Raw genomic sequence first — 115343 nt, 5'->3', positions numbered from 1 at the left:
AGGATCGCCACGAAAAGGCCGGGTCCGGCATCATGGGGCACCACGGTGACGAAGACCGCGCCGAAGAAGACCGCCGGTTTCGGGTTGGCCAGCTGGGTGGTCACGCCCCGCAGGGTCAGGCGGGCCAGGTCGCGCAGGCGGGGCGTCTGCGGCCCAACCGGGGCCAGCCCGCTGGCGGCGTCGGGGGCCAGCGTCAGCGGCTGGTCCGCGCCGCGCCACATCTTCCAGGCCAGGTGAAGCAGGTAGGCGGCACCTGCGATCTTCAGCGCGATCAGCAGGCGCGGCGCGATCTCGAACAGCGTGGCCAGCCCCAGCACCGCCGCCGCGGCCCAGGCGACCGCGCCGATCCCCACGCCGACAGCGAAGGCGCCGCCACGGGCAAAGCCGCCGGTGATCGCCGTGCGCATGGTCATCAGCACGGCCGGGCCGGGAGAGATCGCGGCCACCAGGTGCACGGCGAAGACGGACAGCAGGACGGAGAGCATCGGGGGCCTCTCGTGTGTTGGGCACGCGGGCCAAGGGCGCGTGGACCCGGTGAAACGCAAAACGGAGGAGCCATGGCCCCTCCGTTCATCCGGGACCGGCCGGGTGGGCCGATCAGGTCTTGTCGATGTCGGGCGCGTCGACGGCCTTCATGCCGACGATATGGTAGCCCGAGTCGACGTGCAGGTTTTCGCCCGTCACACCTGAGGCCAGGTCGGACAGCAGGTAGAGGGCCGATTTGCCCACGTCGTCGATGGTCACGTTGCGGCGCAGCGGCGAGTTCAGCTCGTTCCATTTCAGGATGTAGCGGAAATCGCCGATGCCCGAGGCCGCCAGGGTCTTGATTGGGCCGGCCGAGATCGCATTGACGCGGATGTTGTCCTTGCCCAGGTCCTCGGCCAGGTATTTCACCGAAGCCTCCAGCGCGGCCTTGGCCACGCCCATGACATTGTAATGCGGCATCACCTGTTCGGCGCCGTAGTAGGTCATGGTCAGCATGGAGCCACCGTTCGGCATCAGCTTTTCCGCGCGTTGTGCAACGGCGGTGAAGCTGTAGACGGAGACATCCATCGTCATCTTGAAGTTTTCGCGGCTGGTATCGATGTAACGGCCGCGCAGCTCCGACTTGTCGGAGAAGCCGATGGCGTGGACGATGAAGTCGATCTCGCCCAGGTCCGCCTTCACGGCGTCGAAGGCCGCGTCGATGCTGGCCTCGTCGGCCACGTCGCATTCGTAAAGATGCTTGCAGCCCAGCTGGTCCGCCAGCGGGATCACCCGCTTCTTGAATTGGTCACCCATGTAGGTGAACGCCAGTTCGGCCCCGGCATCGGCAAGGGCCTTGGCGATGCCCCAGGCAATGGACTTGTCATTGGCCAGGCCCATGATCAGACCTTTTTTGCCCGCCATGAGAGTGTTCGGCATATCGCGCTCCGCCCTGTAACTTTCGGTCAAACTCCCTTAAGCGATAGGTCAGGGCGCTTCAAGCCTGCCCGCGACCGTAGCGGAAACACCGTGGCGGTCCTGTTTCGAGAAGGAGCACGCAATGTCGGATCGTGAGGGTATTTTCGCCGGGGAGGACCCGTTCGTCCTGGCGCGTCACTGGCTGGACGAGGCCGAGGCCAGCGAGATGAACGACCCGAACGCCATTGCCCTGTCCACCGTGGACAGCAACGGCTTACCCAACGTCAGAATGGTCCTGTTGAAGGAAATTCTGGCGGATGGCTTTGTTTTTTATACGAACTACGAAAGTTGCAAGGCCAATGAACTTGACGCGGCGGGGAAAGCTGCGTTTGTCATTCACTGGAAAAGCTTGCGGCGGCAGATTCGCGTGCGTGGTCCGGTGGCCCGTTTTGACGGGCCCGAGGCAGACGCCTACTACGAATCGCGCTCGCTGAAATCCCGACTGGGGGCCTGGGCGTCGCGGCAATCGCGCCCCTTGGCGTCGCGGGCGTCCTTGATGGCAGAGGTGGCGAAAGTCACCGCGACCCATGGGACCAACCCGAAACGGCCGCCGTTCTGGGGCGGGTACAAGATACGCCCGGTGGAAATCGAGTTCTGGGCAGACGGCGCGTTTCGTCTGCACGACCGGTTCCGCTGGACGCGAGAGGACGAGGCCAGTGCCTGGCAGGTGCAACGGTTGAACCCGTGACGCACCGGGGCGCAAGCAAAAGCGCCCGAAGTGATGGGAAATGTGTGGCAAGGCGCCCCTTGCCAATGGTACGTGGTTGGAGTTGTTAAGGACGATGTGGGTGCCGGGTGGTCGCTGTGGGGACGGGCCGCCGTGGTAAATTGCGGGGAATGTTGTGAATCAGCTTGACGATAGCACCCGGAAGCTGTCGGGCCGTGTGAAATGGTTCGATCCGGCGAGGGGGTTCGGCTTTGTCGTCGCCGATGAAGGGGGACCCGATATTCTGTTGCACGCGAACGTGCTGCGGAATTTCGGCCAGAGTTCGGTCGCCGATGGCGCCAAGGTAGAGATCCTGATCCAGAAGACGCAGCGTGGCGTGCAGGCGATTGAGGTGCTCGAGATCGCGCCGCCCGAAGGCGCAGGAACCGCTGTCCTGGAGGATTTCCAGGCGCTGGACCCGGAGGTGTTGCAGTCCATCGCGATGGAACCGGCCCGGGTCAAGTGGTTCGACAAGATCAAGGGGTTCGGGTTCGCCAATGTCTTCGGCCGGACCGAGGACGTCTTCATTCACGTCGAGGTGCTGCGCGCCTCCGGCCTGGCCGACCTGGCCCCGGGCGAGGCGGTGGCGATGCGCGTGATCGACGGCAAGCGGGGCCGCATGGCCACCGAGATCTGTGCCTGGGAGGCCGCCGCGCGTTAGCTGACCGGGGCGCCGGGCGGGCGTTTCGCCCCGTCCATTCTGCACCCGCTGCTGGCCTTAGCCGCCACCGCGTGGCAGGCTCGATCTCGTGTCGCGAAAGGAGCTCCGATGTTGCCTCGAATTCTTGCACGTTCTGCCACCGCCCTGGCGGTGCTTCTGACCGCGACCGGGCTGGCCAATGCCGCCTGCCGGGCGGACCGGGCCGAGATCGTCGGCCCCGAGGGTGCTGTCGCGGCCTTCCGCGTCGAGATCGCGGATGAGCCCGCAGAGCGCCAGCAGGGCCTGATGAACCGCGAAAGCATGGGGTTGGGCGAGGGGATGCTCTTCGTCTTCCCGCAGCAGCGCCCGCTGGCGTTCTGGATGCGCAACACGTTGATTCCGCTGGATATCATCTTCTTCGACGAGACCGGTGCGCTGAACGTCATCCAGCATGGCAAGCCGCTGGACGAGACCAGCCTTCCGGGCGGCGACAGCCAGTACGTTCTGGAAATCAACGGCGGTCTGGCCGAGCGCATGGGCATCGGCGAAGGCTCCGTCCTGCGCCATCCGGCGGTCGATCAGGACCTGGCCGCCGCCCCCTGCGATTGAGACCGCAGCGCGCTTTCACGCCCGGCCGGGCGGTTAGGGTGCAACAGGCCCTTTTCAACCCGGTCCCGAGCCGCTAGAGAGGCGCACGGTCCGGGGCGTAGCGCAGTCTGGTAGCGCACCTGTTTTGGGTACAGGGGGTCGTGAGTTCGAATCTCGCCGCCCCGACCACACTCTCAATCACTTGCGACGCATCTCCTTTGACCGGGGGGTCGTGTGTTGAACGGGACTTGAGACAAGCCGCTTTTCAGCGATTCCGCAGTTTCACTAGTTTCGCAATCTCTTCGCTCCTGCGGCAGGCAAAGCGATCTGTGGTCGCGATCTGCAAATGCTGACCGGCATCGCACCAATCGAACGGGGCGACCGGTGTCTTTTCGGGCTCGGTTAGAACTCCGGCGCGGGTGTCCATGACAGTCAGCGCCGTCGTCAGGCTCAGGCTATCCCGAAACCGGCGCAGGACCTGGATCCAGCCGTGCTTGGCGCAGGTCAGCCCGGTCTCCTCCGACTTGATCATCGGTCCGATGCGGCAAGGCCCGTGATACCTGCTGATGGCAGGTGTCACGAGACGGATTTGCGCTGCGGCCCGGTCATGATCGAGAATCACGGCCGAGTTCAGAACCGTCGCGCTGCGCTGAGGCGGAGGGTCCAGGCGTCGAGGTTGTCGTCGCCCAGGCCGTCGGCGGCGAGGGAGATCTCGCCCGACCAGGGGCCGCGGCCGGTGCTGCGCAGGCCCAGCTCCAGCGCGGCGGAGGGGCGGGTGCCGGAGGTTTCCGACCCGGTGTCCCAGTTCAGCGTCGGGGTGACGAAGGCCAGGGCGGGGGCGTTCAGGGCCTCCGTGGCCCATTCCACCCGGGTCGACAGCGCCAGGCGGGCGGCCCAGACCTCGGCCTCGGGGACGCGGGCGGTGCCGAAGCCGTCGGTGACCGTGAAGGCGCCGATGCGCTCGCGGCCCCAGAGCAGTTCGACCTGCGGCGTCAGGGTCAGGGCGCGCCAGTCGGTGCTGCCGTACAGGGCCAGCGTGGCCAGCGCCCGGCGCGTGCTGCGGTCCCCGGTCCAGGGGAAGCCGCTGTCGTAGATGTCGAAGCGCCCGCTGTCCTCGGCCCGGCCCCAGGCCAGGCGCGAGCTGACGAACAGCCCCTCGCGCAGCTCCGCCAGCAGGTAGGGGCCGGCCAGCCAGCCGGTGCCTTCCTGGCGGTCGTTGGGCCCGTCATCCTCCTCCATCCGGTCGAGGCTGAGCATCAGGCCGATCGCCAGATCCTCGGTCACCAGCCGGTCGACCCCGAGGTGCAGCACGCCGTAGCTGCCGCTGACCGCTTCGGCCTCGTGGCGGCTCCAGGCCAGTTCGGCCCAGCCGTGCCAGCGGCCCTCGGCATCGATCCAGCTGGCGTCGAAAGAGGTGTTGCCCGACAGGCCCGCGCCGGAGCTGTCGACCAGGGAGAAGCTGCCCGAGGGGCGCTGACGGTCGCGGCCCGAGAAGGACAGGCTGCCGGCAAAGCCGCCGCCCCGGGCGTTCATGCCTGCGGCATAGCGCAGGCCGGGCGTCTCGCTGCGGCGCCGGTCGAGGCCGAGGCCCCGGGGCTGGGAGGCAAAGGTGCGGGTCAGGCGGCGCTGGCTGAAGGCGCGGGTGCGCTCGGTCACCTCGGCCACGACGAAGGCGGTGTCGACCTCGAAGGTCACCAGGCCCTCGGCGACCGGTTCGCCATCCAGCGTCACCGCGATCTCCGCCTCGCCCGAGCGGATGCCGGAGGTCAGCGTGGCGGTGTAGCGCCCGTCGCCCCGGTCGCTGACCGGGCCGAGCTGGCCCAGCGTGGTGGCGAGCACGACGCTGGCGCCCCCGTAGCCCAGGGGATAGCCCACGTCGTCGTAGAGCGTGACGGTGATCTCCGACTGGTCGGTGCCATTGGCGAGGATCCGGTCGGGGGAACTGGTCACCTGCGTCTCGCCCGCCACGTAATCGCGCCGCTCGACGGTGACGGTGAAGCTGGCCTGCGTCTCCAGCCCCGCTCCATCGGTGGCGGTATAGGTGACCAGCGTGTCGCCCAGGGCAAAGGTGTCGCCCGGCGCGTGATCCGCGCTCAGCGTCACGCTGCCGCTGTTGTCGGTGGCCACAGGCGCGTCCCAGGTGACCACGGCGGTGATCTCGCCGGGGTCGGTGGGCACTGTGATGTCCTCGGGCAGGCCGGTGATCTGCGGGGCCTCGCCATCGGTGACGGTCACGGTGAAGCTGGCCTGCGCCGCGTTGCCGCTGCTGTCGGTAGCGGTGTAGGTGACGGTGGTCTGGCCCAGGTCGAAGCGGTCGCCGGGCTGGTGGCTGGCGGTGAGGGGTGTGATCGCGCCGTCCAGGTCGTCGGTGGCCGTGGGCGGCGTCCAGGTGACCTCGGCGCTGTCCTGGCCGGGCTCGGTCGCCACCGCGATATCCTCCGGCACATCGGCAAAGACCGGGGCGGTGGTGTCGGCGGTGATCACCAGGTCCTGCGGCGGGACCGCGGCATTGCCGGCCAGGTCGGTAAAGACCTCCGGGGCGAGCGCGAGGGTGATCTGCTCCGCCTCGCTGTCGGGGGTGATCGTCAGGCTGCGGGACTGGCTGTCGGTGTCCGTCGCGGACGACAGGGTGCCCCCGGTGACGGTGATCTGCGCCGCGTCGAAATCCGTGATTGTTTCGGTCGAGGTCAGCGTGACGGTGAAGGCGGTGCCGGCGACGAACAGGTCCGGCACATCGGCAAAGCCCGCCTCGGGCGCGGTCCCGTCGATGGCGACCAGGACCGGGCCGCGGATCACGGCCCCGGTTTGCGGCATGGTCGTGTCGGCTGGGCTGCCGTTGGCGCCGGCCACTGCAGCGCCGTTCAGCACCAGGGCGTCGGCGCCCGCATATTCCAGCGTCTCAAGCTCAAGCCCCTCGGGAACGGTGTACCCCAGGACCATCCGGCTGCCCTCGATCCGGTCAAAGACGGCCCGCGCGGTGGCCCCGCCCGGGTCCGCATGGCCCAGGGTCAGGGTCGGCGTGCCGCTGCCCGTCAGCTGGATGTCGGCACTGAACTGCACCGCGATCTCGATCGTGTCGCCCACGCCATAGACCTGCTGCTCGCCCAGGGCGATGACATCGGTGACGGTCGGCACGGCCCCCGCGGTGCCCCACTGCGGCCGCCAGTCGGGGTTCGTCCAGGCATGAGTGTCGGCGTCGAAGTACTCGGGCTCCGAAAGGATCTGCCGCACGTCCCAGGCCGAGAGGTCCTGGTTGAAGGCAATAGCGGTGTTGAACATGTTGTACATGTTCGTCACGTTGGCGACGTTCCACGCACCGATGTCCTGGTTGAAGGCATTTGCGACTGCGAACATGGAGCCCATGTCAGTAACGCTGGCGACGTTCCACGCACCGATGTCTTGATCGAAGGTGTAGGCGGCGTAGAACAGGGAGCGCATGTTCGTGACTCTGGCGACGTTCCACGTACCGATGTCCTGGTTGAAGGCGCCGGCGCCGGTGAACATGAAGCGCATGTCCGTCACGCTGGCGACGTCCCATCCGCCGATATCCTGGTTGAAGGCCACGGCATTGTAGAACATGCCGGCCATGTTCGTCACATTCGAGACATCCCACCCGCTGATATCCCGATTGAAGTCATCGTTGCGGTTGAACATGTAGGCCATGGTCGTGACGTTCGAGACATCCCAGCTGCCGATGTCGCCGGAGAAGTTCGAGTTGCTGAAGGTTTCCTCCATGCTGGTGACCCGCGAGGTGTCCCAGTGGCTCAGGTCCATGGCGCCGGGGGAGGTGCGGGGGAACAGCTGGAAGAAGCTGGTGACCTGCCCGGTGAAGACCGTGCTCGCCCCGTCTTCAAAGGTGTAGCTGACGCCGCCGTGGTCGATCGCAAAGCTGCCGTCCTGGGCGGCCGCGCGCAGTTCGGCCAGGTTGGGGACGATGTACATGTCGGCGCAGCCGGTCCAGTCGCCCTCGCCCACGGTGCCGGCGTTGGCGGGGGCATAGCAGCGGCTGTCGGCTTCGGGCGTGGTCTGGGACTGCGCCGGGGCGGTCAGCAGGCCGAACAACAGCGCCAGGGCGATCAGGATCCCGCGCAAGGCAGGGCACGCAGGCCCCCGAAGGCTGGGCCGGGGGCGGCGGGTGGTGTCTGGTGTCATCCTCTGTCGTCCTTTCTGGTCGCACCACCTCCCCGCCGGATCGCGCGGGCCGGCGCCGGGCGCCGCGACCCGCTGGTGCCGGGAGGCCGGGCGTTTGCCCAAAGTGGGCGCGCGGAACCGGCCGGCGCAGCGGCCGGATGGGGGAGCATGGTTGTCTTCGCTTGCAGGATGTGCGGAGATTGTTGTGCAATTGTTTGAAAACGCGATTTAGCGCCGCCACGAGGGCAGTTCGGGCCCTTTGCGCGGGCCCGCGACGGTTTCCCGGGCGCTGATCGCAGGCGCGGCGCGCGACGGCCCGTCGGGGGAAGGATCTGGCATGACGGACGACAGGGACACGCTGATCTTCGCCGAGGATTTCCGCTCGGCCCGCGTTGGCACGGGCGAGGCGCTGACCTTCACCCGCGCCGAGGCGCGGACCCTGGCCCTGCTGACCCGCCACGCCCCCCGGGTGACGGCGCGCGAGGCGCTGCTGGAGGCAGCGGGCGATCTGCGCGGCGAACGGGGCGATCGCAGCGTGGATTTCGTGATCAACCGCTTGCGGCGCAAGCTGGGCGACGACGCACGGGCGCCGCGCTATATCGCCACGCGCTACGGCGAGGGCTACGCCTGGGTCGGGGCGCCGCCAGTGACCGCGGAGCCGCTGGAGGGGGCGGATATCGTGCTGGGGCCGGTGCGGGGTACCGAGCTGCTGGATGGCCTCGGGCCGCGGGCGGATGCGTTTACGGACGCCCTGCTGCGGGGCCTGCGGCGGGAGATGGGGCAGGGGCGCCGGGTCTCCTTCCGCCCCGCCGGCGATAGTGGGGCGGGGCCGACCGTCGACGCGCCACGCTACCGCGTCGAGCTGGTCTTCCTGGTCGAGAGCGGGGTGCTGCACTGCGTCCTTGTGGCCCGCGATCATGCAAGCGGGCGGGTCCTGACCATGCGGCGCCACGCGCTGGAGCCCGCTGCGGATGTTGCGGAGGTGGCGCAGCAGACCGCAGCGCAGATCCTGGACAACGCCTGGCTGGGGCTGGTGTCGGCCCCCGAATTGCAGGGGCCGCTGCCGGTGGCGATGCAGGCGGCCAACCTAGTGGTCGAACGCGGCGATGACGTGCGCGCCGCCGACGGCACGCAGCTGCTGAAAAGCCGGCTGGACCGTCGCGAGCGGCACAGCCTGGCCAGCTGGCGGCGCGCCGAGGCACGGATCGACCAGCTGAGGGCCGAACGGCCCGACGATCCGCATCTGAAGATCCTGCAGGCGGTGCATCTGCACACGAAGCATGTCCTGCTGGGGCACAAGCTGCTGGCGGCGGGGGTCGACGACCGGGCGCAGGACGAGGCCCGGATCGAGATCCTGGTGACCGAAGCGCTGCCGGGGGTCAGTGGCGAGCCGCAGTTCACCCTGATGGCGGCGAAGCTCCTGCATTTCGTCACCCCCACGCTGGGCGCCATGGTACGGGGCCTTGCGGAAGAGGCCCATGCCCGCAGTCTCGACGTGGCCGGCTCGCTTCCCGTGATCGGCCAGCTGCGGGTCTTTCTCGGCGATACCGAGGCCGGGCTGACCTGTCTGGAACAGGCCCTGCGCCTCACCGAAGCGGGGTCGCAAGCGCATCTCTACGCGCTGGTCCTGAAATGCCAGGCCCTGGTCGCGGCGGGGGATGCGGCGCGGCTGGCCGAGGCGCAGGCGGCGCTTTATGCGCAATCGGCCCTCGCGCCGCTGTTCTTCGAACCGTTCTTCGGCAGTGCCGCGACCCCGACGATCCGCGGCCGCCTGGCGGCGCGCGCGATGCGGCGGCCCTTCCTAGTCGGCATGCTGGCCAATCAACACTATGTTTCGGCCCGGCTCTTCGCGCACCGGGAGCATCGGGACAACGCGATACGGAATGCGCTTGATCTGGTGATCCGACGCTTCGGGGCGGAGGCCGTTCCCGCCGAGGTCCGACAAGCCCATCCCGCATTGGTCGCCGCGTCGCGTCGCGAGGTGGGGGCCTGATCGCGCCAAGTCGGTCGCTGCCGCGTACAGGGCGGCCTGCGAGCCGGACACCATAGCACGCCGACCTCAAGTGGCGTGTTGACCTGACCGCCGATGCAGCCCGCAGCGTCGCGAGAGCGGCCACTCAGCTTTGCTGCAAGATCCTTGTAGGGCGGACCGTCGCCTGGGCGGACGACGCGACCGATTGCGGCGCGGGTCGTGATGGGCGGCTTGCTGGATCGAGGACCTTTCCGGGTCCTATATCGCGTTCGAGGTCTCGCAACCGCACCGCCGGTGCAATGAGACGGCATCAGTTCGCAAAGGAGGTCTCATGCGTTTTCTTGCCATTCTCATCCTCACACTGGTTGCGGCGACGACCGCGCCTGCCGACCCGGCATCTGTCGCCCCCTCGCCGGTCGGCTTTCGCACGCTGGACGTCGCCGGCATTGAAACAGTGGTCTGGTATCCGACCAAACAGTCCGCACCGGTATCGCTGGTGGCAGACAACAGGGTGTTCGTCGGGGTGCCCGTCGTCAGGAATGCGGCGATAGCCGGAACCGCGCGTCCGGTGGCGCTGCTCTCGCATGGCTACAGCGGGCTCTGGCGCAACCAGGCCTGGCTTGCCGCACGGCTGGCCCGCGCCGGGTTCATTGCCGTTGCAGTCAACCACCCTGGCACAACCTTCGGGGACATGGATCCCGACTGGGCCATGGATATTGCCGCACGACCGCAGCAGGTCTCGCGCGTGCTCGACGCGGTACTGGCGGACCCGCAGCTGGGACCGCGCATCGACCACCAGCGGATCTCGGTCATCGGTCATTCGCTTGGGGGATCCACGGCCCTGCTTCTGTCAGGCGGCGTGTTCGACCCGGCCTTGCTGGTCGACGCCTGCGGCGATGATACGCGCAAGCTGCTCTGCACGCTCTACCGCGCGGGCGGGCTGAGACAGGAAATGGCGCCGGTTTCGGCCCGGGACCCGAGGATCTCAGCGGCGGTTCTCCTGGACATGGAGGGGATCCACGCCTTTCCCCGGGACAGCCTCGCGCAACTTGCCGTTCCGGTTCTGGCGTTGGTTTCCGGGGTGGAAGACCCCGCCCTGCCATTGGGCTGGGAAGGTCGGACACAAGCGGCCCGGTTGCCCGCCGCGATCAGCCGATATGCCGAAATCCCCGGTGCGACGCATTTCTCCTTCATGAGCACTTGCAAGGAGGGCGCTGTGCAGCTGCTTGGAGAAGAGGCCTTCGTCTGCGAGGGCGAAACCGCGCCACGACCGGATCTACACGCCGAAATGGCCCGAATGGTCCTCAATTTCCTGAGGAACGGTAAGAACTTGGCGTTTGCCCTGCAATCGCCTTGAAGGCCCGGTTGAAGTTGGACTTGGTCTGGAACCCTGCGTCCAGCATGACCTGAGTCACGGGAAGGTCGCTGTCGCGCAGCAGGCGCATCGCTTCGCGCGTGCGGTAGCCGTTGACCAGGTCGGTCACCGAGCACTGCCGAAGATGGTTCACGGCGCGGGAGATCTTCCGCGCCGGGATCCGCGTGCGCCGCGCCAGCCGCTCCAGTGTCAGGTCGTGATCGCGATAGAGCCCCTCCGACAGGATGGTCTCCACCTGCTTCAGGATGGCCTGTTCCTCTTCGGTGCCCGAAGCGACCCCCGGGTCTTCGACTTGCAGAGGCACATCAGCGCTGTCAGGCGAAGCCTCGGTCGCCCAGCCCAGCACCCCGCCAGCCAGTCCCAGCAGGACGACGCTCAGCATCGCCGCAATCACCGGCGCTGCGACACCGCTGTCTCCCTTGCTCAACGAGATCGCGACGATCGTGTCGGACAGTCCGCTCAGAAGCAGCAGGGCCGCGATCCCGGTGCGGGCGTAGGAGATTGCCCATTCATTGCCGATCCGCACCTGCGTGAGGACCTCTTCGGGCAGGCGCAGGGCAAGGATCGCAATGCCGTATGCCGTGAACTCCACGATCAGCAGAAGATCGATCGCCGCAGGCAGGGTCCACCAGGACATCCCCACGGCTGCGGGCCAGAGGAGATGCAGGCGCGACATCGCACCACCGCGGAGCGAGACAAAAGCCGCATAGGCAAGGGGCGGAAGGCAGGCGGCAAACAGCGGCTGGATGAAGCGAACCCCGTCGAGACCGATGCTCCAACGCAGGCCGACCAGCATTGTCTGGACCGCGCAGGCACCTACGAAGATGAGAAACAGGCGATCTCGCTTGGGGCGTTTCAGCAGGCGCAGGGCGACGAGCACCAGAACGCCGGAGACGAGAAACGGCAGCGGGATAGCAGGCATGGGCACAGGGTCCAGTCAGGGCACGCAGCCTAGTCACAGAACTTCTCGGCCCAAGGCAAGGGAGCGGATTGATGTGAGAGCCCATTGGACGATCATCGTGCCCGTAACGGCACGACGGCGATCCAGGCCCGACGCCTCTGTTTGCCCCCCGCTTGCAGCCGGATGCGCAAAGGGATCTTACGGTCCGCCCTGCGTCACGCCGGCCCAGTGCGCGCGCTTTGGTTCCCGTGCCAATTCTCCGCGACGGACTCTGCCATTGGGTTCGTATCACTCCCGGACGCGCGCAAAATCGGCATGGAGGATAGTATGCCTGCCACAACGAGACCAACGGGATTGATGGATGATCCCGCCCGCTACGGCCTGGTCAGCCGGTTGTTTCACTGGGCCATGGCCGCGCTCTTGCTGTTCCAGATCCTGGGCATGGTGGCCAGCAACGCCCTGGGCCGCGAGTCCGCGGTGGCTCAATTCATGGGGCCGATCCATCAGCCCTTGGGGGTGAGCCTGTTCGTGCTGGTGCTGCTGAGGCTGCTCTGGGCGGCGATGAATGCCGGGCGTCGGCCCGCGCAGGAGGCTGGCGCCATGGGCCTGCTGGCGAAGGCCGGGCACGGTTTGCTTTACCTGCTGATGCTGGCGGTGCCGGCGGTGGCCCTGCTGCGGGCCTGGGGCGGAACCCGGGGGCTGGAGCTCTTCGGTCTGCAGGTTTTCGCCCCGCGCGAGGTGGCCATCGACTGGGCGATGGTCCCGGCCGCCGCACATGGGCCGCTGTCGCTGCTGCTTCTGCTGCTGATCCTGGGTCATGCCGGGGCTGCCGTCTGGCACAAGCGGGTGAAGCAGGACGACGTCATGGCGCGCATGGTCGGCTGATCGCGCTGCCCGGCGACGGTGCCGTACCAGGTCGCCCTCGCGCGATTCTTCGTGCGCGGGCAGGGCGGGCGCCAATGGGCATTTTCGCAAGGGCGGTTCCTACCATATCTGGTGGCAAAGCTGCCAAAGCCCTGGGCATATGGTAGCCAATCCGCCCGCCCGCGCTGGTTGTGCAACATCTTTGCGACACTGCGGGAGTTCAGCCTTTGCCTGAGCGTTTCGGCCAAGTTCCCTGACAGAAAAGGCTTTTCGGCGCTCTGCCCGCATGACGGGAATCGCAGGCCACGGGTCCTGTCGCGTCAAGAGAAATTTAGACCAAAAAGCGCGTTGAAAAATTGCCGGCTTTACCACAGACTGCATCAGCGGGCTGAGGATGCACTAGATATAGTGGCCTCGCGGGCAAAGTGGACAGATCAGGCAGGGCCTCGTTTCGAGGCGTCAGGGCCGCCCTCGGGCGGTCTGCACGGTCCTTTTGCGCGCTCTCGGCCCGAGGGGAAGCCGCCGGATGCACGTTGGCGGGCGTCCCCGGAAGTGTCAGGTGAAAAGCTTTTTGGGGCGCAAAGAATGAAGATTGAACGCAAGTTTACGCAGGCAGGGCAGGACGCCTACGAGGGCATCTCCTTCATCACCACCACCAGCGAGATCCGCAACCCGGACGGCACCGTGGTCTTCCACCTCGATGAGCTGGAAGTGCCGGAGTCCTGGAGCCAGGTCGCCAGCGACGTGATCGCGCAGAAATACTTCCGCAAGGCCGGCGTGCCGAGCGCGCTGAAGAAAGTGCGCGAGAAGGACGTGCCGGAGTTCCTGTGGCGCTCCGTTCCCGCCGAGGGCGCCGAGATGGGGGGGGAGACCTCATCGAAGCAGGTCTTCGATCGGCTGGCCGGCGCCTGGGCCTACTGGGGCTGGAAGGGCGGCTATTTCTCCACCGAGGAGGACGCCCGCGCCTATTACGACGAGATGCGCCACATGCTTGCCACGCAGCGCGCCGCGCCGAACTCGCCGCAGTGGTTCAACACCGGCCTGCACTGGGCCTATGGCATCGACGGCCCGGGGCAGGGCCACTACTACGTCGACTACAAGACCGGCAAGCTGACCAAGTCCAAGTCCGCCTATGAACACCCCCAGCCCCACGCCTGTTTCATCCAGTCGGTGAAGGATGATCTGGTGTCCGAGGGCGGCATCATGGATCTGTGGGTGCGCGAGGCGCGGCTGTTCAAATATGGCTCCGGCACCGGCACCAACTTCTCCAGCCTGCGGGCGGAGGGCGAGCGCCTGTCGGGTGGCGGCAAATCCTCGGGCCTGATGGGATTCCTGAAGATCGGCGACCGCGCGGCGGGGGCGATCAAGTCTGGCGGCACCACGCGGCGCGCGGCCAAGATGGTCATCGTCGATGCCGATCACCCCGACATCCAGGAATATATCAACTGGAAGGTGAAGGAGGAGCAGAAGGTCGCCTCCATCGTCGCCGGGTCCAAGATGCATGAGCAGAAGCTGAACGGCATCTTCGCCGCGATCCGCAGCTTCGACGGCGCCGATGGCGATCAGTACGAGCCCGCGCAGAATGCCGCGCTGAAATCCGCGATCCGTGACGCAAAGAAGGCCTCGATCCCCGAGACCTACATCAAGCGCGTGCTGGATTACGCCCGCCAGGGCTACGAGAGCATCGAGTTCCCCACCTATGACACCGACTGGGACAGCGAGGCCTATGCCAGCGTGTCGGGCCAGAACTCCAACAACTCCGTCCGCGTCACCGATGCCTTCCTGGAGGCGGTGAAGAACGACGACGACTGGGCGCTGATCAACCGCACGGACGGCAAGGTGGCCAAGACCATCAAGGCCCGTGACCTGTGGGAAGACATCGGCCATGCCGCCTGGGCCTGTGCCGATCCCGGCATCCAGTTCCACGACACCGTCAACGCCTGGCATACCTGCCCGGAAGACGGGGCGATCCGCGGCTCGAACCCCTGTTCCGAGTACATGTTCCTCGACGATACCGCCTGCAACCTGGCGTCGATGAACCTGCTGACCTTCCTGAAGGACGGCGCCTTCCAGACCGAGGATTACATCCACGCCACGCGCCTGTGGACGCTGACGCTGGAAATCTCCGTCACCATGGCGCAGTTCCCTTCGAAGGAGATCGCGCAGCTTTCCTACGACTTCCGTACCCTTGGCCTCGGCTATGCCAATATCGGCGGTCTGCTGATGAACATGGGGCTGGGCTACGACAGCGACGAGGGCCGCGCCATGGGCGCCGCGCTGACCGCGATCATGACCGGCGTCGCCTACGCCACCTCGGCCGAGATCGCCGGAGAGTTGGGCGCCTTCGCGGGCTACGAGCGCAACGCGAAGCACATGCTGCGCGTCATGCGCAACCACCGCAACGCCGCCTATGGCGCCACCGAGGGCTATGAGGACCTGGCGGTGAAGCCTGTGCCGCTGGACCTGGTGAACTGCCCCGAGCCGGAGCTGACCAAGGTCGCCATGGCCAGCTGGGACGAGGCGGTGCGCCTGGGCGAAAAGCACGGCTACCGCAACGCCCAGACCAGCGTCATCGCCCCCACGGGCACCATCGGCCTGGTCATGGACTGCGACACCACCGGCATTGAGCCCGACTTCGCCCTGGTGAAGTTCAAGAAGCTGGCGGGCGGCGGCTACTTCAAGATCATCAATCGCTCTGTCCCGGCGGCGCTGACCAAGCTGGGCTACAGCCCCGCACAGGTGGAGGAGATCGTCTCCTACGCCGTCGGCCATGCCTCTCTGGGTAACTGCCCGGGCATCAACACCACCGCGCTGGTCGGCCACGGTTTCGGCCCCGAGGAACTGAAGAAGATCGAGGGCGCGCTGAAATCGGCCTTCGACATCCGCTTCGTCTTTAACCAGTGGACCCTGGGCGAGGCATTCTGCACCCAGACCCTGGGCATCCCGGCGGCCAAGCTGACCGATCCCAGCTTCGACATGCTGCGGCATCTGGGCTTCACCCGCGCCGAGATCGAGGCAGCGAACGACCACGTCTGCGGCACCATGACCCTGGAAGGCGCGCCGCATCTGTCGCCGGACCACTACCATATCTTCGATTGCGCCAACCCCTGCGGCAAGAAGGGCAAACGCTTCCTCTCGGTGGACAGCCACATCCACATGATGGCGGCGGCGCAAAGCTTCATCTCGGGCGCGATCTCCAAGACGATCAACATGCCCAACGATGCCACGATCGAGGACTGCAAGGCGGCCTATGAGCTGTCGCATTCCCTGGGCGTGAAGGCCAATGCGCTCTACCGGGACGGGTCCAAGTTGTCGCAACCGCTGGCCGCCGCACTGGTGGAGGATGACGACGAGGCCGCCGAGGTGCTGGAAAGCGGGTCTACCCAGGAAAAGGCCGCCGTGCTGGCCGAGAAGGTGATCGAGAAGATCATCGTGAAGGAAGTGGCCCGCGGTCGTGAAAAGATGCCGATGCGCCGCAAGGGCTACACCCAGAAGGCCAGCGTGGGCGGGCACAAGGTCTACCTGCGGACGGGCGAGTATGAAGACGGCTCCCTGGGCGAGATCTTCATCGACATGCACAAGGAAGGCGCCGGCTTCCGCGCGATGATGAACAACTTCGCCATCGCCGTGTCGGTCGGCCTGCAATACGGCGTGCCGCTGGAGGAGTTCGTCGACGCCTTCACCTTCACCAAGTTCGAACCGGCGGGCATGGTGCAGGGCAACGAGACCATCAAGAACGCCACCTCGATCCTCGACTACATCTTCCGCGAACTGGCCGTCAGCTACCTCGACCGCACGGACCTTGCGCATGTGAAGCCGCAGGGTGCCTCCTTCGACGAGCTGGACAAGCGCGAGGAGCAGCAGGAGGCCAACGTCAGCGAGGTGAGCGAGACCGCGGCCAGCAAGTCGCTGGAAGTGCTGAAGCACATCTCCTCGACCGGCTACCTGCGCAAGCGGGTGCCGCAGGAGTTGCTGGTGATGAACGGCACCTTCGGCGAAGGCACCCGCGTGGATCCGAACGGCAGCGTCAGTCGCGCCAGCGTCACCAGCGTTTCGGCCACGGCCGTCAGCGCGGCCACCACGACCATGGATGCCCGCGCCAAGGCGAAGATGCAGGGCTACGAGGGTGAGGCCTGCGGCGAATGCGGCAACTACACGCTGGTGCGCAACGGGACCTGCATGAAATGCAACACCTGCGGCGGCACCTCCGGCTGCAGTTGAGCAATGGTATCTGGGGCGTGCCCATGCTAAGGCGCGACCCGACACGGTACGCTGACCGGGACAGGCAAGTCATAATCGAGCAGGAAAATAAGAGAGCCCGGTCAGATCACCCTTGGGGGAGGCGAAAGCCTCCCCTTTTTCTTTGCGCCGGGGCGACGTCACATGAAATCGCGATGGCGTGAGGGCAGGTCCATGTGACTTGCCTTGGCGTCATGTCGCCATAGGTCTTGGGGCGAGTGGGTAACGCTCGGTCCCGTTCATGCAGGTCCCAGTTTTTTTGGTAACCAGTGCAGCATGGGCGGGGCTTTGATGTCAGCCACCGGTCGGTCGGGTCAGCCCCGGCGCCAGGCCCAAAGCCAGACACCCACCAGACACAGCGACAGAAGCGCGTTCCAGCTGGCCATGGACAGCGACAGGAACTCGAACGCCACCTCGTCGCAGCGGATCAGCGGGGCGTTCATGATCTGGTCGAACATCTGGTCCGGGGTCAGCGCGCCCGCGCTGCCGGAGGTGCAGGTGGTGGGCCCCTCGAAGATGTCGCGCTCGACGCCCGTGTGATAGATCCCCACGATCGCGGTGGCCAGCGCGGCCAGGGCGCCCAGAAGGGCCAGGAAACGCTGCCCTGTGGCGACGGCAGCCAGGGCGATCAGCACGGCAATGGCATGAGGCCAGCGCTGCACCAGGCACAGGTGGCAGGGCGCCAGCCCGCCGATGTATTGCGACCCCCAGGCGCCAAGCAGCAGGGCGGCGGATCCGGCCCCGGCGAGGGCGCTCGTCATCTTGAAGTTCATAGGTATCTCACCAGCAGGAAACCGGCGATCAGAATGGCGAAAAACGCGGTGAAGACAAGGCCGAGCCGTTTCTCGATGAAGTCACGAACGGGTGACCCGAACTTCCACAGCAGCCCGGCCACGATGAAGAACCGCAGGCCCCGCGCCACCAGGGAGGTGATGACGAAGGTCGTCAGCGGCATCCCCGTCCAGCCCGACATGATGGTGATGACCTTGTAGGGGAAGGGCGTGATGCCCGCCCCCAGCACCGCCCAGAACCCGGCGCCGTTGAAGGTGGCGTTGAACTCCTCCATCGCGTGGGCCTTGCCCATGCTTTCCAGGATCGGCTGGCCGATGCTGTCGAAGGCGAAGGCGCCGATGGCATAGCCCAGCATGCCGCCCGCGACCGAGGCCGCCATGGCGACGGCGGCGACGATGAAGGCCCGCGAGGGGCGCGCCAGGATCATCGGGATCATCAGCAGGTCCGGCGGGATCGGAAAGACCGAGCTTTCCGCGAAGGACACCAGGGCGAGAACCCAGAGCGCATGGGGGTGATCCGCCATGCGGATGGTCCAGTCGTAAAGCCGTCTGATCACGGGGCGGGGTCCTTTCGGCAAGCCGTTCCGGGGCCAAAGACCATGGGCGACCGGGGCGGTCAAGTATCGCACCGGCCCGGGGGCCACTGTTCGCCGGGCCGCGCCCGCGCAATGGGCGACGCCCCTTGGGACGGCCTATTTGCGGGCAGGCTGGGCGCGGGGCGAGTCGCCCGGTGTCCCCTCTGGCGGGGCCCGGACGCGCAACGCATGTCAGATCCGCGCCCCGCACAACCCTTCCTTGCGGCATCCGCCCCGCCGGGGTTGGTGCCCCTATCCGAAGGGATAGCGGGGTATCCAGAAGTGCCCCGAAGTGTCCTGTTGTGTGCCTGCATACAGCCATCGGCCCATGTAAAAGACCTGTAACAGAGCGGGGCCCGAGAGAGAGACGGGGCCGCCGCCGCCCCTGAGACCGACACGAGGAAACGACCGATGCGCATGACCCCGACTTCCCGCAAGCGTTCCGCAAACCTGCAAGACCTGCACGCTGCCGTGGATGCCGCCATGGAACAGCTGTCGGCAGGGGATGCCGGCTCTGCGGACGAGGTGCTGCGGGACAGCGGTGTCGTGTCGGCCCGGCTGGCTCTGCGCCGCCGCGGTGGCGTTGCCGTGCTGTCGCATGGCGAACAGGTCAGCGACCGGGCGCTTTGCGCGGCCTGAGGGGCTAATCGCGGGGCTGTGCCGAGCACCGCGAGTGGGGCCGCCCTGCCAGGCGGTCTTTCGTCAGGGGACGAACGGAAAGGGGGGCCTTCGGGCGCCCCTTTTTGCGTCTCTGCGAAGCGGGCGTAGGAGCTCTGACGCGCGGTAACCGCTGGCGTCCCGGTCAGGTCAGCGTGACCTGCACCGATTGCGACATCAGCGTTGCCGGGGCCTGGCTTTCCATGAAGGCCACGTCATAGGCGTCACGGCCCACGGCGATCACCGCCAGGTCAGCGGGCAGGCACATGCCGGTGGGATCCACCAGGTGCCAGGCACCGTCCAGCCAGACCTCCGCCACGGCGTGGAAGTCCTGGGGGGTCACGTAGGGGCTGTAGACGGCGACCATGCGTGCGGGAATGTTTGCGGCGCGCACCATGGCACAGATCAGGTGGGCATAGTCGCGACAGACCCCTTCGCGGCTGGCGAAGGTTTCCAGCACATTGGTGTCGCTGTCCGAACTGCCCGGCACGTAGGACAGCTCATCCTGGATCCACTGACGGATCGCGGCGACCTTGGCGCCCCCGGCCAGATGGCCGAACCGCTTGTTGACAAAGGAAATGAACTTGTCCGACTGGCAGTAGCGCGACGGGCGCAGGTAGGGTGCGACGCGTCCGGGGATCTGGTGCAGGTCGACCGCGGCGAGGTTTTCCAGCGGCAGGTTCGGCCGGGTCACGTCCAGAGTCGCACGGTAGTTCAGCTGCATGTCTCCCGCGGGGACCTGCGCCCAGATGCGCTGGCCGACGCTATCGTCGCCCTCGATCCGGGTGATCCAGGCGTCCCCGATCAGCAGCTCTTCCTGCTCGACCGTCTGGCCGGGGTAGTGTGCGGCCTCCAGCGCCAGGAACAGCGTGTTGGCGAGGCCGAACTGGTAGTGCAGGGCAATGTCGATCTGAAAGCGCATCCGGGGTCCCATCGAGCTGAAGTAACTGGGTCGTACTGGTGGCATCGTGTCGTCTGCGCGGCAGGCCCGAAGCGGGGGCAGGGGCCGGCGCGGTCCTTTCGGCCTAACCGCTCGGCCGTCCGGTTACAACGAGATCGCGGGCCAGCCGGTTCCGTAGGGAGGCCATTCGTGGCAGCGGCGCCCGATGACCGGGCAGGCTGACGGTTGCCGGGGGCTTCGCAACCCGGGCAGGCGCAATTTTGCAAAGAGTCTGCCCGCAGTGGTTTGCAAAGCTAGGCGGCGCCCCAGGGGCGGGGATGCGGGGCCGAAGCCAGGCGATGGACCAGCGGCACCGACGCGGCGGCCAGGGCCATGGCGCCGGGGCCGCAGGCGCGGGCCACGCGCAACTCCGGCTTGGTCAGGGGGCGGCGGCCCTGATGATCGAGCAGGTCCAGGCGTACATGGCGCGCCAGGCCGTCCAGGATTGCCTGCGGAAACAGTCCGCCGATGATGATCGTGGCAGGGTTCAGCAGGTGCACCACCGTCGACAGTGGCAGCGACAGCACCGCGCCGCGCGTGGCCATCCACTCCGTCAGGGCGGGGTCTGGCGCTTGCGCCAGCGCCTCCAGCGCGCTGTCGGTCATTTCGTCCGGGCTCAGGCCAAGATGGGCGGTCAGGTCGGGCAGCGACGGACGCGGCGTCCCGTCGGGCATCATGGCGCCGATGTTCGACGCCTCGCCGAAACTGCCGCGATAGAGGCGCAACTGGTCGATCAGACTGCCGCCGATTCCGTAGTCGAGAAACAGCATGTAGACGATCCGCTCTTCCTCGCCCGGTTGCAGGGCCTCGTGGTAGGCGGGCGCCTTGGATTCCAGCCAGAGCGGGGCTTGGAACTGGCGGCTGAGGTGATCGCAGAAAGCTGCGTGGTCGATGCCGCGCTGCGAGGGCGTCACCTCGACCACCGCGCCGGAGAGGTCCTGCAGGGCGGGCAGCCAGAGACCGATCCCCGCGACGCTGCGGGTCAGCCCGCGCAGCTCCTCCAGCGCGGCGGTGGTGGCCGCCAGCGCCGCGCGCGTGTCGGTGGCCGGGACCGGCAGGGACCGGTGGGCCAGCGGCGTGCCGTCCAGATCCTGCGCCGCGACCGTGATGCCCCGGGTCGATAGGCTGACCCCCAGCCCGGCCACCTGTTTCGGGCGCAGGCGCAGGTGGCGTGCGGGCTGGCCGCGCCCGCGCGGGGCGCTGTCACGTTCCTCTGCCACCAGTCCCTCGGCCTGGAAGGTCGCGATCGCCTTGGTCAGCATGGCGGGCGACAGGTTCAGCTGCGCGGCGATTCCCGCGCGGCTGGCCCCCGGACGCCGCCGGATCAGCGACAGGATCGCCCGCTCCGACAGGGTCAGATCGGCCAGCGCGGCCATCGACCCGGGGTCACAAATCTTTCGTGTCGCTGTCACCAAGGGGTTACCCGCCAATTTTATTCACGCCGTGAAGTTAATTGGAATCGCCCCGTCTGGGAAGCTGGTTCCGGGACAGGAAAGCGGAGAAAATGGCGTCACTGGCAGCCAAGGGGATCAGCAAGGTGTTCGAGGACGGGTTCCAGGCCCTGACCGACATCGACCTTGTGGTCGAGCCCGGCGAATTTGTCACTCTTCTGGGGCCTTCGGGCTGTGGCAAGACCACCCTTCTGAAGACCTTGGCGGGGTTCTACGACGCGACCACCGGCACGATCGAGATCGGCGGCACCGATGTCACCGCCGCGCCGCCGGAAAAGCGCGACACGGCCATGTGTTTCCAGTCCTACGCGCTGTTCCCTCACCTTACGGTGGCCGAGAACATCGACTTCGGTCCGCGCCAGGCGGGCGTGCCCAAGGCCGAGCGCCGCGACCGGCTGGAAGGCCTGTTGCGCCAGGTGGACCTGGAGGCGCACCGTGACAAGCTGCCCAATCGCCTGTCTGGCGGCCAGCAACAGCGCGTCGCCCTGGCGCGCGCCCTCGCGATGCGGCCTGCCGTGGTTCTGTTCGATGAGCCGCTGTCGAACCTCGATGCCAAGCTGCGCGAACAGGTCCGGCGCGAGATCCGCGCGCTGCAGAAGGAGATCGGGTTCACCGCCATCTACGTCACACATGACCAGTCAGAGGCCCTGGCCATGTCGGACCGGGTGGTGGTGATGCAGGGCGGACGCATCGACCAGGTGGGCCGCCCGGAAGAGATCTACGCCCGTCCCGAAACCGCCTTCGTCGCGGATTTCATCGGCGCAGCCAACCTTGTGCCCTTCGAGGACATGGGCGGTGGCCGGGTGAAGACCCCGTTGGGAGATCTGCGCGCCGCCGTGCCGCCCGCGGGCAACGCCACCTTCATCTGCTGGCGCCCCGAGGACGTGGAGCTGGTCGAGGCCGGCGCCGCGAGTGAGAACGTGATCCGCGGCGTCGTGCGGGACCGGGCCTATCAGGGCGCCCATACCGAGCTGCACGTGGCGACGGGTGACGCCGACCTGGGGCTGCAACGGCTGCATGTCGCGGGCGCTGCGCCGGCCGAGGGCGCCGAAGTGGCCTTCCGCTTGGGCGCGGACCAGATCCGTTTCGTCCGGGGCGCGCTGACATGACCCTGCGCCGGACCCTCACCATCGCGGCGCTGCTGACGCCGGGGCTGGGGCTGATCCTCGTCATGGTCGGCTCGGTTTTCTACATCGCCGTCGCGCAAAGCTTCGGCTACTACAACCTGTCGGGCGACAGCGCCTTCTCGCTGGACCACTGGCGCGACGTCTTGGGGTCGAAGCAGTTCGGCCGGTCCCTGGGCTATTCGGCCTATATCGCCATCATCAGCGCGCTCGGCTCCATCGCCATCGCCTATCCGCTGGCGATCTGGATGCGCAAACCCTTTCGTGGTTCGCTGGTGGTCGGTTCGCTGCTGAAGGCGCCGCTTTTCGTGCCCGGTCTGGTCGCGGCCTTCCTGTTCCTGAACGTGGTCGCCTATCACGGGGTGCTGAACCAGTTCCTGATGTGGACCGGGCTGACCGATGCGCCGATCCGGTTCCAGAATGACCGCAACGGGTTCGGCGTCATCTTCCTGCAGCTATGGAAGAACATGCCGCTGGCGCTGCTGCTGCTGACCGGCGCGGTGCAGGGGATCTCGGACGAGGTCGTCGATGCCGCGCGCGACCTGGGCGCCGGGCCGCTGGCGCGCTTTCGCAAGGTAATCGCGCCGCTGACGGTGCAGGCCATGCAGGCGGCGCTGATCATCATCTTCATCGGCGCGGCCGGCGACTTTGCCTTCCAGGTCACCGCGGGCCCGACCAACGTGCAGTCCATGGCGCAGTACATGGTCTTTCTGAAAACGAGCTTCGGACGCTGGAACCAGGCGGCCGTGGTGGGGGTCTCCCTGATGGGCCTGGCACTGGTGGGTGCCCTGGGTCTGGCCGGGCTGGCCCGCCTGACCCTGAGGGGGCTGAAATGGTAAGCCTGTCCGATACCGCACCCGTCGCGTCCCGGCGCCCGCGCCGCCCGGCCTTCCGCCGGTTCACCATCTCCAACGTGCTGATCGCGATCCTGCTGCTGGTCTGCGTGATCTGGCTGGTGGTGCCCTTCGGCATGGCCGTGCTGTGGTCGCTGCTGGATCCCTCGGTTCGCTGGGAATACCCCGACGTGTTGCCCCCGGCGCTGTCCTTTGCGCGCTGGATCGAGGTCTGGAACACCACCTCGCTGCCCATGGCGCTGCGCAATTCCTACATCCTAGCGCCGACGGTGGCGGTGACCACGCTGATCCTGGCCTCTCCCACGGCCTATGCCTTCGCCCGCTACGACTTTCCGGGCAAGGGCGCGGCCCAGGTGCTGACCCTGCTGCCGCTGGTGATCCCGGGCTTCGTGCTGGCGATCTTCTTCTCGGCGCTGATCTTCTCTTTGGGGATCTACTCGCGCTTCCTGTCGATCCTGCTGGCCCATTCGGTGCTGTTCCTGCCCTACGCCATCCGGCTGATGACCGTGGCCTTTTCCAATGTGCGCCTGGATCTGGTGGATGCGGCCCGCGATCTGGGCGCCAGCCCCTGGGCGCGGTTCCGCGTGGCCTACTGGCCCGCGCTGGCACCGGGCATCCTGGCCTCTCTCATCATCGTCTTCATCCAGTCGATCGAGGAGTTCGCCGTGGCCTTCGTCGTCGGCGCGCCGAATTTCACCACCATTCCGTCGATCCTCTATTCCTACCTTGGATACAACTTCGTTCGCCCGAACGCGGCTGTCGTCAGCCTCGTCCTGGTGATCCCCAATGTCCTTCTGATGCTCGGGCTGGAGCGGCTGCTGAAATCGGCCAACCCGGCGCAGACCGGCGTCAAGGGATGACCCCCGCCTCCTTCACCACACTTCATCAAACCGTCTGAAAAGGACCTTTCTGATGCTTCGCAAACTTCTTGTCGCCGCCACCGCCATTGGCCTCGCCTCCGGCGCCCAGGCCCAGGACCAGAACGACCTGCTGTCCAAATCCTGGGACGACATCGTCGCCCAGGCCAAGGACGAAGGTTCGGTCAACTGGTTCGTCTGGTACTTCCAGCCGCGCTACCGTGAACTGGCCGAGGCTTTCACCGCCGAATACGGTATCGAGGTGATGATCCCCGAGGGCACCCACGAGGGCAACATCGACAAGGTGCTGGCCGAAACCGGCCGCGAGAGCGGTGACGTCGACCTGCTGGCCATGGGCGCCGACCGGATCGAGCTGTTCAAGCAGGAAAACCTCGTCGGTCCGCTGAACGACGTGCTGCCCAATGCCGCCACCATGACCACCGAGGTCGGTGGCTTCGACGGCCAGGGCTATGGCTGGGCCTACTGGGGCAACCAGACCGGTATCGCCTACGACCCCGAAGCAATCGACGAGGCCGACCTGCCGCAGAGCGTCGAGGACTTCGCCGCCTACTGGGACGCCAACCCGGGCCGCTTCGGCTTCAACTACGAAAACGGCGGCTCCGGCCCCTCGTTCTTCACCCATGTCGCGCGCAACCTGACCGACGCCGATTTCACCTCCGGTAAGGTCACCGAGGAGAAGATGGACGCGCTGCAACCGGCCTGGGATTTCTTCCTCGACCACACCGACGGCTACATCATCACCGCGTCGAACACCGACAGCCTGATCCGCCTGTCCAACCGCGAGTTCGCCCTGGTTCCCGCCTGGGAAGACCACCTGTTCAAGCTGCAGGGGGAAAAGGAAGTGTCGGACCGCATCAAGTTCTACATCCCCGAGTTCGGCATGACCGGCGGTGGCAACATCAACGTGATCCCCGCCAACGCGCCGCATCCTGCCGCCGCGCTGGTCTTCCTGAACTGGGTGTCGAGCCCGGAAACCCAGACCCGCTTCAATGAGGTCTTCGGCGCCGCGCCGATGAACTCTGCCGCTGACGACAGCCACGCGCTGATCCCCAATGACATGCGCGCCCGCGCCGTCAGCTCGCCGGCCAACCCGTTCAACACCGAACTGCGCCAGGCCTTCATCGAGCACGTCGCGCTCGAACGCTAAGACTCCTTGCGCCGCCCGTGTCCCTGGCTCGGGCGGCGTTTTCATTCCGGGACCCCGAACGTGAAGCTTGTCTCCTACAACATCCAGTACGGCCTGGGCGCCGATGGCCGCTACGATCTGGCCCGCATCGCCGGTGAGGTCGCGGGCGCCGACGTGATCGCCCTGCAGGAGGTCGATCGCTTCTGGCAACGCTCTGGCATGGTGGACGGGCCCGCGGTTCTGGCCGACGCGCTGCCGCGCCACCACTGGGTTTACGGGGCGAACCTCGACATGGATGCCAGCCAGGATGACGGCACCCGCGTGATCTCCCGCCGCAAGCAGTTCGGCACGATGATCCTGTCGCGTTGGCCCATCCTGTCCAGCCGCAACCACCTGCTGCCGAAATGGGGTGACCGGCGGCACCACTCGATCCAGCAGGGGATGCTGGAGGCGGTGATCGCCACGCCCCTTGGCCCCATTCGGTTCTATTCCGCCCACCTCAGCCATCTGGGCGCCGTCACGCGCCTGCCGCAGGTCGAGGCGATCCGCGCTATCCTGGCCCGTACGCCCGCCGAGGGGGGCGCATGGTGTGGCGGCCATCCCGATTCTGACGGCGGCTGGATTGAGGAGGCCGAGCCGCCCATGCCCGCTGCCGCCATCCTGATGGGCGATCTGAATTTCACCCATGACAGCGCCGAATATGCCGCGCTCTGCGGTCCCGTGGTGCCGCGCCATGGCCGCCTCAGCCCGCGCGACGGTCTTATCGATGCCTGGGTCGCCGCCGGTCAGCCCGAGGCGTCCGGCGCGACCTCGCAAAAGGGCGGCACACGGATCGACCATTGCCTGCTGACCCCCGATCTGGCGCCGCAGGTCCGCAGCGCGCGGATCGACACCGACGCCACAGGCTCGGACCACTGGCCCCTCTGGGTCACCCTGGGCTGAGCTGCCGCCCGCCTCCATCACTCCCATCGAAAGCAAAAGCCCGTGAAAACCTACCGTGATTTCGTGTCCGACCTGCCGCTTCGCCCGGCCATCATCGCCCATCGGGGCGCCTGGCACTTGGCGCCGGAAAACAGCGTGGCTTCCATCCTTCGGGCCGCCGAGGCGGGCTATGAGGTGGTCGAGATCGACGTGCAATGCTGCGCCGACGGCGTGCTGTTCCTGATGCATGACGAGGCGCTGACGCGGATGACCGGCCACGAGGTGGCGGCCCAGTCGCTGAGCTGGGCCGAGCTGAGCACCCTGGCGCTTCGGGCAGGCGACGGGCAGGGCGATGCCGGCCCGACCGCGCACCGGATCCCGACCCTGCAAGAGGCGCTGGTGGCCGCGCACGGACGCATCTACCTGGACGTGGACGTGAAATCGCCCGAGCAGAACATGGAGGCCGCAGGCGCCGCCATCGCCGCCGCCGGCATGCAGGATTACGTCGACATCAAGGTCCCCCTGCACAGCGATGCCGACGCCGAACGCTTGGCGGCGCTGGAGGCGCAATACGGCGTGATGGTCATGCCGATGACCCGCTTCACCGCCGACACGGTGGCCCGGCACATCGCCCGCCTGGCCCGCACCGGCGCCCGCATCGTCGAGACCGAGTTCGACGCCCTGTCCACCATCACCGACAACCGCGCCGCGTTTGAGGCGGCAGGTCTGACCCTGTGGGTCAATACGCTGACGCCCGTCGCGCAATGCGGGCTGACCGACGCGGCGGCGCTGACCGACCCCGACGGCATCTGGGGCGCGCTGATGGAGGCGGGGGTGACCGTCTTCCAGACCGACGAGCCCGAAGCCCTGGCCGCCTGGCGCGCCGCGCGCGGCTGAGGGGCAGGGCGGTCGGGCCGGGGGCCCGCTTTGCTCTGGTCAATCTGTCGCCGCTCTGCTTAGAGATGACGCGGAGAAGCCCCGTGTGCATACGACCCCGTCCGGCGTCCGTCGGCGGGGTGCCTGCACGCCGGGCGCGTCGCGAGACGGAAGGAAAGACGATGAAAGACTGGACCACTGCGGCAGCAGAGCTTTACGACGGCGGCTTCCGCCCGATGTTCATTGACGGTAAATGGATCGAGGCGCAGACGGGCGAGACCTTCGACGCCCGCAACCCCGCCGATGGCACCCTGCTGGCCACCGTGCCCAAGGGCAGCAAGGCTGATATCGACGCGGCCGTCGGCGCCGCGCGCCGCGCCTTCGAAGGCCCCTGGGCCAAGTGGACCCCCTTCGAGCGTCAGAATCTCCTGCTGAAGATCGCCGAGAAGTTCGAGGCCGAGTGGGAAAGCCTGTGCCTGTCGGATACCCTCGACATGGGCATGCCGATCCAGCGGACCCTGGGCAACAGCCGCCGGGTGCTGGGCATGCTGCGCTTCTACGCGGGCCAGGCGGTGTCGATCCATGGCCAGACCATCGGCAACTCCTTCCCCGGAGAGATCTATTCCCAGACCGTGCGCGAACCCATCGGGGTCGTCGGCGCGATCATCCCCTGGAACGCGCCGATCGCCGGCTCCATCTGGAAGATCGCCCCGGCCATCGCCACCGGCTGTACCGTGGTGCTGAAACCCTCCGAGGAGGCCTCGCTGACCGTGCTGATGATCGCGCGGATCATGCAGGAGTGCGGCCTGCCGGACGGCGTGCTGAACATCGTCACCGGCTACGGCGCGGATGCGGGCGCGGCGCTGGCCGAACACCCGGGCGTCGACAAGATCGTCTTCACCGGCTCCACCGCCACCGGCCAGGCCATCGCCCGTGCCGCCACCGGCAACCTGAAGCACGTCTCGCTGGAGCTGGGCGGCAAGTCGCCCGTGATCGTCTGCCGCGATGCCGATATCGAGAAGGCCGTGCCGGTCGCCGCCATGGCCGTCTTCGCCAACTCGGGCCAGATCTGCATCGCGGGCTCGCGCCTCTTCGTGGCGCGCGAGATCCATGACGAGTTCACCCGCCGCGTCGCCGACTATGCCGCGAACCTGCGCATCGGCCACGGCATCCAGGAAGGCACCGACATCGGCCCGATCATCTCCGCCCGCCAGGCGGAACGGATCGAGGGCTACCTGTCGGTCGGCCCGAACGAGGGCGCCGAGATCCTGACGGGCGGCAACCGCGTCGCGGGCGACGACTTCGCCGGCGGACACTTCTTCCACCCGACGGTTTTCGGCGGCGTGACGGACGAGATGACCATCGCGCGGGAGGAAATCTTCGGCCCCGTGATCTCCGCCATGCCTTTCGACACGCTGGATGAGGTGGTGGACCGCGCCAATGCCACGCCCTACGGCCTGGCCGCCGGGATCTTTTCGACCCATCTGGGCACCGCGCACAAGCTGGCGCACCGCCTGAAGGCCGGGTCGGTCTGGGTGAACATGTACCACGCCATCGACCCCGCCGTGCCCTTCGGCGGCATGAAGATGTCGGGCTATGGCCGCGAAGGCGGGCTGCAGCACGTGGAGGAGTACCTGGATACCAAGGCGATCTGGATCAACGCGGACTGATCGCCGCCCTGGCGCGGCTGCGCGCACAGGGATCCGGGCAGGAGCACCGCCCTGCCGCAAGACAGCAGGGGGCGGGCCGAAGCGGCGCGCCCCCGATCGCGCCGGCCCCGGGACGCCCCGGGAACCCGCGCCAGAACGAGGAGAAATCACATGCATGTCGGTATCATCGGCGTCGGCCTCATGGGCCATGGCATCGCCCGCAACGTCCTGGGGCGCGGCGGCTTCCCCCTGAGCTTCCTGGATCACCCGGGCAATCAGCCGGTAGACGAGATCACCGGGATGGGCGCCACGCCCTGCGCCACCCCGGCCGAGGTGGCGGCGGTGTCGGATGTCATCATCCTCTGCGTGACCGGCTCGCCCCAGGTGGAGGCCATCGTCAGCGGCAAGGACGGTCTGGTCGAGGCGCTGAAACCCGGTGCCGTGGTCGTCGATTGCTCCACCGCGCTGCCCGAGTCGACGCAGCGCATGGGCGAGATCGTGGCCAAGGCCGGCGCCCACTACCTGGACGCGCCGATGACGCGCACCGCCACCCATGCCCATGCCGGCACGCTGAACCTGCTGGTCGGCGGCGAGGTCGAGGTGCTGGAGCAGGTCCGCCCCGTGCTGGCGTCCTTCACCGAGGCGGTGGAGCATGTCGGCCCGCTCGGTCACGGCCACCGGATGAAGCTGCTGCACAACTACGTCTCCGTGGGCTTCATGACCCTGCTGGCCGAGGCTGCGGCCCAGGCCGCGGATGCGGGCGTCGACCCGCAGGCCTTCGTCAATGTCCTGGCCACCGGCGGCGGCGCCTCCGCCGCGCTGGACCGGCTGGCGCCCTACATCACCGAAGGCAACCGCGACGCGCTGCCCTTCGCCGTGGCCAACGCGCAGAAGGACATCGACTACTACCGCGCCATGTCCGAGGCCGCAGGCGCCCAGCAGACCATCGCGGACGGCATTTCCTCGGCACTTTCTGCAACCGTGGAGGCGGGTCATGCGCAAGCCTATGTCCCGGAGCTTGTAAAATTCTTTCGAAAGTTGCCGAAAACCTGAACGGCGGGGTTTTCCTCGCCGTCCGGTGTGGTACGTATCCCGTCGGATCTGCGGCGCCCCTCCGGGCGCTGCAGAGCAGAGTTCCAAGGGAGGAAACCCAATGACCATCGTGACCCGCGGGCTGCTTGCCACCAGCGCCCTTGTTGCCTTCGCGCTGCCGGCTGCGGCCCAGACCGAGGTGAAGATCGGCTACGCCCTGGCGGAAGACAGCCATTACGGCGTCGCCGCTGCCACCTTCGAAGAGGTGGTGCTGGAAGAGACCGGCGACGATTTCACCTTCACCCATTTCCCGTCCTCCGGCCTGGGCGGCGAGCGTGAAGTGATCGAGGGCCTGCAACTGGGCACCATCGAGGCGACCATCGTGTCCTCGGGCACCCTGGCCAACTTCGTGCCGGAAACCGGTGTCTTCGACATTCCCTTCCTGTTCAGCGGCTTCGACCACGCGCGCGGCGTGCTGGACGGCCCGATCGGCCAGGAGATCCTGGCCAAGTTCGACGACGTCGGTCTGCACGGCCTGGCCTGGGGCGAGCAGGGCTTCCGCCACATCACCAACAACCGCAACCCGATCCACACCCCCGAGGACGTGGCCGGGCTGAAGATCCGCACGATGGAAAACCCGGTGCACCTGGCGGCCTTCAACGCCATGGGCGCGGCGCCGACCCCGATGGCCTGGCCCGAGGTGATCTCCTCGCTGCAGCAGGGCGTGATCGACGGTCAGGAAAACCCGCTGTCGGTGATCGTCTCGGTGAAGCTGAACGAGGTGCAGAAGTACCTGACCCTGTCGGGCCACGTCTATTCGCCTGCCATGATCCTGGTGTCGCGTCCCTTCTGGGAAGGCCTGGATGATGACCAGAAAGCCGCGTTCGACAAGGCGGCGGTCGAAGCCGGCGCCGCGATGCGCGGCTTCGTCGATGAGGTCGAAACCTCCGGCGTCGAGACGCTGAAGGAACGTGGCATGGAAGTGAACGAGCTGACGGCCGAGGAAAAGGCCGCGTTCCAGGCCTCCATCGAAGCCGCCTACGAAGGCTATTACGAAACCTACGGCGAGGACCTGGTCCAGTCGATCGTGAACTACGAGTAACCCTGATCGCCGGCGCCCTCCGGGGCGCCGGCATCTCTGCCCGAGGCCCCCTGTGAAGAAGCTGGAACATATCTTCGTCGCCCTCAACGGCTGGGCGCTGATCCTGATGCTGACCGCGATGACGGTGATCGTCGGCGCCAACATCTCGCTGCGCTACCTGACGGGCCATTCGCTGCCCTGGGCGGACGAGGCGGCGCGCTACCTGATGATCTGGATGACCTTCAGCGGGGCGGGGCTGGTGCTGCGCACCGGCGGCCACGTGGCGATTACCAACCTGCAGGATGCGCTGCCGCAGATGGGCCAGAAGATCCTGCGCGGCCTGCTGGTGCTGGGCCTGCTGATCTTCTTCGGCTTCATGGTCTGGGTGGGGATGCAATACGCCCAGCGGATGCAATACCAGGTGACGCCGGCGCTGCGCCTGCCGTTCCTCTACATCTACGCCGCCATGCCCGTGGGCTTCGGCCTGATGATCCTGCACCTGCTGCTGATCGCGCATCCCTTCATCACGGCGGGCGCCTACAAGCATCTTGAAGACGAGGAGGCCGGCGAGGCCTCCCTTCCCGGGGGCGCCAATGGCTGAGATCCTCTTTCCCGCGCTGTTCATCCTGCTGGCGCTCGGCCTGCCCGTGGCCTTCGCCATGTCCATCGCCGTTTTCGTCGCGCTCAGCTTCGGTTCCTCCTATCCCAACCTGGTGGTGGTGAAGGAGATGTTCTCGGGCCTCGACAGCTTCCCGCTGCTGGCCGTGCCCTTCTTCATCCTCGCGGCCGAGATCATGACCGGCGGCGCCGTGACCATGGCGCTGCTGCGCCTCGCGCAATCGCTGGTCGGCCACCTGAAGGGCGGTCTGGGCCACGCCAACGTGGTCAGTTCGGCCATGTTCGCGGGCATCTCGGGCTCGGCCCTGGCCGACGCGGCGGGCCCCGGCTCGATGATGATCCGCATGATGGAAAAGGGCGGCTATGACCGCAGCTATGCGGGCGCGCTGACCATCGCCAGCTCCGTCGTGGGGCCGATCATCCCGCCGTCGATCACCATGATCATCTACGCCATGCAGGATCAGGAGGTCTCCGTCGGGTCGCTGTTCATGGCGGGTGTGCTGCCGGGCGTGTTGATCACGCTGCTGGTGCTGCTGGCCAACGGTTATGTCAGCCACCGCCGCGGCTATGTCAGCGGCGCGCCGATGCCCGGCCTGGCCGAGATCTTCCGCATCTTCGTCTATGCCATCCCGGCGCTTCTGCTGATCGTGCTGATCGTCGGCGGCATCCGCTTCGGCATTTTCACCCCGACCGAAGCCTCGGTGATCGCCGTCTTCTACGCCCTGGTCGTGGGCATGTTCGTCTACCGCTCGCTGAAACTGCGCGACCTGCCGCAGATCGTGCTGCGCGCGGCGCTGACGGCCACTGCCGTGCTGCTGATCCTAGGCGCCGCGCGCGCCTTCGCCTGGGTGCTGATCATCGAGGGCGTGCCGCAGTTCCTGGCCGAGACGATCATCGCCTGGGACCTGTCGCCGATCGTCTTCCTGCTGGCCGTCAACGTGCTGCTGCTGATCTTCGGCCTGTTCATGGATCCGCTGCCCGGCGTGATGATCCTGGTGCCGATCCTGGCCCCGATCGCGCTGGCGCTTGGCATCGACCCGAACCATTTCGCCATCATCGTCATCGTGAACCTGACGCTTGGCCTGACGACGCCGCCCGTGGGCAGCCTGATCTTCGTCGTCTCCTCGACGGTGAAGCTGAAACCCTCGGCGCTGATCCGGGAAATGCCGCCCTTCTTCGTTGCGCTTTTCGGGGCGTTGATGCTGATTACCTTCGTGCCGATCCTGTCGACCTGGCTGCCGGGCGTCAGCGGCTTCTGACCGGGCGTCGGCTGGGGCTGGGCGCGGGATGGCGCCCGCCCCGGGCGCCCGAAAGGGCCATTTTACCGGGATCGGACCCTTTTCCCGCCGCGTCGCGGCAGAAAAGGCCGATTTTCCGCGCTTTACCCATATACTTGTTACGCGCGGGGCCTTATAGGGCGGAGCTTCAGCCCCAACAGGCCTCTTTTACGCGACGCCCTCGTGCCGTCGCTCTGCCCATGGACCTCTCCCTATGATCTCTTCCCTGTCCGAAGCGCTCGCCGAGCGCGGATACGACCAGCTGACCCCCGTGCAGGAGGCCGTCAGCGCGCCCGAGCTGGTGGCGTCCGACCTGCTCGTCTCCGCTCAGACCGGCTCGGGCAAGACGGTGGGGTTCGGCCTGGCCATCGCACCGACCCTGCTGGGGGAGGCCGAACGGTTCGGCCCCGCCGCGCTGCCGCTGGCGCTGATCGTCGCGCCGACGCGCGAACTGGCCTTCCAGGTGCGCTCCGAACTGGAGTGGCTTTACGCCAAGACCGGCGCCGTGGTGGCCTCCTGCGTGGGCGGCATGGACATGCGCCAGGAACGGCGCGCGTTGGAACGCGGCGCCCATATCGTCGTCGGCACCCCGGGGCGTCTGCGTGACCATATCGAGCGGAACTCGCTGGATCTCGGCGACATCCGCGCCGTGGTCCTGGACGAGGCCGACGAGATGCTCGACCTCGGCTTCCGCGATGACCTGGAATACATCCTGGGCGAGGCGCCCGAGGGGCGCCGCACGCTGCTCTTCTCGGCCACCGTGCCGCCGATGATCGTCAAGCTGGCGGAGCAGTTCCAGACCGATGCGCAGCGGGTCAGCACCCTGACCGGCGCCACCCAGCACGCCGACATCGCCTATGAGGCGGTCCGCGTGGCCCAGGGTGACGGCGAGGCCGCCATTTTCAACCTGCTGCGGTTCCACCACGACAAGGGCGCCATCGTCTTTGCCAACACCCGCGCCGCCGTCAATCACCTGACCGCGCGGCTGACAAACCGCGGCCTGGCGACCGTCAGCCTGTCGGGCGAGCTGAGCCAGAGCGAGCGGACCCATGCCCTGCAGGCCATGCGCGACGGCCGCGCCCGCGTCTGCGTGGCCACCGATGTGGCCGCTCGCGGCATCGACCTGCCGAACCTGCAACTGGTGATCCACGCCGACCTGCCGACGAACACCGAAAGCCTGCTGCACCGTTCGGGCCGCACGGGCCGGGCCGGGCGCAAGGGTATTTCCGCCCTGATCGTGCCGCCCAAGGCCACCGGCAAGGCGACGCGCCTGCTGAAGTGGGCCAAGATCACCGCCGAATGGACCGAGGCGCCCTCGGCCGAGGATATCCAGGCGGCGGATGAGACCCGCCTGATGGACGATCCCGCCTGGGCGCAGGCCCCGACCGAGGAACAGGCCGCCTTTGCCGCGCGCCTGCTGGAACGCCACGGGCCGGAAGCCATCGCCGCCGCCTACCTGCGTCTTTACCAGGAACGTCAGGCCGCGCCGGAAGAGCTGCGCGCGCCCGATGCCAAGCCCGAAAAGCGCCCGGCGCAGGACTTCGGTCCCAGCCGCTGGTTCGCCCTGTCGGTCGGCCAGAACGACCGCGCCGAGGCCCGCTGGCTGCTGCCGCTGCTGTGCCGTGCCGGGGGCCTGGACAAGACCCAGATCGGGGCCATCCGTGTGCAGGACAGCGAGACCTTCGTCGAGCTGGCCGAGCCTGCGGTCGAGGGCTTCCTGTCCAGCCTCGGCGCCGACAATGTCCTGGAAGAGGGCGTCAGCGTCCGCACCGTGGAGGGCGTGCCGACCTTCGCCCCGCGCCAGCGCAACAGCGGCGCGCGCCCGGAGGGTGGCGGCAAGTTCAGCGGAAAGCCGAAGGGTGACCGGTTCGGCGACAAGCCGCGCGGTGATCGTTTCGACAAGCCCCGGGGGGACAAGCCGCGTGGCGACAAACCCCGCTTCGACAAGCCCAAGGGCGACCGGTTCGACGACAAGCCCCGCAAGCCGCGCGAGGATCGTGACGCGGCGCCGCGCAAGTCGGCCAGCTTCTCCAATCCTTCCGAACGCGCCGGCCCGCCGCGGGACCGCAAAGCGCGCCACAAGGATGGTGCCAAGTCCGACGCGCTGCGCGAACGGACCGAGGGCGCGGTCTTCGGCAAGGGCAAGCCGGGCGGCAAGCCCGGGGCGAAGTTTGGTGGCAAACCCGCAGGTAAGCCCGGCGGTGCCAAGTTCGGCGGCAAGCCGGGTGGCAAACCCGGTGGCGCCAAGTTCGGTGGCAAGCCCGGTCCGAAATCCGAAGGCCGTGTCTGGGGCAAGCCGGGCGGCAAGGCCGACGGAAAGCCCGGGGGCGGCAAGCCGAAGGGCAAGGGCTTCGTCGGGGCCAATGACAAGCCGCGCCGCAAGGACTGAGGCGCGCGACATTGCGGAATGACGGATCGGCGCGGTGCCCCTCGGGGGCCGCGCCTTTTTCGTGGCCGTCGCCTGCGCCCCCCCTGGGGCGCCGACCGAGTGGATCGGGCAGTACCCGGGGCGATTGTCGCAAAGCAAAAGGGCCGGTGAAATCACCGGCCCTTTCGCATGTCTGGTCTGTCAGTGCCGGGGTCAGCTCGGCTTGTGCTTTTTCCGGGTGAAGAGGCGGATCACCACCACGAAGAACAGCGGCACCAGCAGGATCCCCAGCACGGAGGAGGAGATGGTGCCCCCCAGCACGCCGGAGCCGATGGCATTCCGACCGCCGGAGCCCGCGCCGGTGGACAGCACCAGCGGCACCACGCCCAGCGAGAAAGCCATCGAGGTCATGATGATCGGACGGAAACGCTGTTTCGCGGCATCGACCGTGGCGTGGATCAGATCCTCGCCCATTTCCATCCGGTCTCGGGCAAATTCCACGATCAGGATCGCGTTCTTGCCGGTCAGACCGATCACGGTCAGCAGACCCACCTGGAAGAAGACCCCGTTTTCGAAGCCACCCACCCAGGCGCCGATCAGCGCGCCAAGCACACCGATGGGCATGGCCAGCATCACCGCGAAGGGGATCGACCAGCTTTCGTAAAGCGCGGCCAGCGACAGGAAGACGGCGGCCAGGGACAGCGCGTAGAGCAGCGGCGCCTGGTTCCCCGATTCCCGTTCCTCCAGCGACAGGCCGGTCCAGGCCAGGTCGAAGCCATCGGGCAACTGCTCGACCAGGCGTTCCACCTCGGCCATGGCCTCGCCGGTGGTGACACCCTCGGCCGGGTTCCCCTGGATCTGCATCGCGGGCACACCGTTGTAGCGGTAGACACCCTGTGCGCCCATCTGCCAGGAGCCTTCGGCGAAGTTGGCGAAGGGCACCAGGCCGCCGGAGGCGTTGCGCACCCGCCACTTGTCGATGTCCGAGGGCGTGGACCGGCTGTCGGAGTTGCCCTGGACGTAGACCCGCTTAATCCGGCCCTGGTCGATGAAGTCGTTCACGTAGCTCCCGGCCCAGGCGATGTTCAGCAGGTTCGACACGTCAGCGGCAGAGACGCCCATGGCGCCGGCCTTGCGCCAGTCGATGTCCAGGTTGAACTGCGCCGCGTCTTCCAGCCCGTTGGGACGGACCCCGGTCAGCAGCTCGCTCTGCGAGGCCATGCCCAGAAGCTGGTTGCGCGCGGCAACCAGTTCGTCGTGGGTCTGGCCGCCACGGGCCTGCAGGTACATGTCGAAGCCCGAGGCGTTACCCAGTTCCGTCACCGCCGGCGGCACGATCGGGAAGACCATGGCGTCCTGGATCTGGCTGAGCGCGCCATAGGCACGGCCCGCGACGGCCTGGATCGACAGCGCGGGATTCTCCCGCTCGCTCCAGTCCTTCATCCGCACGAAGGCCAGGCCCATGTTCTGCCCCTGGCCGGCAAAGCCGAAGCCCGCCACGCCGAAGACCGCCTCGACCGCCTCGCTTTCGTTTTCGAGGAAGTGCGCCTCGACCCGGTCGATGACATCCTCGGTCCGTTCCAGCGTTGCGCCGGTCGGGGCCTGGATCATCACGAACATGATCCCCTGGTCTTCCTCGGGCAGGAAGCCCGTGGGGGTGCGCATGAACATGAAGGCCATGGCGGCCACCAGTGCGGCATAGACCAGCACCATGCGGAAGGGCCGTTTCACGATGCCGGCGACCAGCGCGCCATAGCCACGGGTCGTGGCGTTGAAGCCGCGGTTGAAGACGCCGAAAAGACCGCGCTTGGTGCCGTGGCCCTGCTTCAGGATCGTGGCGCAAAGCGCCGGCGTCAGCGTCAGCGCGACGATCACCGACAGGGTCATGGCCGAGACGATGGTGATGGCGAACTGCTGGTAGATCACCCCGGTGGAACCACCGAAGAAGGCCATCGGCACGAACACCGCCGACAGGACCAGCGCGATGCCGATCAGGGCGCCGGTGATCTGGCCCATGGATTTCCGCGTCGCCTCCAGCGGTGAGAGGTGTTCCTCCTCCATGATCCGCTCGACGTTCTCGACCACCACGATGGCGTCATCGACCAGCAGGCCAATGGCCAGCACCATGGCCAGCATGGTCAGCGTGTTAATGGTGAAGCCCATGGCCGCCATCACGCCGAAGGTGCCCAGGATGACGACCGGCACGGCCAGCGTCGGGATCAGCGTAGCGCGGAAGTTCTGCAGGAACAGATACATCACCAGGAACACCAGCACGATGGCTTCGATCAGGGTGTGCATCACGGATTCGATGGAGATCTCCACGAAGGGCGTGGTGTCATAGGGAATGACGTAGTCGATGCCCTCGGGGAAGAACTCGGCGTATTCCTCCATCTGCTCGTAGACCCGCTCCGACACGTCCAGCGCGTTGGCGCCGGACGCCAGGCTGATCGCCATGCCGGTGGCGGGCTGGCCGTTGTAGGTGGCCGAGAAGTCATAGCCCTGGGCGCCGATTTCGACCTCTGCCACGTCGCCCAGAAGGACGAGCCCGCCATTTTCCTCGGCGCGCAGCACGATCTGGCGGAAGTCCTCCGGGGTTTGCAGCAGCGATTGCGCGGTGATGGTCGCGTTCAGCATCTGCCCCTCGGAGGTGGGGCGGGTGCCGAAGGCGCCGGCGGAGATCTGCGAGTTCTCCTGGCTGACTGCATTGGTCACGTCCGAGGGCGTCAGCCCGTAGGACGTCAGCTTTGCCGGGTCCAGCCAGATCCGCATTGCATATTGCGAGCCGAAGACCTGGATGGAGCCCACCCCCTCGATCCGCGACATGTCGTCGACCAAGTTGGTCTGCATGTAGTCGGCCAGGTCGGTCTCGTCATAGGTCCCGTCGGGGGAGATCAGCGAGATCACCATCAGGAAGCCGGCAGCGGATTTCTGCACCGTCACACCCTGGCGCTGCACGGATTCCGGCAGCAGCGGCGTGGCCTGGGACAGCTTGTTCTGCACCTGCACCTGGGCGATGTCCGGATCCGTCCCCGTCTCGAAGGTCAGGGTGATCGATGCCGACCCCGCGGAGGAGGAGTTCGACGACATGTAGCGCATGCCGTCTAGGCCGGTCATCTGCTGTTCGATGACCTGTGTCACCGTATTGGCCACCGTCTGCGCCGAGGCGCCCGGATAGACCGCGCGCACGGCGATCGAGGGCGGGGCGATCTGCGGATACTGCGCAATCGGAAGGGTGAGGATCGACAGGACGCCGATCCCCATGATGATGATGGAGATGACCCATGCGAAGATGGGCCTTTCGATAAAGAAACGTGCCATGGTGTCGGCTTACTCCGATGCGTCTTCGCCGTCGGCGGCGCGTTCCTGGGGGGAGACCGTGGCGCCGGGGGAGGCGCTTTGCAGGCCGGCGACGATGACGCGGTCGCCATCATTCACGCCCTCGGTCACGACCCAGTCGCTGCCACGGTCCTGCAGGACGGTCAGGCTGCGCTGTTCGACGGTATTGTCGGCGGTGACGACCAGCGTCTGCGGGTTGCCACGGCGGTCACGGGTCACCGCTTCCTGCGGAACGAGATAGACGTTGTCCATCGCATTGGTCGGCATTTCGACCTGAACGTACATGCCGGGCAGCAGCATCATCTCGTCGTTGGGGAACTCGATGCGCAGCACGACGACGCCGGTCTGTTCGTCCACGTGGGGCTCGGCCGCCGTCAGCAGGCCGGTGTGCGGGAACTCGGAGCCGTCGGCGAGGGTCAGCGACACCTCGGCCTCGGCGCCGTCGCCGATGTCGGCAGCGCCGCGGCGCCAGGCCAGAAGCTCGGCGGCCGACTGGGTCACGTCCACATGCACCGTGTCCAGCTGACGGATGGTGGTCAGCGGCGTGGACTGGCTGGCGGTGACCAGCGCGCCCTGCGACACTTCGGACAGGCCCGCGAGGCCCGACAGGCGGGCGCGGATCTGGGTGTGGTCCAGCTCGATCTGGGCGGTGCGCAGCGCGGCTTCGGCCATCTTCACCTGAGCCTGTGCGATGTCGCGCGCGGAGGTGGCGTCATCCATGGCCTGCTGGCTGTTGATCCCACGATCTGCCAGTTCCTGCACCCGCTCGAAATCGCGTTCCGCGGCCCGCAGCTGCGCCTGGGCGGAGGTCAGCGAGGCCTCGGCCTGGGCCAGCGCGGCCTCGTAGGTGGTCGGATCGATCTGGTAGAGGACATCGCCTTCCTCGACCATGCTGCCTTCCTTGAAGTTGCGTTCAAGGATGATGCCGTTGACCTGGGGCCGCACCTCGGCCTCCGCCACGGCGCGCACGCGGCCGGGCAGGGTGGAGGTCAGCGTCAGGGACTGCGGATGCAGCGTCTCGACGGTGACGGCGGCGGGCGGTTGGCCGCCGCCCCCTTCCTGGGCCATCAGCCCCGCCGGGGGCAGGGCAAGGGCGGCGGACAGGGCAAGGGCCGAGGCGATCGCGCGGACCGATGCTTTACTCACTTGGGCCATTTGCGGCTCCTTTTCGATGTGCCGGGAAAAGCGCTTGGCGCGTGCCGGTAGTTCTCATACAAGACTCCGCAGTCTCATAAATACTGAACGGGGCGGTTCACAAGTGCTTTTCGTCTGTAGGAAGGCACAGAGGGCTGTGCAGGAGGGAAGTGTGGCAGAAAGCGATCAGAACACCGGCAACGGGGAAGGCCAAGAGCCTGAGCGCCCGCGCAAGGGGCGGCCGGTCGTCATTGACTCGCACAAGCGCCGCTCGCTCATTCTGGAGGCGCTGGACAGCCACTTTCAGGAGGTCGGCCTGCAAGGCATGACCATGGCGGCCATCGCGCAGCGCGCCGGGATGTCGAAACAGACGCTCTACATGCTGTTCCAGGATCGCGACGCCCTGTTCGAGGCCTACCTGGATGATCGTTTCGCCTGTCTGATGCAGGCGCAGGAGACACCGGATGAAAGCCTGGGGTTCGCCGAACGTGTCCGATTGCTGTTCCGGTTCGATGCCCCGGCGGAGGCCTGGGAGCTGCCGGTGGCGCTGTTCCGGCTGGCCGTGGTCGAGGCGCCGAAGCACCCGCGCCTGGCCCGGCGCTGCCTGGAGGAGGGCCCGCGCAGCAAGCAGGCTCTGCTGCTGGCGGAGCTGGAACGCGCGCGCGACCGGGGAGAGCTGCAGGTCAGCGACCCGAAGGCCGCGGCGGCTTTGCTGATGGACATGCTGCACCTGCCGATCATCGACGCGCTGGTCGATCCCAATTTCCGCCCCGAGACGGAGGCCTGGCGCCAAAGGTTCGAGCTGGGCCTGTCGGTCTTTCTGAAGGGCATTTCGTGACAGCAGGCGCACGACAAAGGGCGGGAGGCTTGCGCGCTCCCGCCCTTTGCGGTTTTCAAATCGGACCGAGGGGCCTCAGTCGCTGATCGAGCCTTCCTCGTCGCGGCGCTCGTGCATGCTGGCCTTGACCTTGCGGCCGAAGAACAGCGGCAGGACGAAGCCCACGATGGCGATGGCCCAGAGGCCCAGCGACAGCGGGCTGTCGAACAGGGTCCACCAGTTGCCGTTGTCGATGGTCACGGCACGGCGCAGGTTGTTCTCCATCGAGTTGCCCAGGAGCGTGCCGAGGATGATCGGCACCAGCGGCACGTCCAGCTTGCGCAGCACCCAGCCCATGACGCCGAAGCCGATCATCACCAGCAGGTCGAAGCTGGAGCCGGAGATGCCGTAGATCCCCACGAAGCTGACCATGGCCACGATCGGCATCAGCACGCGCGAGGGCACCATCAAGATGCGGGTGAACAGGCCGACCATGGGGATGTTCATCGCCAGCAGCATGAAGTTGGCGATGAAAAGCGCCGCAATCAGGCCCCAGACCACATCCGGGTTCTGCGAGAAGAGCAGCGGCCCGGGCGTGATGTTCAGCGACAGCAGCACGGCCAGCAGGACGGCAGTGGTGCCGGAGCCCGGAACACCAAGCGCCAGCATCGGCACCAAGGCGCCACCGGCGGCGGCGTTGTTGCCGGCCTCGGGAGCCGCGACGCCGCGCGGATCACCGGTGCCGAAGGTCTTCTCCTTGTCGACCAGCCGCTTTTCCATCGAATAGCTGATGAAGCTGCCCAGCGAGGCGCCCGCACCCGGCAGGACCCCGGCGACGAAGCCCAGCACCGAGGTGCGCAGCATGGTCGGCGTGCAGGCCTTCAGCATCGACATCGGCGGGTACAGCTTGCCGATCTTCAGCTTGGATCCGTCCGCGTTCCCGCCATGGCGGTTTTCGAGGAAGATGAACACCTCGGACAGGGCGAAGAGGCCGACGATGGCGACGAGGAAGTCGAGGCCGTCGTAGAGGTGCACCTCGCCGAAGGTGAAGCGCGGTACGCCGGTCTGGGTGTCCACGCCGATGGTGGCCAGGCCCAGGCCCAGGGCCGCGGCAAAGGCCGATTTCGCCTGGTTGGTCGAGCTGACGCCGCCCAGGGTCATGAAGGCCAGGGCGAAGAGGGCGAAGTATTCGGCCGGGCCGAACAGCAGCGCGATCTTCACCAGCTGCGGGGCCAGCAGGATCAGGCCCCAGGTGGCGATGAAGGCCCCCACGAAGGAGGCAACGCCCGACAGCGACAGCGCCTCGCCGGCGAGGCCCTTCTTGGCCATCGGATGCCCGTCGAGGCATGTCATCATCGCCGGTTCATCGCCGGGAATGTTGAGCAGGATCGAACTGATCCGCCCCCCGTACATGGCGCCGTAGTAGACCGATGTCAGCAGGATCAGCGAGGGCGTGGCGCCCAGGCCCATGGTGAAGGCCAGCGGGATCAGGATGGCGACGCCGTTCGACGGGCCGAGGCCCGGCAGGGCGCCCATGATCGTGCCCAGGAAGCAGCCCAGCAGGGCCAGTGCCAGGTTCTGCCAGGTCAGGGCGATGCCGAAGCCGTCGCCGAGGGATGCGAGAATGTCCATTGTGCGCTCCTCAGAAACCCAGCGGGCCGCGGGCCAGCGACAGCCCCAGGACCAGGTGGAAGATGACGTAGATGCCCAGCGAGGTGCCAACGCCGGTGGCGATCGAGCCCAGCAAGCCGGACCCCAGGCGCCAGGCCAGGTAGGTGGCGGCGAAGGCGGTGGCGATGACGAAGCCCGCGACCGGCAGGAGTTCGGCGTAGAGGATCATCACCACGACGGCGGCGCCGACCTCGACCAGGCGGCCCAGGGCGGGCCATTGCGGTTCCGGGTCCGGGCGCAGGGCGATGGCGGCGCTGGACAGGCCCAGCACGGCGGCGATGATCAGGGGAAAGGCCTTGGGGCCGACGGCGTCCGACAGGAAGCTTTCCTCGATCGCCAGCGCCGAGAGGGCGAAGGCAATGGCGAGGAGGATGCCGACGACACCGAAGATGCGATCGCTCATGGCGGTCTCCTTTGCGGGTGTCAGGGAGGGAAGGAAGCGAAGGGATTGGGCGCCGCGGGAGGAACGCGGCGCCCGTGGGACCGGCCCCGAGAGGGGGGGAGGGCCGGCGGGACGGGATCTTACTTGATGATCCCGATTTCACGCGAGATGGACTGGATCTGCGCGACCGAGTCCGAGACGAAAGCCTCGAAGTCGGCGCCCTGCAGGTCCAGCGGGGCCAGGCCGTTGGCGGCCATGATCTCTTTCCACTCGTCCGAGGCGTAGAGGTCGGCGATCTTCGACACCCAGGCGTCGTAGGCCTCGTCGCTCATGCCGCCGGGGGCGTAGAAGCCGCGCCAGTTGGCGCCGATCGCGTCCACACCCTGTTCCCGGGCGGTCGGCATCTCGGAGAACTCGCCATCCAGACGTTCGGGCGCCAGAACCGCGATGACTTTGATGTCGCCGCTGTCGACGAAGCCCTTGGCCTCGGAGATGTCGCCGGTGAAGGCCTGGACGGAGCCGGCCAGCAGCTGCGTCACGGCCTCGCCGCCACCATCGAAGGCGATGTATTTCACCTGGCGCACGTCCTCGATGCCATAGGCATCCGCGGCGATCAGCACCTTCAGGTGGTCCCAGCCCCCCACGGCGGAGCCGCCGGCGACCGACGTCGAGGTCGGGTCTTCCTTGATCGCGTCAAGCAGCTGCGGCAGCGTTTCGATCTCGCTGTCGGCGGCCACGGCGACCACGCCGTAGTCGGCACCGATGGAGGCCAGCCAGCGGACCTCGTCCATGGTGTTGCCCGGGTAGGCGCCCTGGGCTAGGCGGGTCGCGGTGGCGGAGGAAGCGGCAACGATCAGGTCGTTGTCATCGCCACGCTTGTTGACGACCTCGGCAAAGGCCACGCCGCCGCCGCCACCGGCGAGGTTGACGACCTGCATGGTCTTGTCGATGAGGCCGAGGTCCTGCATGGACTTGCCGACCTGGCGGCAGGTGAAGTCCCAGCCGCCGCCGGGGTTGGCGGGGGCGATGCACTCGGGGTTTTCCTGGGCCTGGGCGGCAACCGCGCTCAGCGACAGGGCGATGGCGGCAATGGCACCACGGGGGGCGAAGAATTTCATGTGTGTCTCCTCAGAACTGCCGGCACTCTCCCTGCGCCGGCATTTTCGCCCGCCAGGAAGGTGAGGCCTGGACCTTCTTCCTGCGGGCCGGACATGAATAACTGATTGACCTGTCATGAACCTGTCATCATGACAGGAAGGGCAGGGCGACGGTTCGGGGCGACAAACGCCCCCAGGCCCGCAGGTGTGAAAGGTGTGTGAATGCGCGTATTGATGGTCGAGGATGCCGAGGATCTGGCGGAGGGCGTGGTGGCTCATCTGGGCCGGTCGGGGGTGGTCTGCGACCTGGCGGCCAGCCTGGAGGAGGCCGAGGATTTCCGCGCCGTGCAGCGCTATGACGCGCTGATCCTAGACATTAACCTGCCCGACGGGTCCGGCCTGTCGCTGTTGCGTCGGATGCGCGCCACCGCCGACCGCACCCCGGTGCTGATGCTGACCGCGCTGACCTCGGTCGACGATCGAGTGGAGGCGCTGGACCAGGGCGCAGACGACTACCTGGGCAAGCCTTTCGATCAGCGAGAGCTGGAGGCGCGGCTGCGCGCGCTGGTGCGCCGCGAGGCGGACCGCAAAGAGGGCCAGATCGAGCTGGGCGCGCTGTGCTACGCGCCCAAGGACCGCAGCGCGACGCTGGACGGGCGGCCGCTGGACCTGACCCGGCGCGAGGCGGCGCTGCTGGACATGCTGATCCGCCACCAGGGGCAATACCTGTCCAAGGCGCGGCTCTACGATTCCCTCTACGGCTTCGACAGCACCGATGTCGGCGTGAACGCGATCGAGCTTTACATCGCGCGGCTGCGCAAGAAATTCGCCGGCAGCGGGGTGGGCATCGCCACGCAGCGCGGTGTCGGCTACCGGATCGCCGTCGATGGCTGACCTGCTGGCCCCGCCGCGCAGCTTGGCCTCCCGCGTGCTGGGGGCGGTGCTGGTGATCCTCCTGCTGGGCGGCGTGCTGGTGACAGGCTCGATCTGGTGGAACGGTCAGCAGGCGGCGCGGCAATCCTATGACCGGATCCTGCTGGGCGCCGCCCGCGACATCGCGGAGGCGATCCGGGTGCAGGATGGCGCACCCTTCGTCGATCTACCGGTGTCCGCCTTCCAGCTGCTGGCGCAGGCCCCGGACGACCGGATCTACTACGCCGTCCACGGCCCGGGCGGAGAGCTGGTGACCGGGCTCGACGCCCGCGCGCCGGTGGCGGTGCCGGAGGCCGGCGAGCCCGGGGTCAGCTACTTCGAGGCCAGCCTGCACGGTGAACCCGCGCGTTTCGTCCGCCTGACCCGGCGTTTTGTCGAGCGCGACTTCTCCGGCCCGGTGGAGGTGACGGTGGGCCAGACCCTGCGCGCCCGCAAGGCGATGACCACCGAGCTGATGCTGAATGCCCTGCTGCCCATGGCGCTGGCGGGGCTGGTCCTGATGGGGATCGCCGCCCTGGTCCTGCGCCGCGCCCTGCGCCCGCTGGAGGCCCTGTCGGAGGACCTGGCGGGACGGGACCCGCACGACCTGACGCCGATGCCTGTCGCCGGTCTGCCGTCGGAATTGCAGGTGATGGTGGGGGCCATGAACCGTTTCATGGGCCGGCTGGAGGGGCAGTTCGCGGCGATGCGCAACCTGATCGCCGACAGCGCGCACCAGCTGCGCACGCCGGTCGCGGCCATCCGGGTGCAGGCCGAAACGGCGCGCGCCGAGGGCGACGGTGCCACCCGCGAGCGCGCGCTGGACCGGCTGCTGATCCGTACGCGGTCGCTGGGTCGGCTGCTGGACCAGCTCCTGAGCCGGGCGCTGGTGGTGCATCGCACCGACAGCCTGCCGCGTGTCGCCGTGGACCTGCGCGAGGTGGCGCTGGAGATCTTCGAGGAGGACGACCATGCCACCCTGTCGCCGGGGGCCGACCTGCGGCTGGAGATCGGCGAGGACCCGGTGATGGTCATGGCCGATGCCTTCTCCCTGGGGGAGGCGGCGCGCAACATGCTGGCCAATGCGCTGGCCCATGGGCAGGCGCCGGTGACCATGGGCGTGGCGGGCGGAGGCGCGCGCGCCCAGCTCTGGGTCGAGGATGCGGGGCCGGGGCCCGCGCCGGAGGTCGTCGAGAAGCTTGGCACGCGGTTCAACCGCTCGTCGGGCAGTGGCGAGCGCAGCACGGGCATCGGCTTTTCCATCGTGACGGCAGTGGCCGAGGCCTTTGGCGGGCGCGTCGATCTGGGGCAGACCGATAGCGGTTTCCGCGCCACGCTGGATCTGCCCGCCGCCCCCGGGGAGGAGACCCCATGATCGCCCGTCTTGCCATGCTTGCCCTGACCTGCCTGTCGTTCCTGCCCGCACCGCTTGCCGCGCAGGAGGCGACGGCGCGTTTCGGACGCGGAGACACGCCCTTCCTGCTGCGCTCCACCACCGACATCGCCATTCTGGGTCCGGTCATCGCCCGCTTCGCGGAGCGCAATCCGGAGCTCACCGTCACCTATGAACAATGGGGATCCAACGCGCTGTTCGACCGTTCCCGTGCCGATTGTCGGGGCGAGGGGCCGGTGGCCGATGCGGTCTTCTCCTCCGCCGTGCAACAGATGGTCTGGCTGGTGAACGCCGCCTGCGCCACGCCCTATCGCTCGCCGGCGACCGAGGCGCTGCCCGAGACGCGACGCTGGCGGGACGAGCTCTGGGGCGTGACGATGGAGCCCGCGGTGGTCGTCTACAACACCCGGCTACTGGCTGGCGACGAGGTGCCGCGCAGCCGTTTCGCCCTGCTGGACGCCCTGCGGGCCGAGCCGGACCGCTACCGGGGGCGCATCGCCACCTACGACATTGCCGAATCCGGCCTGGGCTTTCTTTTCGCCTATGCCGACAGCCTGGAGGCCACGACCTTCGGCTCCATGCTGGAGGCTTTCGCCCGCGTCGGCGCCGTCGCCACCTGCTGTTCGGCGGAGATCATCGGCGGCGTGGCCGAGGGGCGCTACCTGATCGCCTACAACGTGCTGGGCTCCTACGTGGCCACGGCGGCGGCCGGCGACGAGGTGGGCACCATCCTGCCCGAGGATTACACGCTGGTCCTGTCGCGCGGCTACATGATCCCCAGGGGCGCAGACCGCGCCGAGGCCTCGGGGCGGCTGCTGGAGTTCCTGCTGACGCCCGAGGCGCAGGGCATGCTGGCTGCGGCGGGGCTGGTCGCGGACATGGCGGCCCCGGAAACCGGGCTGGCGCCTTCTGCGCGCCGGTCGATCCCGCTGACGCCCGCGCTCCTGGTGGCGTTGGATCGCAATCGCCGCGCCCAGCTCCTGACGCGATGGAGCGATGCCTTCCAGCGCGCGCAGGTGCCCTGACACCCAAGGGGGTGACGATCAGGGAAGCCTGATGGGTTACGCCTGCGGCGGCTTCGCGGCCTCGGGCAGGCGGGCCTTGCGGGTGAACTGCGCCAGCAGGGTGAAGAAGTTGGTCACCTGCGGTTTGCGGTTGTCCAGCCGCGCCTGCACCGTCAACGAGGTGCCGGGGTTGTTGCCCTCGTAGTCGCGGTAGGTCACGCCGGACCGGGCCGAGAAGGAGACGCTTCGCGGCACCATGGCCACGCCGACCCCCACGGCCACCAGCGAGATCGCGGTCTGGTAGTCCTGGGCGAAGACCTGTTCGGCGGGCACGAACCCCGCATCGGCGCAGGTCTGCAGGATATGATCGGCGAAGGAGGGGCGCGGGCGGCGAGGGTAGAGGACGAAGGTCTCGCCCGCCACGTCGGACAGCTGCAGCTTCCCCGTCTTGCGCGCCGCCTCCGAGCTGTCGGGCAGGGCGAGGATCAGCGGCTCGTGGATCAGCAGGGCGGAGCGGAACTCATCCCCCTTCAGGCGGGGCCTCGCCACGGCGATGTCGATGTCACGCTGGATCAGCGAGCGTTCCAGCTCGGCATTGTTCATCGACGACAGCGACAGGTCCACCTCCGGGTAGTGGGAGCGGTAGGACTTGATGAAGGTCGGCAGCGGCCCGTGGGTGGCAGAGCCGACGAAGGCGATGCGCAGCCGCCCGGCGCGCCCCTGGCCGACCTGGCGGGTCTCACGATAGGCGCTGTCGAGGTCCGCCAGGATCTCCCGCGCACGATCGAGCAGCACCGCGCCCGCGTCCGTCAGGCGCACCTGGTTGCGCGCCCGATCGAACAGCTTCACCCCCAGCTGGTCCTCCAGCGCCGCGATCTGGCGCGACAGCGGCGGCTGCGCCATCTCTAGGCGTGCGGCGGCGCGGCCGAAGTGGAGTTCTTCGGCCACGGCGATGAAGTATTTCAGACGTTTGAAGTCCAAGGGTAGCTGCTTTCGCCGCCTCAGCCCATCTTCGCGAGAGCCTCGACGAAATGCGGACGGAAGGTGGCCGGGTTTTCACTCATCGGAAAATGCCCGATCTCTTCCATCACGGCAAGCGTGGCGCCGGGGATCTGCTCGGCCGTGCGCCGGGCATCCTCCGGCGTGCAGGTCATGTCGTAGGTGCCGACCATGATGTGCACGGGCGTCTTGGCGGTGTCGATCCCGCCCAGCTTGCCCACCAGGCTGTCGTCGCGGGTGTAGAAGTTCAGATCGCCCCGGAAAACGCCCGGGCCGGACTGCATGAACATCCACTGGGTCGCCCAGCGATCCGCCGCCGGACCTTGCGGCGCGATATTGGCGCTGACGAGGGCCGCGCCCATCTCGCCGCCATGGGCGTCGGGGCGGTGGAACCAGTCGATGTCGTACCAGGCGGGCTGAAAGTCGCTGGCCTCGATGGCGATGAAGCCCTTGAAGGGGTCGGGGTTGTGCAGCGCCAGTTGCAGGGCGATCCGCCCGCCCATGGAACAGCCCGCGTAGATCGGGTTTTCCAGTTCCAGCGCCTCTACCAGCTTCAACACGGTTTCCACGTAGACCTCGGTGGTCAGCAGGTATTCTTCTTCCTCGAACCCTTCGGGCGGCAGCGACTTGCCGTGCCAGGGCAGGTCGGGGGCGATGAAGCGGTGGTTCGCGGTCAGTTCCGCATCGTTCATGATATGCCGCCACTGGCGGTTGTCGGCGCCGGCGGTGTGGAAGCAGATCACGGGCTGACCCTGACCGGCTTCCTCGATGTAGATGCGGACGGGACGGCCTGCGACCTCGATGGTCAGGTAACGGCCGGTGATCGGCTCATATGCGACGCTCATGCGGAAACCTCCTGGCTGCGGCCCAGGGCCATGAATTCCTTGAAGAACCGCAGGTTCTTCACCAGGGCGAGGATGTCGCCGTCGATGCGGCCGCGCCCGGTTTTGACGAAGCCGAAGATATCGTGGAAGCAGGGCTCGGGCACCGGCTCCCAGAATTTCGCCAGCGCCTCGCCATCGACGCGCAGGGCAAAGCGCCAGGGGGTCTGACGGCTGGGGCCTTCGGTGACGCGCTCCAGCTGGCCACGGTGGAAGGTCAGGTAGTATTCGTTGCCGTCGACCTCGATCAGGAGGGTCTCGGAGAAGAGCGCGCCGAGGCGCAGCAGATGCGGTTTCGCGGCCAGCATCTGCCCCATCTCCGTGAAACGGGCAGCAAGGGTGTTGGTCATCGGATGTCCCTTCAGTCTTTGCGGGCGTAACGCTCGATGCGCTCGGGGTCGGGGGTGATGCCGAGGCCGGGGCCTTCGGGCAGATGCACGCGGAAGTCCTCGTAGCGCAGGCCATCGGTCACCAGATCCTCGATCAGGATCTTGGGGCCGAAATGCTCGGTCCCCCAGTGCAGCTTGGGCAGGGTGGCGAAGACCTGCAGATGCGCCGCCGCCCCGATGGAGCTTTCCAGCAGGCAGCCGCCATAGAGTTGCACGCCCGCCGCATCCGCGATGCCCGCGACCTGTTTCAGGGCGTGGACGCCGCCGTGCTTGCACAGTTTGAGCGACAGCACGGAGCCTGCGGCGCGGGTGCAGCCGTCGAAGGCCTCGGCGGGGGTGAAGACGCCCTCATCCATCATGATCGGGATCGGAGAGCGATCGGCCGCGCGGGCCATGCCGGCCATCTGGTCGGCGGGCAGGGGCTGTTCCACCAGGCTGACGCCCAGATCCACCAGGCGCGGCAGGTAGCGGATGAAATCGCCCTCGGACCAGCCCTGGTTAACGTCGGCGATGATGTCGGTGCCGGCAGGCAGGGCCTTTTGCAGCGCCGCGAGGCGGTTCAGGTCGGTGGCCGGATCGGCAAAGCCCAGCTTGATCTTGAAGCGGTTGAACCAGCCCTTCTCGATCATGCCCTTGGCCTCTTCGACCTCCTGGCCCGCATCGCCCGAGGCCAGCGCCCAGATCGCGGAGAAGGAGCTGGCGCGGGCGCCGCCCAGCAGGACATGGGCGGGCAGGCCCAGAGTCTTGCCGGTGGCATCCAGCAGTGCCATGTCGATAGCCGACTTGGCGGCATAGTTGCGCTTGCAGGCCCGGGCCATCAGCGTGGCGGCCTGTTCCAGGTTGCAGGCGGGATGACCCAGCAGGGCGGGGGCGAGATAGGCGTCGATATTGGCCTTCATCGCCTCGGTGCTTTCCTCCGCCCAGCGGGGACCGCCCAGGGTCGAGCCCTCGCCATGGCCGGTCACGCCGTTTTCCAGCTCGACCTCGACGAAGATATAGCCCTGGTGGGCGACAGAGGTATTGGACAGCTTGTGCTTGCGCCGCGTCGGCGCCTCGATGATCCGCGCGGTGATCCGGCGCACGGCCGTGGCCTGCATCAGGTCGCCGGTGGCGGCGGCGGGATCGGGGGCGGCGATGCGGGGGCTGTTCATGGCGGCTCCGGGCTCGAAAAATCGGGGAAATCAGAAAAAGACGCCGCGCCGAAGGGGGCGCGGCGACAGGACGGGCAGGCGAAGGGGAAACGCCTGCCCGAAGGGCTCACTCGGCGGCGACGCTGTCGACCAGCGCGTTCGAGCGGATCTTGAAGTCGAAGGTCATCACCAGATCGGTGTCGGCACCCTCGGGGGCCTTCTCCAGCTTGCCGATCAGGTCTTCCTTCACGGCGAAGACGCTGTCGTTGTCCAGGTATTCGGTCTCGCTGTCGTAGATCTGCGAGATCAGGCCCTTGTAGCCGTCCTTGGAGATCATGAAGTGGATGTGACCGGGGCGCCAGGGGTGATGACCCATGTACTTCAGCAGCTCACCCGCGGCGCCATCATAGGGGATGGGATAGGGCACGGGGCGAATGGCGACGAACTCGTACTGGCCGTTCTCGTCGGTCTCGAAGCGGCCGCGCAGGTTGAAGTCCGGCTGATCCGGGTCCTGCTGTTCGTACAGGCCGTTCGGCGCATCTTCCCAGACATCCATGGTCACGCCCGGAACGGGGTTGCCTTCGGTGTCGTAGATGGTGCCGGAGACGCGGACGGTTTCCTGGCCTTCGAAATCCTTCTGGATGATCGAGGCGCCCTTCGGCAGCACGGGCGGGTTTTCGCGGTAGAACGGGCCCAGCACGGTCGAGATGGTCTCGTCATGGGTGGGTTTCTTGTCCAGCATGTCGGCCAGCACTTCGACGCCCAGGATGTCCGAGATCAGGATGAATTCGTTGCGTGCCTCGCTGGAAATCTCGCCGGCGCGGCGCATCCATTCCATGGCCCCCAGCCATTCGTCGTAGGTCAGGTTCACCTCTTTCATGAAGGCGTGCATATGCTTCAGCGCGGCCTGCATGATCTCGCGGTTGCGCGCGGGAATGTCGCCATCCATGGATTTGATGACGGCGTCGGTAATGTTGTCGAGTGTGATATTACGCATCAGGTTCCTCCCTACGTGGTCGCTGCAGAAGGTGACCGCGGAAAGATGCAAACACAATGATCGGGGAGGCATGTGTTGATACCTAATGGGTATCAATTGCCTCTCAGTTGCACCTTTGTGAAATGGGAAATGTCATGTTTTCAGGGTGGGCCCCGCCGCCCACTTCGCGCTTTCCGCACCGCGGCGAGTTGACAAAAGGCCCAGAAGCCGCCATTTGAGCGTCACGGCTGCGCAGCTGCGTGAGCATGCCGCGCCCAACGAGGGGCGCATCAGCCGTATCTCCCCCGGTTCCCCATCACGCAGGGTTCTCGACGCGGGCCACGAGGCGCGAAGGCGCTCATGTACGGATCCGCATCACCCTCATGCCTCGCCCGGTCCGGGCGGGGATCCAACGTTTCCGCGCGGGATCGCCCGCCGCGGGTGAAAGGATCATACGTGACCCAATTCGAAGATCTCGGCCTGGCGCCGGGACTGACCGAGCGCCTGGCCGAAGCCGGCCTGAAAGCGCCGACCCCCATTCAGGAAAAGGCCATTCCGCTGGCCCTTGAAGGCCGTGACGTGCTGGGCCTGGCGCAGACCGGCACCGGCAAGACGCTGGCCTTCGGCCTGCCTCTGATGCACCGCCTGCTGGAACAGCAGGGCAAGCCGCAGCCGCGCTCCGTCAAGGCGCTGGTGCTGGCGCCGACGCGCGAGCTGGTGAACCAGATCGCCGACAACCTGAAGATCTACGCCGAGGGCAGCCGCCTGAAGGTGCGCACCGTCGTCGGCGGCCAGTCGATCAACCGCCAGATCAACATGCTGGAACGCGGCTGTGACATCCTGGTGGCGACGCCGGGCCGGTTAATCGACCTGATGGACCGCCGCGCGGTGGACCTGTCGACCGCCCGCAACCTGGTGCTGGACGAGGCCGACCAGATGCTCGACATGGGCTTCATCCATGCGCTGCGCCGTATCGCACCGCACCTGGGCACGCCGCGCCAGACCATGCTGTTCTCGGCCACCATGCCGAAGCAGATGGAAGAGCTGTCGCGCGCCTACCTCGACAACCCCGAGCGGGTGCAGGTGACGCCCCCGGGCAAGGCCGCCGACAAGATTACCCAGTCGGTCCACTTCCTGCAGAAGGCCGAGAAGCAATCCCGCCTGCGCGAGATCCTGGACCGCGATCCCGGCGCGCTGACGCTGGTCTTCGGGCGTACGAAGCACGGCTCGGAAAAGCTGATGAAGGGGCTGGTGGCCGATGGCTACAACGCCGCCTCGATCCACGGCAACAAGAGCCAGGGCCAGCGCGACCGTGCCATCAAGGCCTTCCGTGACGGGTCGATCAACATCCTGGTCGCCACCGACGTGGCGGCGCGCGGTATCGACATTCCGGGCGTGGCCCATGTCATCAACTACGAACTGCCCGAGGTGCCCGACAACTACGTGCACCGCATCGGTCGGACTGCGCGCGCCGGTCGCGAGGGCGAGGCGCATACCTTCTGCGCGCCCGAAGAGGCCGATCTGCTGCGCCAGATCCAGAAGCTGATGAAGATCGACATCCCTGTCGCCGCGGGCGAACCGCATCCGGGCGTCGCCCCGGGCTCGCCCCGCGTGGCGCCGCCGAAACCGGGCGGCAAGTCCGGTGGTGGTCGCGGCCGCGGTCGTGGCGCCAGTGGCAAGCCGCGCGGTGCGTCGGGCGGTGGCCACGGCGCGCCTGGGGCCAAGCCGGGCGGTGCCAAGCGCCGGCGGCCCCGTCGGCGTGCGGGCGGCGGCGCCCAGGCCTGAGCGGCCAAGGCCGCTTGACCTTCGGGTCGAACTTCATGATCACAAAGGCGGCTGCCTCCGGGGCAGCCGCCTTTTTCGTATCCCGTAGGAGACCTCGCCCGTGACCCGCACCACCGAGCCGCAGGAGGGCGCCATGGGCGCCTTTGAACGCTACCTTTCCCTCTGGGTCTTCCTGGCCATGGTCGCGGGCATCGCGATCGGCGCTCTTGCGCCTGGGCTGGTGCAGCTGGTCGCCGGGGCCGAGGTCGCCTCGATCAACCTCGTCGTCGCGGTGCTGATCTGGGCCATGGTCTATCCGATGATGGTCAACGTCGATTTCGGCGCCGTCGCCGGCGTGGCGCGCCAGCCGAAGGGCCTGCTGGTGACGCTGGTGGTGAACTGGCTGGTCAAACCCTTCACCATGGCGCTGCTGGCAGTGCTGTTTTTCGAGCATGTCTTCGCGCCCTGGATCGCGCCCGAGGATGCGTCGCAATACATCGCCGGGCTGATCCTGCTGGGCGCGGCGCCCTGCACCGCCATGGTTTTCGTCTGGTCGCAGCTGACGCGGGGCGATGCCACCTACACGCTGGTGCAGGTCTCGGTGAACGACCTGATCATGATCGTGGCCTTCGCCCCCATCGTGGCCTTCCTGCTGGGCGTGACCGAGATCACGGTGCCCTGGCAGACCCTGCTGCTGGCCACCGTCCTTTATGTGGTGCTGCCGCTGCTGGCGGGGCTGGCGACACGGCGGATGCTGGGCAGCCAGGACGCGGTGGAGGCGTTTTCCGCCCGGGTGAAACCCTGGTCGATCCTCGGGCTGATCGCCATCCCGATCCTGATCCAGAGCTACGGCATCTTCGCCCTGGCCTATGGCGCGGCCTTCCTGTTGAAGGTGCCGCACCGCATCGCCGCGCCCTGCGCGATGATCGGCACCTCGAACTTCTTCGAACTGGCCGTGGCCGTGGCGATCTCGCTCTTCGGTCTCAGCTCGGGCGCGGCGCTGGCCACGGTGGTGGGCGTGCTGGTCGAGGTGCCGGTGATGCTGTCGCTGGTGGCCTTCGCCAACCGCACGCGCCGTCGCTTCCCCGCAGACTGAGCCTCCTCAGCCACGGCCTTAGCCCCGTGCGGGTCCGTCGATCAGCAGGTCGATGACCCGCCGCGGCAGGGCCATGTCCGCCAGTGCGGCGCGACAGCTTTGCGCGAAGGCCTGCGGGTCGGTGTCATAGGCGTTCAGCTCCAGGAAATCCTCGCTGCGGCGCAGGCAGAGGTGGAAGGTGCGCCCCTGGAAACCGGCCTCGATCCGGCGGGCCTGCGCGCCCTGGTCCGAGGCGATTTCTACCAGCGTATCGAGGAAGAGCGGCGGCACCAGGTCCTGCGCGCGCTCGGGGGCCTCGGAATAGACGCGGAAGGGGGCGGTATCGCCCAGGCCGTAGTCCACGGGGCGCAGACCCCGCGCCGCCAGCAGTGCCTTCTTGAAACCGCCCAGCATGCCGCGCGGTCCGGCCTCGAAGATGGTCCAGGGCATGTCGACGGGCGTTTCGACCTCCAGGACCAACCCCTTGAAGACCCGCTCGTACCTGGGGCCATTGTCGTCCTTGGTCCTGTGGCGGCGCCGGCGCAGGGTGACCTCGGCCAGGCGATAGCCGACCTCGCGCCAACGCCCGGCCATGCCGTCCTCGATGCGGATGTCGCTGAAACGCGGCAGGATCTGAAGGCTGTGCAGCCCGTGCAGGTCCAGGTAGCCGTGAGAAGGCTTGGCGATGAACTCGGCCACCTCCAGGTGGCGCGCCAGCACCGGGGCCACCTGCGCCTTGATGCGGCGGTTGAAGCTGGCCTTTGCCTGCTGGACGATCACGCCCGCGATGATGGCGAAGACCACGGCGACGATCACCGGCACAAGCCAGCGGGGCGTGTCCCCCTCGAAGGGATGGACCAGGACGAGGAGGCCCGCCACCACCACGCCCAGCCCCAGCACCACCCGCGATTGCAGCCGGGCCTTGCCCGCCTTGGTCCGGGCCTGCTCGCGGCTGCTGCGGTAGAGGGGCAGGATCTCCCCTTCGTAGAGCCGGGCGAAGCCCGCCTCGTGCGGCGCGCGTTCCTCGAAGTGGGGTGCATCCATGTCCTGCCTCCTGCCTGCCTGTCGGGGGCGGGCGGCGCCCCCGTCGTCACGCCCCCGCTATAGGCGCTCGGCCGGGCGGGGCAAAGGTGGAAGGGCGGTGCGAAACGGAAAACGGGCGACCCAAGGGCCGCCCGCCAAGTGGATCAGAAGGGCCGGGGGTCAGCAGATACCGGTCCGGGATCAGACCTCGACCTCGACCTCGCCGATGGGATGCGAACAGCAGGCGAGGATATAGCCCTCGTCGATGTCGTCGTCGGTGATGCCGCCGTTGTGGACCATGTGCACGTCGCCCTTGGTCTTCTTGATCTTGCAGGTGCCGCAGACCCCGAAGGTACAGCCCGAGGGAATGTTGAGGCCCGCACCGCGCGCCGCCGACAGGATGGTGTCGGTTTCCGCGCAGGTGGCGGTGACATCGGAATTGGCGAAGTGGACCTGCGCCTTGGTGTCCTCGTCGGGGATCACGTCGTCCTCGGCGTAGTCCTCGGCCTGTGCGGGCGTCGGCGCCTGGAAGCTTTCCTGGTGGTACTTCTCCATGTCGTAGCCCAGGCCCTGCAGCGCCTCGCGGACGGCTTGCATGAAGGGCTCGGGGCCGCAGCAGAACACTTCCCGCTCCAGGTAGTCGGGGGCAATCAGGCCCAGCATCAGCTGGTTGAAGAAGCCCTCGTAGCCCGCCCAGGGACGGAAGCGGTCGCTTTCCTCGACCACCCACTTCAGCTTCAGCTGGTCGGTGCGCGAGGCCATGTGTTCCAGCGTCTCGCGGAAGATGATCTCCGACGGGCGCTTGGCACAGTTGACGAAGACGATGTCCGAGGGCCGCCCTGTGTCGTAGAACCAGGTGGTCATCGACTTCATCGGCGTGATGCCGGAGCCCGCGGAGATGAAAAGGTACTTCTCCGCCCGGTGGTGATGGCTGGTGAAGGTGCCGCCCGGGGCGGTCGACTTCAGCTTCATCCCCGGTTTCAGGTTGTCCAGCATCCAGCGGGTGCCGATGGACCCTTCCTGCGCCTTCACCGTCACCGTCAGGCACAGCGGCCGCGAGGGCGTGGAGGAGATCGTGTAGGTGCGATAGAGCGGCCCGCCCGGCACCGGCAGTTCAAGCGTGACGAACTGGCCGGGCAGGTAGGAGAAGATCGACCGGTCTTCGGCGGCGAAGCTGAAGGTCACGACATTGGGCGCCTCGGGCAGCACCGCGACGCATTCCAGCATCGCGGAGCCGTCCCAGGTATTGATCGGCTGGGCGAGGGAGCGGTTGGGAACGTTCATTCCGCCGCCAGCCTGACCGGGTCGATCCGGTTGCCCAGGGTCGTGCAGTACCAGTCGACGAACTGCAGAACGCCGTCCTCGTGGGTTTCCGAGTAGGGGCCGGGGACATAGGCAGGGGAATTGATGCCCTGCTGGTTGTCCTCCACGACCTGGCGGTCCTCGTCGTTGGTATGCTCCCAGACGGTCTTCAGGTTCTCCAGGTCGTAATCCAAGCCTTCGACCGCGTCCTTGTTGACCAGCCAGGTGGTCTGCACCTCGGTCTCGGTCGGGCTGATCGGGGTCACCCGGAAGGTGATCGAGTGATCCGACAGGAAGTGGTTCCAGGTGGTCGGATAGTGGAACTTCAGCAGGGTGCCGGCATCCAGGAAGGGCACGCGGCCGAGACGTTTCTGCACGGCGATCTTGCCGTTCAGGGTATAGCTTTCGGCGCCGTCCAGCAGCGGCATGCGGGCGATCCGGTACTGGCCGTCTTCGGCCATCTGGAAGCGCGAGGGCGCGCCGCCGGCCTCAAGCCGCTGGAAATGCGCCTCGACCTTGGGCGGGAAGGTGCCGTCCTTGGCCACGCCGGTGATCGTGGGATCCTCGGGGTAGGTGCGGCAGAGCGAGGGGTGGTTGCCCGCGCAGTGATAGCACTCGCGGTTGTTTTCCCACACGAGCTTCCAGTTGCCGTTCTCGACGATGGTGGACTGGTGAGCGACCTTGGCGTTGCCCAGGTCATGCACGTCCAGGTAGGGGGCGACGGTGGCGGCGAAGGCGTCGAAATCGGGCGCCTCGTCGGCCAGGCAGATATAGACCAGACCCGACACGGTGCGGCAGTTCACCGGCTTCAGCCCATGGGCGGCGGCGTCGAAATCGGGGCCCATGTCGCGGGCCCACAGCAGGCGGCCGTCCAGTTCATAGGTCCACTGGTGGTAGGGGCAGACCAGCTTGGCCACGTTGCCCTTGTCGGCCTTGCACAGGATCGAGCCGCGGTGGCGGCAGGTGTTGTGGAAGGCGCGGATCTCGCCGTCCTGTCCCTTCACGATGATCACGCGGTAGGGGCCGACCTTGTGGGTGACATAGCTGCCGCCCTTGGGCATGGCGGCCGCCGGCGTCGCGAACAGCCAGTCGCGATACCAGATGTTCTCCATGTCCAGAGCGAAGATCTCCGGATCGGTATAGAAACCCTGCTCGAGGGAGTGGCCGGGCTTGCGCCGGCTGAGCATGTCTCGTGCCTTGGCCTGAACGTCCATGGCTAGCCTCCTTGACCGGGACGCACCCGGGGAAATGGGGTTGGGCCACGGCAGGACGGCACAGGCCCCGCGAGGACGCACGGGGACCGGGTGCCGCCACCACCGCCACCCGCGGTTCGGCGCAATGTCGGGCTGGTTTCCGGGCTCGGCCCGCCCGGGGCAAATGGCCCCGACCTTCCGCCGCCTTCCCGGACCCGTCCTGTCCGGTGGCCGCTGGCGAAAGGCCTTGCGGATCTGACCGTTGCGGGGGCAGCGCCGGTCTTGCACCGGCTTCCCAATTCTCGTCCCCCCAAGAGGCGACGCACCCAACATCTTCTTCCGGAAAATAGGCACGGAGCGCCGGTACGATCATGCAATTGCGACATGGTGTGCGCCGTTTCAGACCTCGGGCAAATCCGTGCCACGGCCAAAGCGCGAAATGCGCCATCGACCCTGCAGGATGCGACGCGATTTGCAGCGCCGCCCGGGGTGGCGGCCCTTCTGCGGCGCAGAATCAAGGCCTGGTCCACCTCGATCGGGCTACAATGTGAATGAGCCTCATATTCTCCATGCCTTATATGAAGTGGATGATCTTTCTGCGCTGCGGTAGGCAGAAACCTCCCCCGGAGTCCGTCTCCCTTTGCCCTAACTTTCAGCAGGTCCCTGGTTTCATGTCCTCTTCCCAACTTCGTCTTTCCCCGGTCTTCGAGCAGATCCGCAGCGCCGCCCGTGAGCGCATCCTGATCCTCGACGGGGCCATGGGGACGCAGATCCAGCAGCTTGGCCTGTCGGAGGAGGATTTCCACGGGCACGGCGCGGGCTGCGGCTGTGGCTGTGGCGCCCATGCGGCGGTCGAGGGCGGCGAAGAGAAGCCGCAGAAGGGCAACAACGACCTTCTGAACCTGACGAAGCCCGAAGCGATCGAGGAGATCCATTTCCAGTACGCCATGGCCGGCGCCGACATCGCCGAGACGAACACCTTCTCCTCGACCACCATCGCCCAGGCCGACTACGGGCTGGAGGATCAGGTGCACGCACTGAACGTCGCCGGCGCCCGGCTGGCGCGGCAGGCGATGGACCGCGCCGAACAGGTGGTCGGGCGCAAACGCTTCGTCGCCGGCGCGCTTGGGCCGACCAACCGCACCGCCTCGATCAGCCCCGACGTGAACAACCCCGGCTACCGCGCCGTCAGCTTCGACGACCTGCGGGTCGCCTACCGCCAGCAGGCGGAGGCGCTGCTGGAAGGCGGGGCCGACATCCTGCTGATCGAGACGATCTTCGACACGCTGAACGCCAAGGCCGCGATCTTCGCCTGCGAGGAGGTCTTCGCGGCGCGGGGCGAACGCACGCCCGTCATGATCTCGGGCACCATCACCGACCTGTCGGGACGGACCCTGTCGGGGCAGACCCCCACGGCCTTCTGGCATTCGGTGCGCCATGCGCAGCCGCTGACCGTCGGCCTGAACTGTGCGCTCGGCGCCGATGCCATGCGCCCGCATATCGCGGAACTGTCGGGCGTGGCCGACACGCTGATCTGCGCCTATCCGAACGCCGGCCTGCCCAACGAGATGGGTGAATATGACCAGACGCCGGAGGAAATGGCGGCCCTGGTCGAGGGCTTTGCCCGTGACGGGCTGGTGAATATCGTCGGCGGCTGCTGCGGCTCCACCTATGACCATATCCGCGCCGTGGCCGAGGCCGTCAGCCCGCATGCCCCGCGTGCCATCCCCGAGCATCAGCCCCTGATGCAGCTGTCGGGGCTGGAGCCCTTCGTGCTGACCAAGGACATCCCCTTCGTGAACGTGGGCGAGCGGACGAACGTCACCGGCTCCGCCAAGTTCCGCAAGCTGATCACCAACCGCGACTATGCCACTGCGCTGGACGTGGCCCGCCAGCAGGTCGAGAACGGCGCGCAGATCATCGACATCAACATGGACGAGGGTCTGATCGATTCCAAACAGGCGATGATCGAGTTCCTCAACCTGATCGCGGCCGAACCCGACATCGCCCGGGTGCCGATCATGATCGACAGCTCCAAGTGGGAGGTGATCGAGGCGGGCCTGCAATGCGTGCAGGGAAAGTCGGTGGTCAACTCGATCTCGCTGAAGGAAGGCGAGGAGAACTTCCGCCACCAGGCCAACCTGTGCCGCGCCTATGGCGCCGCCGTCGTGGTCATGGCCTTTGACGAGACCGGCCAGGCCGATACCGAGGACCGCAAGGTCGAGATCTGTCAGCGCGCCTACAAGATCCTCACCGAGGAGGTGGGCTTCGACCCCGAGGACATCATCTTCGACCCGAACGTCTTTGCCGTCGCCACGGGCATCGAGGAACACGACAACTACGGCGTCGACTTCATCAAGGCGACGAAGCGGATCACCGAGACCTGCCCGCATGTCCATATCTCGGGCGGGGTGTCGAACCTGTCGTTCTCCTTCCGCGGCAATGAACCGGTGCGCGAGGCGATGCACGCCGTCTTCCTCTACCACGGCATCCAGAACGGCATGGACATGGGGATCGTCAACGCCGGCCAGCTGGCGGTCTACGACCAGATCGACGCGAAGCTGCGCGAGGCCTGCGAGGACGTGGTACTGAACCGCACGCCGGCCAACGGCAACTCCGCCACCGAGAACATGCTGGAGATCGCGGAGGATTACCGCGGGCAGGGCGGCGCCAAGGGGCGCGAAAAGGACATGTCGTGGCGCGAGTTGCCGGTGGAGAAGCGCCTGGAACACGCGCTGGTCAACGGCATCACCGAGTTCATCGACGACGACACCGAGGAGGCGCGCCAGGCCGCCGAACGTCCGCTGCATGTGATCGAAGGGCCGCTGATGGCGGGGATGAACGTGGTCGGCGATCTGTTCGGCGCGGGCAAGATGTTCCTGCCGCAGGTGGTGAAATCCGCCCGCGTGATGAAACAGGCCGTCGCCATCCTGCTGCCCTACATGGAGGAGGAAAAGCGCCTGAACGGTGGGGACCAGCAGCAGGCCGCGGGCAAGGTCCTGATGGCCACGGTGAAGGGCGACGTGCACGACATCGGCAAGAACATCGTCGGCGTCGTCCTGGCCTGCAACAATTACGAGATCATCGACCTGGGCGTCATGGTCCCGGCCGAGAAAATCCTGCAGGTGGCCAAGGAGGAAAACGTCGACGTCATCGGCCTGTCGGGCCTCATCACACCGTCGCTGGACGAGATGGTGCATGTCGCGTCCGAGATGGAGCGGCAGGGCTTCGACATCCCGCTGCTGATCGGCGGCGCCACCACCAGCCGGGTGCACACGGCCGTCAAGATCCACCCGCGCTACGACGAGGGGCAGGCCATCTACGTCACTGACGCCAGCCGCGCGGTCGGCGTGGTCTCTTCGCTGCTGTCGAAACAGGTGAAAGCGGAATATGTCGCCAACATCCGTGACGAATACGCCGAGGTGGCCGAGAAACACGCCCGCGCCGAGGCCGCCAAGACCCGCCTGCCGCTGGAGGCCGCCCGTGCCAATGCGCTGAAGATAGATTTCGACGGCTACGCGCCCGCGAAACCGGCCTTCTTCGGCACCAAGGTCTATGAGGACTGGGATCTGGCGGAACTGGCCCGCTACATCGACTGGACCCCCTTCTTCCAGACCTGGGAGATGAAGGGCGTCTATCCCAAGATCCTGGACGACCCGAAACAGGGTGAGGCCGCCCGCGCGCTCTTCGAGGACGCGCAGGAGATGCTGAAGCGGATCATCGACGAGAAGTGGTTCACGCCGCGCGCCGTGGTCGGGTTCTGGCCGGCGAACGGGCAGGGGGATGACATCACGGTCTGGAAGGACGAGGGCCGCGACGAAGAGTGGGCCACCTTCTTCACCCTGCGCCAGCAGACTTCGAAACGCGGCGACCGGCCCAATGTCGCCATGTCCGATTTCGTCGCCCCGAAGGGCGTCGACGACTACATCGGCGGCTTCGTCGTCACCGCCGGGGTGGAGGAGATCGCCATCGCAGAGGCCTTCGAGGGCAAGAACGACGACTACAGCTCGATCCTGGTGAAGGCCCTGGCGGACCGCATGGCCGAGGCCTTTGCCGAGCGGATGCACGAGAAGGTCCGCAAGGAGCTGTGGCCCTACGCGGCGGAGGAAACCTATGCGCCGGAGGAGCTGATCGGCGAACCCTACGCCGGGATCCGTCCCGCGCCGGGCTATCCCGCGCAGCCCGATCACACGGAGAAGACGACTCTGTTCGATCTGCTGGATGCCACCGCCGCGACCGGCGTCGAGCTGACCGAGAGCTATGCCATGTGGCCGGGGTCCTCGGTCTCGGGCCTCTATATCGGCCATCCCGAAAGCTACTACTTCGGTGTCGCCAAGGTCGAGCGCGACCAGGTCGCCGACTACGCCGCCCGCAAGGGCATGGACGTGGCCGAGGTGGAACGCTGGCTGGGTCCGATTCTGAACTACGTACCGGGCAAGGACCCGAAGGCGATCGCGGCGGAATGATCTGCGCCCCGGGCTCTGGCCCGGGGTGTTACTGGTAAAATTCCATGGCCCCCGGCGTTCCGCGCCCGGGGGCTTTCGCCGTTGCCGTACGTCGCTGCCTATGTATGCATAAGTTTTTGTAAAATAGCGAAAAATGGCCGATTTTCCGGGGTATCGCCTTCCAACCCGGCGGGAAGTCTGGTCAAATGTATTCATCCGCTTGAGACAGGATGCGGCGCCGCCGCATCGCACATTTCAGGGAAGGAAACTGGATGAAAGACGAGATGACCAAGAGCACGCTGAAACCGCCGTTCCGCGCCGACCACGTCGGCAGCCTGCTGCGCCCGACCGCCATCGCCGAGGCCCGCAAGGCCGGCGTCACCGGTGATGCGCTGCGCGAGATCGAGGATCGCGAGATCCCGGCGATGATCAAGATGCAGGAAGAGGTCGGCCTGAAGGTCGTCACCGACGGCGAAGCCCGCCGCGCCTTCTGGCACTTCGACTACATGGGCATGCTGGACGGTCTCGACCTGGTGCAGCGCGACCCCGACGCGGGTATCGCCTTCCACGGCGTGAAAACCCCGCCGACCGTGTCGACGATCACCAAGAAGCTGGACTTCCCGGCCGATCACCCGATGCTGGAGCACTTCAAGTTCGTGAAGGACCACACCAGCGTCTGCCCGAAGATCTCCATCCCCGGCCCGTCGGCGGCGCACTTCCGCACCGCGCCGGAGGACATCTTCGTCGAGGAATACAAGGACCCCGAGGTCTTCACCGCGGCCCTGGCCGAGTGCTGGAAGAAAGCCGTCGGCGCCTTCTACGACGCGGGCTGCCGCTACCTGCAGCTGGATGACATCTTCTTCGCCTACCTGGGCGACCCGAAGCACCGCGCGCTGTGGGAATCCCGCGGCCAGGATCCCGACTGGCTGATCGACCGCTATGCCTGGATGCTGAACGAGGCGATCAAGGACCGCCCCGAGGACATGACCATCGGCATGCACATGTGCCGCGGCAACTTCCGCTCCACCCACGCTGCCGAAGGCAGCTACGAGGCCGCGGCCGACGCGATCTTCAACAAGGCCGATGTCGATATCTACTTCATGGAATACGACACCGACCGCGCCGGCGGCCTGGAACCGCTGCGCCTGCTGCCCAAGGGCAACAAGCGCGTCATGGCCGGGTTCATCACCACCAAGACGCCCGAGCTGGAGCCGATGGACGACATCAAGCGCAAGTTCGAGGAAGCGTCGAAATACGCCGACATGGACCAGCTGGGCATCGCGCCGCAGTGCGGCTTCTCCTCCACCGAGGAAGGCAACGCCGTGACCATGGACGACCAGCGCCGCAAGCTGGAACTGGTCATCAAGGTCAGCCAGGAGCTCTGGGACGACGCCTGATCCCTGAGGGTGGCCTTTGCAGGAAGGCCGCAACGTGACCATGACCCGATTCGGCCTGTGCCGGGTCGGGTTTTTTAATTTTATCAGAATGTTCCGAGGCTCTCTTTGCCTTTTAGATTAGGGCGAGAAGAAGCCATCATCAAAGAATGAGTTGAGCGCTACGCGATCTCGTCCTGATCTCCGGCGACAGGCGCTGCCCCTGGGGTGCTATCCGCATAGCGCCGCCAAGGTCAGGAATGTGCGTGACGGCGGCAGGTAGCCGTCCCCGAATTTCGCGCAATCCGTGCTTTGCACGAAGGGGCGCGTAGCGGGACTGTCTCAGATCCTGTTGGCGCGTACCGACGTGCTGATGTGCGCATCGCTCGGATTTGGGGAGATCCGGCTGGCCGCGATTTTCCACTCGCGCACATCGGTGCTGTCGCCGCTGCCGAGGCTGCGCGTGCCGATCTTGGAAGGGCTGCGCATCTTAGGCTGGGCCGATAGCGCGGCGAGTTGGCGTCGCGCCTCCTGCACGCGTATCAGAGGCAGGGCAGGCTCCGGCCGCGTCCCCATGATCGCCCGGACCCGTCGGCGTTCCTGCGGAGCCAGCGCCTTCATCGCCTGCGCGCCGGGCCAGAAGCTCTCGCAGGGGAGGCCCTCAGCCAGGAGGATGGCGTGGCGGTCCAGCACCAGATGGATGTAGAGTTGGGCGCGCCCGTCGCGCAGCGGCCCGATGCGGGGCAGGACAGTCAGGGCCTTTGCCGGCACCAGCCCGCCCAGATCAGGCATGTGAACGCGGTGCTGCGGCGACAGCACCAGCCTACGGGCCGGTCGGCCCGGGCCCAGGGCGTTCTTCTGGAGGCGGATCGGCGCCGCCGGTGCCTCCGGTCCCGGTCGGGCCTGCTGCGTCAGAACCAACCGCAGTGTCGTCAGCCCGCCGTCGGCCAGGCGCAGGCGGGCGCCGGGGCGCAGAGTTTCGGCGGGCGCGTGGCCTGTGGCTGTCGCGATGCGCGTGCCGGCGGTGAAACAGGCCACGGCGGCGCTGTCGGAATAGCGGTAGAAGCCGTGCAACCCGTCGGCGCGCCCGACGATGATCAGCGGCTCGCCGAAGGGGGCGGATCGCCGACGATGGAATAGCCATAGATGGTGGATGGATCGCCGTTCACCGAGATGAGCTGGATGGTGTAGACCCGTCCCCAGCTGTCGCGCACGAAAAGCTCGTATTCCGCTTCCAGCAGGGTGCCGCCGGGCACGTCATAGCCGTGCACGACCTGGTCGTAGGCAACGCGCTGGTCGATGTCGTCGTCGTCGAAGAAGTCGCCATCATCCTCCATCACCACGACGTCCGAGCGAGCCCCCTCGGAGATGGTGATCGTGTCCCAGCCCAGCCAGAACTGTTCTCCGCCGGCGCTGTTGAAACCCGAGGGGTTGCTGGTGCTGATCGTCGCCATGTCGAAGACGTTGAGATCGTGTTGCGCCATGCGCCTCTCCGCTGCTGATGCCGTCGCAGCATCGCAGCGGCGCCTTACGCCGCCGTTAAGATCGGGTCAGCCGTCGCGCCCGCAGCCGGCGCCAGGACATCGACACATGGGCCCGGTGGATCAGCGCCGCCGCCTCCATGTCGCCGGTTTCCAACGCCTGCAGGATGTCCTCCACCTCGCGGGCGAAGATGGCGATTTCCTCGCCCAGGTCCAGATCCGAGGCATAGAGGGAATGCACCCAGAGCCGCGCGGTCTGCGAATAGAGATGGGTGGCGAAATCCATCAGGGGTCGGTTCGCCGACAGTTCGGCCTGGGCCTGGATGAAGTCGTAGATCAGCCGCGCCAGTGGGCGGGGGCTGTCAGGGTCGGGACGCAGGGCGCGCCCGCGTTCGGCCAGGCGGCGAAAGCGCGACAGGGTTTCGGGCGCCGGCGCCACCGGATCGAGCTTCGCCGCCAGCTGCGCCAGCTCCAGCCGCAGGCGATAAATCTGGTCCAGCTCCTCGTCCGCCAGCTCGGTGACGAAGGTGCCGACCCCGTGGCGCGAGGACACCAGCCCGGCGCCCTCCAGCTTCGCCAGCACCTTGCGCAGAGGCGTGCGGGAGATGCCGAATTCCTCGGCCAGCTCCGTCTCCGACAGGCGCTGGCCGGGGGTGTAGTCCAGAAGGCAGATCCGCTCGCGCAGCTCCGCCTCCAGCGCATCGGCGCGGTCCAGTGCGGAAAGCTGGCTGATGTCATCCATGATGGACCGCCAGCTTGCCGATCAGGTCGAGGCATTGGGCCATCTGGTCGATCTCGATGAATTCATCCGGCTTGTGTGCCTGTTCGATCGACCCGGGGCCGCAGATGATCGCCTGCATCCCGAGTTGCTGGAACAGCCCGGCCTCGGTGTTGAACGGCACGACCGAGGCGCCGTTGGCGCCGGTCAGATGCTGGACCATGTCGCGGATCTCGTTCTCCGGCATGGGCAGCAACCCGCAGACCTCGCCCACCACCTCGGTCACCACGTCGGCCTGGGGCGAGAGGCGACGCATCTCCGGCAGGATCTCGGCGGCGATGAACTGGGCCACGGCGTCCTTGACGAAGGCCTGGTCGGCATCGTTGATGGGCCGCATTTCCCAGTCCAGCATGGCCGCCGACGGGATCACGTTATGGGTGGTGCCGCCGTGCAGGGCGCCGATGTTGATGGTCGTATGCGGCGGGTCGAAGGGGGAGCCTTCGGGCGCGCGGGCCTTCAGGTCAGCCCGCAGCTGCATCAGCTTGCCGATGTAGCGGGTGGCATATTCCACCGCGTTCACCCCGGCCTCCGGCGAGGATCCATGCCCGCCGGTGCCGGTGAAGCGCACGGTGTATTCGCAGCAGCCCTTGTGCCCATCGACCACCTGCATCAGCGTCGGCTCGCCGATCAGCGCAAGCGCCGGGCGCACGGGGCGCTTGGCCAACTCCTCCACCAGCGCCCGCCCGCCAAGGCAGCCGACCTCCTCGTCATGGGTGAAGGCGAAATGGAAGGGCCGGTCGCCCACGGTCTCGGACAGGCGCGGGGCCATGGCCAGAACGCAGGCGATGAAGCCCTTCATGTCGCAACTTCCGCGCCCGTAGAGGCGGCCGTCGTGTTCGTACATGTCGAAGGGATCGCGCGACCAGTCCTGGCCCTGCACCGGCACCACGTCGGAATGGCCGGAAAAGACCAGCCCGCCGTCGCGATCCTGAGGGCCGATGGTGGCCCAGAGGTTGGCCTTCTGCCCGCTCTCGTCGCGCAGGATCTCGACCCGCGCGCCGGCGCGGCCCAGCACCTCGGCCATGTAGGCGATGGCATCCAGGTTGCTGTCGGAGGAGATGGTGGGAAAGCCGATCAGCTCTCCCAGCATCTGCTTGGCAGTGGTCAGGTCGGTCATCAGTCCTTCACGAAGAGCTTGCGTTCGATGTTGCACAGGGTTTCCGCCGGGCCGTCCTCGGTGATCAGGATCGTTTCGGTCGTCTCCAGACCCCAGTCGTCCATCCACAGGCCGGGCATGAAGTGGAAGGTCATGCCGGGTTCCAGCACGGTTTCATCGAAGGCGCGGATCGACACGGTGTGTTCGCCCCAGTCCGGCGGGTAGCTGAGGCCCACGGCATAGCCCGCGCGGTTCGGGCGTTCGATGCCCACCTTCAGCAGGGCGGTATCCAGGGCGCGGGCGATGTCGCAGGCGCGGTTGCCGGCGCGGGCCACCTCGATGCCATTGTTCAGCCCTTCGGTCAGCGCCTCGGAGGCGTCGATCATGAACTGCGGCGGCTTGCCCAGGAACAGCGTGCGCGACAGCGGCGCGTGGTAGCGGCGGTAGCAGCCCGATTGCTCGATGAAGGTCGCCTCGCCCTTCTTCAGGGCCTCGCCGTTCCAGGTCAGGTGCGGCGCACTTGCATCCTCGCCCGAGGGCAGCAGGGGCACGATGGCCGGGTAATCGCCCCAGCTGTCTTCCTCGCCCTGCACGGCGGTCTTGTAGAGCTCGCCCACCAGGTCGTGCTTGCGCATGCCCGGTTCCGCCAGTTCCACGGCGCGGGAGATCACCAGTTCAGAGATCCGCGCGGCCCGGCGCATGAACGCCAATTCCTCGTCCGACTTGATCAGACGCTGCCAGTTGACCAGCGTGGAGGCATCCAAGATTTCGGCCTCGGGCAGGCCGTCCAGCAGGACGGCATGGGCCTTGGCGGTGTAGAAGTAGGTCTCCATCTCCACGCCGATGCGCTTGTCGCCGAGGCCCATGATGCGCAGGTGGCTGGCGAGGTCCTCCATCGGGTGCACATCGGGGCTCTGGATGTAGCGGTCGGCGTAGTGAAGGATATGGTCATGCTCCATCCAGACCGTGCGCTTGGCGCCGTTGGCGTCCTGCAGGCGGCCCCACCAGTAGGGGGCGCCCTCCATCGTCAGGATGACGCCCTGATGCACGTAGAAAGACCAGCCGTCATAGCCGGTCAGGTAGTTCTGGTTGGACGGGTTGGTGATGAACAGGACGTCGATCCCGGCCTCCGCCATGGCCTGGCGGGTGATGCGGATGCGACGGTCATATTCGGCGGCGGAGAAGGGGGCCTTGCTGGCGGACATCTGGTTCCATCCGATTTGTACACATCATGGGCAAGCATGATCGCCGCCACCTGGTCCGCCCTGCCATCTTTCGCGAAAATCGCGCCGATTGCAGGATCCCTGTTTGCGACTCGGATCATGTTGTGCACAACAGAAGCCGGAACCCCGCCCGAGTCGTCAATCCGGAATCAGGAGCAGAGATATGAAAAGCGTCATCACCGCTGATCCGCATGCCTGCGTCTTGGGCGGAATGGCCGCTCCGGCCGGGCAAACCGGCCCGAGCGCGGGCAGAGAGACGCGTGCCTTTCGGCGATCCGCTGGTGCGTTCAGGTCACGGGAGGTCCCCGGGCGCAGTCGCGCCCATGGCATCACGACCTGATCCGGAATCCGGTGCATGCACCGGAGATTCCAGGAAAGAATACATATTTTCAGCGGATTACGTGCCGCTTTTGATCCGATACAGGAGCCTGACATGCTGACCAACGACCAGCTCGACAAATGGGACCGCGAGTCCTTCTTCCACCCCTCCACCCATCTGGCGCAGCATGCGCGCGGCGAAAGCCCGAACCGCATCATCAAGACCGCCGAGGGCGTCCACATCCAGGACCGTGACGGCAACCGCCTGCTGGACGCCTTCGCGGGCCTCTACTGCGTCAACGTCGGCTACGGCCGCCAGGAGATCGCCGAGGCTATCGCCGAGCAGGCCAAGGAGCTGGCCTATTACCACGCCTATGTCGGCCACGGCACCGAGGCCTCGGTGACACTGGCGCATATGGTCATGGAACGCGCCCCCGCGAACATGAGCAAGGTCTACTTCGGCCTCTCGGGGTCCGACGCCAATGAGACCAACATCAAGCTGATCTGGTACTACAACAACATCCGCGGCCTGCCGGAGAAGAAGAAGATCATCAGCCGCTGGCGTGGCTACCACGGGTCCGGCGTGATGACCGGCTCGCTGACCGGGCTGGAGACCTTCCACAACAAGTTCGACCTGCCGCGCGCGCCCATCATCCATACCGAAGCGCCCTATTACTTCCGCCGCGACGATCTGGACATGAGCGAGGAAGATTTCACCGCCCATTGCGTGGCGGAGCTTGAGGCGCTGATCGAGCGTGAGGGCGCCGACACCATCGCGGCCTTCATCGGTGAACCGGTGCTGGGCACCGGGGGCATCGTGCCGCCGCCCGCAGGCTACTGGGACGCCATCCAGAAGGTGCTGGCCAAGCACGACATCCTGTTGGTGGTGGACGAGGTCGTCACAGGCTTCGGTCGCCTGGGCACCATGATGGGGTCGGATCACTACGGGCTGAAGCCCGACCTGATCACCATCGCTAAGGGTCTGACCAGCGCCTATGCGCCGCTGTCGGGCTCCATCGTGGGCGACCGCATGTGGAAGGTACTGGAGCAGGGCACCGATGAGAACGGGCCCATCGGTCACGGCTGGACCTACTCCGCCCACCCGATCGGCGCCGCCGCCGGTGTCGCCAACCTGCGCCTGATTGATGAGCTGGGCCTGGTGAAGAACGCCGGCGAAACCGGAGCCTATTTCGTAGGGGCCATGCGGGATGCGCTGGCCGGGCACGCCCACGTGGGCGACGTGCGCGGCGAAGGCATGCTCTGCGCGGTGGAGTTCGTGGAAGAGAAGGCAGGCCGCAAGTTCTACGATCCGTCCAAGAAGGTCGGTGCCGCCGTGGCGGCCGAGCTGGCCTCGATGGGCGTCATCGGGCGGGCCATGCCGCAGGGCGACATCCTGGGCTTTGCCCCGCCGCTTTGCCTGACCCGCGAGGAGGCCGACACCATCGTCGCCACCACCGCGAAGGCCGTGAAGAACGTGCTGGGCTGACCGAGGCAGCAGCGTGAGAGAGATCGGGGGTGGTGCACGGCATCGCCCCCTTTTTCATGCGCGGCCCGGACCGGGGGTAGGGCAAGAAAAAACCGCCCTCGGCGGGGCGGTTCTTCGGGCCGCGTTCCCCGCCCGAAGGCGGGGGTGCGGAACAGGCGGTCGCCCGCGGCAGGGTGCCGGTAGGGCCGGGGCTCAGGCGCCCCAATGGCGCAGGGCGCCGCAATCCATGTGCACGAAGTTCGAGCCGGAGTAGCGCCCGACACCGCCCGCGCGGCAGCTTTCGGCGGCAGCGGCCATCTGGTTGACCGAGCGGGTCGCCAGGCGCAGGTCGGCGGCCTTGGCTTCCATGTGCAGCGAGTTGCGCGCCACGCCGCGCGATTTCGAGCGCAGCATCGCGTTGGTGTGCGGGGTGCGGTAGCCCGACAGCAACAGGTAGGGTTCATCGCAGTCCATCAGCGAATGCGACGCCGCCATGATGTCGATGGTGCGCAGGTCGACCGTCTTCGTCTGATCGTCGCGCCAGTCGCGGAAGAAGTGGGTGATCTCGTCGAGGCTGTCGCGAAGATACTCGCCCTCGATCCAGTAGATCATGTCCAGATGCTCGCCCGTCCGGGCGGAATACATCTTGATGCGCCGGATATCTCCGGCGTTTCGGAGAAACCCTGCAGCCTTCGAGAAAGTCGGTGCTGCGGTGATTGCAGTTGCCGCGAAGGCCCCCAGAAGGGCGCGTCGCGAGATGCTCGCATTGCCTTTGGTCATGTAGCGCTGTCCCGTCGCTTCGTCTGTTCCGCCTTGCTGGCGGTATGTGCCATCGTCCCCAGATGCGCGATTTTTATGACACGGTTCCATTTTTTCTGGAACCCGGCCGGTTCCATCCCTGTGGAAAATCGGCGGATTTTGGCGCAAATCCGCCGGTTTCGAGTCAGGTTTTCCGCAGTGGCAGGCGCAAAGCGTTTCCGCTATGCATCGCGGCAGAGGTATATTAACTGCCTGACCGAAAAGTGAATGGACAGGTGGCAGAGCCTGCCACAGCTTTGTTTAAACAGATTTTTCGCCTGGCCCGGAGGGTTCTTTTCATGACGTCTCGGCAAACCGTTGCCCGTTTCCTGCGCCGCACCACTGCGGCCGCGCTGATTGCCGGTGCTGCTGCGCTGTCTCTGCCGGCGCCCTCCGCCACCGCGATGGAGGGGTTCGCCCTGACCGGGTTCAAGACCGCCGTGGCCGAGGCGGCCGCCCGTGATCGAGACTTGGCGGCCTTCTACCGCGCCCGCGATTTCACCCCGATCTGGACCGGGGCAGGGGCCGAGTTCACCGCCCGCCGCGCCGCCCTGCTGGAAGCGATCCGCATGATGCCGCTGCATGGGCTGCCGGGCGGCAAGGTGGATCCCGACGACCTGATGGCGCGCATGGCCGCTGCCGTCAGCGACCGTGACCGGGGTCTTCTGGATGTGGAGTTGAGCCGGATCTGGCTGGACGTGGCCACCGATCTGCAGACCGGCATCCTGACACCGGCACGGGTCGACAGCGAGATCGTGCGCGAGGTGCCGCTGCGCGATGCCTCGCAATACCTGCAGGGGATCACCGGCCCGGCGCCGCTGAGCTTCGTCGCCGGCCTGCCGCCGCAGCGCGATGAATACCGTCGACTGCTGCGCGCCCGCCTGAAGATGCAGGCAGAGATGGCCGCCGGGGGCTACGGCCCCATAGTGCAGGCCAGCAAGCTGGAGCCGGGCGATCAGGGCCGCGCCGTGATCGCGCTGCGGGATCGGCTGGTTCGCATGGGCTACCTCGCGCCGCGCGCCTCGGCCCGCTACGACGCCGTGCTGGAGGCCGCCGTGCAGCAGTTCCAGCGTGACGCGGGCATCGAGCCCGACGGCGTGGTCGGCGCCAACACGCTGAAGGCGATCAACGTCAGCCAGGAAGAACGCCTGCGCGCCATCACCGTCGCCATGGAGCGCGAGCGCTGGATCAACCGCCCCCTGGGCGAGCGGCACGTCTGGGTGAACCTGCCCGACATGCACGCCAAGCTGATCGACCACGGCGAAGTGGTGTTCAGCACCCGCTCGGTCATTGGTCGCGCCATGGATGGCCGCCGCAGCCCCGAGTTCAGCGATGTCATGGAACACATGATCATCAACCCGACCTGGAACGTGCCGCGGTCCATCGCCGTGAACGAATACCTGCCGCAGATGCAGCAGAACCCCTATGCCGCCGGGCACCTGAACCTGATCGATGCACGCGGCCGCGTCGTGCCGCGCGATGCGGTGGATTTCACCCAGTTCACCCGGGCCAATTTCCCCTTCGACATCAAGCAGCCGCCGTCGAACCGCAACGCGCTTGGCCTGGTGAAGTTCATGTTCCCCAACACGAACAACATCTACCTGCATGACACGCCCTCGAAGAGCCTGTTCAACCGCACGGTCCGCGCCTTCAGCCACGGCTGCATTCGCCTGCAGGATCCCTTCGATTTCGCCTATACCCTGCTGTCCTACCAGGAAAGCGACCCGCAGGGCGTCTTCCAGTCGAAGCTGCGCACGGGCCGCGAGACGCAGGTCGACCTGCGCGAGCCGCTTCAGGTGCACCTGGTCTATCGCACCGCCTTCACCGACACCCGGGGCCGGGTCCACTACCGCGACGATGTCTATGGCCGTGACGCAAAGGTCTGGTCCGCGCTGGCCGCGGAAGGGGTGGTGCTGGATCAGGGGAACAGCTAAACCGGCCCGCAAAGGCGGGAAGGATCCTGATGGCTTATCGAATGGAAGAGATCGCCCGCGCCCTGGGCGGTGAGATCCTGGGCGACGGCACGCTCGAAATCGACAGCGTGGCAGAGCCCGCCGAGGCCGGCCCGCGCGATCTGGCGATCGCCATGAAACCCGAATTTGCCGAAGGGCTGGCCAAGGGCCAGGCCCGTGCCGCCCTGTTGTGGGAGGGCGCGGACTGGACCGAACATGACCTCGACGCCGCCATCCTCGTGGCGCGGCCCCGGATGGGGCTGGCCGCCGTGACCCGACTGCTGGATCCGGGTGCAGGGTACGGCTCTGGCATCCACCCCATGGCCTATATCGAAGAGGGCGCCGAGCTGGGCGAGGACGTCAGCGTCGGCCCCTTCGCGGTGATCTCCCGCGGGGCGAAGATCGGCGCGGGATCGGTCATCGGGCCGCAGGTCTACGTGGGCTGGGACGCCCGGATCGGCGCGGGGGCGCTGCTGCATGCCGGCGTGAAGATCGGGCCGCGCGCCCGCATCGGTGCGCGGTTCACCGCCCACCAGGGCGCGGTGATCGGCGGCGACGGGTTCAGCTTCGTCACGCCCGAAGCCGGCGCCGTGGAAGAGGCGCGGGGCACCCTTGGCGGCGAAAGCCATGCCAAGGCGCAGGCCTGGGAACGCATCCACAGCCTCGGGGCCGTCGAGGTGGGCGACGACGTGGAAATCGGCTGCAACGCCTGCATCGACGCGGGCACGGTGCGCGCCACGCGCATCGGCGACGGCTGCAAGATCGACAACCTCTGCCAGATCGGTCACAACGTGACCGTGGGGCGCGATTGCCTGATGGCCTCCGGCGTGGCGGTCGCCGGCTCCACCCGGATCGGCAACAACGTCGTTCTGGCCGGACGCGTGGGCGTGTCGGACAACATCTTCATCGGAGACGGGGTGGTTGCGGGCGGCGCCTCGATCATCCTGACGAACGTGCCCGCAGGTCGCGTGGTCATGGGCTATCCGGCAGTGAAAATGGATACCCACGTCGAGACTTACAAGGCGCTGCGCCGCCTGCCACGGCTGCTGAAACAGGTATCCGAGTTGCAGAAAGCGGTTTTCAAGCCGGGTCAGAACGACTAGATCAGCGGCAAGCCATCCAGAGGGGGATCGGGTCCATGGCGGACATCAGGCAGAAGGTCATCGAGATCATCGCGGAGCAGGCCGTGCTGGAGCCCTCCGACGTCAAGATGGACAGCACGCTGGAAGATCTGGGGATCGACTCCCTCGGTCTGGTGGAAAGCATCTTCGCCATCGAGGAAGCCTTCGACATCCAGGTGCCCTTCAACGCCAACGAACCCGAGGAAAGCGACTTCGACATTTCCAATGTCGCTGCCATCGTCGCGGGCGTTGAAAAGCTGGTGGCGGAACAGAAGGCGTGAAGCGGGTCGTCATTACCGGCGCGGGCACGATCAATGCCCTGGGTCATGACGTGCCCGAAACCCTCGAGGCGATGCGCGAGGGCCGCTGCGGCATTGCCGAGCTGGACGTGCGCGACGCCGACCGCCTGCTGGTCAACATCGGCGCCCAGGTGAAGGGCTTTTCCTCCGAGGGGCTGTTCAATCGTCAGCAGATGGCGCTGTACGACCGTTTCACCCAATTCGCCCTGGTCGCCGCGCGCGAGGCCATCGCGCAGTCGGGCCTCAGCTTTGCCGGGGAACTGGCGCACAAGACGGGCGCGATCCTGGGCAACTCGGGTGGTGGCATGACGACCATCGACGAGAACTACCGCTCGGTCTACGAGGAGGGGAAGAACCGCGTTCACCCCTTCGTCGTTCCGAAGCTGATGAACAACGCCGCAGCAAGCCATGTGTCGATGGAGTTCAACCTGAAGGGCCCGACCTTCACGGTCAGCTCGGCCTGTGCCAGCTCGAACCACGCCATGGCCCAGGCCTTCCAGATGGTGCGCACGGGCATGAGCCCGGTGATGGTCACCGGCGGGTCGGAATCCATGCTCTGTTTCGGGGGCGTTAAGGCATGGGAAGGCATGCGGGTCATGTCGAAATCCGGTTGCCGCCCGTTCAGCGCCAATCGCAACGGCATGGTGCAGGGCGAGGGGGCAGGCGTCTTCGTTTTCGAGGATTACGATCATGCCCGCGCGCGCGGCGCGGAGATCCTGGCAGAGGTTGCGGGATTCGCCATGTCCTCGGATGCGACCGACATCGTGATGCCGTCGAAACAGGGCGCGGCACGGGCGATTTCCGGGGCCCTGCGCGATGCGCGGCTGAATCCGGAAGACGTGCAGTACATCAACGCCCATGGCACCGGCACCGCGGCCAACGACAAGACCGAAAGCGCGGCGGTGGCCGATGTCTTCGGGCGTCACGCGGATACGGTGATGCTGTCCTCGACCAAGTCGATGCACGGCCACCTGATTGGCGGCACCGGCGCGGTGGAGCTGCTGGCCTGTATCATGGCCCTGCGCGATGGCGTCGTGGCACCGACGATCAACTACGAAGAACCCGACCCCGAATGCGCACTGGACGTGGTGCCGAACGAGGCTCGCGAGGCCAAGGTCGACGTGGCCCTGTCGAACGCCTTCGCCTTCGGCGGTCTGAACGCCGTTCTGGCCCTGAAGCGGGTCTGAGCGCGGCGCGCACGCAAGGGAGCACCTGCGCCCGGCGCCTGCGCATCTTCTCTACATTTATGATCCAGATAGCGTGCCCGCAGGGCATGCAGGCCACCGGGACGATCAGGCTTCGGGCTGGTCCGGCGTCAGGTCTGACCCCGTGTCTTGCATCTGGCGCAGAACGAAAAACGCCGCGCCCGATATAGGCGCGGCGTTTCCGGGTCCGGGTGTCCGGAGATCCGATCAGTTCTCGGACGGCGCTGCGGCCTGGGCGGCGGCCGTGGGCACGGTCACCTGCTCGAAGGAGGCGGTGAAACCGGTCAGGGACAGGCTCATCGGCACATCGACGTCAGGGGCGGCGAAGGGGCGGATGGTCAGGTTCGCGGTGCTGCCGGCCTTGAAGGCGTCCAGATCGGCCTGGCTGAAGCCCACGCGCGCCACGCAACCGGCGCGGTTGCAGGTGGTGAAGTTGTAGACCTTGTCCTCGTTGCCGTCGACATTGATGCGCAGACCCGCGGGCAGCAGGGTTTCCAGCGGCACCATGATGTTGGCGCCGGCCACGGCCTGCGACCCTTCGGGCGTCTTGAAGAAGGAGGCCGTGGCAATCGGGTTGCCGTCTTCCTGGGTCATCAGCTGGGTCATCTGGCAAGGCTCATCCTCGCCGGTTTCGGTCTTGATGCACTCGACGGTCCAGTCGCCGACTTCTTCCTTCGCGTAGCTCTGACCGACCTGCGGCTCCGCCGGGGCCGTCTCGGCGCCCATGTCGAGGTCATCCTGGGACAGGGCAGGGCCGGCGAGCAGGGTCGCGGCCAGCAGGGCGGTCGAGAATTTGGTAATAGAACGCATGACGGGTCCTGTTTCGATAATTGCTTCGTCGCCCGCTTAGCACGGGCGCGGCCGGTTGTCAGTCCCCCCTCCGGGCCGGTGCCGCGGAATTGGGCACGCTCCGGCTGGTGCGCCGGCGTATTGGCACGCAGGGGCGGCGTGACGCAGGCTGCGGCGTCCGGAACGGTCCATTTGCGGAAAGGGTGCGGGAGCCGGAAAAAGGGGCCCGAAATGGACCCCTTTTCCCAATTTTTATGCTCCCCGTCGGACTGGCCGACTTGTATTTGAAGTCACGCTAGGCGGTTTGCGGGGGGTAGTCAACACGGAAATATGACACTCCGATGGCAGCCCGTGAGCCCGCGGTGCGGTGCCTCAATTGCGGGCAGGACGCGATGCCACGGCTTGGCGGCGGGAGGGAAAAAAGCCGCGCCCCGAGGAGCGCGGCCAGTCTGACAGGGAGGAAGTCTGTCCCTCGCCCAAAGGACATGAGACGAAGAACAGGAGGACAGGCTGGCATCATTTGGTTAAGCGAATATTCTCAACCGTGCGCCGTCGGCGCCTTTGTCCGGAAATGCGGGGGAAAAGCATGGACGACTTGAATGGCATTTTCATCGGGGGCGCGGGCCCGGAGCGGCGTGACCCGCAGTACCTGGGCCTGGACTATGCCAACCGTCACGGGCTGATCGCCGGCGCCACGGGCACGGGCAAGACCGTCACGCTGCAGATCATGGCGGAGGAATTCTCCGCCCAGGGGGTGCCGGTCTTCCTCGCGGACGTGAAGGGCGATCTGTCGGGGCTCGCCAAGGCGGGAGATCCGGCGGGCAAGCTGCACGATGCCTTTATGAGCCGGGCGATCTCCATCGGCTTCGACGACTTCGACTATGCCGCCTTCCCGGTGATCTTCTGGGATCTTTTCGGCGCGCAGGGCCATCCGATCCGCACCACGGTCAGCGAGATGGGGCCGTTGCTGCTGGCGCGGCTGATGGAGCTGAACGACACCCAGGAGGGGATCCTGAACATTGCCTTCCGGGTGGCCGATGAGGAAGGGCTGGCGCTGCTGGATCTGAAGGACCTGCAGGCACTACTGGTCTGGCTGGGGGAGAACCGCAAGGAGCTGTCGCTGCGCTACGGCAACATCTCCACCGCGTCGATCGGGGCGATCCAGCGTCGGCTGCTGGTGATGGAGACGGAGGGCGCGGCGCAGATGTTCGGCGAACCCGCGCTGGAGCTGCGCGACCTGATGCGCCGCGACACCGACGGGCGCGGCGCGATTTCGGTGCTAGCCGCCGACAAGTTGATGCAGACCCCGCGCCTCTACGCGACTTTCCTGCTGTGGCTGCTGTCCGAGCTCTTCGAGGAGCTGCCCGAGGTGGGCAACCCCGACAAGCCCAAGCTGGTCTTCTTCTTCGACGAGGCACATCTGCTGTTCGACGATGCGCCTAAGGCGCTGCTGGAGAAGGTGGAACAGGTGGCGCGGCTGATCCGCTCGAAGGGCGTCGGCGTCTATTTCTGCACCCAGAACCCGGCCGATGTGCCTGACGACGTGCTGGGCCAGCTGGGCAACCGCGTGCAGCACGCTCTGCGCGCCTTCACCGCCAAGGATCGCAAGGAGCTGCGTCTGGCTGCCCAGACCTACCGCGACAACCCCGCGTTCGACATCGAAGAGGCGATCACCCAGGTGGGGACGGGCGAGGCCGTGACCTCCTTCCTCGAAAAGAAGGGCGTGCCGGGGATCGCGCAGAAGACCCTGATCCGCCCGCCCAGTTCGCAGCTTGGGCCCATCACCGAGGCCGAGCGGCGCGATGTGATGGCCGTCTCGCCGGTGGCGGCGCAATACGACCGCGCGGTGGACCGGGAAAGCGCCTATGAGATCCTGGCCCGCCGGGCCGCCGCCGCGGCGAAAGAGGCCGAGGCGGCCGAACGTCGCGAGGCGGAGCTGGAAGCGCGAGAGCGCGAAGAGCGAGAGCGTCGCCGCTACACGACCTCGCGCAGGTCATCGCGGTCCTCGCGCGACCGGGGCCTGGGCGCGGACCTGGGCGCGGCGTTGCAGAAGGCGGTGATCCGCGAACTGTCGGGCACCACCGGCAAGCGCATCGTGCGGGGCATCCTGGGCAGCCTGTTCCGCGCCCGATGACCCGCCGTCGGCGCGCCGCTGGAGAGAAAGTGAAGAATTTTTCCGGAAAAAAGGAAACTCCCTTGGCGCGGGCTGCGTATGTGCGCGTACAGATGGTCGTACGGCCTCAGGGCCGGGTTGATCCGGCGCGATGTATCGCTGAGGATCCGTCGACCATGCCCGGCCCCATCAAACTGGGGCCGGAGACCGCGAAGAAAAGGGCCGTGGATCGGCAAACTGGGGAAGGAGCGCAGGTCACGTGACCTCTGACGAGAAGACCATTCTGTCCGCCGAGCTTGCCCTCGGCCTCCTGCAGGGGGCCGAGCGTGACGAGGTGGAAACTGCCGTGATGGTCGATCCGGAGATGCGCGAGGCGCACCGACGCTGGACGGAGCATTTCGCCGGCCTGGTCCTGCGTGAGCCGGGGCCGGACCCCGTGCCCGGGCCGCAGGTTCTTGCGGGCATCGAGGCGACGCTGTTCGGTGACGCTGATGAGGCGGAGGCGCAGGGGCACAGCTGGTGGGACTGGCTGCGGGCGCCCGAGAACCGCGGGCTGGTTTTGACCGTGGGCGCGGCCAAGGTCGCGTTGCTGGCCTGGATCCTATATCTCTTCCTCTAGGACGACGTCCTAGAGCGCATCCAGTGACGATTGCGCTTTCGGTCGGAGGCTTTGCCGGCAGGCCGATCCGGACGCACCGGGGCGACACGCCGAGCAACCCTCAGGTCACTCGCCACGGATCATCCGCCTGGCCCCTGCAGGCACCGACGCTGTATGTCACTCTGTCGGAAAAGACCCCAAAGGACCTGCGCTCAGCCCTGGCTGCGGGCCGGGGTGCCACCCTCGTCCAGGGCGCGACCGATGTAGGGCACGATCAGCATGGTGCCGATCAGGGTGGCCACGAGTGCGACACCGAGGATCTGCACATGCGCCATCACGTCCTGCGACAGCGCATAGGCGGCAATGGCCACCAGCGGGATATGCAGGAACACGGCGCAGACGAATTGCACGCGGCGTTTCATGGTCTGGGCTGGCATCGGTCAGGCCTCCACGGCTAGGTCTGGTCTCGGCGGTCATTATGACCTGTCCGGAGGGGCTAGATCAAGCGCAAGGCGCGCTCGGCCAGCTGTCACAGTGGAGCAATAGGATAGGGCGCATGCCCGTTCGGGCAAGGCCGCCGGGGCGCTGGCGGGCCGCGCAGGCGCGGATGGCCCGTCGGGCAACCGAGGGCGCCCGGCTCGATCTATGCGCTGCCGGCGGGCACCTTGCGCGAATCGTACCAGCCGCTGTGCGGCGAAGGTCGCAGGCAAACCCCGGAAATCGCCGGTTCTGCGCGGATCCCGCGGGCTGGCTGATAGGATTTTTCCGCCGCAGTGCAAAAGATGGCGCAGTCGTCGGGTTTTGATTTACAACCCCCGCCATGGCCTTCAGCACAGGTGCGGGGGGCTGCGCGGCTCGCCCGCGTCTGGACGACAAGAGGGAGGAGGCCAGAATGAAGGCTCTGGTTCTTGAAGAGAAGGGCAAGCTGGCCCTGCGTGAATTCGACATTCCCGGCACGCTCGGGCCGAAGGATGTGCGGATCAAGACCCACACGGTGGGGATTTGCGGGTCCGACGTGCACTACTACACCCATGGCAAGATCGGTCACTTCGTGGTGAACGCGCCCATGGTGCTGGGACACGAGGCCTCCGGCGTGGTGCTGGAGTGTGGCGCCGAGGTCACCGATCTGAAGCCGGGTGATCGCGTCTGCATGGAGCCGGGCATTCCCGATCCGACCTCCCGCGCGTCGAAGCTGGGGATCTACAACGTGGACCCCGCGGTGCGGTTCTGGGCCACGCCCCCGATCCATGGCTGCCTGACGCCCGAGGTGATCCACCCAGCCGCCTTCACCTACAAGCTGCCCGAGAGCGTCAGCTTCGCCGAAGGGGCGATGGTTGAACCCTTTGCCATCGGCATGCAGGCGGCGCTGCGCGCGCGCATCCAGCCGGGGGACGTCGCGGTGGTCACCGGGGCAGGGCCCATCGGGATGATGGTGGCCCTGGCCGCGCTGGCCGGCGGCTGTGCCAAGGTGATTGTCACCGACATGGCGCAGCCCAAGCTGGACATCATCGGCGCCTATGACGGGATCGAGACGGTGAACATCCGCGACACGCCGGCGGCCGAGGCTGTGGCGCAGGCCACCGACGGCTGGGGCGCCGACGTGGTCTTCGAATGCTCGGGCGCGGCGCCGGCCATCCTGGGCGTGGCCGACCTGGCCCGGCCCGGGGGCGCCATCGTCCTGGTCGGCATGCCGGTCGATCCGGTGCCCGTCGATATCGTGGCCCTGCAGGCCAAGGAGCTGCGGGTCGAGACGGTCTTCCGCTATGCCAATGTCTATGACCGGGCGATCGCGCTGATGGCCTCGGGCAAGGTCGACCTGACGCCGCTGATCTCAGGCACGATCCCCTTCGAGGACAGCATTGCCGGGTTTGACCGCGCGGTCGAGGCGCGCGACACCGACGTGAAGCTTCAGATCGCGATGCCGGAGTAACGCCATGTACCTGGGACTTGATCTTGGCACCTCCGGCATCAAGGCGATGCTGGTGGACGATGAATTCAACATGGTGGCCGTGGCCCATGCGCCGCTGACCGTCTCGCGCCCGTATTCGGGCTGGTCCGAACAGGACCCGGCCGACTGGATCGCGGCGACCGAGGCCGTGCTGGGCAAGCTGCGCAGCGATCACCCCGGCGCCCTGGCGAAGCTGCAGGGCATCGGCCTGTCGGGCCACATGCACGGGGCGACCCTGCTGGACGCCTCCGACAAGGTGCTGCGTCCCTGCATCCTGTGGAACGACGGCCGTTCGGGCGCGCAATGCGAGACGCTGACCGAACGGGCCGATTTCCACGGCATCGCGGGCAACCTGGTGATGGCCGGCTTCACCGCGCCGAAACTCCTCTGGGTGGCCGAGAACGAGCCGGAGATCTTCGCGCAGACCGCCAAGGTCCTGTTGCCCAAGGACTACCTTCGCCTGTGGCTGACCGGCGAATACATGAGCGAGATGTCCGACGCCGCCGGGACGCTCTGGCTGGATGTCGCCGCGCGCGACTGGTCGGATGAGCTGCTGGCCGCGACGGGGCTGGAGCGGTCGCAAATGCCGGGGCTGGTCGAAGGCTCCGACGTGTCGGGCCACCTGCGTTCAGAGTTGGCCGAGGCCTGGGGCGTGGGGCAGGTGCCCGTAGCCGGTGGCGCCGGCGACAATGCCGCCACCGCCTGCGGCATGGGCGTGATGGAGCCGGGCACCGGCTTCCTGTCGCTTGGCACCTCCGGAGTCCTGTTCGCCGCGACCGACCGCTACCAGCCCAATACGGGCGACGCGGTTCATACCTTCTGCCATGCGATTCCCGACACCTGGCACCAGATGGGGGTCTTTCTGTCGGCCACCGATTCCCTGACCTGGCTGTCGGAGATCACCGGCACGCCGGTGCCCGAGTTGGCGGCCCTGGTGCCGGAAAAGGTCGAGGCGCCCGCGCGGGTCACCTTCCTGCCGTACCTGTCGGGCGAACGCACTCCGCTGAATGACCCGTCGGCCTCCGGTGCCTTCCTGGGGCTGCGCCGCGACGTGGATCGCGCCGAGATGGTGCAGGCGGTGATGGAAGGGGTCGCCATGGCCTTTGCCGACTGCGTGCGCGTGCTGGGCAAGGCCGGCACCGGGCTGGAGGCGGCCTATGCCGTCGGCGGTGGCGCCCGGTCCCGCGCCTGGCTGGAGCTGATGGCCTCGATCACCGGGCTGCACCTGTTGCTGCCGCGGGACGGCGACTACGGGGCGGCCTTCGGGGCGGCGAAACTGGCGGCGGCTGCGGCGCTTGGCCGTCACGACGCCACGGTCTTCGGTCCGCCCGAGGTCGGCGAGGAGATCCTGCCTGATGCCAGGCTGACGGAGGCCTATGCGAAAAAGTATGAGGTCTATCGTGCCGCTTACCCGGCGTTGAAGGCCTTGAACGCCTGAGTTCTCAAGGGATTGAATTTCCTTCTTTATTGAAAAGCGGCGGATTTCCGCTGCGATGCGGCGTCACTCCGGTGACGCCGCTTTGCGTCTGGCCCGCCAGTCTGCTCAAAACCACGGTGCCGCGACTCAAAAAAGTATCGGTGAAGGTTTCAAACTGATGTAGAGGCCGGGTCTGCTGGCAGCTACCCTGTCCTGTACGAAAGGGCCGCCCGGAGGAGACCGGAAGGCCGCCCGGAGGAGACCTGGATGCAACCCGATCTGGAACTGGTGCACGTGCGCAAGGGCGAGAGTTTCGCCGCGTGGATGCACGGCTACCCGTTCCGCACGGTGCGCTGGCACTACCATCCGGAATACGAAATTCATCTCGTCGTCGACACCCACGGCACCTTCTACATCGGCGATCACATCGGCAGCTTCGGCCCCGGTCAGCTGATCATGACGGGGCCCAACCTGCCGCAGAACTGGATTTCCGACATCGAGCCGGGGCAGGTGGTGCCCGAACGCTCGCTGGTCATCCAGTTTCCCGAGGCCTTCATCGAATCCGCGATGGACGCCATGGCCGAGATGGAGGCGATCCGCCCGCTGCTGGACCGCAGTCACCGCGGCCTGCTCTTCGACGAGGCGACGGCCGCGCGGGTCAAGCCGCTGATGGTCGACCTGATTGAAGCCACCGGCCTGCGCCGCCTCAGCCTCTTCTGGCAGGTGCTGGACATCCTGGCGCGCGCGCCGGAGCCGGAGGTGCTGGCCAGCCTGAGCTACGAGCTCGACCTGGCCGAGTTGAACGAAAGCGGCGTCAATCGCGCCATCGCCTACCTGCGCGAGAACCTGACCGAGAACATCGACGAACGGGACCTGGCGGCGCTGGTCAACCAGAGCCAGAGCGCCTTTTCCCGCGCCTTCAAGCGGCACACCGGATCGACCCTGGTGCGCTACAAGAACCAACTTCGGGTGGATCTGGCCTGCCAGATGCTCCTGACCCAGCCGGAGGCCAAGGTGGCCGAGATCTGCTACGATGTCGGCTTCTCCAACCTCTCCAACTTCAACCGTCACTTCCTGAAACTGAAAGGCATGTCGCCCTCGCAATTCCGCACCACCTTCGCCGCGAACGGTGTGTTCTCGACGACGGAGTAGGGGCCGCGGGCAGGGCCTGTCCGACAAACGATTTTCACGAATTCGGGTGGCGAGGTGCCGCCCGGAAACAGGCAGGTCTTCCCTGCCGCCACCTTGGGAGGAAACTCAGATGCAAAAATACCTCGGAGCTGTTTCGGCAACCGCACTCGCCCTCACCGCCGCCGCCCCCGCCATGGCGCAGGACGATGGCCTGAAGATCGGCATGACGTTCCAGGAGATGAACAACCCCTACTTCGTTTCCATGCAGGAAGCCCTGATGGAAGCGGCCGACGACCTGGGCGCGGAGGTCGTGGTGACCGACGCAGGTCATGACGTGGCCAAGCAGATCTCGGACGTCGAGGACATGCTGCAGCAGGACATCGACATCCTGCTTCTGAACCCGACCGACAGCGCCGGCATCGAAGCCGCGGTGCGCATGGCCAAGGACGCCGGCGTGATCGTTGTGGCCGTCGACGCCAATGCCAACGGCCCGGTCGACACCTTCGTCGGCTCCAAGAACCGCGACGCCGGCTACCAGTCCTGCAAGTACCTGGCCGAAGAGCTGGGCGGCGAGGGCGAAGTGGCGATCCTCGACGGCATCCCCGTCGTGCCGATCCTGCAGCGCGTCGAGGGCTGCGAAGCGGCCTTCGCGGAATATGAAGGGATCGAGCTGGTCACCACCCAGAACGGCCGTCAGGACCGCTCGGTCGCGCTTGGCGTGGTCGAGAACATGATCCAGTCCAACCCGAACCTGGCCGGCATCTTCTCGGTCAACGACGGTGGTGCCATGGGCGCGCTGGCCGCGATCCAGGGCTCGGGCCGCGACATCAAGCTTACGTCGGTCGACGGTGCCCCCGAAGCGGTGGCCGCCATTGCCCAGGGCACGCCCTTCATCGAGACCACCGCGCAGTTCCCGCGTGACCAGGTCCGCGTCGGCCTGGCCATGGCGCTGGCCCAGAAATGGGGCGCCCGCGTGGTTCCCACCGAAGTGCCGATCGACGTGCGGGTCGTCGACGCCTCCAACGCCGAAGACTTCAGCTGGTAAGCTGAGCTTCCCGGAAGCCCCCGTGCCCAGGCGCGGGGGCTTTCCCCAAAAAGACCCAAGCGGAGAGGCGTCATGCTGCAACTCACCGGCATCAAGAAGAAGTTCGGCAATATCCAGGTGCTGCACGGCGTCGATCTGGACGTCCGCGCGGGCGAGGTGCACGCCCTGCTGGGCGAGAACGGCGCCGGCAAGTCGACGCTGATGAAGATCCTCACCGGCATCCTGCAGCCCACGGAGGGCACGATCCGCATCGAGGGCGAGGAACGCAAGTTCGCCAATTACGACGAGGCGATCGAGGCCGGCATCGGTATCGTGTTCCAGGAATTCAGCCTGATCCCGCATCTGACCGCGGTCGAGAACATGTTCCTGGCGCGCGAGGTGAAGAACAAGCTGGGCCTGCTGGACCGCCGCGCGATGCGCGAGCGCTCGAAGGAAATCCTGGCCCGGCTGGAGGTCGACCTGCCGCTGGACGTGCCGATCACCAAGCTGTCGGTGGCAGAACAGCAGTTCGTCGAGATCGCCAAGGCGCTGTCGCTGAACGCCCGCATCCTGGTTCTGGACGAACCGACCGCCACGCTGACCCCGTCGGAGGTCGAGCACCTGTTCAAGGTCATGCGCGAGCTGCGCAAGCAGGGCGTCGCGATCATCTTCATTTCCCACCACCTGGAAGAGATCTTCGAGATCTGCGACCGCATCACCGTGCTGCGCGACGGCGAGTTTGTCGGCGACTGCAACGTGTCGGACGTGGACAACGACCGGCTGGTCGAGATGATGGTGGGCCGCCGGATCGAGAACAGCTTCCCCGAGAAGCCCGGGCCGCGGCCCGGCGCCAAGGTGATGCTGGAATGCGAAGAGGTGCAGCTGCGCAAGAACGGCCCCGTGTCGCAGTTCGAGCTGCGCGAGGGCGAGATCCTGGGCTTTGCCGGCCTCGTCGGGTCGGGCCGCACCGAAACCGCGCTGGCCATGTTGGGCGCCTTCCCAGCGACCCGCTGCAAGGTGCTGGTCGACGGCGAGGAGACGCGGTTCCGCGAACCCGCCGAGGCGCTGGCCCACGGCATCGGCCTGCTGCCCGAAAGCCGCAAGGAACAGGGGCTGATCACCAGCTTCTCCATCCTGCAGAACATTTCGCTGAACAACTACGGCAAGTACCGCAAGTACCACTGGTTCATCGACCTGAAGAAGGAGATGGCCGACAGCGAGGCCGCCATGGCCCAGGTCCGCGTGAAGGCGCAGGGCGCCACGGCGCGCGTCGACACGCTGTCGGGCGGCAACCAGCAGAAGGTGGTCATTGCCCGCTGGCTGAACCACCAGATGAAGGTGCTGATCTTCGATGAGCCGACGCGCGGCATCGACGTCGGCGCCAAGGCCGAGATTTACCAGCTCATGCGCGAATTCACCGCGAAGGGCTACGCCATCATCATGATCTCTTCCGAACTGCCCGAGGTGATCGGCATGTCCGACCGGGTCTGCGTCTTCCGGCAGGGCGGCATCGTCGCCACCGTCGAGGGCGACAGTATCAATTCCGAGGAAATCATGACCCATGCCACGACCGGGAGGGTCCAGAATGTCGCATAACGCAAACACCGCCGACAGCGGCAAGAAGGGGGGGATCAGCTTCGGCTGGATCCTCCATTCTCCGCTGGCCCTGCCGCTGATCGGGCTGATCGTCGTCTCGATCCTGATGGGCTTCGCCTCCGAGAACTTCTTCTCGGTGTCCAACATCATGAACGTGCTGCGGCAGGTCTCCATCGTGGGGATCCTGGCCGTCGGCATGACCTTCGTCATCCTGACCGGCGGGATCGACCTTTCTGTGGGCGCCGTGATGGCGCTGTCGGGGACGATCGCCGCAGGGCTGATGGTCAACACCGGGCTGCCGGGGTGGATCGCGCTGCTGGCCGGGCTGGGCGTCGGGATGGGCCTTGGCCTGTTCAACGGGGCCCTGGTCGCCTGGGGCCGGATGCCCGCGATCATCGTGACCCTGGCCACCATGGGCATCGCCCGCGGCTTCGGCCTTCTGTACTCGGGCGGCTACCCGATCTCGGGCATCCCGTCTTGGATTTCCTGGTTCGGCATCGGTCGCGTCGGCATCGTGCCGGTGCCGGTGATCGCCATGGTGGTGATCTACGCCCTGGCCTGGGTGCTGCTGCAACGCACGCCCTTCGGCCGCCATGTCTACGCCATCGGCGGCAACGAACTGGCGGCGAAGCTGTCGGGCGTGAAGACCCAGTGGGTGAAACTGGCCGTCTACGGCATCTCCGGGCTGACCTCGGCCCTGGCCGCGATCATCCTGACGGGCCGCCTGATGTCGGGCCAGCCGAATGCCGGCGTGGGATTCGAGTTGGATGCCATCGCCGCGGTGGTCCTAGGCGGCACCGCCATCGCCGGCGGGCGCGGCCTGATCCTGGGTACGCTGATCGGCGCGATCCTTCTGGGGATCCTCAACAACGGCCTGAACCTGATGGGCATCAACCCCTACATGCAGGACGTCATCAAGGGCGCGATCATCCTGCTGGCCATCTACATCGGCCGCGAATGGTAAGGCGGCACGCCCCGGGGCCTGGCCTACGGGGCGGCCGTCTCGCGCGCTGAGCTTCTCATTGTCTTAGGAGAAAACGAATGTCTGAATCTCTGGACGGCAAGGTCGCCGTGGTCACCGGGGCGGCCTCCGGCATCGGGCTGGCTGCCGTGGAAATGCTTCTGGGTCGCGGCTGCACCGTCGTCATGGTCGACTGGAACCAGCAGGCGCTGGACGATCTGGTCGCCCGCCTGGGCGAGCGGGCCATCCCCCAGGTCACCAACCTGCTGGACGCCGACAGCTGCGACGCCATGGTCCCCGAGATCCTGCAGAAGGTCGATCACATCGATATCCTCTACTGCAACGCCGGGGCCTACCTCGGTGGTGATTTCTGGGAGGCGGAGAGCGCGGCCATCGACAAGATGCTAAACCTCAACGTCAACGCGGTGATGAAGAACATCAACGCGGTCATGCCCCACATGATGGAGCGCAAGACCGGCGACATCGTCGTGACCAACTCCATCGCCGGCCACTACCCGGCCTACTGGGAACCGGTCTATTCCGGGTCCAAATGGGCGATCACCAGCTTCCTGCAGGGCATCCGCCGGCAGATGATCCCCTATGGTGTGAAGGTCGCGCAGATCTCGCCCGGTCCCGTCGTCTCCGCCCTGCTGGCCGACTGGCCGGAGGAGAACCTGCGCAAGGCCAAGGAGGCCGGCGCGCTGATGGATCCCGAAGAGGTGGCCGAGGCGCTTGAGTTCATGCTGACGCGCAAGCGCCAGGTGACCGCGCGCGACATCATCATCATGCCGACCGCTTTCGAGCGGATGTGATCCTGCCGCGCCCGGGTCCATCCCCCGGGCAGACGGGATAGGGGCGGTGCGGGAGCCTCACCCCCGCGCCGCCCCGTGAACTTGAGGAGGAAGATCCATGGCGGATCTGTTCATCGGCGTTGACGTGGGCACCGGCTCCGCCCGGGCCGGGGTCTTCGACGCGGCGGGCGCACTGCTGGCCACCGCGAAACGCGACATCGACATGCACAGCAACGATGCGGGCCACGTCGAGCAAAGCTCGACCCAGGTCTGGGAGGCCGTCTGCGCCTCGGTGCGCGAGGCCATGGGGCAGGCGGGGGCCGCGCCGTCCGCAGTGCGTGGCATCGGCTTCGACGCCACCTGTTCGCTGGTGGTGCAGGGGCCCGAGGGTGGGCTGCCCGTGGGCGATCCCGATCACCCGGAACGCGACATCATCGTCTGGATGGACCACCGGGCGCTGGATCAGGCCGCGCGGATCAACGCGGGCCAGCATGACGTGCTGAAATACGTCGGTGGCCGCATCTCCCCCGAGATGGAAACGCCGAAGCTGCTCTGGCTGAAGGAGAACCGTGCCGAGGTCTACGACGCGGCCCGGCATTTCTTTGACCTGACCGATTTCCTGACCTGGCGCGCCACCAGGGCGCTGGACCGTTCGGCCTGTACGGTGACCTGCAAGTGGACCTACCTGGCCCATGAGGATCGCTGGGACCCCGACTATTTCCGCGCCATCGGCCTCGGCGACCTGGCCGACGAGGACTTCGCGCGCATCGGTGCCAGCGTCGTCCATCCGGGCACCGCGCTCGGCGCCGGGCTGACCGAGGAGGCCGCCGCTGCCCTGGGCCTGGCGCCCGGCACCGCCGTGGCCGCCGGCCTGATCGACGCCCACGCGGGCGGGATCGGCACGGTCGCGGCCAGCGGAGGGGCAGGGGATGCGACCCGCTGCCTGGGCTATGTCTTCGGCACGTCCTCCTGCACCATGACCACCACCGCCGATCCGGCCTTCGTCCCCGGCGTCTGGGGGCCGTACTATTCGGCCATGGTGCCGGGCATGTGGCTGAACGAGGGCGGGCAGAGCGCCGCCGGCGCCGCCATCGCCCAGCTGGTCACCCTGCACCCCGCCACTGCGGAGGCCGAACGGCTGGCGCAGGCCGCGGGCAAGGGGCTGGTGCCCTACCTCGCGGACCGCGCGCTGGAACTGGCGGGCGACCCGTCCGAGGCCGTGCGCCTGGCCAAGGGGCTGCATGTGGTGCCCGAGTTCCTCGGCAACCGCGCGCCCTTCGCCGATCCGCAGGCCCGGGCGGTGATCGCGGGGCAGGGAATGGAACAGGGCGTCGACAGCCTCGTTGCGCTCTACGTTGCGGGTGTCTGCGGGCTGGGCTACGGCCTGCGCCAGATCATCGAGACGCAGGCGGCGCAGGGCGCGCCGATCGACACGATTTCCGTCTCTGGCGGGGCGGGCACCCATCCGCTGACCCGGCAGATCCTGGCCGACGCCACGGGCCGCCCGGTGGAGGTCACCGAATGCGCCGAGCCGGTTCTGCTGGGCTCGGCCATGCTGGGGGCCGTGGCCGCCGGGGCGCAGCCGGATCTGCAGACGGCCATGCCCGCCATGTCACGCATCGCCGCCACCTGCCAGCCTGCGGGCGGCGCCATCGCGGCCCTGCACGGCGCGCGCAACGACGCCTTTCTGACCCTGCAACGCACCGCCCGTGAAATCCGCCAGGCCGAGGCGGGCTGACCCGCCGCGCCTCTTTCGCACAAGGTTTTCGCATAAGGGACGCCTCGCCCGCGTCCGCCACAGCACAAGGATCCGAGATCATGCAATTCTCCGGCAAGACAGTCATCATCACCGGGGCCGGCAAGGGCATTGGCCGCGCTTGCGCCACCCTGATGGCCGCTCGCGGCGCCCAAGTCGTCGCCCTGACCCGCACCCAGGCCGACCTCGACAGCCTTGAGGCGGAGGTCGGCAGCCGCTCCGTCCAGGTCGACCTGCAGGATCCGGAGGCGACCCGCGCCGCCATGACCGAGGCCGGGCCGGCGGACTTCCTGATCAACAGCGCCGGGGTGAACGTCCTGGAAAGCACGCTGGAAATGTCGGATGCGGGCTACGAGGCGGTGATGGGGATCAACCTGCGCGCCGCCCTGATCGCCTGTCAGGAGTTCGGACGCGCCCGCGTTGCCGCCGGCGGTGGCGGGGCCATCGTCAACATCACCTCCATCGCCGGGCATCGCGGTTTCCCGGATCACCTGTGCTACGCGGCCTCCAAGGCCGGGCTGGAAGGCGCCAGCCGCGTCATGGCGAAGGAGCTGGGCCCGCATGGCATCCGCGTGAATTGCGTCGCGCCCACCATCACCCTGACCGAACTGGCCGCCGCCGCCTGGGCGGACCCGGTGAAATCCGAACCGATGATGGTGCGCCATCCGGTCAACCGCTTCGCCGAGGCGGAAGAGGTGGCTGAAAGCATCGCCATGCTGCTGTCCTCCGACGCAGGCATGGTCACCGGCGCGGTCCTGCCCGTCGATGGCGGCTTCCTGGCGGTCTGATCCGGCTCAGGACGTGGCGCCCGGCGCCCCGTCCAGCTGGTCCAGAAAGGCCTGCGCCGCCCGGCTGAGGTGATGATCGCGGTGGCGCAGGGCGAAGAAGGGGCGCGGCGGCAGCGCCAGGCCGCAGTCGTGCAGCGCCCCGGTCGCCAGGGACCGCGCCACCACCAGCGCCGACAGGATCGTCACCCCGGCGCCGGCCTCCACCGCCGACATCACCGCCTCGTTCGAGGGCAGCACCAGCCCGGCGCTGCGCCGGGGCAGGTCGAGGCCAAGCGCCGCCAGTGCCGCCTCGGCGCTGGAACGGGTGCCGGAACCAGGCTCGCGCAGCACCCAGTCGGCCCGGTCCAGCGTCTTGGGCGTGATCTGCCCGGCCAGATCGGCGGCACAGACCAGCCGCAGCTGGTCCTCGCCGATCCGGCGCTTTTCAAGGCGCGGGTCGTCAACCTCTCCCTCCACCAGCGCCAGGTCGAGACGGCCTTGTAGCACGTCCGCCGTCGCCTCGCGCGTGTTGCCGAGGTCGAGGCTGATCTCGATCCCCGGATGGCGGGCGCGAAAGGCGGCGATGCGCGGCGGCAGCCAGTAGCCCGCGATGGTCTGGCTGGCCACCAGCCGCAGGTGGCCGCGCGCCAGGCCGCGGGTGTCCGCCAGCATCGCCTCGGCCTCCGCCAGGCGGGCGAGCACGGCGCGGGCCTCCGGCAGGAAGGCGCGCCCCTCTTCGGTCAGGACGATGCCGCGCCCGATCCGGTCGAACAGGGTCACGTCATGGCGCGCCTCCAGCGCGGCGATGGCCGCCGAGGCGGTGGATTGCGTCATGTTCAGCGCGCGGGCGGCGCGGGTGACATGCTGCATCTCCGCCACGGTGACGAAGACGCGCAGCTGTTCCGGGGTCATGTCGGGCCTCATTCATCGCAATGCCCGATCATTATCACAAAACCATTTCGTTTGAAGGATTGATCTTCCGGCGCCATTCTTGGGCATGTCCGCAGCCAAGGAGCCGTCCCTTTGTCCCATGCCCTGACCTTCCTTGTCCCCGAGGCACCCGCGCCCTGTCGGGTGCGGGCCGTGCTTCCGGGGCTGGGCCTGGCGGCGGTCGTGGCCGGGGTCGCGGCGCTTCTCGGATGGGCCGAAGCGGCGCTGTTCGGGATGCAATGGCTGGACCCGCTGGTGCTGGCGATCCTGCTGGGGGCCTTGGCTCGCGCCGTCTGGGGACTGCCCGCGCGGGCCCAGGCAGGCAGCGATTTCGCCGCGCGGCGGGTGCTGGAGCTGGCAATCGTCCTGCTGGGCGCCTCGGTCAGCGCGCAGACCCTGCTGTCTGTCGGGCCGGGCCTGCTGGCGGGGATCGTGGCGCTGGTCGTGCTGGCGGTGCCGGGGGCCTTCCTGCTGGGTCGGATGCTGCGCCTGCCCTGGCGCATGGCGCTGCTGATCGCCTGCGGCAATGGCATCTGCGGGAATTCCGCCATCGCCGCCGTCGCCCCGGTGATCGGCGCCCGGCGCGAGGATGTCAGCGCGGCCATCGCCTTCACCGCGGTGCTGGGGGTGGCGGTGGTGCTGGGCCTGCCACTGGTCGGGCACATGGCCGGCCTGGGCGCGGTGGACTACGGGATCCTGTCCGGCCTGACGGTCTACGCCGTGCCGCAGGTCCTGCCGGCGGCGGCGCCCCTGGGGGCGGCGGCGGTGCAGGTCGGCACGCTGGTGAAACTGGTGCGGGTGGTGATGCTGGGGCCGATCTGCCTGGTCCTGTCCCTGCTGCCCGGAACGCGCGGCGCGGCGCCCGCCGGTTCGATGGCGTCTCGCCTGATCCCGCCGCTTTTCATCCTGGGCTTCCTGGCGATGGCCGGCCTGCGCTCTGCGGGGGCGATCCCTGCGGCTGCACTGCCACCGCTCGAACAGGGGGCCTCGGCCCTGACGCTGCTGGCCATGGCGGGGCTGGGTCTGGGCGTGGATGCCCGCGCCGTGCTGGCCGCCGGGCCGCGCGTGGTGGCGGCCGTCGTGCTGTCGCTGTCGGGGCTGATCCTTCTGGCCCTCGGGTTGATCGCGCTTCTCTGACGGGGCGGTCCGGCCCGCATGGCTTGCGGGCCCCGCCGCATTGGTCTAACTCTCTGTCCCCAGCCACCGGGCGCGGCGTGATCGCACCGGCAGCCATCCCCGATGTCCTCCCTCCGCCTTGTCCCCAGGACCCGTCCGATGCCGTTTCTGCATGCCATGACCTGTCGCACCGAAGGCATCCACAGCACCGCGCCGGTGCGGTGGCGAGCCTTTGACGGCATGTGTGCGGTCTTCTGGGAGGCCCATGGCGACGCGGGCGCGACGGGTTATTACACCTCGCCCGATCCGCGCATCATCCTGTTCTTCAACGATGTCTCCGGCCATATCCGCATGGGCGAGGGGAAGCGGACGCAGGCAGAGGCGTCGCGCCCCATGCTGCGCGCGGTTTTCGCCCCCGCCGGCACGCCGATGTGGACCCGTTTCACCTCCGCCCATGACTTCTCCCACCTCGATCTGCACCTGGAACGCAGCTGGCTGATCGAACGGCTGACGCCGCTGATCGGCGCGGAGGAAACCCTGTCGGTGCTGTCCCACCCGGTCGAGGTGCAGGACATCGGCGCCCTTGCCGCCATTGGTGAGGCGTTGCGGGACGAAGTCTTCGCGCCGTCACGCCACCCGGTCTTTGCCGAGAACCTGGCGCTGACCCTGCTGACCGGGCTGGTGGAACTGCCCGAACAGGAAGACCGCCAGGTCCTGCACGCAGGCGGCCTGACGCCGGCACAGATGCGCCGCATCCGCCAGCTGTTCGAGGCCGAGGGCGGCGCGCGCATCAGCAATGCCACCCTGGCCGATGCCGTCGGCCTGTCGCCCAACTGGTTCAGCCAGGCCTTCAAGAAGACCACCGGCAAGACCCCCGTGCAGTGGCAGCAGGAACACCGGATAGGCCGCGTCAAGGAAGCGCTGCTGATCGAGGATTGCTCGCTGACCGAGGTGGCCTCGCGTTTCGGATTCTCCGATCAGGCGCATCTGACCCGCGTCTTCCGCCAGCATGAGGGCACGACCCCTGCCGCCTGGCTGCGCGACCTGCGCGCCCGCTGATCCCGCCTACTTTCGCTGAAACGAAAAAGGCCCACCCCCGGAGGGATGGGCCCGATCTGTTGGCGCAGGGGCGTGTTACCAGGACTTCGCCAGGGTCACCGCGACCTCGCGGCCCGGGTTGTAGTAGTCCGCGGTGCCCGAGCCCACGACGTGCTGTTCGTCGAAGAGGTTCGACACGTTCAGGCGCAGATCGGTCTGATCGGCCACCTCGTAGCTGACCGAGGCATCAAACAGCAGCGCGTCATCGCTTTTGCCGGTGTTGGCCGCATCGTAGTAGTAGGACCCGATGTAGCGCGCGCCCAGTCCCAGGGTCATGTCGCCACGACGGCCCGCACCGGGCATCGTGTAGGTACCATAGATCGAGGCGATGGTTTCCGGCACCTGGGTGAAACGGTTGCCATCCAGCGGCGTGCCGTCACGCAGCGTCCCTTCGGTGACCTTGCTGTCGAGGTAGGAATAGGAGGCCATCAGGGTGAAGCGATCGGTCATCTCCATCCGCGCTTCCAGGTCGAGGCCGCGCACGCGGTTCTCGCCGACGGTTTCCCGTTCGATCCCGCCGCCGGGCTGGACCACGGCGATGGTCACGTCCTTGCGCGTCAGGTCGTAGACCGAGGCGGAGAACAGCGCGTTGGAGCCGAGGGGGGCGTATTTCACGCCGATCTCGTACTGCTCGCCGCGTTCCGGGGTGGTGCCGATCGAGGGCGGTGCCACGGATTCCACGTAGGAAGCGTAGGCGGAGACCTCATCGGTGAACTTGTAGGTCAGCGCCGCGCGCATCGAGGTTTCGTCGAAGTCGTCGCTGCCGGTGGCGCTTTCCAGGTCCAGCCAGTCGCGGCGCAGGCCAATCGTGCCGATGATGCGATCATCGAAGGACAGGTTCTGCGTCACGAAGAGCGCCCGGGTGCTCTGCTCGGTCTCGTCCGAGGTATAGGGCACGGGGTTCACCGGACCGCCGGTGTAGACCGGGTCGGTGACGTCGATGGCGCCGGCATCGCCGTAGATCGACGAGGAGCTGGTTTCGGCCTCGCGGAATTCCAGGCCGGCCAGGGTGTTGCTTTCAAAACGGCCGAAGGCGGCGTCGTACTGCACGATGACGTTGCCGATCCATTCCTCGGCATGGCTGTCGGTGCCGAAGAAATCACGATCCACCATGTCGCCGACGCGCCCGGCCTCATCGGTCAGGTAGACGTAGCCGAAGTTGTTGTCGTAGTCGCTGTAGCGCAGGTTGGCGTTCAGCTTCAGCCCGTTCATGAACTCATGTTCGAACATCAGGGTGCCGCTGGTGCGCTCGACTTCGTGGAAGTTGAAATTGGGCTCGCCGAAGAAGTCGTCACGGCTGTACTCGCGGTCCAGCGGGTAGCCACCGCTGTTCGGGGTGCCGTCGCGATCGACGTGGTCGATCACCAGGCTGAGGCGCGTGTAGTCGGTCGGCTCCCAGGCGATGGACCCCATCAGCAGGGTCTGGTCGTCCTGCGAGTGATCGTATTCCAGATCGCTGTCCTGGCGCCGCGCGGTGACGCGGTAGGCCAGCGTGCCCGCCTCGTTCAGCACGTTGCCGAAGTCGACGCCGACCTCCTTGTGATCGAAGGAACCGAAGGTCAGGTAGCCGGTGCCGAAGCTCTCGAATTTCGGCGTCTTGGAGACGAAGTTGATCGACCCGCCCGGATCCGCCGGCCCGAAGAGGGTGGAGTTGGCGCCGCGCAGCACCTCTACCCGCTCGTAGGCATAGGGGTCTTCGCGCATGCCGCGCATCGTGCCCAGGGTCATGCCGTCGCGATAGGTCGTGGCGGCGAAGCCGCGGATCTGCACGTAGTCGTTGCGGTCGTCGGTGCCGTAATAGTCCGTGTGGATGCCGGGCGAATACTGCAGCACCTCTTCCAGCGTGTCGGCATCGCGCATCTCGATCTCCTTCTCGGTGATGACCGAGACGGAGGCGGGCGTGTCTTGGATGCTGGTCGCGACCTTGCCGCCCACCGACATTTCGCGGGCGACGGTGTTGTCGGCGTCGTCATCGGCCTCGGCGGTGCCATCGACGTGGATGGGCGAGAGGCGGAAGGCGCCGTCATCGTCCTGGGCGGCCTGCTGGGCCAGCGCGGGATGGGCGGCCAGAAGGGCGAGGGTGGCGCAGCCGGCGCGCAGCAGCGTGGCGCGGCTCGGGGCTGTGGAAACGGGGAACAGGGTCAACTCGGGGAGCTCCTTCGTGACATGAGAGGGCAGGATGGCTGGCCGAGGCGGAGGCGTCGGAATGGCTGCGGGCCGAAGCGGGAGTGAAGCCGTCGGTCACGGCACGGGGATCTAGCGACTGGATCTCAGCCCGTATAGAAGAAACTTACGCATTTTGTCGGAATTACCGCCTAAGCGCCGGGAAACCCTTGGCCGGGGCGCGCCAGATGCTTGCTATGCTGGGGTTTGGCACGTATCTGAGCGAAAAAGTAAACATTGGAGGCCCCCTCATGCGCCTGTCTCGCCGCGCCCTTTGCCTGTCTTCACTGGCCCTTGGTCTGACCGCCCTGGCGCCGGGCGCCATGGCGCAGGAGTTTCCGCTGCGGGTCGCCCATGCCTACGGCGAGACGGTGATCCCGGCCAGGCCGCAGCGCGTGGCGACGGTCAGCTGGGCCAACCACGAGGTGCCCCTGGCCCTGGGCGTCGTGCCCGTGGGCATGGCGGCGGCCAATTTCGGCGATGCGGATGGCGACGGGTTGCTGCCCTGGGTGAAGGCCGCGCTGGATGAACTGGGCGCCGAGGTGCCGCGCCTTTACGATGAGGGCGACGGGATCGACTTCGAGGCCGTGGCGGCGACCCAGCCCGACGTGATCCTGGCGGCCTATTCCGGGCTCAGCCGGCAGGACTACGACACCCTGTCGATGATCGCCCCGGTGGTCGCCTTTCCCGAAGGCCCCTGGGCCACCGGCTGGCGCGACATGATCCGGCTGAATGCCGCCGGCATGGGGATGGCCGAGGAGGGCACTGCGCTGATCGACCGGATCGAGGGGGAGATCGCCGCGACCCGTGCCGCCCATCCCGAGTTCGAGGGCAAGACCGCGATGTTCGTCACCCACCTCGCGCCGACGGACCTGAGCCGGATCTCCTTTTACACCGACAACGACCCGCGCGTGCGCTTCTTCCATGACCTGGGGCTGACGTCGCCCGCCTTCATCGCCGAGACCGCCGAAAGCGGCGCCTTCGCGGGCGAGATCAGCGCCGAGCGGATCGACCTGCTGGACGACGTGGACCTGCTGGTGACCTACGGCGGCGAGGATCTGCGCGCGGGACTGGCGGAGAATGCGCTGACGGCGCATCTGCCGGCGGTGGCCAAGGGCGGGCTTGTTCTTCTGGGCAACGATGCCATGGGCACGGCGGCCAATCCCACGCCGCTATCGCTGCCTTGGGTGCTGGACGACTACGCCGCGCAGCTTTCCGCGGCGCTGGCCGGGGCGGAGTGATCCGACCGGCATGAGGGTGCAGCGATGACAGGGACGCGGACGCAGAGCCGCAGGGCGATGCTGGGCATCGCCGCGCTGGTCCTGCTGACGGCGATGCTGTCGGTGGGGCTGGGCGCGCGTGGCGTGGCACTGGCCGATATCCTGTCGGCGCTGCAAGGCCAGGTTGAGACCATCGGCCAGGCCGCCGTCGCCGCCCGTATTCCGCGCACGCTGATGGCCCTGCTGGCCGGGGCAGCCCTTGGGCTGGCCGGGGCCGCGATGCAGGGCGTGACACGCAACCCGCTGGCCGACCCGGGGCTTCTGGGGGTCAATGCGGGTGCGGCGCTGGCCATCGTCATCGGCATCGCCTGGTTCAACATCGACAGTGCCGCGCTGTACATCGGGACCGCCGTGTTGGGCGCGGGGGGCGCCGGTATCATCGTCTACCTGATCGCGGCGCTTGGCGCCGGGGGCGCGACACCGCTGAAGCTGGCGCTGTCGGGGGCGGCTGTCACCGCCGCGCTGGTGTCCTTCACCACCGCCGTCGTCCTGCCGCGGGCCGACATCGGCGGGCTGGTGCAATCCTGGCTGGTCGGCGGCGTCGGCGGCGCGACCTTTTCGCAGATCACCCCGGTGCTGCCCGCGCTGGTGCTGGGCGGGGTGATCGTGCTGGCCTCGCCCCGGCGGCTGAACCTGCTGGCCCTGGGCGAGGAGGCGGCGACGGGCCTCGGCGAAAGCGTGGCGGTTGCGCGGGCCATGTCCGCGGGCGGCGCGATCCTGCTCTGCGGGGCTACAACGGCGGCCTGCGGACCCATCGGTTTCGTGGGCCTCGTCGTGCCGCACGCCTGCCGCGCTATCCTGGGCGGCGACTATCGCCGCGTTCTGCCTGCCTCCGCGCTGACCGGCGCGGCGCTGCTGACGGGCGCCGACGTGCTGGGCCGCCTCGTCGCACGCCCGTCCGAGATCGACGTGGGCATCGTCACCGCGCTGATCGGCGGGCCGGTCTTCATCTGGATCGTGCGGCGCGGCCGGGTGGCGGCGCTGTGAGCGGGGCGGCGGGTATCCAGCGGCAGCGCCGCGCGCGGCTGACGCGGCGCCTGCGGTTCCTCGGGCTCTGCGCGATGCTGGTGCTGGCGCTTTGCGCGCTGATCCTGTCGCTCGGGCAGAGCTTCACCCCGCCCGCCACGGTCTTGCGGGTGCTGGGAGGCGAGGCGGTGCCCGGTGCGGGTTTCACCGTCCTGCAACTGCGCCTGCCGCGGGCCGTGGTGGGCGCGCTGGCAGGGCTGAGTTTCGGCATGGGGGGCGCCGCCTTCCAGACCCTGCTGCGCAACCCGCTGGCCAGCCCCGACATTATCGGTATCAGCGCCGGCGCCTCCGCCGCGGCGGTTTTTGCCATCACCGTTCTGGGGCTTGCGGGGCTGCCCGTGGCCGTGGTCGCGGTGACCGCCGGTCTGGGCATTGCCCTGCTGATCTACCTGCTGTCCTGGCGCCAGGGCGTGGCGGGCGCGCGGCTGATCCTGGTGGGGATCGGGCTGTCGGGCATGATGCAAAGCCTGACCGCCTACATGCTGTCCCAGGCCGAAAGCTGGACCTTGCAGGCCGCCATGCGCTGGATGACCGGCAGCCTGAACGGCGTCCAGCTGGAGCAGGCGCTGCCACTGCTGGCGGCCCTGGCGATCTGCGGCGGCGTGCTGCTGATCGCCGCGCCGGCGCTGGAGGTCATGCGCATGGGCGACGAAACGGCCGCGGGGCTGGGCGTGCGCACCGGCGCGGTCCGTGCCGCCGTGGTGGTGGCCGCCGTGGGGCTGGTGGCCGTGGCCACCGCCATGGTCGGGCCGGTGGCCTTCGTCGCCTTCCTGTCGGGGCCGATCGCGGCGCGGATGACTGGGCGGGACGGATCGCTGCTGCTGCCGGCCGCGCTGGTCGGGGCGGTTCTGGTGCTGACGGCGGATTACGCCGGGCAGTTCTGGCTGCCCGCGCGCTATCCCGTCGGCATCGTCACGGGCGTGCTGGGCGCGCCCTACCTGCTTTTCCTCATCATCCGCAGCAATCGAACCGGAGGTGGCCTGTGAGCGTCGAAAGCCTGTCCATCCGCGCCTTGGCCGCAGGCTATGGCGGCGCGCGCATCCTCAAGGGGATCGACCTGGAGATCGCGCCGGGCCAGATCACCGCCATCGTCGGCGCCAACGCCTGCGGCAAGTCCACGCTCTTGCGCGCCATGTCTCGGCTGTTGACGCCGGAGTCGGGCGAGGTGCTGCTGGACGGGACCTCCGTCCATGCCACGGCCCCCCGCGCGCTGGCCCGCCGGCTCGGTCTGCTGCCTCAGGCCCCCCAGGCGCCGGAGGCGATTACCGTGCTGGATCTGGTCAGCCGGGGGCGCCATCCGCACCAGGGTATCTTTGGCGGCTGGTCGGCCCAGGACGAGGCCGCCGTGGCCGAGGCGCTGGAACTCACGGGCACCGATGCCCTGGCCGAGCGAGAGGTCGCGGCCCTGTCGGGCGGTCAGCGCCAACGGGTCTGGATCGCCATGGCCCTGGCCCAGCAGACCGAGGTGCTGCTGCTGGACGAGCCGACGACCTACCTGGACGTCAATCACCAGGTCGAGGTTCTGGACCTGCTGACCGACCTCAACCGCCGTCGCGGCACGACCATCGTGATGGTCCTGCACGAGCTGAACCTGGCCGCCCGCTATGCCGACCGGCTGGTGGCGATGCGCGCGGGCGAGATCCATGCCGAGGGTGCCCCCGGGGAGGTCCTGACCGAAACGATGCTGCGCGCCGTCTTTGACCTGGAGGCGCGGGTGATGGACGATCCGGTCAGCGGGCGCCCGCTGATGATCCCGCTGGGCCGCCATGGCCTGCGCGCGAACGAACGAGAGGAGGCACGCCGATGATCCATGTGGAAACCGACCTGAAGGTGCCGGCGCAGGCGCTGCGCAAGGTGATCCGCGCCCAGGCGCAGGAGTGGGACATGGCCTTCACCGAGACGGAGAACCGGCTGCGCGTGCAGATGATCGGCGGTGTCCTCAGTGTCAGCGGGCAGGGGAAAGCGGCACGGATGCGGGTGGAATCGGATACCGCCTCCGACCTGCAGGCGCTGCGCGACTACCTGACCGAGGAGTTGATGGAGCGCGGGCTGAACCCGGAATGGGAAGGGGAGCGCCCCGTGTCGCGCCCGGCCAACCAGTCGCTGGCACGGGTCGCGCGGGTCGAACGGATCTCGCCCACCTTCCGGCGGGTGACGCTGGCGGGACCTGAGCTGGCGCGCTTCGATGAGGCGGAGGGGTTCCATTTTCGCCTGCTGTTCGGCCCCGAGGGCGCCGGCTGGCCTGGGGTCGACGACAACGGGGTCACAGTCTGGCCCGGAGGGGCCGCCGCCTGGCATCGTCCGGTCTACACGGTTCGCAACCTGTGGACCGAAGGCGGCGTGCCGCATCTCGATTTCGACATCGTGCTGCACGAGGGCGGCACGGTGACGGAGTGGTCGGCGCAGCTGGCACCAGGAGCCGAGGTCATCCTGGCCGGCCCGGGCGGCGATCAGGGCCGACGGGCCGAAGGCTGGCAACTGTTCATGGGGGATGCGACCGCCGTGCCGGTCATCGCGCGGCTTCTGGCGCTGCTGCCCGAGGAGACGCGGGGGCGCGCGGTGCTGTTTGTGCCCGACGCAGGTGATCGTCAGGCCTTGGATCATCCGGCGGGGCTGGAGGTCCAGTGGGTCGTGACCGAGGGGCCCGATTTCGCCGCGACCCTGGCCGGGGCAGAGGTGCCCGCCGAGGATCGCTTCGTCTTCGCGGCCGGTCCCCGTGCGGCCATCGCCGGGTTGCGCGAAGGGCTGACCGAGGCTGGGCTGGGCAAGCGCGAGGTCTATGCCGCCGCCTATTGGTAAGAGCCGCAATCGTGGAAAAGAGAAAGGGGCCCGCCGATCCGGTAGGCCCCTTTCTTGTTCATGCGCTGGCGCGGTTCACTTCTCCGGCAGCAGACCGCGCGGGCTGAAGCGCAGCACGAGCAGCAGCAGGATCCCCATCAACAGCATCCGCATATGGGCGGCGGAGTTGATCATGTGGGTCTTGAAATCGCCCTCGGGCACCGGACCCATGACCACCTGCATGATCTCCGGCCCCCAGTCGCCGGCCTTGACCCAGAGATACCAGATCAGCACGCCGCCCAGCACCGAGCCCCAGTTGCTGCCCGAGCCGCCGACCACGACCATGACAAGGATCAGGAAGGTGTAGCGCAGCGGATTGTAGGAGGAGGGTGTCATCTGCCCATCGAGAGAGATCATCATCGCGCCCGCCAGCCCGATCACCGCCGAGCCCAGCACGAAGACCTGAAGGTGACGGCGGGTGATGTTCTTGCCCATGGCAGCCGCCGAGATCTCATTGTCGCGGATGGCGTGCATCATTCGGCCCCAGGGCGATTTCAACGCCATTTCCGAGGCCCAGATCAGCAGCAGGATGACCACGATGAAAAGCGCCAGGAAGGCCAGCTTCACCAGCAGGGTCGAGGCAAGCGTCGGATCCAGCCCCCAGGCCTGGGCCTTCTCGGCAAAGCCCGGGCGCGCCTGCAGGTCGATCTCGTAGGGCACCGGCCAGGGGCGCGGGATGCCGTTGACGTTCAGCACGCCCCGGTCCAGCCATTGCTCGTTCTTCAGCACGGCGACGATGATCTCGGCGATGCCCAGGGTCGCGATGGCGAGATAGTCCGAGCGCAGGCCGAGGGCTGTCTTGCCGACGAGCCAGGCCGCGCCGGCGGCCAGCAGGGCGCCCACGGGCCAGGAGATCAGCGTGGGCAGACCCAGCCCGCCGAGGTTGCCGGCGGCGGAAGGGTTGATCGCCTCGATCGCGGTGACGGCCGGGTCGAAGAGGGCGCGATAGACGAAGAAGCCGACCAGCAGGATGCCCGTGACCGCCAGCCCCCGTGCGCGGCCCTTGGGCATGCGGCGCCAGGTGACGACCGACAACACCAGGGCGATGGTTGCCACGACGAAGGCGGTGAGGATGCCCATGCCGCCCGCGGCAAAGGCTCCGGGCGTCGGTGGCATCGAGATCAGCACGGGCGCCAGGCCGCCAAGCGCCAGGAACCCCATGGCGCCGGCGTTGAACAACCCGGCGGTGCCCCATTGCAGGTTGATGCCAAGCGCCATGATGGCCGAGATCAGCCCCATGTTGAGGATGCCTAGGGCGGAGTTCCAGCCCGTGGTCAGCCCCTCCAGCAGGATCAGCAGGGCGAGGATGGCAAAGAACAGCGGTGCGCGCAGCGGGCTGGTGTCGCCCGGTTGACGAGTTGGGCTCATACCACTTTCCCCCTGAAGATACCGGTGGGACGGAAGATCAGCACGAGGATGAGGATCACGAAGCTGACCGCGAACTTGTAGTCGGTCGACAGGAGCTGGACGAGGCCGTCGGGCTCCCACGCGGGGACCAGGTAACCCGCCACCTTCTTCCAGGCGTAGGTCAGCCCGACCTCCGAGAAGGAGATGATGAACCCGCCGACGATGGCGCCCACCGGGTTGCCGATGCCGCCGACGATGGCGGAGGCGAAGATCGGCAGGACGATCTGGAAGTAGGTGAAGGCCTTGAACGACTTGTCGAGCCCGTAGAGCGTGCCGGCGATCGTCGCCAGGGCCGCCGTCAGAACCCAGGTCACCTTGACCACGCGGTCAGGATCGATGCCGGACAGCAGCGCCAGATCCTCGTTGTCGGAAAACGCCCGCATCGACTTGCCCGTGCGGGTGCGGTTAAGGAACCAGAACAGCGCCACCACAGTGATCGCCGCCGTGACGACGGTGATCGCCTGGGTGGTGCGCAGGGTCAGCGGCTCGCGCATGCCCGTCATCTGGTTCCAGGTTCGGGCGGAGATGATGAAGCGTTCGCCATCGGCGAAGTTGATCTGGTCGACGCCGATCAGGAAGCGGGTCAGGGCGTTCATCACGAACATCACGCCGACTGAAACCATGACCAGCACCACCGGCTGGGCGCGGATGCGACGGTAGTAGCGATAGACCACCCGGTCGGTGCCCAGCATCATCAGGGCCGTCACCGCAATGCCGAAGGGCAGGGCGATCAGCGCCGTTGGCAGCGGCCCGAAGGAGATGCCCATGGCCTGAAGGCCCCAAGTGATCAGGATCACCACGGCGGTACCGAAGGCCATGGTGTCGCCATGGGCGAAGTTGGAGAAGCGCAGGATCGAGTAGATCAGCGTCACCCCGAGCGCCCCGAGCGCCAGCTGCGCCCCATAGGCCGTGGCCGGGATGATGACGTAATTGGTCAGCGCCACCAATGCGTTGATGAGTTCCATCTGTTCTCAGCCCCCCAGGAAGGTGCGGCGGACCTCCGGGTCGGCCAGAAGGGCCTTGCCGGTGTCGGTGTAGCGGTTGGCGCCCTGCACCAGGACATAGCCGCGGTCGGCGATCTCCAGCGCCTGACGGGCGTTCTGTTCGACCATCAGGATCGAGATCCCGGTGCGGGCGACCTCGATGATACGGTCGAACAGTTCATCCATCACGATGGGAGAGACGCCCGCCGTGGGTTCGTCCAGCATCAGGAGCTTCGGCTGGGTCATCAGCGCGCGGCCCACGGCCACCTGCTGACGCTGCCCGCCCGACAGCTCGCCCGCGTTCTGGTGGCGCTTGTCCTTCAAGATCGGGAAGAGCGTGTAAACCTGTTCCATCGTGTCGTGGAAGTCGTCGTCGCGGATGAAGGCACCCATCTCCAGGTTTTCCTCCACCGACATGGTGGGGAAGACGTTGTTGACCTGCGGCACGAAACCCATGCCCTTCTTCACCCGGTCCTGGGGTGACAGGGCGGTGATGTCGGTGCCGTCCAGCGTGACCGATCCGCCGCGCAGGGGCAGCATGCCGAAGACGGCCTTCATGGCGGTGGACTTGCCCGCGCCATTGGGGCCGACGATCACGGCGATCTGGCCCTTCTCCACGGTCAGGGTGCAGCCATGCAGGATGTCTGCCTTGCCGTAGCCGCCGGTCATGTTCGAGGCGTCGAGATAGCTCATGTCGCGTCTCCCTTGCCGGCGCGGTCGCCCAGACCGGGCTGCGCGCCCAGGTCCTCGCCGGCGGCGGCCTCGGCGGCGTCCTCCGCCACGACCTTGTTCTTCAGCCCGGTGCCCAGGTAGGCCTCGATCACGGCTTCGTTCTCCATGATATGATCGGCGGGCCCTTCGGCCAGGACCTTGCCCTCGGCCATGACGATGACCGGGTCGCAGAGGCGGCCGATGAAATCCATGTCATGCTCGATGACACAGAAGGTATAGCCGCGTTCCTTGTTCAGGCGCACGATGGCATCGCCGATGGTGTTCAGAAGGGTGCGGTTCACGCCGGCGCCGACCTCGTCGAGGAAGACGATCTTGGCCTCGACCATCATCGTGCGGCCCAGCTCCAGCAGCTTCTTCTGCCCGCCGGAGAGGTTGCCGGCCTTCTCGTCGGCCAGGTGGCTGATGGTGAGGAAGTCCAGCACGTCGTCGGCCTTGGCGCGCAGGGCGGCCTCTTCGGCGCGGATGCGGCCACGGCCGAACCAGGTGTTCCACAGCGTTTCGCCCGACTGCCCTTCGGGTACCATCATCAGGTTCTCGCGCACCGAGAGGGTGGGGAACTCATGAGCGATCTGGAAGGTGCGCAGCAGGCCCTTGTGGAACAGCTGGTGCGGCGTCAGGCCGGTGATGTCCTCGCCATCCATGGTGACGCGGCCCGAGGTGGGCGCGTGGACACCGGCGATGACGTTGAAAAGGGTGGATTTGCCGGCGCCGTTCGGCCCGACGAGACCGGTGATGGATCCCGTGGCGATTTCGATGCTGGCATGGTCGACGGCCAGAAAGCCGCCGAAGGATTTGACTAGGTTCTCGACCCGGATCATGGGGTTCTCCGACTGGGCCGGCCGCGCGGGCCGGCAGGTGTCGTTCCGACAGAAAGACGGCCCGGGACACTGCGCCCCGGGCCGAACCTTCGCCGTGACGCGAGATCAGCGGTAGCCGACCGTGGTGATCTTGCCGTCCTCGAAGAGGATCTCGCGGAAGGTGCCGGCGGCTTCGCCTTCCCCGATCAGCTCGACCGCGGTGGCGCCGTCGTAGTCGATGGCCTCACCCGCCTTCAGTAGTTCCAGGCCTTTGGCCAGTTCACCGGGGTAGATCTTCTCGCCGGGGCCGTTGGCGACCTCCATGATCATGTCCTTGTAGACCTTGGGATCGGTGGAGCCCGCGGCCTGCATGGCCAGCAGCATCAGAGCGGCACTGTCGTAGGCGCCGCCCGAGTAGGCGGAGGAGCCGTCGAAGCCGGCCTCTTCGGCCATGCCGAGGTAGGTGGTCATGCCTTCGCCTTCGGAATCGGGCAGCTGGCCGAAGGAGCCTTCGAGCTCCGCGCCGAAGTTGTCTTCCAGCGCCTGGCTGACCATGCCGTCGGGGAAGACGAAGGTGTAGAAGGCGCCGGTGTCCAGCGCGCCGCGCAGCACGCCCGAGCCGCCCTGATCGACATAGCCGATCAGCACCAGCGCGTCGCCGCCCGCGGAGGCCAGCGCGCCGACCTCGGCGGAGTAGTCGCCTTTGCCGTCCTCATGGGCGGCGGAGATGGTCACCGTGCCGCCGGCCTCTTCGAAGGCGGACTGGAAGCTATCGGCCAGACCCTTGCCGTAGTCGTTGTTGGTGTAGGTCACCGCGACCGAGGAGATGTCCTTGTCCAGGATCTCCTGCGCCATCACCTCGCCCTGGCGGGCGTCGGAGGGGGCGGTGCGGAAGAAGAACCCGCCGTCTTCCATGCTGGACAGCGCGGGCGAGGTGGCGGAGGGCGAGATCATCACCACGCCGTTCGGCATGCCGACGTTCTGCAGCACGGCGGTCGTCGCGCCCGAGCACATGGCGCCCATGATGCCCTTCACCCCGTCGGAGGTGACGAGGGTTTCGGCGGCGGCAGTGGCGGCGGCGGAATCGATGCAGGTGCTGTCGCCGCGCACGGGCGTCACGGTGTCGCCTTCCAGCAGCATGCCGCTGTCGGAGACTTCCTTCATCGCCATCTCGGCGCCCTGGGCCATCGGCCCGGCGAGGGATTCCAGCGGGCCGGTGAAGCCCAGCAGGACGCCCATCTTGATCTCTTCGGCGCCGGCGGCCGAGGCGCCAAGCGCGATGGCGGCCGTGGTCATGAGGATTTTCTTCATTGCGATCTCCCTCCAGGGATCCGGTTTTTCCGGTCCCGGCTATTTGTTCGTTCCGACAGGGAGGCGGGCTCCCGTCTGTTCCTGAATGGGGCGGATCGGCGCGCGAAGGTCAAGAGGCGCAAGCGTTGTTTTTGCGAAATCCTGTTCTGCATTTCGCGTGGTCATGGCCGTTGGCGCGGTCACCGGGGCGGGCGGCGCCGTAGGGTTTGGAGGCAATTTGGGCCGTGGGCCTCGGCTTCGCCCTTGCAGGCTTGTCCTTGGGGGCATGTCGCGGACCGTCATCAAAAGGTCGTTTGCGTTCCCGGATCATCCTTGTTAGGAACCCCTTCGATGTCGAAAGCAAAATACATCCTGAAGCCTCCAGTAGAGCTTTGATTTTACATTGGCCATTTCCGGCCTAGGTCTGCTTTCATCACCAGTTTACTTCACAATACGAAGGAGAACTCCATGCGTTCCATTGCGCTTGCTTCCACCGCACTTGTTGCCACGCTTTCCCTGCCCATGGCCGCCCAGGCCCAGGACGAGGCGGGCCAGTGCGGCGAGGTCTCGATCGCCCAGATGGGTTGGGCCGCCGCCGAGGTGACCACCGAGATCGCCAAGTTCCTGCTGGAACAGGGCTATGGCTGCGACGTGTCGCTGGTTCAGTCCGACACCGTGCCCGCCGTGACCTCGGTCGCCGAGAACGGTGAGCCGGACGTGCTGACCAACTTCTGGCCGAACTCCGCCGGCTCCGCTTACGAGACGCTGAAAGAGCAGGGGACCATGAAGGAGCTGACCTCCGTCCTGACGCCCGGCGGCGTCGAAGGCTGGTGGATCCCGACCTCGCTGGCCGAGGAACACCCGGAGCTGACCACCATCGAGGGCATTCTCGAAAACCCCGAACTGGTCGGCGGTCGCTTCAACAACTGCCCCGACGGCTGGGGCTGCCGCGTCGTGTCCGACAACCTGATCCGCGCCCTGGACATGGAAGACCACGGCATCGAGATCTTCAACCACGGCTCGGGTGAAACGCTGGCCACCTCCATGGGCGCCGCCGTGACCGATGGCGAGCCCTGGTTCGGCTACTACTGGGGCCCGACCGTGCCCATGGGCATGTACGACATGACCCGCGTGGAAATCGGCGAAGTGGACGAAGAGGCGATCATCGACCTCTCCACCCCCGACTTTGCCGATCCGCAGGTCTCGGAATTCCCGACCGCGCCGATCCTGACCACGGTGACCACCGACTTCGCGGATGAAAACCCCGAGGTGACCGAGTTCTTCACCAAGATGTCCTTCCCGACCGACACCATGAGCGGTCTGCTGGCCTGGTCGGAAGAGAACAACGCCTCGGCCCAGGAAACCGCCGTCTACTTCCTGACGGAGAACACCGACATCTGGGCCGACTGGGTCAACGACACGGCGACCGAGAACCTCTCGGCGCTGCTGCAGTAAGTCGAACGAACTGAGACGCTCCGCGCGTCTCCCTCTGAACGGGGCCGGTCACCGGTCCCGTTCTTTTGGTTTCACAACAAGGGCGGGCCCGGAGAAGCGGTCCGAAAGAACAGATGGCAACCTATGACGGCGTATTCGATACCGTCGGCCTGAGAGAGTGGTGCGACGAGGGGGCCAGTGACGGCCCGATGTCGATGGCCGATCTTCTGGCCCAGACGTCCGGTGACAGCGCGCAGACCCCGCTGACCGAACTTCCCTTTCCTTCCCTCGATGCCCTGAACGAGGCCTGCTCGAAGATCCCGCAGGCCCGGGACCTGACCAATGGCGTCGAGGCCGCATTCATGTCCGCCCGGGACGTGCTGCGCGTCGTGGTGGATCCGATCACCCAACCCCTCAGCTGGATGCTGAACGAGGCGCTGTGGGTGATGACGGAAACCCCGTGGTGGATCATGATCCCCATTCTGCTGCTGATCACCTGGGCCGTGGCCCGCAACTGGAAGGTCGTGGGTTTCGTCGCGATCATCCTCGGCCTGCTGGCCTTCGTCGACCACTACGAGGTGGCGATGCAGACCCTGGCGATCATCTTCGTCTGTGCCTTCATATGCGTGCTGTTCGGGGTGCCCATAGGGATCGCCATGTCGCGCAGTGACAAGTTGCAGGGGATCCTGACCCCGGTTCTTGACCTGCTGCAGACGCTGCCGCCCTTCGTCTACCTGATCCCGCTGATCTTCCTGTTCTCGGTGACCGAACCGAAACTCTACGGCATCGCGGTGATCCTTTATGCCATCGTGCCCGTGGTGCGTCTGACCAACCTCGGCATCCGCCTGGTCGATCCCGACGTGATCGAGGCCGCCGATGCCTTCGGCATGACCAAGCGGCAGAAGCTGTTCGGCGTGCAGATCCCGCTGGCGCTGCCCAACATCATGGCCGGTGTGAACCAGACCATCATGATGTCGCTCGCCATGGTCGTTATCGCCTCCATGGTTTCGGCCCCCGGCCTGGGCATCCTGGTGCTGCGTGGCATCCGCAACCTGGAACTGGGCGTGGGCATGATCGCGGGCCTGGGCATCGTCGTGCTGGCCATCGCGCTGGACCGGGTCACCAAGGCATCGCTGGCCCGTATCGACGCCAGCCAGTCGTCGCGCTGAGGAGGATGAGAGAATGACCGACAAGACCGTGAAAGTCTCCATCCGCCACCTCTACAAGATCTTCGGTGCCGACCCTCAGGGCGCGCTGGAAAAGGTGAAGGCGGGCATGGGCAAGGCCGAGCTGCAGGAGCAGACCGGCCATGTCCTGGGCCTGCAGGACATCAACGTCGACATGAAGGAGGGTGAGATCACCGTCATCATGGGCCTTTCGGGTTCCGGCAAGTCGACGCTGATCCGCCACCTCAACCGGCTGATCGAACCGACGGCGGGCGAGGTCCTGGTGAACGGCGAGGACATCCTGGCGTGGAACGAGGCCCAGATGCGCACCCTGCGCCGCGAGAAGATGTCGATGGTGTTCCAGAAGTTCGCGCTGCTGCCGCACCGGACCGTGCTGGAAAACGCCGGCATGGCGCTGGCCACCCGCGGCAAGAAGCGGGACGAGTTCGAGGGCGAGGCCCGCAAGTGGCTGGAACGCGTCGGGCTGGACGGCCAGGACGAGCAATATCCGCACCAGCTGTCGGGCGGGATGCAGCAGCGTGTGGGCATCGCGCGCGCGCTGGCGTCGAACTCGGACATCATGCTGATGGACGAGGCATTTTCCGCTCTCGACCCGCTGATCCGCACCGATATGCAGGACCTGTTGCTGGAGCTGCAGGAAGAGCTGCACAAGACCATCATCTTCATCACCCACGACCTAGACGAGGCGCTGAAGCTGGCTGATCACCTGGTGATCCTGAAGGATGGCGCGGTGGTGCAGCAGGGCGAGCCGCAGAAGATCCTGCTGAACCCGGCGGACCCCTACATTGAGGACTTCGTGGCCGACATCAACCGCGCCCGGGTCCTGCGGGTCCGGTCCATCATGACCGAGGCGGCGCCTGCCGGTGAGATCGCGGGCGATGTGGATCCGGCGGACAACCTGGAAAGCGTGATCGCCCGGGCGGGCGGCGCGGTGGACCGGGCCTACCGCGTCGTCCGCAACGGCGAAACGCTGGGCTATGTCGACATGGCGGAGATCATGCGCGCCCTGGTGCCGCGTGAATCCGGCGCCGCGGCCTGAGCCCAGGCATCAGTTGGGGAAACCGGGGGCGCCCGCGGGTCTTGTGACCGGCGGGCGCCTTTTCTTTGGCCGGGCGGTTTACGCGGCAGCTGCGCATTGTCGCGGTCGGAGAAGATCCCGGGCAAGGCCAATTCGCGGTCTTTCCCTGCGCAAGACCTTGTCGGGGCGGGCCCTTCGGTGGGTGACAATTGCATCCAGGCGTGGGCGCGGATTATCCTGCGGCCATCATCGGGGGCTTTTCTGTCATGACCCAATTTTCCAGACGCATTTTTCTGACCGCCGCACTTCTGTTTCTTTCCGCAGGCCTCGCTTGGGCCGAGGAGGTTCTGCTGACGATCGAAACGGGGCAGGGCATCGAAACCTATGACCGCGCCCGACTGGAGGCGCTGCCGCAGGTCGAACTGACGACCCACACCACCGTTACCGACGGGCCGCAGCATTTCACCGGGCCGCTGATGCGCGACCTGCTGGCGGATGCGGGGGTCACCTCCGACACGGTGCTGGCCCTGGCGCTGAATGATTACGAGATCGACCTGCCGGTGGAGGATTTCACCCGCTATGACGTGATCGCCGCGCTGACCATGAACGGCGAGGCCATGAGCCCCCGCGACAAGGGCCCGATCTGGATCGTCTATCCGCGTGACGCGCACCGCGAGTTGCAGGACATCAATTTCGACTACCGCTGGGTCTGGCAGCTGACGCGCATCGAGGCAAAATGAACCAGGCCACCTTCTGGCGCACCACGGTGCCCGTCCTGCTGCTGATGCTTTGCGTGGGCCTTCTGGTCTACGGCTTCCTGCGCCTGCGGGCGATCGAGGATTCCATGCGGCTGGACGATGCCACCAACATGGTCTGGGTCATCAGCCAGACCCAGGTGGAGGCGCTGGAGCTGCAGGTGGTCCTGGCCGAAAGCCCCGGGGATACAGGCCGGATCGGGGAGCAGTACGACCTTTTCCGCAGCCGCATCGACATGCTGACCCAGGGGCCGCAGTTGCGGTTCCTGGAGCGGCTGGAGGTGGCGGGGCCAGTGGTTGGCGCAGCCCGCGCGGCGCAGCGGCTCGACCCGGCCGTGCGGCAGTTGGCGCCCTATGAGGAGCAGGCGCTGAGCCGTGAGATGGGCGTGCTGGTGCGCGAGTTGAACAGGGCCGCGAACCGGGCAATGGTCAGCGAATGGCGGGTCTTGTCCGACCGGTTAGGCAGCTACCGAACGGCGGTGGCGCAGGTGGCCTATTCGCTGGGCGTCGGGGTGCTTCTTGCCATCTACCTGGGCTGGCGGATCCTGGCGGACCGGCGTGCGCGGCTTGACGCGGAGATCCTGCGCGAACGCTCCCAGCGGCTGGAAGAGGACCTGGACCGTGAACGAGCCACCGTCGCCCATTGGCGCGACTTCGCCGCCGTGGTTTCGCACCAGTTCCGCACGCCGCTGGCGGTGATCGACAGCGCCGCGCAGCGCATGTACCGCCGTGGTCAGCCCGCCGCGCCGGAGGTGCTGGAGGCCAAGCAGGCCACGATCCGCGAGATGGTCGGCTCGCTCGACAGGCTGGTGGACGCGGCGCTGCTGATCGGCCGGATCGACCATCAGATCGTGCGCCCCCAGCAGGTGATCGTCGACCTGGCGCCGCCGGTGCGCAGCATCGTCGAGGAGATGCGGCGGCGGCACCCGGGGCGACGGATCTCGCTGGCGGTCGAGGAGCCGGAACTGCACGCCTGGTGCGATGCCAAGCTGGTGCAGCACGCTCTGATGAACCTCATCGACAATGCGGTCAAATACTCGCCGCCCGACACGGCCGTGGACCTGACCCTCTTCCGGCAGGATGAACAGGTGGCCTGTACCGTCGCGGATCGAGGACCCGGCCTCAGCGATGCGGAGGCCGAGAAGCTGTTCGCCCGGTTCCAGCGTGGCGAGGATGCGCCGGCGGCGGGGACCGGGATCGGGCTGTGGCTGGCGCAGCGGCTGGCGCTGCTGCTGCAGGGCCGGATCGCCGTGCAGCCACGGACCGGCGGCGGGACGCTCTTCACCCTGTGGATGCCGGAAACGCCGCCCAATCAAAAGGAGGACGCGGAATGAGCGACCCCGCCACGATCCTGGTCTGCGAAGACGAACGCCACCTGCGCAACGATATCTGCGAGGAGTTGTCCGAGGCCGGCTATCTCGCGCTCTGTGCCGGGGACGGGCTGCAGGCGCTGGAGATGCTGAAGGACACGCAGCCCGACCTGATCCTGTGCGACATCGCGATGCCGCGTATGGACGGCCGGGCCCTGTTGCAGACCCTGCGGGCGGAGCACAGCGCGCTCGACGCGGTGCCCTTCCTCTTCCTCACGGCCTTCGGAGACCGGGCCGATATCATCGACGGCAAGATGCGCGGGGCGGACGACTATATCGTCAAGCCGGTGGACTACGAGGTGCTGCTGGCCACCATCGCGGCCCATCTGCGTCAGGTCCGGCGGGTGGCCTCCGCCCGGCCGGCAGAGAAGGCGGTGGAGGCGGCACGAACGGCGCTGGCCGAGGCCGAGTCTGGCGCCTGGGCCGCGCTCGACCGGCTGTCGCAGGGGATCATCCTGCTCGACCCGGCGGGCCATGTGCTGCACGCCAACGCCATCGCCCGCGCGCTGTGTCAGCCAGGGTCCGGGCTGCGGCTGGACGAGGGGTTGCGCGCCGAGGTCGAGCCCGCGCGGCTGCGCGAGGCGTTGGCGGAGGCGCTGTCCGGCGGGGCATCGACCGCCGTGGCGCCGGTGCCATTGGTCCGGCCGGATCGGGGGCAGGGGCCGATCCTGCTGCTGTCGCGACTGGACGGCAGCTCCGGGCAAGGAGCTGCGGTGATGGTGCTGATCGTCGATCCCGCCCGCCGCGCGGTGCCCGATCCGGATCTGTTGCGCCGTGCCCTCGGTCTGACGCCGACCGAGGCGCGCATCTCCAGCCTGCTGGCCAGCGGGTTGCGCAGCGATGCCATCGCCGAAACCCTGGGCGTGTCGCCGACCACCGTGGCCAGCCACCTCAAGAGCGTCTTCGCCAAGACGGAAACCCATCGTCAAACCGATCTGGTGGCATTGCTGCTGGCACTTTCCGCCATTCCCTCCTCTGAATAGGGGAGGCGCGGCCCATTGGCTCTGCGCTACGCTCTGCGCATTACCTGAGTGGAGAAACATTTTTCAGAATGTACGACCTTTCGTCCCCGGTCGCCGTGCGTCTTTTCTGACGCACGGCGATCTTTATTCTGTTCGGCGTCGCGATCTATTTCCCAATCGCACTGGCAGAAAAGGCTGGCCAAGGGCGTAGCTGCGGGTCTGGGTCAAACCTATCGCGGTGATGGACGAGGCATTAGACGGTCGCGGTCCCTGCCACGCGGCGCAGGCGGACGTGTTTCGCAAAGAGAAACGCGCACCGATGGAACATCGCGCCCCGTTCACAGTTGGGTGACAGTGACCCACGCTCAGGAGCCTGTCCATTGGAACACCTGGCCCGCCGCCTCGGCCTCCGCACGGACCCCACGATCTTCTTCATCTCAGCGGGGGTCACGATCGTCTTCGTGATTGCGCTGGTCCTGTTCCCCGAGGGGATCGGAGACGCCTTCGCCGCCGGGCGATCCTGGATCGTGACCAACCTGGGCTGGTTCTTCATCCTCGGGGTCAACGTCTGGCTGGGCTTCCTGATCTGGGCGGCGGCGTCGCGGCACGGGCATATCCGGCTCGGGCCCAAGGGCGAGCGGCCGGAGTATTCCAACCTCTCGTGGTTCACCATGCTGTTTGCCGGGGGCATCGGCACGGTCCTGATGTTCTGGGGCGTTGCGGAACCCATCAGCCATTTTTCCGCCCCGCCGCTGCCGGGGGTGGAGGCCTACACGGAAGAGGCCGCGCGCGATGCGATTTCCATCGCGATCTATCACCTCGGGCTGCACACTTGGGCGATCTTCACCCTGCCGGGGCTGGCCTTTGCCTATTTCATCAACCGCTACGACCTGCCGGTCCGCGTCAGCTCGGTCTTCTACCCGCTGCTGCGGGATGGCATCCATGGTCCGATCGGCAAGGCCATCGACATCGTCGCGATCCTGGGCACGCTGTTCGGCGTCGCAGTGTCGCTCGGCCTCGGCTCCAGCCAGATCGCGGCAGGGCTCGACGCGCTTTTCGGCACCGGGGACGGGACCGTGGTGCAGGTTGCGATCCTCGCTGTCCTGACTCTTGTCGCCATTGGCTCCATCGTCGCGGGGCTCGACAAGGGGGTGAAGCTGCTGTCGAACCTCAATATCGGCATGGCCGTGGCGCTGATGGTCTTCGTGCTGGTGACCGGCTCCACCTTGTTCCTCCTGCGCGGGCTGGTGGAGACCTTCGGCCTCTACTTCGAAAACCTCCCGCGGCTGGCCTTCTGGAACGACATGCTGGCCAATGAAAACCCGGGCAATGACGACTGGGGCTGGCAGGGCAGCTGGACGGTCTTCTACTGGGCCTGGACGGTGACCTGGTCGCCCTTCATCGGCCTGTTCGTTGCCCGCATCTCGCGCGGGCGCACGATCCGGGAGTTCGTCTTCGGTGTCCTTGGCGCGCCGTCGCTGTTCACCCTGGTCTGGTTTGCCATCTTCGGCTGGCAGGCGATGGAGTTCGACGGCATCGGCCTGGCCGCGCGCGAGGCCCTGGGCGACAGCGCGGGCCAGATCAGCGCCGCGGTGGCCGACAGCATCCCGCTGGCCATGTTCGCCTTCTTCGAACACTTCCCCTTCACCCCGGTCGTCCAGGGCCTTGCGGTGGTGATCGTCGCGATCTTCTTCGCTACCTCGTCGGACTCGGCCTCGCTGGTGGTTGACATGCTCTGCACCGGCACGCCAACCCCCGGCCCGACGCATCAGCGCGTATTCTGGGGGGCGGCCGAAGGGCTGGTCGCCGCGATGCTGATCGTGCTGGCCGGAGAGGCGGGGCTGACCGCCCTGCAACAGGTGATCACGGTGGTCGGCCTGCCGATCTTCATCCTGTGCAGCATGATGATCCCCTCGCTGATCCGCGGGTTCGCGCAGGAAGACATCGACCACGTGAACGTCGGGACGCGCCCCGAGCTAGACAGCTTCGCACGATCCGGGGCCGACGATGCGGGGACCTAGCGGTGCCCGACCCAGCCCCGGTCGTCCGTGAAGGCGCGCGCCTCGGAGATCCGTGTCGGAGCGTAGCCTTCGGGCATGGCCGCCAGCGGGGGCAGGGGCGCCTCTGACGCGACCAGCAGGATGTTGCCCCGTCCGGAGGCCCCGAGGGAGCCGAGGACGGCCTGCACCTCCGGGTAAAGCTGCGTCAGGATGGCGTGAACGCCCTGCGCCAGGGGGCCGTCGGGGCGGTCGATCAGGTTCACGTAGACGGGCCCGTCGACGATCTGTCGCAGTCGCTCGAAGGTTTCGACCGTGACCAGATGCGCCGGGACCGACCCTGAGGAAAAGGCATCCATCACCGCCGCGTCGAAGCGTGCATCGGTTTCGTTGAGGTAGGTGCGGCCATCGGCATGCACGATCCCCAGGCGCCCCTCGGTCGCGCCCGACGGAGCGGCCGCGTCATATCCCGTCCGGGCGATCATCGCCGCCGCGCGCGGCAGGTGCGCTCGCACGACGTCCGTCACCAGCGGGTCGATTTCCACCGCGACGGCCTTCGCCTCGGGGCGTGAGGCCAGAAGCTGCGTGGGCAGGGTGTAACCGCCGCCGCCGACGAAGAGAACCTCGGGCGCTGCGCCGAGGTCCGTGTCGAGGCGCTCCCACAGCCAGCTGGTGTAGGACAGTGCCAGGTCGTTCGTGCCCTCCGCGGCTGCTGCCTTGGGCTCGGCCGCCTGCAGCACCCCGTCGGAGAACAGCCGGACCTGGGCGCCCCGCTGATCCACATCGAGGCAGGATTGCCCGGATTCAAACTCGCAGGCCGGGGTGCCGGCCAACCCGGCGAAGGCGACGAAACCGGCCGCGGCGACGGTGGTGCCACGGGGGGGGCCAGCGACGCCCCCGCGCAGGAAGGGCAGGCACAGCAGCGCCAGCACGCCGCAGGCGGCGAAGGTGGCCGTGGCC

At 67.2% G+C, this 115343-nt stretch carries 96 protein-coding genes, 1 tRNA gene and 1 riboswitch (2 of these 98 only partly in view); of the genes, 59 read left to right on the top strand and 38 right to left on the bottom strand.

Features of this window, described 5'->3' with window-relative positions; genetic code table 11:
• Both LC066_RS02865 and fabI read right to left on the bottom strand, forming a co-directional pair.
• Positions 1-485: the 5' portion of a LysE family translocator gene (locus LC066_RS02865; RefSeq protein WP_224896457.1), read on the bottom strand. It extends 160 nt beyond the left edge of the window; 485 of the gene's 645 nt are visible here — the first part of the coding sequence; its start codon is at positions 483-485; its stop codon lies beyond the left edge, outside the window.
• 112 nt (positions 486-597) lie between these two features.
• Positions 598-1404: an enoyl-ACP reductase FabI gene (fabI, locus tag LC066_RS02860; RefSeq protein ID WP_085886893.1), complete on the bottom strand. Its 807-nt coding sequence runs from the start codon at positions 1402-1404 to the stop codon at positions 598-600.
• 121 nt (positions 1405-1525) lie between these two features.
• On the opposite strand from fabI, the gene pdxH reads away from it, so the two are divergent.
• The 4 genes from pdxH (at position 1526) to LC066_RS02840 (ending at position 3566) form a co-directional block, all read left to right on the top strand.
• Positions 1526-2131 carry a pyridoxamine 5'-phosphate oxidase gene (gene pdxH / locus LC066_RS02855; protein WP_224896456.1) on the top strand — a complete coding sequence of 202 codons (606 nt, stop codon included), beginning with the start codon at positions 1526-1528 and terminating at the stop codon, positions 2129-2131.
• Between the two features lie 154 nt (positions 2132-2285).
• The gene (locus LC066_RS02850; RefSeq protein ID WP_224896455.1) at positions 2286-2810 is read left to right on the top strand and encodes a cold-shock protein; all 525 of its coding nucleotides are present in this window, start codon (positions 2286-2288) and stop codon (positions 2808-2810) included.
• 108 nt (positions 2811-2918) lie between these two features.
• Positions 2919-3398, top strand: a complete 480-nt coding sequence (locus LC066_RS02845; protein ID WP_224896454.1) for a DUF192 domain-containing protein — start codon at positions 2919-2921, stop codon at positions 3396-3398.
• 91 nt (positions 3399-3489) lie between these two features.
• Positions 3490-3566 (top strand) — tRNA-Pro (locus LC066_RS02840).
• Positions 3567-3642: 76 nt separating this feature from the next.
• On the opposite strand, the gene LC066_RS02835 is transcribed toward LC066_RS02840, so the two are convergent.
• Complete coding sequence (locus LC066_RS02835) at positions 3643-3999, bottom strand: hypothetical protein (RefSeq protein WP_224896453.1); 357 nt, start codon at positions 3997-3999, stop codon at positions 3643-3645.
• An 8-nt stretch (positions 4000-4007) separates the two neighbouring features.
• Positions 4008-7469: a BspA family leucine-rich repeat surface protein gene (locus LC066_RS02830; RefSeq protein WP_224896452.1), complete on the bottom strand. Its 3462-nt coding sequence runs from the start codon at positions 7467-7469 to the stop codon at positions 4008-4010.
• A 376-nt stretch (positions 7470-7845) separates the two neighbouring features.
• Between LC066_RS02830 and LC066_RS02825 the strand changes: the two genes are divergently transcribed.
• Both LC066_RS02825 and LC066_RS02820 read left to right on the top strand, forming a co-directional pair.
• The gene (locus LC066_RS02825) at positions 7846-9501 is read left to right on the top strand and encodes a helix-turn-helix domain-containing protein (RefSeq protein ID WP_224896451.1); all 1656 of its coding nucleotides are present in this window, start codon (positions 7846-7848) and stop codon (positions 9499-9501) included.
• 310 nt (positions 9502-9811) lie between these two features.
• On the top strand, positions 9812-10837 hold the full coding sequence (locus tag LC066_RS02820; protein ID WP_224896450.1) for an alpha/beta hydrolase family protein: 1026 nt from the start codon (positions 9812-9814) through the stop codon (positions 10835-10837).
• Here the strand turns inward: LC066_RS02820 and LC066_RS02815 are convergent.
• Positions 10785-11777: a helix-turn-helix domain-containing protein gene (locus LC066_RS02815; protein WP_224896449.1), complete on the bottom strand. Its 993-nt coding sequence runs from the start codon at positions 11775-11777 to the stop codon at positions 10785-10787. The genes LC066_RS02820 and LC066_RS02815 overlap by 53 nt on opposite strands.
• Before the next feature lie 336 nt (positions 11778-12113).
• On the opposite strand from LC066_RS02815, the gene LC066_RS02810 reads away from it, so the two are divergent.
• Together LC066_RS02810 and LC066_RS02805 are read left to right on the top strand one after the other, a co-directional pair.
• Complete coding sequence (locus LC066_RS02810; protein WP_224896448.1) at positions 12114-12641, top strand: cytochrome b; 528 nt, start codon at positions 12114-12116, stop codon at positions 12639-12641.
• Positions 12642-13205: 564 nt separating this feature from the next.
• Entirely contained in the window at positions 13206-16841 is a 3636-nt protein-coding gene (locus tag LC066_RS02805; RefSeq protein WP_224896447.1) for a vitamin B12-dependent ribonucleotide reductase, read from the top strand.
• Between the two features lie 332 nt (positions 16842-17173).
• Here LC066_RS02805 and LC066_RS02800 read toward each other — a convergent pair whose 3' ends face one another.
• Together LC066_RS02800 and LC066_RS02795 are read right to left on the bottom strand one after the other, a co-directional pair.
• The gene (locus LC066_RS02800; protein ID WP_318246700.1) at positions 17174-17620 is read right to left on the bottom strand and encodes a disulfide bond formation protein B; all 447 of its coding nucleotides are present in this window, start codon (positions 17618-17620) and stop codon (positions 17174-17176) included.
• An 8-nt stretch (positions 17621-17628) separates the two neighbouring features.
• Positions 17629-18207 (bottom strand): YqaA family protein, encoded by a 579-nt coding sequence (locus LC066_RS02795; RefSeq protein ID WP_222474571.1) that lies wholly within the window; start codon positions 18205-18207, stop codon positions 17629-17631.
• 435 nt (positions 18208-18642) lie between these two features.
• On the opposite strand from LC066_RS02795, the gene LC066_RS02790 reads away from it, so the two are divergent.
• Positions 18643-18864, top strand: a complete 222-nt coding sequence (locus tag LC066_RS02790; RefSeq protein ID WP_224896445.1) for a hypothetical protein — start codon at positions 18643-18645, stop codon at positions 18862-18864.
• Positions 18865-19027: 163 nt separating this feature from the next.
• Here LC066_RS02790 and LC066_RS02785 read toward each other — a convergent pair whose 3' ends face one another.
• The gene (locus LC066_RS02785; protein WP_224896444.1) at positions 19028-19804 is read right to left on the bottom strand and encodes a transglutaminase-like domain-containing protein; all 777 of its coding nucleotides are present in this window, start codon (positions 19802-19804) and stop codon (positions 19028-19030) included.
• A gap of 272 nt (positions 19805-20076) precedes the next feature.
• Complete coding sequence (locus tag LC066_RS02780; protein WP_224896443.1) at positions 20077-21198, bottom strand: ROK family transcriptional regulator; 1122 nt, start codon at positions 21196-21198, stop codon at positions 20077-20079.
• 128 nt (positions 21199-21326) lie between these two features.
• Between LC066_RS02780 and LC066_RS02775 the strand changes: the two genes are divergently transcribed.
• From LC066_RS02775 to LC066_RS02720, 12 genes are all read left to right on the top strand, one after another.
• On the top strand, positions 21327-22382 hold the full coding sequence (locus LC066_RS02775; RefSeq protein WP_224896442.1) for an ABC transporter ATP-binding protein: 1056 nt from the start codon (positions 21327-21329) through the stop codon (positions 22380-22382).
• Positions 22379-23236, top strand: coding sequence for an ABC transporter permease (locus tag LC066_RS02770; RefSeq protein ID WP_224896441.1), 858 nt, complete (start codon positions 22379-22381; stop codon positions 23234-23236). Before LC066_RS02775 ends, LC066_RS02770 begins: the two co-directional genes overlap by 4 nt.
• Positions 23230-24111 carry an ABC transporter permease gene (locus LC066_RS02765; RefSeq protein WP_222474565.1) on the top strand — a complete coding sequence of 294 codons (882 nt, stop codon included), beginning with the start codon at positions 23230-23232 and terminating at the stop codon, positions 24109-24111. The genes LC066_RS02770 and LC066_RS02765 overlap by 7 nt, the downstream gene beginning before the upstream one ends.
• Before the next feature lie 52 nt (positions 24112-24163).
• The gene (locus tag LC066_RS02760; protein ID WP_224896440.1) at positions 24164-25276 is read left to right on the top strand and encodes an extracellular solute-binding protein; all 1113 of its coding nucleotides are present in this window, start codon (positions 24164-24166) and stop codon (positions 25274-25276) included.
• Between the two features lie 60 nt (positions 25277-25336).
• Positions 25337-26197, top strand: coding sequence for an endonuclease/exonuclease/phosphatase family protein (locus LC066_RS02755; protein ID WP_224896439.1), 861 nt, complete (start codon positions 25337-25339; stop codon positions 26195-26197).
• A gap of 42 nt (positions 26198-26239) precedes the next feature.
• Positions 26240-27073: a glycerophosphodiester phosphodiesterase family protein gene (locus LC066_RS02750; protein ID WP_224896438.1), complete on the top strand. Its 834-nt coding sequence runs from the start codon at positions 26240-26242 to the stop codon at positions 27071-27073.
• Between the two features lie 161 nt (positions 27074-27234).
• Positions 27235-28722, top strand: coding sequence for an aldehyde dehydrogenase family protein (locus LC066_RS02745; RefSeq protein ID WP_224896437.1), 1488 nt, complete (start codon positions 27235-27237; stop codon positions 28720-28722).
• 51 nt (positions 28723-28773) lie between these two features.
• A complete protein-coding gene (locus LC066_RS02740; RefSeq protein ID WP_263624981.1) occupies positions 28774-29754 on the top strand; it encodes an NAD(P)-dependent oxidoreductase in 981 nt (326 codons plus the stop codon).
• 100 nt (positions 29755-29854) lie between these two features.
• On the top strand, positions 29855-30835 hold the full coding sequence (locus tag LC066_RS02735; protein ID WP_224896435.1) for a TRAP transporter substrate-binding protein: 981 nt from the start codon (positions 29855-29857) through the stop codon (positions 30833-30835).
• Between the two features lie 52 nt (positions 30836-30887).
• The gene (locus tag LC066_RS02730; protein WP_085886871.1) at positions 30888-31415 is read left to right on the top strand and encodes a TRAP transporter small permease; all 528 of its coding nucleotides are present in this window, start codon (positions 30888-30890) and stop codon (positions 31413-31415) included.
• Positions 31408-32691: a TRAP transporter large permease gene (locus tag LC066_RS02725; protein WP_224896434.1), complete on the top strand. Its 1284-nt coding sequence runs from the start codon at positions 31408-31410 to the stop codon at positions 32689-32691. The genes LC066_RS02730 and LC066_RS02725 overlap by 8 nt, the downstream gene beginning before the upstream one ends.
• 232 nt (positions 32692-32923) lie before the next feature.
• Positions 32924-35098 (top strand): DEAD/DEAH box helicase, encoded by a 2175-nt coding sequence (locus LC066_RS02720; RefSeq protein ID WP_224896433.1) that lies wholly within the window; start codon positions 32924-32926, stop codon positions 35096-35098.
• Between the two features lie 192 nt (positions 35099-35290).
• On the opposite strand, the gene LC066_RS02715 is transcribed toward LC066_RS02720, so the two are convergent.
• Positions 35291-38395: an efflux RND transporter permease subunit gene (locus LC066_RS02715; protein WP_222474556.1), complete on the bottom strand. Its 3105-nt coding sequence runs from the start codon at positions 38393-38395 to the stop codon at positions 35291-35293.
• Positions 38396-38404: 9 nt separating this feature from the next.
• Positions 38405-39568, bottom strand: a complete 1164-nt coding sequence (locus LC066_RS02710) for an efflux RND transporter periplasmic adaptor subunit (RefSeq protein ID WP_224896432.1) — start codon at positions 39566-39568, stop codon at positions 38405-38407.
• Positions 39569-39719: 151 nt separating this feature from the next.
• Here LC066_RS02710 and LC066_RS02705 point away from each other — a divergent pair, with 151 nt between their 5' ends.
• Complete coding sequence (locus LC066_RS02705) at positions 39720-40385, top strand: TetR/AcrR family transcriptional regulator (RefSeq protein ID WP_224896431.1); 666 nt, start codon at positions 39720-39722, stop codon at positions 40383-40385.
• 75 nt (positions 40386-40460) lie between these two features.
• On the opposite strand, the gene LC066_RS02700 is transcribed toward LC066_RS02705, so the two are convergent.
• From LC066_RS02700 to LC066_RS02690, 3 genes are all read right to left on the bottom strand, one after another.
• The gene (locus tag LC066_RS02700; RefSeq protein WP_222474553.1) at positions 40461-41996 is read right to left on the bottom strand and encodes a tripartite tricarboxylate transporter permease; all 1536 of its coding nucleotides are present in this window, start codon (positions 41994-41996) and stop codon (positions 40461-40463) included.
• 10 nt (positions 41997-42006) lie between these two features.
• Positions 42007-42438, bottom strand: a complete 432-nt coding sequence (locus tag LC066_RS02695; protein ID WP_224896430.1) for a tripartite tricarboxylate transporter TctB family protein — start codon at positions 42436-42438, stop codon at positions 42007-42009.
• 119 nt (positions 42439-42557) lie between these two features.
• Positions 42558-43535, bottom strand: a complete 978-nt coding sequence (locus LC066_RS02690; protein ID WP_224896429.1) for a Bug family tripartite tricarboxylate transporter substrate binding protein — start codon at positions 43533-43535, stop codon at positions 42558-42560.
• Between the two features lie 201 nt (positions 43536-43736).
• Between LC066_RS02690 and LC066_RS02685 the strand changes: the two genes are divergently transcribed.
• The 3 genes from LC066_RS02685 to LC066_RS02675 are packed head-to-tail and all read left to right on the top strand — an operon-like array spanning position 43737 to position 46844.
• On the top strand, positions 43737-44408 hold the full coding sequence (locus LC066_RS02685; RefSeq protein WP_222474550.1) for a response regulator transcription factor: 672 nt from the start codon (positions 43737-43739) through the stop codon (positions 44406-44408).
• Positions 44401-45801 (top strand): sensor histidine kinase, encoded by a 1401-nt coding sequence (locus LC066_RS02680; RefSeq protein ID WP_224896428.1) that lies wholly within the window; start codon positions 44401-44403, stop codon positions 45799-45801. Before LC066_RS02685 ends, LC066_RS02680 begins: the two co-directional genes overlap by 8 nt.
• Positions 45798-46844: an ABC transporter substrate-binding protein gene (locus LC066_RS02675; protein ID WP_224896427.1), complete on the top strand. Its 1047-nt coding sequence runs from the start codon at positions 45798-45800 to the stop codon at positions 46842-46844. The genes LC066_RS02680 and LC066_RS02675 overlap by 4 nt, the downstream gene beginning before the upstream one ends.
• 36 nt (positions 46845-46880) lie before the next feature.
• Here LC066_RS02675 and LC066_RS02670 read toward each other — a convergent pair whose 3' ends face one another.
• The 5 genes from LC066_RS02670 to LC066_RS02650 all read right to left on the bottom strand — a co-directional run bounded on the left by LC066_RS02670 (position 46881) and on the right by LC066_RS02650 (position 51219).
• Positions 46881-47804, bottom strand: a complete 924-nt coding sequence (locus LC066_RS02670; protein WP_224896426.1) for a LysR substrate-binding domain-containing protein — start codon at positions 47802-47804, stop codon at positions 46881-46883.
• Positions 47805-47824: 20 nt separating this feature from the next.
• A complete protein-coding gene (locus LC066_RS02665; RefSeq protein WP_224896425.1) occupies positions 47825-48667 on the bottom strand; it encodes an alpha/beta fold hydrolase in 843 nt (280 codons plus the stop codon).
• Positions 48664-49053, bottom strand: coding sequence for a hypothetical protein (locus tag LC066_RS02660; protein ID WP_224896424.1), 390 nt, complete (start codon positions 49051-49053; stop codon positions 48664-48666). The genes LC066_RS02665 and LC066_RS02660 overlap by 4 nt, the downstream gene beginning before the upstream one ends.
• Positions 49054-49064: 11 nt before the next feature.
• Complete coding sequence (locus tag LC066_RS02655) at positions 49065-50243, bottom strand: muconate/chloromuconate family cycloisomerase (protein ID WP_222474545.1); 1179 nt, start codon at positions 50241-50243, stop codon at positions 49065-49067.
• A 106-nt stretch (positions 50244-50349) separates the two neighbouring features.
• Positions 50350-51219: a dioxygenase gene (locus tag LC066_RS02650; RefSeq protein ID WP_222474544.1), complete on the bottom strand. Its 870-nt coding sequence runs from the start codon at positions 51217-51219 to the stop codon at positions 50350-50352.
• 435 nt (positions 51220-51654) lie between these two features.
• Here LC066_RS02650 and LC066_RS02645 point away from each other — a divergent pair, with 435 nt between their 5' ends.
• Together LC066_RS02645 and LC066_RS02640 are read left to right on the top strand one after the other, a co-directional pair.
• On the top strand, positions 51655-52983 hold the full coding sequence (locus LC066_RS02645; protein WP_222474543.1) for a DEAD/DEAH box helicase: 1329 nt from the start codon (positions 51655-51657) through the stop codon (positions 52981-52983).
• Between the two features lie 133 nt (positions 52984-53116).
• Positions 53117-54058, top strand: a complete 942-nt coding sequence (locus tag LC066_RS02640; protein ID WP_224896724.1) for an arsenic resistance protein — start codon at positions 53117-53119, stop codon at positions 54056-54058.
• An 18-nt stretch (positions 54059-54076) separates the two neighbouring features.
• On the opposite strand, the gene LC066_RS02635 is transcribed toward LC066_RS02640, so the two are convergent.
• The 3 genes from LC066_RS02635 to LC066_RS02625 all read right to left on the bottom strand — a co-directional run bounded on the left by LC066_RS02635 (position 54077) and on the right by LC066_RS02625 (position 57576).
• A complete protein-coding gene (locus tag LC066_RS02635; protein WP_224896423.1) occupies positions 54077-55081 on the bottom strand; it encodes a hypothetical protein in 1005 nt (334 codons plus the stop codon).
• 180 nt (positions 55082-55261) lie between these two features.
• On the bottom strand, positions 55262-56344 hold the full coding sequence (locus LC066_RS02630) for a hybrid-cluster NAD(P)-dependent oxidoreductase (RefSeq protein ID WP_224896422.1): 1083 nt from the start codon (positions 56342-56344) through the stop codon (positions 55262-55264).
• Positions 56341-57576, bottom strand: a complete 1236-nt coding sequence (locus LC066_RS02625; protein WP_224896421.1) for an aromatic ring-hydroxylating oxygenase subunit alpha — start codon at positions 57574-57576, stop codon at positions 56341-56343. The genes LC066_RS02630 and LC066_RS02625 overlap by 4 nt, the downstream gene beginning before the upstream one ends.
• Positions 57577-57688: 112 nt before the next feature.
• Positions 57689-57900: riboswitch (cobalamin riboswitch) on the bottom strand.
• 326 nt (positions 57901-58226) lie between these two features.
• On the opposite strand from LC066_RS02625, the gene metH reads away from it, so the two are divergent.
• Together metH and LC066_RS02615 are read left to right on the top strand one after the other, a co-directional pair.
• The gene (metH, locus tag LC066_RS02620) at positions 58227-62021 is read left to right on the top strand and encodes a methionine synthase (RefSeq protein ID WP_224896420.1); all 3795 of its coding nucleotides are present in this window, start codon (positions 58227-58229) and stop codon (positions 62019-62021) included.
• Between the two features lie 251 nt (positions 62022-62272).
• Positions 62273-63397, top strand: coding sequence for a 5-methyltetrahydropteroyltriglutamate--homocysteine S-methyltransferase (locus tag LC066_RS02615; protein WP_224896419.1), 1125 nt, complete (start codon positions 62273-62275; stop codon positions 63395-63397).
• 318 nt (positions 63398-63715) lie between these two features.
• Here the strand turns inward: LC066_RS02615 and LC066_RS02610 are convergent, their stop codons facing one another.
• The 5 genes from LC066_RS02610 to LC066_RS02590 are packed head-to-tail and all read right to left on the bottom strand — an operon-like array spanning position 63716 to position 67933.
• Entirely contained in the window at positions 63716-64447 is a 732-nt protein-coding gene (locus LC066_RS02610; protein ID WP_224896418.1) for a Hint domain-containing protein, read from the bottom strand.
• Positions 64448-64470: 23 nt separating this feature from the next.
• On the bottom strand, positions 64471-64857 hold the full coding sequence (locus LC066_RS02605) for a hypothetical protein (protein ID WP_224896417.1): 387 nt from the start codon (positions 64855-64857) through the stop codon (positions 64471-64473).
• A gap of 55 nt (positions 64858-64912) precedes the next feature.
• Entirely contained in the window at positions 64913-65596 is a 684-nt protein-coding gene (locus LC066_RS02600; protein ID WP_222474537.1) for a GntR family transcriptional regulator, read from the bottom strand.
• Positions 65589-66749: an acetylornithine deacetylase gene (argE, locus tag LC066_RS02595; protein WP_224896416.1), complete on the bottom strand. Its 1161-nt coding sequence runs from the start codon at positions 66747-66749 to the stop codon at positions 65589-65591. Before argE ends, LC066_RS02600 begins: the two co-directional genes overlap by 8 nt.
• The gene (locus LC066_RS02590) at positions 66749-67933 is read right to left on the bottom strand and encodes a M24 family metallopeptidase (RefSeq protein WP_224896415.1); all 1185 of its coding nucleotides are present in this window, start codon (positions 67931-67933) and stop codon (positions 66749-66751) included. Before LC066_RS02590 ends, argE begins: the two co-directional genes overlap by 1 nt.
• 451 nt (positions 67934-68384) lie before the next feature.
• Between LC066_RS02590 and LC066_RS02585 the strand changes: the two genes are divergently transcribed.
• Entirely contained in the window at positions 68385-69755 is a 1371-nt protein-coding gene (locus LC066_RS02585; RefSeq protein WP_224896414.1) for an aspartate aminotransferase family protein, read from the top strand.
• A 192-nt stretch (positions 69756-69947) separates the two neighbouring features.
• Here the strand turns inward: LC066_RS02585 and LC066_RS02580 are convergent, their stop codons facing one another.
• Positions 69948-70514: a YcbK family protein gene (locus tag LC066_RS02580; RefSeq protein WP_224896413.1), complete on the bottom strand. Its 567-nt coding sequence runs from the start codon at positions 70512-70514 to the stop codon at positions 69948-69950.
• A gap of 317 nt (positions 70515-70831) precedes the next feature.
• Between LC066_RS02580 and LC066_RS02575 the strand changes: the two genes are divergently transcribed.
• From LC066_RS02575 to LC066_RS02560, 4 genes are read left to right on the top strand one after another with little or no spacing between them, the layout of a single operon-like run.
• Positions 70832-72466, top strand: coding sequence for a L,D-transpeptidase family protein (locus tag LC066_RS02575; RefSeq protein ID WP_224896412.1), 1635 nt, complete (start codon positions 70832-70834; stop codon positions 72464-72466).
• A gap of 29 nt (positions 72467-72495) precedes the next feature.
• Positions 72496-73587: a UDP-3-O-(3-hydroxymyristoyl)glucosamine N-acyltransferase gene (gene lpxD / locus LC066_RS02570; RefSeq protein ID WP_224896411.1), complete on the top strand. Its 1092-nt coding sequence runs from the start codon at positions 72496-72498 to the stop codon at positions 73585-73587.
• Between the two features lie 35 nt (positions 73588-73622).
• Positions 73623-73886, top strand: a complete 264-nt coding sequence (locus tag LC066_RS02565) for an acyl carrier protein (protein WP_085886839.1) — start codon at positions 73623-73625, stop codon at positions 73884-73886.
• On the top strand, positions 73883-75091 hold the full coding sequence (locus LC066_RS02560; protein ID WP_224896410.1) for a beta-ketoacyl-[acyl-carrier-protein] synthase family protein: 1209 nt from the start codon (positions 73883-73885) through the stop codon (positions 75089-75091). Before LC066_RS02565 ends, LC066_RS02560 begins: the two co-directional genes overlap by 4 nt.
• Positions 75092-75316: 225 nt before the next feature.
• On the opposite strand, the gene LC066_RS02555 is transcribed toward LC066_RS02560, so the two are convergent.
• Entirely contained in the window at positions 75317-75919 is a 603-nt protein-coding gene (locus tag LC066_RS02555; protein ID WP_224896409.1) for an invasion associated locus B family protein, read from the bottom strand.
• A 565-nt stretch (positions 75920-76484) separates the two neighbouring features.
• Here LC066_RS02555 and LC066_RS02550 point away from each other — a divergent pair.
• Positions 76485-78032, top strand: a complete 1548-nt coding sequence (locus tag LC066_RS02550; protein ID WP_224896408.1) for a helicase HerA-like domain-containing protein — start codon at positions 76485-76487, stop codon at positions 78030-78032.
• Positions 78033-78270: 238 nt separating this feature from the next.
• Positions 78271-78630: a hypothetical protein gene (locus tag LC066_RS02545; protein WP_224896407.1), complete on the top strand. Its 360-nt coding sequence runs from the start codon at positions 78271-78273 to the stop codon at positions 78628-78630.
• A 191-nt stretch (positions 78631-78821) separates the two neighbouring features.
• On the opposite strand, the gene LC066_RS02540 is transcribed toward LC066_RS02545, so the two are convergent.
• The gene (locus LC066_RS02540; RefSeq protein WP_224896406.1) at positions 78822-79046 is read right to left on the bottom strand and encodes a hypothetical protein; all 225 of its coding nucleotides are present in this window, start codon (positions 79044-79046) and stop codon (positions 78822-78824) included.
• 455 nt (positions 79047-79501) lie between these two features.
• Here LC066_RS02540 and LC066_RS02535 point away from each other — a divergent pair, with 455 nt between their 5' ends.
• From LC066_RS02535 to LC066_RS02495, 9 genes are all read left to right on the top strand, one after another.
• Positions 79502-80539 (top strand): NAD(P)-dependent alcohol dehydrogenase, encoded by a 1038-nt coding sequence (locus LC066_RS02535; RefSeq protein WP_224896405.1) that lies wholly within the window; start codon positions 79502-79504, stop codon positions 80537-80539.
• 4 nt (positions 80540-80543) lie between these two features.
• A complete protein-coding gene (gene xylB / locus LC066_RS02530; RefSeq protein WP_224896404.1) occupies positions 80544-81995 on the top strand; it encodes a xylulokinase in 1452 nt (483 codons plus the stop codon).
• 246 nt (positions 81996-82241) lie between these two features.
• Complete coding sequence (locus tag LC066_RS02525) at positions 82242-83126, top strand: AraC family transcriptional regulator (protein WP_222474523.1); 885 nt, start codon at positions 82242-82244, stop codon at positions 83124-83126.
• A gap of 109 nt (positions 83127-83235) precedes the next feature.
• Positions 83236-84150 carry an ABC transporter substrate-binding protein gene (locus LC066_RS02520; RefSeq protein ID WP_224896403.1) on the top strand — a complete coding sequence of 305 codons (915 nt, stop codon included), beginning with the start codon at positions 83236-83238 and terminating at the stop codon, positions 84148-84150.
• A gap of 72 nt (positions 84151-84222) precedes the next feature.
• Complete coding sequence (locus LC066_RS02515; protein WP_224896402.1) at positions 84223-85725, top strand: sugar ABC transporter ATP-binding protein; 1503 nt, start codon at positions 84223-84225, stop codon at positions 85723-85725.
• Positions 85715-86689, top strand: coding sequence for an ABC transporter permease (locus tag LC066_RS02510; protein WP_222474521.1), 975 nt, complete (start codon positions 85715-85717; stop codon positions 86687-86689). The genes LC066_RS02515 and LC066_RS02510 overlap by 11 nt, the downstream gene beginning before the upstream one ends.
• A gap of 77 nt (positions 86690-86766) precedes the next feature.
• Complete coding sequence (locus LC066_RS02505; protein WP_222474520.1) at positions 86767-87498, top strand: SDR family oxidoreductase; 732 nt, start codon at positions 86767-86769, stop codon at positions 87496-87498.
• 97 nt (positions 87499-87595) lie between these two features.
• Positions 87596-89215 carry an FGGY-family carbohydrate kinase gene (locus LC066_RS02500; protein WP_224896401.1) on the top strand — a complete coding sequence of 540 codons (1620 nt, stop codon included), beginning with the start codon at positions 87596-87598 and terminating at the stop codon, positions 89213-89215.
• Between the two features lie 80 nt (positions 89216-89295).
• Positions 89296-90021, top strand: coding sequence for an SDR family oxidoreductase (locus tag LC066_RS02495; protein ID WP_224896400.1), 726 nt, complete (start codon positions 89296-89298; stop codon positions 90019-90021).
• A gap of 6 nt (positions 90022-90027) precedes the next feature.
• Here the strand turns inward: LC066_RS02495 and LC066_RS02490 are convergent, their stop codons facing one another.
• On the bottom strand, positions 90028-90912 hold the full coding sequence (locus LC066_RS02490; protein ID WP_222474517.1) for a LysR family transcriptional regulator: 885 nt from the start codon (positions 90910-90912) through the stop codon (positions 90028-90030).
• 111 nt (positions 90913-91023) lie between these two features.
• On the opposite strand from LC066_RS02490, the gene LC066_RS02485 reads away from it, so the two are divergent.
• Both LC066_RS02485 and LC066_RS02480 read left to right on the top strand, forming a co-directional pair.
• Complete coding sequence (locus tag LC066_RS02485; protein WP_224896399.1) at positions 91024-92067, top strand: YeiH family protein; 1044 nt, start codon at positions 91024-91026, stop codon at positions 92065-92067.
• Between the two features lie 138 nt (positions 92068-92205).
• Positions 92206-93105 carry a helix-turn-helix domain-containing protein gene (locus tag LC066_RS02480; protein WP_224896398.1) on the top strand — a complete coding sequence of 300 codons (900 nt, stop codon included), beginning with the start codon at positions 92206-92208 and terminating at the stop codon, positions 93103-93105.
• 75 nt (positions 93106-93180) lie between these two features.
• Here the strand turns inward: LC066_RS02480 and LC066_RS02475 are convergent, their stop codons facing one another.
• Positions 93181-95289, bottom strand: coding sequence for a TonB-dependent siderophore receptor (locus LC066_RS02475; RefSeq protein WP_412103223.1), 2109 nt, complete (start codon positions 95287-95289; stop codon positions 93181-93183).
• A 269-nt stretch (positions 95290-95558) separates the two neighbouring features.
• Here LC066_RS02475 and LC066_RS02470 point away from each other — a divergent pair, with 269 nt between their 5' ends.
• From LC066_RS02470 to LC066_RS02450, 5 genes are read left to right on the top strand one after another with little or no spacing between them, the layout of a single operon-like run.
• Positions 95559-96548, top strand: coding sequence for an iron-siderophore ABC transporter substrate-binding protein (locus LC066_RS02470; RefSeq protein ID WP_224896397.1), 990 nt, complete (start codon positions 95559-95561; stop codon positions 96546-96548).
• Between the two features lie 24 nt (positions 96549-96572).
• A complete protein-coding gene (locus LC066_RS02465) occupies positions 96573-97574 on the top strand; it encodes a FecCD family ABC transporter permease (RefSeq protein ID WP_224896396.1) in 1002 nt (333 codons plus the stop codon).
• Positions 97571-98599, top strand: a complete 1029-nt coding sequence (locus LC066_RS02460) for a FecCD family ABC transporter permease (protein ID WP_412103222.1) — start codon at positions 97571-97573, stop codon at positions 98597-98599. The genes LC066_RS02465 and LC066_RS02460 overlap by 4 nt, the downstream gene beginning before the upstream one ends.
• The gene (locus LC066_RS02455; protein WP_224896395.1) at positions 98596-99420 is read left to right on the top strand and encodes an ABC transporter ATP-binding protein; all 825 of its coding nucleotides are present in this window, start codon (positions 98596-98598) and stop codon (positions 99418-99420) included. Before LC066_RS02460 ends, LC066_RS02455 begins: the two co-directional genes overlap by 4 nt.
• On the top strand, positions 99417-100412 hold the full coding sequence (locus LC066_RS02450; RefSeq protein ID WP_224896394.1) for a siderophore-interacting protein: 996 nt from the start codon (positions 99417-99419) through the stop codon (positions 100410-100412). The genes LC066_RS02455 and LC066_RS02450 overlap by 4 nt, the downstream gene beginning before the upstream one ends.
• A gap of 75 nt (positions 100413-100487) precedes the next feature.
• Here LC066_RS02450 and LC066_RS02445 read toward each other — a convergent pair whose 3' ends face one another.
• The 5 genes from LC066_RS02445 to LC066_RS02425 form a co-directional block, all read right to left on the bottom strand.
• Positions 100488-101819 carry a branched-chain amino acid ABC transporter permease gene (locus tag LC066_RS02445; protein WP_224896393.1) on the bottom strand — a complete coding sequence of 444 codons (1332 nt, stop codon included), beginning with the start codon at positions 101817-101819 and terminating at the stop codon, positions 100488-100490.
• On the bottom strand, positions 101816-102823 hold the full coding sequence (locus LC066_RS02440; RefSeq protein ID WP_224896392.1) for a branched-chain amino acid ABC transporter permease: 1008 nt from the start codon (positions 102821-102823) through the stop codon (positions 101816-101818). Before LC066_RS02440 ends, LC066_RS02445 begins: the two co-directional genes overlap by 4 nt.
• A gap of 6 nt (positions 102824-102829) precedes the next feature.
• On the bottom strand, positions 102830-103534 hold the full coding sequence (locus tag LC066_RS02435) for an ABC transporter ATP-binding protein (RefSeq protein WP_224896391.1): 705 nt from the start codon (positions 103532-103534) through the stop codon (positions 102830-102832).
• Positions 103531-104391: an ABC transporter ATP-binding protein gene (locus LC066_RS02430; protein WP_224896390.1), complete on the bottom strand. Its 861-nt coding sequence runs from the start codon at positions 104389-104391 to the stop codon at positions 103531-103533. The genes LC066_RS02435 and LC066_RS02430 overlap by 4 nt, the downstream gene beginning before the upstream one ends.
• A 105-nt stretch (positions 104392-104496) precedes the next feature.
• Positions 104497-105681: an ABC transporter substrate-binding protein gene (locus LC066_RS02425; RefSeq protein ID WP_224896389.1), complete on the bottom strand. Its 1185-nt coding sequence runs from the start codon at positions 105679-105681 to the stop codon at positions 104497-104499.
• 447 nt (positions 105682-106128) lie between these two features.
• On the opposite strand from LC066_RS02425, the gene LC066_RS02420 reads away from it, so the two are divergent.
• The 7 genes from LC066_RS02420 to LC066_RS02390 all read left to right on the top strand — a co-directional run bounded on the left by LC066_RS02420 (position 106129) and on the right by LC066_RS02390 (position 114407).
• Positions 106129-107115, top strand: coding sequence for an ABC transporter substrate-binding protein (locus LC066_RS02420; protein ID WP_224896388.1), 987 nt, complete (start codon positions 106129-106131; stop codon positions 107113-107115).
• A gap of 113 nt (positions 107116-107228) precedes the next feature.
• Positions 107229-108263 (top strand): ABC transporter permease, encoded by a 1035-nt coding sequence (locus LC066_RS02415; RefSeq protein ID WP_224896387.1) that lies wholly within the window; start codon positions 107229-107231, stop codon positions 108261-108263.
• Positions 108264-108276: 13 nt separating this feature from the next.
• On the top strand, positions 108277-109320 hold the full coding sequence (locus tag LC066_RS02410) for a quaternary amine ABC transporter ATP-binding protein (RefSeq protein ID WP_224896386.1): 1044 nt from the start codon (positions 108277-108279) through the stop codon (positions 109318-109320).
• 245 nt (positions 109321-109565) lie between these two features.
• Positions 109566-110039 (top strand): molybdopterin-dependent oxidoreductase, encoded by a 474-nt coding sequence (locus LC066_RS02405; protein ID WP_224896385.1) that lies wholly within the window; start codon positions 109566-109568, stop codon positions 110037-110039.
• Positions 110036-111388, top strand: coding sequence for a sensor histidine kinase (locus tag LC066_RS02400; RefSeq protein WP_224896384.1), 1353 nt, complete (start codon positions 110036-110038; stop codon positions 111386-111388). Before LC066_RS02405 ends, LC066_RS02400 begins: the two co-directional genes overlap by 4 nt.
• Positions 111385-112407: a response regulator gene (locus LC066_RS02395; protein ID WP_224896383.1), complete on the top strand. Its 1023-nt coding sequence runs from the start codon at positions 111385-111387 to the stop codon at positions 112405-112407. Before LC066_RS02400 ends, LC066_RS02395 begins: the two co-directional genes overlap by 4 nt.
• Positions 112408-112766: 359 nt before the next feature.
• Positions 112767-114407: a BCCT family transporter gene (locus LC066_RS02390; protein WP_224896382.1), complete on the top strand. Its 1641-nt coding sequence runs from the start codon at positions 112767-112769 to the stop codon at positions 114405-114407.
• On the opposite strand, the gene LC066_RS02385 is transcribed toward LC066_RS02390, so the two are convergent.
• Positions 114404-115343 carry the 3' portion of a fused MFS/spermidine synthase gene (locus tag LC066_RS02385; RefSeq protein ID WP_224896381.1) on the bottom strand. It continues 470 nt past the right edge of the window, so the window shows 940 of its 1410 coding nt (coding positions 471-1410); the start codon falls outside the window, past its right edge; it ends in the stop codon at positions 114404-114406. The genes LC066_RS02390 and LC066_RS02385 overlap by 4 nt on opposite strands.

It is taken from the genome of Pseudooceanicola marinus (assembly GCF_020177265.1).
In the GTDB taxonomy this organism is placed as follows: Bacteria; Pseudomonadota; Alphaproteobacteria; order Rhodobacterales; family Rhodobacteraceae; genus Pseudooceanicola; species Pseudooceanicola marinus_A.
This window is presented reverse-complemented; position numbering and strand designations above follow the sequence as displayed.

Bases quoted from the DNA above. Each gene is read 5' to 3' on its own strand.
- LC066_RS02745 (WP_224896437.1), top strand. From the start codon at position 27,235: ATGAAAGACTGGACCACTGCGGCAGCAGAGCTTTACGACGGCGGCTTC.
- LC066_RS02445 (WP_224896393.1), bottom strand. From the start codon at position 101,819: ATGAGCCCAACTCGTCAACCGGGCGACACCAGCCCGCTGCGCGCACCG.
- LC066_RS02660 (WP_224896424.1), bottom strand. From the start codon at position 49,053: ATGACCAACACCCTTGCTGCCCGTTTCACGGAGATGGGGCAGATGCTG.
- LC066_RS02450 (WP_224896394.1), top strand. From the start codon at position 99,417: ATGATCCATGTGGAAACCGACCTGAAGGTGCCGGCGCAGGCGCTGCGC.
- LC066_RS02435 (WP_224896391.1), bottom strand. From the start codon at position 103,534: ATGAGCTATCTCGACGCCTCGAACATGACCGGCGGCTACGGCAAGGCA.
- LC066_RS02640 (WP_224896724.1), top strand. From the start codon at position 53,117: ATGGGCGCCTTTGAACGCTACCTTTCCCTCTGGGTCTTCCTGGCCATG.
- xylB (WP_224896404.1), top strand. From the start codon at position 80,544: ATGTACCTGGGACTTGATCTTGGCACCTCCGGCATCAAGGCGATGCTG.
- LC066_RS02845 (WP_224896454.1), top strand. From the start codon at position 2,919: ATGTTGCCTCGAATTCTTGCACGTTCTGCCACCGCCCTGGCGGTGCTT.
- LC066_RS02715 (WP_222474556.1), bottom strand. From the start codon at position 38,395: ATGGCACGTTTCTTTATCGAAAGGCCCATCTTCGCATGGGTCATCTCC.
- LC066_RS02495 (WP_224896400.1), top strand. From the start codon at position 89,296: ATGCAATTCTCCGGCAAGACAGTCATCATCACCGGGGCCGGCAAGGGC.
- LC066_RS02810 (WP_224896448.1), top strand. From the start codon at position 12,114: ATGGATGATCCCGCCCGCTACGGCCTGGTCAGCCGGTTGTTTCACTGG.
- LC066_RS02565 (WP_085886839.1), top strand. From the start codon at position 73,623: ATGGCGGACATCAGGCAGAAGGTCATCGAGATCATCGCGGAGCAGGCC.
- LC066_RS02520 (WP_224896403.1), top strand. From the start codon at position 83,236: ATGCAAAAATACCTCGGAGCTGTTTCGGCAACCGCACTCGCCCTCACC.
- LC066_RS02685 (WP_222474550.1), top strand. From the start codon at position 43,737: ATGCGCGTATTGATGGTCGAGGATGCCGAGGATCTGGCGGAGGGCGTG.
- LC066_RS02655 (WP_222474545.1), bottom strand. From the start codon at position 50,243: ATGAACAGCCCCCGCATCGCCGCCCCCGATCCCGCCGCCGCCACCGGC.
- fabI (WP_085886893.1), bottom strand. From the start codon at position 1,404: ATGCCGAACACTCTCATGGCGGGCAAAAAAGGTCTGATCATGGGCCTG.
- LC066_RS02415 (WP_224896387.1), top strand. From the start codon at position 107,229: ATGGCAACCTATGACGGCGTATTCGATACCGTCGGCCTGAGAGAGTGG.
- LC066_RS02510 (WP_222474521.1), top strand. From the start codon at position 85,715: ATGTCGCATAACGCAAACACCGCCGACAGCGGCAAGAAGGGGGGGATC.
- LC066_RS02825 (WP_224896451.1), top strand. From the start codon at position 7,846: ATGACGGACGACAGGGACACGCTGATCTTCGCCGAGGATTTCCGCTCG.
- LC066_RS02725 (WP_224896434.1), top strand. From the start codon at position 31,408: ATGGCTGAGATCCTCTTTCCCGCGCTGTTCATCCTGCTGGCGCTCGGC.
- LC066_RS02820 (WP_224896450.1), top strand. From the start codon at position 9,812: ATGCGTTTTCTTGCCATTCTCATCCTCACACTGGTTGCGGCGACGACC.
- LC066_RS02615 (WP_224896419.1), top strand. From the start codon at position 62,273: ATGAAAGACGAGATGACCAAGAGCACGCTGAAACCGCCGTTCCGCGCC.
- LC066_RS02535 (WP_224896405.1), top strand. From the start codon at position 79,502: ATGAAGGCTCTGGTTCTTGAAGAGAAGGGCAAGCTGGCCCTGCGTGAA.
- LC066_RS02735 (WP_224896435.1), top strand. From the start codon at position 29,855: ATGACCATCGTGACCCGCGGGCTGCTTGCCACCAGCGCCCTTGTTGCC.
- LC066_RS02440 (WP_224896392.1), bottom strand. From the start codon at position 102,823: ATGGAACTCATCAACGCATTGGTGGCGCTGACCAATTACGTCATCATC.
- LC066_RS02675 (WP_224896427.1), top strand. From the start codon at position 45,798: ATGATCGCCCGTCTTGCCATGCTTGCCCTGACCTGCCTGTCGTTCCTG.
- LC066_RS02505 (WP_222474520.1), top strand. From the start codon at position 86,767: ATGTCTGAATCTCTGGACGGCAAGGTCGCCGTGGTCACCGGGGCGGCC.
- LC066_RS02500 (WP_224896401.1), top strand. From the start codon at position 87,596: ATGGCGGATCTGTTCATCGGCGTTGACGTGGGCACCGGCTCCGCCCGG.
- LC066_RS02420 (WP_224896388.1), top strand. From the start codon at position 106,129: ATGCGTTCCATTGCGCTTGCTTCCACCGCACTTGTTGCCACGCTTTCC.
- LC066_RS02540 (WP_224896406.1), bottom strand. From the start codon at position 79,046: ATGCCAGCCCAGACCATGAAACGCCGCGTGCAATTCGTCTGCGCCGTG.
- LC066_RS02515 (WP_224896402.1), top strand. From the start codon at position 84,223: ATGCTGCAACTCACCGGCATCAAGAAGAAGTTCGGCAATATCCAGGTG.
- LC066_RS02585 (WP_224896414.1), top strand. From the start codon at position 68,385: ATGCTGACCAACGACCAGCTCGACAAATGGGACCGCGAGTCCTTCTTC.
- LC066_RS02815 (WP_224896449.1), bottom strand. From the start codon at position 11,777: ATGCCTGCTATCCCGCTGCCGTTTCTCGTCTCCGGCGTTCTGGTGCTC.
- LC066_RS02805 (WP_224896447.1), top strand. From the start codon at position 13,206: ATGAAGATTGAACGCAAGTTTACGCAGGCAGGGCAGGACGCCTACGAG.
- LC066_RS02400 (WP_224896384.1), top strand. From the start codon at position 110,036: ATGAACCAGGCCACCTTCTGGCGCACCACGGTGCCCGTCCTGCTGCTG.
- LC066_RS02695 (WP_224896430.1), bottom strand. From the start codon at position 42,438: ATGAGCGATCGCATCTTCGGTGTCGTCGGCATCCTCCTCGCCATTGCC.
- LC066_RS02790 (WP_224896445.1), top strand. From the start codon at position 18,643: ATGACCCCGACTTCCCGCAAGCGTTCCGCAAACCTGCAAGACCTGCAC.
- LC066_RS02800 (WP_318246700.1), bottom strand. From the start codon at position 17,620: ATGACGAGCGCCCTCGCCGGGGCCGGATCCGCCGCCCTGCTGCTTGGC.
- LC066_RS02625 (WP_224896421.1), bottom strand. From the start codon at position 57,576: ATGGACGTTCAGGCCAAGGCACGAGACATGCTCAGCCGGCGCAAGCCC.
- LC066_RS02765 (WP_222474565.1), top strand. From the start codon at position 23,230: ATGGTAAGCCTGTCCGATACCGCACCCGTCGCGTCCCGGCGCCCGCGC.
- lpxD (WP_224896411.1), top strand. From the start codon at position 72,496: ATGGCTTATCGAATGGAAGAGATCGCCCGCGCCCTGGGCGGTGAGATC.
- LC066_RS02490 (WP_222474517.1), bottom strand. From the start codon at position 90,912: ATGACCCCGGAACAGCTGCGCGTCTTCGTCACCGTGGCGGAGATGCAG.
- LC066_RS02470 (WP_224896397.1), top strand. From the start codon at position 95,559: ATGCGCCTGTCTCGCCGCGCCCTTTGCCTGTCTTCACTGGCCCTTGGT.
- LC066_RS02410 (WP_224896386.1), top strand. From the start codon at position 108,277: ATGACCGACAAGACCGTGAAAGTCTCCATCCGCCACCTCTACAAGATC.
- pdxH (WP_224896456.1), top strand. From the start codon at position 1,526: ATGTCGGATCGTGAGGGTATTTTCGCCGGGGAGGACCCGTTCGTCCTG.
- LC066_RS02770 (WP_224896441.1), top strand. From the start codon at position 22,379: ATGACCCTGCGCCGGACCCTCACCATCGCGGCGCTGCTGACGCCGGGG.
- LC066_RS02555 (WP_224896409.1), bottom strand. From the start codon at position 75,919: ATGCGTTCTATTACCAAATTCTCGACCGCCCTGCTGGCCGCGACCCTG.
- LC066_RS02580 (WP_224896413.1), bottom strand. From the start codon at position 70,514: ATGACCAAAGGCAATGCGAGCATCTCGCGACGCGCCCTTCTGGGGGCC.
- LC066_RS02600 (WP_222474537.1), bottom strand. From the start codon at position 65,596: ATGGATGACATCAGCCAGCTTTCCGCACTGGACCGCGCCGATGCGCTG.
- LC066_RS02690 (WP_224896429.1), bottom strand. From the start codon at position 43,535: ATGAAATTCTTCGCCCCCCGTGGTGCCATTGCCGCCATCGCCCTGTCG.
- LC066_RS02425 (WP_224896389.1), bottom strand. From the start codon at position 105,681: ATGAAGAAAATCCTCATGACCACGGCCGCCATCGCGCTTGGCGCCTCG.
- LC066_RS02680 (WP_224896428.1), top strand. From the start codon at position 44,401: ATGGCTGACCTGCTGGCCCCGCCGCGCAGCTTGGCCTCCCGCGTGCTG.
- LC066_RS02575 (WP_224896412.1), top strand. From the start codon at position 70,832: ATGACGTCTCGGCAAACCGTTGCCCGTTTCCTGCGCCGCACCACTGCG.
- LC066_RS02630 (WP_224896422.1), bottom strand. From the start codon at position 56,344: ATGAACGTTCCCAACCGCTCCCTCGCCCAGCCGATCAATACCTGGGAC.
- LC066_RS02650 (WP_222474544.1), bottom strand. From the start codon at position 51,219: ATGCGTAATATCACACTCGACAACATTACCGACGCCGTCATCAAATCC.
- LC066_RS02405 (WP_224896385.1), top strand. From the start codon at position 109,566: ATGACCCAATTTTCCAGACGCATTTTTCTGACCGCCGCACTTCTGTTT.
- LC066_RS02605 (WP_224896417.1), bottom strand. From the start codon at position 64,857: ATGGCGCAACACGATCTCAACGTCTTCGACATGGCGACGATCAGCACC.
- LC066_RS02760 (WP_224896440.1), top strand. From the start codon at position 24,164: ATGCTTCGCAAACTTCTTGTCGCCGCCACCGCCATTGGCCTCGCCTCC.
- LC066_RS02480 (WP_224896398.1), top strand. From the start codon at position 92,206: ATGCCGTTTCTGCATGCCATGACCTGTCGCACCGAAGGCATCCACAGC.
- metH (WP_224896420.1), top strand. From the start codon at position 58,227: ATGTCCTCTTCCCAACTTCGTCTTTCCCCGGTCTTCGAGCAGATCCGC.
- LC066_RS02550 (WP_224896408.1), top strand. From the start codon at position 76,485: ATGGACGACTTGAATGGCATTTTCATCGGGGGCGCGGGCCCGGAGCGG.
- LC066_RS02465 (WP_224896396.1), top strand. From the start codon at position 96,573: ATGACAGGGACGCGGACGCAGAGCCGCAGGGCGATGCTGGGCATCGCC.
- LC066_RS02590 (WP_224896415.1), bottom strand. From the start codon at position 67,933: ATGTCCGCCAGCAAGGCCCCCTTCTCCGCCGCCGAATATGACCGTCGC.
- LC066_RS02780 (WP_224896443.1), bottom strand. From the start codon at position 21,198: ATGGCCGCGCTGGCCGATCTGACCCTGTCGGAGCGGGCGATCCTGTCG.
- LC066_RS02635 (WP_224896423.1), bottom strand. From the start codon at position 55,081: ATGGATGCACCCCACTTCGAGGAACGCGCGCCGCACGAGGCGGGCTTC.
- LC066_RS02665 (WP_224896425.1), bottom strand. From the start codon at position 48,667: ATGAGCGTCGCATATGAGCCGATCACCGGCCGTTACCTGACCATCGAG.
- argE (WP_224896416.1), bottom strand. From the start codon at position 66,749: ATGACCGACCTGACCACTGCCAAGCAGATGCTGGGAGAGCTGATCGGC.
- LC066_RS02785 (WP_224896444.1), bottom strand. From the start codon at position 19,804: ATGCGCTTTCAGATCGACATTGCCCTGCACTACCAGTTCGGCCTCGCC.
- LC066_RS02525 (WP_222474523.1), top strand. From the start codon at position 82,242: ATGCAACCCGATCTGGAACTGGTGCACGTGCGCAAGGGCGAGAGTTTC.
- LC066_RS02710 (WP_224896432.1), bottom strand. From the start codon at position 39,568: ATGGCCCAAGTGAGTAAAGCATCGGTCCGCGCGATCGCCTCGGCCCTT.
- LC066_RS02720 (WP_224896433.1), top strand. From the start codon at position 32,924: ATGATCTCTTCCCTGTCCGAAGCGCTCGCCGAGCGCGGATACGACCAG.
- LC066_RS02395 (WP_224896383.1), top strand. From the start codon at position 111,385: ATGAGCGACCCCGCCACGATCCTGGTCTGCGAAGACGAACGCCACCTG.
- LC066_RS02775 (WP_224896442.1), top strand. From the start codon at position 21,327: ATGGCGTCACTGGCAGCCAAGGGGATCAGCAAGGTGTTCGAGGACGGG.
- LC066_RS02700 (WP_222474553.1), bottom strand. From the start codon at position 41,996: ATGGACATTCTCGCATCCCTCGGCGACGGCTTCGGCATCGCCCTGACC.
- LC066_RS02430 (WP_224896390.1), bottom strand. From the start codon at position 104,391: ATGATCCGGGTCGAGAACCTAGTCAAATCCTTCGGCGGCTTTCTGGCC.